The organism is Thalassococcus profundi (genome assembly GCF_003344785.1).
In the GTDB taxonomy this organism is placed as follows: Bacteria; Pseudomonadota; Alphaproteobacteria; order Rhodobacterales; family Rhodobacteraceae; genus Puniceibacterium; species Puniceibacterium profundi.
Genome location: NZ_QPMK01000012.1, coordinates 1 through 110,465 on the forward strand (window position 1 = coordinate 1; position 110,465 = coordinate 110,465).

Below are 110,465 nucleotides of genomic sequence, written 5' to 3' on the forward strand. Positions count from 1 at the left end.
CATTGTTGCAAGCCTATCCTTCAGGCAGGTGCACAGGCGACGACGCGACAGATCCGGTTGAGCGCGCCCCGCCAACCGGCGCGAATAACCGCCCGGATGCTTGCTTTGGGGGTGTCGATACAGCAGGTTGTGGGATCGACGCCAAGGGTGATTACGACATGATGATCTACGGCTTACAGACCTGCGCAATCTGTCAGAAGGCCCACAAAGCATTGGAGGCAAAAGGAATGGATGTCTCTTTCCGTGATGTTCGGGCGGAGCCCTTGAGCGAGGCAGAATTGTCGGAGCTGATCGAAGAGTTCGGGGATCGGCTCGTGGACCGCAAATCGAATGATTACCGCGCGCTCAATAACTGGCTGAAGAATTCGGAGGCAGAGGTGCAGATCGCTGCCCAACCCAAGGTCATGGCCCGCCCGGTAATCCGTGACGGGCACAAGTTCTTTCTGGGTTGGGATGAGACTGTTCAGGAAGCTTTGCTTACGGACTAAGACGGCCTTCATCGCGCCTGGTTCACCTTGGGAAAACGGCTGCTGCGAGAGCTTCAATGCCCGGTTCCGGGACGAACTTTCGAACGGTGAGACCTTTTACAGCCTGCGTGAGGCCCAAATCCTGATCGAGGGATGGCGTCATCACTACAACACTATCAGACCGCACAGCGCTCTCGGATACCGTCCACCGGCGCCCAAAAGCATCGTCCCGATAGACCAAAGGCCGACCATGCAATCTCAGCGAACCGAATTGCCGCTGTCGGCAGAGGAGCTGGCCCGAATAAGCTTCCTCCGTGACCTTCACACCGGTTCCAGTGCGGGCTCCGACGCTGGCGGCCATACAAGGCCTCTGTCCACGCGCCAGAGGTCGCACCGCCCGGCAGGGACATTCCCGCCCTCAGCTTGCCAGCTTTTCCTGCTGCGCGAAGGGGCTGAGGCCCAGCCAGGTCTGCATGGATCGGATCAGGTCCGACGACCCGACCAGCAACAGCGCGTCGCGGTCGACGGCATCGGCCACCGACCACAGCCCCATCCAGATCTCCGTCATCGTCCGCAGATCGACGGTCGCGTAGAGATCGACGTCGAAGCCGGGGTCGATGTGGCATAGGTCCACGGTGCGGTCCGGCTCCACGATCAGCCACCATTTGCGCTGCGACTCGGGCAACTCAGGGTAGATGAACTCGATCACCACGCGCTGGTCGGGGACCGGTGTCGTGTCGAGGTTACGCCGCATCTCCCACATCAGCAACTCGGGGTCGAGGTTTTCCAGCGACGGCTCCGTCTCCACCCATTTCTGGCCCCACATGCCGATGGCCTCGATCACCGGCTGAAGGTCTCGCCCAGCCTGGGTCAGCGCGTAGGCCTCCACCTCCGGCGTTTCCGTCAGCCGTTCGCGCTTGACCACTCCCGCCGCCTCCAACTCGCTCAGGCGCTTCGACAGCAGCGCCGGCGACATCCGTGGCACGCCCCGGCGCAACTCGTTAAAACGGGACGACCCGGCGACCAGCTCGCGCAAGAGTATGACGGTCCAGCGCGTGCAAAGGACCTCAGCGGCCATCGCGACAGGGTAGAATTGCTTGTAACTCGCATTGGTCATTGCGTGCCTCCCTTCCTTGATGGGTTCGCAGCCTGACATATCGACCCCGCCTCTGGCCAGTTCAGGTCCTGTATCGTGGCCGATTCAGTTCGTGAACTGGCCGGACAGGCTCTGTGGATGTCAGGATTTCCCCATGCCGGAGCGATCCGGCAATATGAAAGGATCGAGATCAAAGGAGAACGCAATGCCCCTTGTGGATATCGAACTGATCGAAGGCGTCTTCGACGACGACCAGAAACAGCGGATGATCCGCGACGTGACCGAAGCAATGGTCAACATCCAGGGCGAGGCCATGCGCGGCATGACCTGGGTCCGGGTGCAGGAAATCGCCAGCGGCGAATGGGCCATCGGCGGCAAGCCGATGACCGCGGAGGCCGTCAGGGCGGCGCAATCCGAACCCGCCTGAGCAAACACACCCATACCCCATAACGGAGAAAGGAGCAGCAATGACCCAATCTCTCGCCGAGAAGTTGGAGACAACGACACTCTACGAACGCCTCGGAGGCGCCGCCGGCATTCGGCGAATAGTCGACGGCGCGGTCGCGGCCCATATGGAGAACCCATTGATCGGGCACCGGTTCGAACCCTATGCGGACCGCCCCGAGCGGGTCGAGGAGATCAAGCAGCACACCTGCGATTTCTTCGCCGCCGGCAGCGGCGGGCCGGACAAATACCGGGGCCGGAACATGACAGAGGCCCATCGCGGCATGGAGATCGACGGGGCTGAATACGAGGCCGCCGCGCAGGATATCCTGACGACGATGGCCGCCCTAAACTATGACCCCGAGACCCGCATCGAGGTCGCGGCGATCCTCCAGTCCCTGAAACCCGAAATTATCCATGTATGAGCGGACCGGCCCTGCGAGCCCGGTCTTGCGGAAAGGCAGGCAAGACATGACAGCAACCATCGAAACCTGTCGGTTCGAGACCCCCGATTACCGGCTCGACATGAAGGAGCGTGGCGGCATCGACATCGACATCGTGAAGACATCGCAGGGCTCCACCGGCATGCAGGCCGTGTTCGAGCCCGGCTGGACCTGGAGGCGGACGAGAAACCGCTTCTCGGCCACCCCGAAACATGCCCGATGCATCATACTGGCTACTGCCTCTCCGGGAGGCTCGTTGTCCGCATGTTCGAAAGCGGACAGGAAACGCCGATCACAAAGGGCGACTTTTTCGAGATCCCGCCGGGTCACGATGCCTATGTCGCGGGTGAGGAGCGGGTCGAACTGATCCTCTTCGAGGCGCCGCAAGGTCACGCCTGACGGCCTGGGCCTTCGACGCCTCGCGCATCGACGTGCGCAGGCCACCACGCGGGCGGAGGGCTCGGAAACGCGTCTTTCGCCCGCTTTGCAGTGTCGCGGGTCAGACCGGTCGGGGACGAAACCGCTCGCGATAGGCCGAAGGGGTAATCCCGCTATGTCGTTTGAATATGCGCCGGAAAAAGGCGACATCCTCGTATCCGACCGAAAGCCCGACCTGCTCGATCGACGGCGCCCCGTCCTCGAGCATCTTGCGCGCGGCGGTGACGCGGATCATCTGCAGGTAGGCGCCCGGCATGAGGCCTGTCGCCACCTTGAACCGACGCACGAAGTTGCGCCGACTCATGCCCGCCATGTCCGCGAGTTCCTCGACGGGCATGTCGCGGTCGTAATGCGCGCTCAGGTGATGTTCGATGTTCCGCACGTGTTCGTCGTCGTGCGGACGTGACAACGGCAGCAATGCGTAGCCGGACTGGTGTGTGCGCGGCATATCCAGAAGCAGCGCCTTGGAACATTCGATCGCGACCTCGCGACCGCAGAGCCGCTCCACCAGGTGAAGGCTCAGATCGCTCGCGGCATTCACGCCGCCGCCGCAATAGAGCCCGGCATCCTCGGTGATGAGCAGATCCGTCCGCCAGTCGACCCCCGGATAGCGCTGTCGGAAACCGTCGGCCACGCCCCAATGCGTCGTGGCCCGGCGACCCTTCAGCAGGCCGGCCTCGGCCATGAATGCGACCCCCGAACAGACCCCGGCAATACGCGTGCCGTGCCGGTATCGGTCCGAAAGCCATGGCGGGATCGCGGCGTGCCGCGCCATCCATTCGGACGGCACGGGACCCGAGGCTGACACCATGACCAGATCCACCGGACCGAGATCCTCGATCGCCCGGTCGGGCAAGATGTTCAGGCCATAGGCGCTTCGCCGCCGACCGCGTCACCGAACAGGGCGGGCTCGCCGGACTGCCCTTGCAGTCCAGCGGTGCAATCGTTTTTGCCGCCTACGGGGCGCTTGGGCTGCTCGGCCTTCTGACCGCCCGGATCAAATCCGCCATCGGCCTTCCGTGGCTCCTGCGCGCGCTCAACATCGGCGCGGCACTGTCCATCGCGATCATTGCCTGGGCGCCGACGTCGTGGGGATTCGTAGTTGTCTCAGCGGGCATGCAGGGCATGTTCGTGATGATGATCAGCGCGGTTCTGTCGCTTTGGTCAGAGCGGCTCTTTCCTGACCTCCCTTCGCTCAGCTTCACCACGGCGCTGTGGATCACCGCCGCAGGCAACATTGCGGGGCCCGCGATCGCGGGTGTGACGGCTTCCGCCTTCGGCCCTGTGCCAATGTTCTTTGGCGCGGCAGCGGTCGCTCTCGCCACGTCGCTACTGCTGACACCCGGCGTCATCCGCGAAAAGGCATCGACTACGACATCGGTCTAACGAGCTGGCAGCGCGCGGCCCTGTCAAGGGTGCAACGCGTCGACCGGACACACCGCTGAACTTGGGGTTCTACTGAATTTCTCAACGGAAGCTCAGTCCCGCCCCGCAGTAGTTGGTCGGTGTGCATCATTTCTATGCTTGGCTGAAAGTTCATTGGCAAATCAATCCGGCGCTGACCGGCGATGACCGGCAAAGCCGAGGGTGGAGCGGTTATTGAGCCCTGGTGGCCGAAATTAGAGTCACTGGTGAGGCTGGCGCGCTGCCGGCGGGGGGGGGCGTCACACTCAGATGCAATTCAGCGCCCGACGGCCCCTTCCAACGTCTCTGATGACCTCTCCGGCTTGTCTCGATCCCGCACGCCGATATCTGCCGGGACTAATCCAGACGGGCCGTTTGATCAAAAAAGACGCGCGCGGCTTACAAATCGACCTCTAGAAACTGCTGGCCTCCGGTCGTCTCTTTGTGGCTGCGCAGTGCCGCTTCTTGAGCGAACCCGACTTTAGGATCACGTCGCCTGCCGTTCCGCCCAGCCTGCGAATGTCCGTTCAAGCGCGACGACGGCGTAGTAGAGGACGATCCCGAGCACCGCGAGCGCAATCAGCACTGCGAACATCAGTGGGTAGTTGGAATTCGTCTGACCCGACAGGAACAAGGCGCCCAGCCCTCGGCCGTGGGGCGACACGATCTCGACGAGGTTGGTGCCGATGAAGGCCAGCGTCACTGAGACTTTCAGCGCGCCGAAGAACTCGGGCAGCGTCTTGGGCAGGGCGATCTTGCGGAAAATGGTAAAACGGCTCGCGCCTAGGGATCGCAGAATGTCGCGGTATTCCGGCTCCAGGGTCGACAGGCCTATCCCGACCGAAACCGCGATCGGAAAGAACGAGATCAGGAACGCCATCATCACGGTGTTGAAATCATGCTGGCCGATGAAAAGGAGCGCCAGAACCGGCACGAGCGTCGCCTTGGGGATGGCATTGAACCCGACCAAAAGCGGATAGAGCGCGTCGCGCATGATCTGCGAAAAGCCCATGACCATCCCGAGGAGCAGCCCGAAGACCACTGCGAGACCGAGGCCCGCCACTGTGCGCCACAGCGTCTGCCACGAGCCGATCAGGAAAAGCTCCCAGAACTGCGCATAGGCCGCAGGCAGATCCGAGGGCGAGGCCATAACGTAGTTGGGCCATCCATTGATCTGCACAAGCGCTTCCCAAACCACGAGGAAGGCGAGGATGGCGAGGATGGGAACGGCAATCTTGCGCAGGATTTGCATCACGCGGCCTCCGGGTCTCGGCCTTGGGCGATCTTGATCTGGTCCCGCAGGATGTGCAGCATGTCCGCTGCGATCGGGGTATAGAGCATGTCGATGGTCCGGTCCTGCGGCAGGTCGATGTCGAGGATGTATTGCGTGCGCGCCGGGCGACCCGACAGCACCACGACCTGATCCCCGAGAAAGGCACTCTCGCGCAGGTCGTGGGTGATGAGCACCGCTGTGAAGGGCTCTTTTGCGCGCAGATCTCGCATCGTCTGCCACAAATCTTCGCGGGTGAAGTTGTCGAGCGCTCCGAACGGCTCGTCCATGATGAGCACGTCGGGCTTGTGCACGATGGCGCGGCAGAGCGAGGCGCGTTGGCGCATGCCGCCCGACAGCTCTGACGGGCGCTTGGCCTCGAAGCCCGAGAGGCCCACCATCTCCAGCAGCTCTTCGGCGCGCGCGACGCGGTCCCGGCGTGGCATGGAAGGTGCGACGATCTCCAATGGCAGGATCACGTTGTCGAGGATCGTGCGCCATTCCAGTAGCACTGGGTTCTGAAACGCCATGCCGACCGTCTTGCGCGGGCTCGTCACCTTCTGCCCGTCCAGCCAGACCTCGCCCGCGTCAGGCTTCATCAGGCCCGCCACGAGTCTTGTAAGGGTGGACTTGCCACAGCCAGAGGGGCCGACCACCGCGCAGAATTCGCCCTTCGGCACGGAAATATCCAGCCCGTCGAGCACCGGCAGCGGCCCCGACCTTGTCTTGTAGGAGTGCCGAACGCCTTTGATTTCGATCAGGTTTTTCATTTCTCGCGCCCCGATCTGCCGCTGATCGCGGGCGCGGCGCGCGTGCTGCACCTTGCCATTGTCACTTCATCAGCAGCACATCGCCCTTGGGCAGGTAGCTGTCATCGAAGAACGCCGCCGCGTCGGGCTCGTTCTGGAACTCGTAGACGGTCTTGGTCTGCTCGATGGCTGCGGCAAAGCGCTCGGGATCCACGTTGCCCATGCCGTTTTCTCGCACGTAGTCGGTCAGGACATTGGCGTCGATCGACAGTTGCAGGCGTCGCTTCTCGAGATCTGCATCGGCGGCGGGGTTGCGCTTCAGAAGCGCCTCGATTGCCGCGTCGGAATCGTCAATGGCCGCCTGCCAGCCCTGTGCGATGGCGGTGAGAAAACCGGTCACCGCCTCCGGGTTGGCCTCGGCGAAATCCGTGTTCACGATGATCGCGTTCCCGTAGAGTTCCACTCCGTAATCGGCCATCAGGATCACCGAGATGTCCTCTTCGGGCACGCCCAGTCGGATCAGATTCAGCGTCGAAGAGAAGGAGAAGCCGGTCACGGCATCCACCTCGCCCTGAGCCAACATCGGCTCGCGCGTGGGGAAGCCGAGCGGCTCGACGGTGATCGCGTCAATGTCGAGATCATTCTCGGCGGCGAAAATCGGGAACTGCGCCCAAGCCCCATCGGGCGGCGGCGCGCCGAGGATGCGGCCTTCGAGATCAGCGGGTTCCGAAACGCCTTGGCTCACCCGGCCAACCACCGCAAAAGGCGGTTTGTCGTAGACCATCATCACCGGTATCACTGGCGCGTCCGGGTTCTGGTCAAGAAAACGCATCACCGAGTTTATGTCGGCGAAACCCACCGGGAACGCGCCAGTCGCGACCTTCGGAATGGCATCGAGGGATCCTGCACCTTCGGTAATCGTGACCGTGAGGCCCTGCGCCTCGAAAAGGCCGGCATCGACCGCATAGGTGTAGGGTGCGGCGGGACCTTCGAATTTCCAATCAAGTGCGAAAGGCATCTCGGTTTGCGCGAAGGCAGTGCCCGCTGCAAAAGTGACGGCGCTGACGAAGAGGAGGTGTTTGGCTATCATGGTCTTTCCCTATTGAAGGTCTCTTTTTCCTTCGGCACGTAGACGAAAACCAGTCCCCCGACATGACTACGATCAGAATATCCGATTCTTGGGCGTTGAGTGATCGTTTTTTGTGCAGAAGGCGGCCGCGTGTCCTGAAACTTGGGGTATACGCCCTACGAGGGGAAAGAGGTGCAGGGCTGGCCGGAAACCGTTCTTCTGCGCGGTCACCCTATCATCGAGAAAGGCCAGATCGTGGCAGAAGCTCAGGGGGAGGTAGCCCTCGTTGACGAGAACGATCGCGACATCCAGCTTGTCGTCACTTTTCGCCATGGGGCTTAGAATTGCATGTCTGGGCGCCGGATTCACCCTCCCTGCGGGCGAATGGCAGGATCGTCCCCGCATTCTGTCCGCATGGCCGGGTGCCAATACGAGCCTTCCGGCCCCATGCTCTGTCTGAGAACGAAGCCAGAAGGAGGCAATCATGGAACTCTATGTCATTCGCCGTCGCGGCATCTGGTCGAGCGAAGACGAGCTTGCGGCGACCAACGAGAAATCTCTTCAGGTCGGCGAAGAGATGAAAGACCGGCTCCGCTGGATCCGCAGCTACGCCGTGGCAGAAGACGACGGCCGCATCGGGTCAGTCTGCGTCTACGAGGCCAGCGACCGCGACGCAATCCGTGAACATGCCGATCGCATCGGCGCACCGGGCGACGACGTCAACCTGGTCCGTGGCACAGCTGTCAAGCGGGACGACCCTGGGCCGTTGACGGCTGTCTGAAAAGGCTCTGATCCGGAACCACATCGCACCCGGCAAGAAGCGGCATAAAGCCTTGACCTGCGTGCCGCTCCCAATCCGGGACCAGTGTCAGCTTCGGAAGCACCGTCACCATTGCGCGAGTTCGACAGTCTCTTAGCTTTGCAGGCACAGCTCTGCCCTTCCTTAGAGAGTTTGCCGCAGCTTTCAGCTCGACGAGCTTTTTCTGACGTGGACGATCACGAGGGCTGCGAAGGTGAGCAGAAGAATTGCCGCGGCTTCGAACAGGATGTTCTCGGGAGCCATTTCCTTGCCCTGAAGGATCACAAGCCTTGCAAGAGCGGTGATCGCGATGAAGATCGGGTAGACGAATACCGACTTTCTGTCTGCATAGAACACCGCAACCATGCTGATCACTTCGGCGTAGAGAAACATCAGCAGGATGTCGGCGAGATTGATGGTCTGTGCTTTGTAGACCGTCAGTATTTCGGATATCGCGCCGCCAATCGTCATCAGCACCACGACCAGCATCAGCAGTCGTTCGATCAGATGCAGGAGACCTATTGTCATTTTCTTCTCGGTGTTTCCGACGTCGGGTCCTGCAAGGAGCCCGCTGGTATCGAGATCCTCGTCAGATTGACTTTCAGCTACAGTGATTTGTTTTTTCTCCATTGCTCCCAGCCATTTGATCAAAAGGGAAATAACTATACCGCTCTCTCGCGCGCGCTGTCTATGCATGCGAAACTTTTCGGACTTTACGGGGCTCTTCCGTCAAGCGGTTCCGCGCAGGTTTGCTGCAAACCCAAGATCCGGGAGGGCGAGGATACCCTCTTCAAGGGCGCTTCCTTCTGAAGACCCTTCAAGAAGTCTGTCGCGGAATTCGATCTCCAGCGGCTTCAATGTAGTCGAGCTTGCGAATACTCTTACGATTTGGCGCAGCAGTAGGTCACAGCGCGCCCGTGGCATACGCTGGTGAAGGGTGGTGCTGTCCTCAGGATGCAATGGCCTCGGTCACGAGTGCCGTCATCCGTCCGGTGATTTGAGCCATCCCAAATCGCGCGACGAGCGCCTTTTCAAGGGCCGCCCGGACTTGTGGCAGGGGTGGATTGCCGCGCGCCTCGATTTCAAGACGGAGGGGTGACCCGTAGGTCTGACCAAAGGCAAAGTCATCGGCCGAACCTGCGTGGCTCTGCAGCTCGACAGTTTCGATCCGAATACGCTTGAAACCGGCCACCGCCAAATCGGCCTCGATCCGGGCCGTCTCGCCGTATCCATACGGAGTCCTGGCGAGAAAGAGCGGAGGGTCCTCAGGATACAACGCAATCAACGTCTCGAGGGCGATATGCGCGAAATCGTTCGTTTCGAGTGGACCCCAGCTGTTGAAGATGAAGCGCCCGCCCGGCCGAAGAACTCGGAGGATCTCGGAAAATCCCTTGATGTGGTCCGGGAAAAACATCACGCCGAACTGGCACAGGACGATATCAAAGCTTTCGTCCTCGAACGGCAGCGACATCGCGTTCGCCTCCCGCCATTCGAGCCTGTCCTCCGAACTGCGCTGTCGGGCGCATTCGAGCATCGCCGGATTGATGTCGCTGACGACATAGCGGCACCCGCCGCTCAGGCGCGATGCAAGCGCGCGCGGGACGACACCGCTACCCGCCGCCACTTCCAGCACAGCGGTCGGGTCTGCTTTTGCTACCCGACCAGCCAGATCGGCGGCATAGCCTTCGAAGAGGATCGGCACGAGGTGACTGTCGTATACCTCGGGGATGGAGCCGGAGAAGTCTGAATCGATGCTGTTCATGGTGAGGCTTTTCAGCAAGCGGTCCTTTTGACCATACCAGACGTGAGCCGAAAAGTCGCTGCCCTTGCGGCGTCCGACAACAACCCTGTCACGCGCTGGCGTCGCTCGCCCTTGACGACGGAGTTGGCGCTCCATGGCCTTCTGATGGCTGGTGGCGCATTTTTCTTTCATCGGTGCATCAATTGCTAGCGAAGGCGAGCTTCTCTGAAAACAGCTCGAATCTCCCTCTCAGAGCCGCCCTTCTTCCAGATGGCGACCTGAGTGATTATCCTTTCTTCCTCTAGCCTTGCCTCGACGAGGATCCCGCCAGTTTTGCGACAGGCAGAGCGAGTCGAAATCGGGACAAACCAAAAAGGAAGACGGACCATCGAACGACGCACCTTCATTCTAAGCGTGGCCCATGCCGCGATGACCCCCAGGATCGCGTTTTCGCAGGACGGAGGCGCCTGGCAGGGGTGGCGCGACCGGTTCCTGTCCGATGATGGGCGCGTGATCGACGATGAAAACGGGCGGATCAGCCATTCGGAGGGACAAGGGTTCGGCGCCCTTCTGGCGCAGGCGCATGGCGATCGGGAAGCATTCGAACTGATCGAGGACTGGACGCGTCGCAACCTTCTTGTGCGCCAGGACAGTTTGATGGGATGGCGCTGGAACGCGTCGACCGGCGTGGCAGATGAGGATTGGCCAACGCGACGGACGGCGACCTGTTCCGGGCTTGGGCCCTGCTGCGCGCAGAGCGGGACTCCGGCTGGCCCGTAAATGCCGGCCTCTATCAAGATATTGCGCGGGATATCGTGTCCCTGTGTCTGCGCCCCGACCCCCGGGCCCCCGGCTCGCCCTTGCTGACGCCCGGTGCCGAGGCGCGATCCGATCCCGACCGCGTTCTGTTCAACCCGTCCTACATCATGCCGCGCGCATTGTGGGCACTCGGTCTTGCCACAGAGAAACCCGAACTGCTTGCCGCGGCCGATCACGGTGAGACGGTCCTCGCGGAACTCGCGGCGCTTCACCCGCTTCCCGACTGGATCGACGTGACTGCGACCGGCTTTGCAACGCCGGCCGAACACGCCCTGCGCTCCAGCTATGACGCGCTGCGCGTGCCGCTTTATCTGTCGTGGTCAGGGAGGCGGAGCCATCCTGCGGTTCTGCGCGGCACGGAAACGCTGATGTCGGCGTCCTTGCCGGGTCACCTTGCCGTGAACGTGACCCTCGAGGGCAAGGTGCTGGCCCAGAGCGATCAGCCCGGATATCGCGCAATCGCCGACCTCGCGCAGTGCCGTGAAGTGAAGATCAGCGCGGAACAGATGGATCGGCAGAGGGAAAGACTGCGTCAAGGCTGTGGCGCGAAGACCTTTACATAGGCGGCTGAACAGACTGCGAACCGCAAGCCTGTGGAACGAGGCCCTCTAAGTATCACTGCGAAACTACTGTGTTTTCAACGACATAAATTGCGATCTTTCCTTTTGACAGTAGGTATGACGTTTTAGTGGCTTTCAACGTGTCGAGTTCTTGCGATCTACTTCACCTATTGTTCCTCTCCAGGCCTCAGCTTTCTCTCGCAGAGCAGCATTGGATTAAGACCTGGAAAGCGGACTTGTGGCGGCGGTCGCTGTGCCGTCGGAAGACTGTCAAACTCAGCAGTGACCCTATAAGACTTTGTTCGTCGGGGCGCCCTGCATGAACGCGTCGATATTGTCTACGAGTTGGTCGGCGAGCGTCTGAACCGCCTCTCGGCTTGCCCAAGCGACATGAGGCGTGAGTATAACATTTTGGCGCGAAGCGATCCTGCGCATGACATGGCCGGACCCCGGCGGTTCGGAGGTGACGACGTCGAAACCCGCTCCGGAGATGCTGCGAGCATCCAACGCCCGCTCCAGCGCGTTCTCATCGACCAGGCCGCCCCGCGCTGTGTTCAGAAGCAGTGGCCGACGCTCCATCATGCCGAATTCACGATCCGAAATGAGGTTCTTCGTGGAAGGCAGGAGAGGACAGTGAAGCGTGATCACGTCGCTGATCCGCATGACTTCGTCGAACGGCGTGTAAAGCGGACCCATCCCCTCGACACCCTTGTAACTCGAGAAGAGGACGCGCATCCCAAAGGCTTCGGCGATCCTGCCCACGGATTTCCCGAGCAGTCCATCGCCAACGATACCGATGGTCTTTCCCGAGAGATCGCTGATGGGGTAATCGAAATAGCAGAACTGATCGGCCTCGTCCCAGCGGCCCTCGATCACCGAGTGGCGATAGGGCACGATGCTACGCTGCAAGGCCAGGAGCAAAGCGAAGGTATGCTCGGGAACCGTGTTGCCGGCATAGGCGCGGATGTTGCTGACAGTGATGCCACGACTGCGGCACGCTTCCAGATCGATACAGTCATATCCGGTCGCCGCGACCGCGATCAGCCGCAGATGAGGCGCGGCTTCGAGGGCCGCGGCGTCGATCGGCACCTTGTTGGTGATGACGATCTCGGCGTCCGAAATCCGGTCTGCGACCTCGGCCGGTCCAGTTCGATCATATTCGGTCATCTGTGCCTGAAAGGCAGGTTCACGGATCGTCGTCTCTGGCGACAGCGTGCCGCGGTCCAGAAAGACGATCTGCGTTGCGGGCTTGGATACGGACATGGCTTAGCCTCCTCGAGGGGCTTGACAGTGCAGTGCGGGTCGGAGGGCGAGTCAGTCCGCCCTCGGCCTTTCCGGCACATTGAACATCGCTTTGTTGGTGGTTGCGGAATGTCGGAGCGTTCCAACCCCGATCAGGGATCGGCGCGTTCCAGAGCTGACAGGCGCGATGCGCCGACTTTCCGGGCGATTTCGTCGAGGTCGGCGACCACGTTTTCGCTTAGCGAAATCCCCGTCTTACTGGCTTCGGCGGCCCGCGTAAGTTCGATTTCACCCGGCATCCGGACAACCTCGTGACCTTCCGCCAAAGCGCTGGCCTTGAGCATCTCGACAAGCCGGGAAGTCCGTTCGGCGTGTGTGGTGCCGGCAGCGCCCTTGGCGGCATCGATGACGATAAAGACATGCGCATTGTCCTGGGTGAGTTCCCAGTCCGAATAGAGGTTCCCCATGTCACCGGCGAAGCGGCCACCGGCCAAGACGCCTGCCAGCACCTCGACCATGATCGCAAGGCCGGACCCCTTCGCCCCCGACATCGGCAACACGACACCCCTTTCTGCATCGCCTGCGTCGGTTGTGGGGCGGCCTTCGCTGTCCAGCGCCCAGCCTTCGGGAATCTTCTCGTTGCGTTTCGCCGCTTCGACGATCTTGCCGCGCGCAACAAGCGCGGTTGCCATGTCCAGGAGGATCGGCGCGTCCCCACGGGTCGGAGAGCCAAACGACAAAGGGTTGGTTCCGATCACCGCCTCCCGCCCTCCGAAGACGGCCATGGACGGCGGAGCGTTGGTCATGGCGATCGCGATGCAGCCTTCCGCAACCGCGCGTTCGATGTAATAGGATCCAGCCCCGTTGTGATTGGAATGAGCGATGGAAGCGATGGCAATGCCGCTTTCCTTTGCCGCTTCGATGCAGGCGTCCATCGCCTGGAGCGACACGACCGGTCCCGGTCCGTTATCGCCGTCAACCACAAGAAACCCGGGCGCGGTCCGCGAGATAGCGACCGATGGATTTGCCTTGACCACCCCTTTCTGAATACGTTCGGCATAAATGGGGATGCGCGTGACTCCGTGCGATCCATGGCCGCGCAAATCGGCATGAATCAGGACATCGGTCACGATTTCGGCGTCCTCGGCGGACAATCCCACCGCATGGAAGACGCCATTGGAAAACGCACGGATGGTCTCGACCGGAACGACAGCAGTCATGAGGGCATCTCCTCGCCATTCATCAGATCGTAGAACAGCCCAAGCGCGGCGCTGTCGAGCTTGGCAAAGCCTGCATTGCAAGTGGCCGTCATCAGCTGATGCGCCAGCGCGGTGGCAGGTTGGACGCGGGTCTGGTTCGCGCCCACTGACACGGCGATCCCCAGGTCCTTGCGCATGAGTTCGGCGCGGAATCCACCATCAAGCGCCTTGTCGACATAGCGCTTGGCGTGCATCTCGAGCGCGCCAGAACGCGCAGCCCCGGTGGAGAGCACCTCGCGCATCAGATGCGGATCGACCCCGGCGCTGCGGGCGATTGCCACAGCCTCGAACGCGCCCATCATGTTCACCGCGACCATGAGCTGGTTGCAGGCCTTGACCGCCTGCCCCGCACCGAGCGGGCCTACGTGATGGATGTTCTTGCCCATCGCCTCGAGCACTGGGCGCGCGCGGTCGATATCTGCCTCGTCGCCGCCGACCATGATGGTGAGAGTGCCCTCGGCGGCTCCCTTCGAGCCGCCGGAGACCGGGCCGTCGATCATCCGCACGGAGCTGGCTGCCAGTATGTCAGCGACCTCGCGGGCCTCGAACGGCGCGATGGTGGAGCAGTCAATCAACAGTCCGTCGGTCCAGTCGGCCGCGGAGAGACCGGCCTCACTCTCGACGACGCCCTTCAGAGCGGCAGCGTCGGGCACGCAGGTCACCACGATCCCGGCCGCTTCCGCCACCGCGCGTGGACTGTCCACAACTGTGGCACCGTCGTCGCGGAAACGGGCCGCCTTGTCCTCTGATGATGTGGTCACGACAAGCGGGAAACCCGCCTTCAGGATGTTTCGCGCCATTCCGGCGCCCATAACTCCGAGACCGATAAAGCCAACTGGGTCTGTCATGGTTACTCCTCTTTCTGATTGGGAACGGCGTGGCGGCGCTTCAGATCGCGCCGCAACGTCAGCGCGAAAGCCACAGCGACGAGCGCCGTGAGCGTCAAGGATACCGGATTGGTCAGGAAGGGCATGAAAGAGCCTTCGGACCGTGTCAGCGCCTGACGCAAAGCTTCCTCGAACGGCTTGGTGATGATGAATGTGATCAACAGGGGCGCCACCGGCACGTTTGTCCGGTTGAAGACGAAGCCGAGAACACCGGCGCCGAGCATGATCCAAACATCGATCATGTTGTTTCGCGCCACGTAGGCTCCGGCGATGCAGATCAGCGCCACCGAAGGCATGAGGTAGATCTTGGGGATGCGCAGCGTCATGGCCAGCGGTCGGATCGCGAAATAGCCTATCACCGCCATCAGGAGTGTCGCGAAGAGCAGCGAAAGGTAGATCGTATAGACCACCTGCGGATTCGAGATGAAGATCAGGGGCCCGGGCGTGACGCCCTGCAGCACGAGTGCGCCGAGCAGGATCGCCGTCACCGCGTCGCCGGGGATGCCAAGCGCCAAGGTCGGAATGAACGTCGCTCCGACCACGGCGTTGTTTGCGCTCTCCGAGGCTGCGACGCCCCGAACATCGCCCTTGCCAAAAGAACTGCCGTCGCCGGAGGCGCGTTTGGCATCGCCATATGCAAGAAACGAGGCAATGGTCGCTCCGATACCGGGAAGGATCCCGATCGCCGAACCGATGGCTGACGCGCGGATGACGGGCAGCGAGATGAACTTAAGGTCGCGGAAGCTGACCCGGTTGCGTTCACGGTCTTCGGAATCAAGGCTGAACTTCTGGATGCTTTGCGAGAAGCCGCGTGTGGATTCGTCAAGGATCTCAGCCAACGCGAAGAGCCCGACCAGCAGCGGAACATAACTCAAGCCGTCCATCAACGAGGTCTGGCCAAAGGTGAAGCGCGGCGTGCCGAGCATCGGGTCAGAGCCTATCGTCGCGAGCACCATGCCAACGGCGGCCGACAAGAGCCCTTTGGCCAAGGATGCGCCGGACAGGATCCCGATGACGAAGAACGTGAACAACAGCAGCGACGCGATTTCCACCGGACCGAAGCGGAGGGCGAAATTGGCCAACTCGGGAGCAACGAGAACCAAAAGGATGACCGAAAACACCGCGCCGTAGAGCGACGCAATCAGCGACACCCGCAGTGCCTTTGTGGCCAGCCCCTGCTGGGCCATGGGATAGCCGTCGAAGATCGTCGCCGCCGACGCGGGCGTGCCAGGGGCGTTCAGCAGGATCGCGGAGACCGATCCGCCGAAGATGCCCGAACCGTAAAGGCCGATGAGAAGCACAAGCGACTGGTCGGTCGGCATGAAGATCGTCAGTGGCACCGCAAGAGCGACGGCAATATTGACCGAGAGGCCGGGGATCGCGCCGATGATGAGGCCGATGCCAGTCGCGCAAATAAGCGTGATGAACACGGCCGGCTCGCCAAAGGCGAAGAGGGCTTGGGTGAAGGGATCCATGGTTCAGTTCCTGGGCTAGAACAGCGCCGCGCCCGGCAGTGGAATGAGAAAGACCTTCCGCAGGATCTGGTCCAAGAGCACCGGCAAAGCCAGAGTCAGGAGCGCGCATATCCACCAAGTGGCGGCGCGGAAGACGACGAAGACGACCGCAAGGAAGCCGACAGAGACCGGCAGGAATCCGATCCGCGGCATCAGGAAGGCCGTGACCGTGACGACACCCGCAAATAGGGCTGCGCCGCCCAAACCTTCGGTGAATTGCAATTCCGAAGCCGTGCGCGGCGTTGTCGCAACAACGGCCAGGGCGAAGATGACGACCAAACCACCGGCAAAGACAGGCAAGACAGTTGGTCCGACCGTGTAGAAATCGCCAGTGCCCAGAGCCGTCTGCTGCCGCCCCACCTCGGGCACCAGCACACCGAGATAGAGTGCTGCTGCCGCGAGGAGGACGAGAGCAAGGACGCGGTCAGCGCGCATCACTGCTCCTTGGGCGTGTCGCCGAGCGCACTGCCGATTGAATCGGACATGTCCGTCATCGCCTGCTTGAAATCAGGACCCGAAAGATAGCCGGGTGTGATGTTGGCGCGGTCGGCGAGGGTCTCGAAGGTTTCGCTTTCCATCGCCTGCTGAAACCGTTGCTGCAGGTATTCGATCGCAGCGTCCGGCGTATCGGCAGGAGCCACAAGTCCCTTCATGTTCTCGAGGTTCACGTCATATCCCAGTTCGCTCAGCGACGGCACATCGGGGATCTGTTCGGCGCGATCCGATGTCGTAGCAATCGCGTTCACTGTTCCGGCTTCGATCTGCGCGGCCGCATCGCCCGGCGTGATGATGGTCATGTCCACGTGACCGCCAAGCAAGGCCGCCAATGCGGGGGCACCACCCTGATAGGGAATATGCTGAAGTTCGATACCCGCTTCCTGAGCGAAAACAAGAAAGGCCGAATGCAGCACGCCGCCCGGTCCTGACGAGCCATAGGCCAATTCGCCCGGGTTTTCATTGGCGCGCTCGACAACCGCCTCGACGGTGTCGAGTCCGCTGCCGGTCTTTGTCACGATGACCATGTGTTCACGGTTGACCCGGGCCACACCCTTGAAGTCGTCCAGGGCATAGTTCGTCTGGCGATGGTTCGGCACCGAGGTCGATTCCGACCCGCCGCCCACCAGCAGCGTGTGACCGTCAGGCTCGGCGTTGGCGACCAGTTCAGCGGCCAGTGTGCCGGAGGCGCCGGGGCGGTTCACCACCACCAGGGGCACCGGAAAGAATTCCTGGGCCGCCGAGGCGATCAGGCGTGCGGTCTGGTCCGTGCCGCCCCCTGGCGCGAAGCCGACGACGATCTGGATCGGCTGGGAAGGCTCCCAGCCGCTGTCCTGCGCCGCAGCTGGGCTTGTGAAACCTCCCGCGACCAATGCAACCGCAAGCGCGGTGGTCTTGATGGTTCTGAAAATACTCATGTCCGATTCTCCTCCTCTGGTCGGATCGTTGCCGTGGCCCTGCAGAACGCTGGCGACACGGCGTCGAGGCCCGGAGATGTCCGGAACCCCTAAGTCTTGGCGTCAGTCAGATGCCGTCGCAACCACGGTCTCGCAGGATCTTGTCGACCCAGGAGCGATCCCAGCCGTCGCCCTTGATCGCCGCCAGTGTCTTGGCTTCGGCCTCGATCTGTTTTCGCGCGGCGGCAAGGACCGTTTCCGCATCGGTCTGCGGGATCGATACGACGCCGTCCTGATCGCCGACGATGATGTCGCCGGGTTCGATGACCATGCCGTCCAGCGATATCCGCACGCCGATTTCGCCTGGTCCGTCCTTGTAAGGTCCGCGATGGGTCGCCCCGGCACCGAACACTGGAAAGGTGTCGGCACTCAGCACATCAAGATCGCGAACCGCGCCATCTATGACGAAGCCCACGACCCCGCGGCTCCGGGCATGGCTGATGATCAATTCGCCGATCAACGCGTTGGTCAGATCGCCTCCGGCCTCCACGACAATGACATCACCGGGCTGAGCCACGTCGGCCGCCTTGTGGATCATCAGGTTGTCGCCGGGGCGCGTCTTGACTGTAAGCGCGGTCCCGACAAGACGCCCTTCGCCGCCCTCGAAACGATGAAAGGGACGAACCCCGGGCCCGGCACCGACCATACGGCCCATGTTGTCGCTGATGATGCTGGTCGGAATGTCCGCAAAGGCGCGGACAGTGGAAGCGTCGGCTTTCGTATGATCGCGGTTAACGCGGAATCCCAATGACACGTCAAACTCCTCCAAAATGTCGCTTTTTTGAAACTATTTGACGCAACCTATGCGGTCAAATATCTGTTTAGCACCGTATCAATGCCGAAAAGGCATCAGTCATGATCGAAATCCGGCACCTTCGCGCCTTCACCGTCATTGCCAACGAACTGCATTTCGGGCGGGCAGCTCAGCGGATGAACATCGCTCAGCCGGCGCTAAGCCGCCAGATCCAGAATCTCGAGGCAGGGCTGGGCGTGCAGCTCTTTTCACGCGCCAAACGGCAGATTGCCCTGACAGCCGCCGGGCGCGTCTTTCTCACCCGGGCGCGCCGCATTCTTCAGGAAATCGAAGATGCCGAAGCCGAGGTGCGTCGTGTGGGTTCAGGACAGGAAGGCTATGTGCGCGTGGGCTTCATCCATTCTTCGAGTTATGGAATTACCCCCGGTATCGTCCGGCGGTTCCGCGACCGCTATCCGTCGGTCAAGCTGGACCTGCATGAGATGCCAATCGATGCGCAGATCGAGGCTTTGCTGGATGGGACGATCGATGTCGGCGTTCTGCGCCCTCCTCTGGCCGATCCGCGACTGTCCAGCCATGTTCTCAAGAGCGAACACTTCGTCATAGCGATGTCCGATGCGCATCCTCTTGCGCAACGCAAGTCGGTTTCCCTGAGCCTGGTGGCCGACGAACCGTTCATCTTTTTCACCCGCGATCGCAGTCCGCTGTTTTACGAGACCATCGGCGCGATGTGCCTGGATGCCGGTTTCACGCCGCGCGTCGATCAATACGCCACGCAGATCCATACCATGATGGGCCTCGTCGCTGCCGGTCTGGGTATGGCAATCGTCCCTGAGGTCGCCCGCAACCTGAAGTTTCCCGGACTATCGGTCTGCGACATCGAAGGAGACAAACGCACCGTGGACGTCGCGCTTGGCTGGCGAACCCGCGACGACAATCCTGCTCTCGCGGCCTTCCTATCGCTTACGATGAGCGGATCGATTGACTAGTTTGTGTTGACAAAAGACGTAACCAGAAGCGGATGGACGTGATGTCAATGAAGCTGAGGAAGCTCTCCGCAGTCTTGTCGTAGCAGGTTGAGAAAGTCGTTGCGGCGATTTTCCACTTCGGTCTTGCGCAATTGCTTAAGGACAACAGACCACGAGGAATCGGACTATCGGGTTCGCAGCGATCACGTTAGGTTACAATGCACCGCCCGTAACAACATTACAAAACCCACCCTAACACATTGATTTATATAAACACACCTAGAATTCAATCCTCTCTCACAGCACCATTTTCCGACCAGATGTCCGCATTGACCGGAGAAAGGCCGCCAAGGCACGTTTTTTCGCGCCTCTGCGCCCGCAGAGTCGCAAGTGCCGATGTCCTTCGCGGTCCCGAGGGCGGTCCGGTCTAAGCCTGCACGGAAATATCCGCGTTCGACAGCAGTCTGGCGATTTCGGTGAAGGCGGCGTCGGGCGCGGTCTGCTCGGTCTTGCGCTGGGTCAGGAAGGTCTCGCAGGGGCCGGCGAAGGCGATGGCCCGATCCAGGCCGGGATTGCTGCCGCTGCGATAGGCGCCGATGCGGATCAGTTCTTCCATGTCGGCATGTTCGGCGAGGGCGCGGTGCGCCGCGGAGAGGATGGCGTACTCGGTGTCGCCGTGACAGTCCGGCAGGGTCCGGGACACGCTGGCCAGCAGGTCTATGGCCGGATAACGTCCCTTTTCGGCGATGCGCCTGTCCAGCACGATATGTCCGTCCGTGATGCCGCGCACGGCATCCGCGATGGGATCGTTCATGTCGTCGCCGTCCACCAGGACCGTGAAGATGGCGGTGATGTCGCCCTTGCCCTCGGGCCCCGGCCCCGCGCGTTCCAGCATCTGCGGCAATTCCGAAAACACCGTCGGTGGATAGCCCTTGGCGGTCGGCGGTTCGCGCGAGGCGAGGCCGATTTCCCGCTGCGCCATGGCGAACCGGGTGACGCTGTCCATCAGCAGCAGCACATGCTGGCCCTGGTCCCGGAAATGTTCTGCCACCGCCATCGCCGTCCAGGCGGCCTGCCGGCGCGTCAGCGGAGACTCGTCCCCTGTCGCCACGACGAGCACCGATTTCCGCAAGCCCTCCTCGCCGAGGTCGGTGGAGATGAAGTCCTGCACCTCCCTGCCCCGTTCGCCGACCAGCGCCATGACCACGACGTCGCATTCGGTGTGCCGGGCGAGCATCGCCATCAAGGTGGACTTGCCGACGCCGGAGCCTGCGAAGATCCCCAGCCGCTGACCGCGGCACAACGGTGTGAAGATGTCCATGGCACGCACCCGGGTCGCAAGCTTCGGCCCGATCCGCTTGCGCGTGAAGGCGCCGGGGGGCGACGCCCGCAACGGGCGCGCGACGGTCCCTTCGGGCAGGTGGCCCCGGTCGTCCAGCGGCTTGGCCGATGCGTTGATGACGCGGCCTTTCCAGCTGTCGTCCGGTCGGATGACATCGCCGCCGGCATGCACTTCGACCCGGTCGCCTGCGGCGACGCCGCGCCAGGACCCGAAGGGCAGAAGCTGCGTGCCTTGGGTGTTCAGTCCGACGACCTCGGCATGCACCGGTCCGGCAGACCCATGGACGATGCAGCGCTGCCCGATCCCCAGGACCCGTTCGAGGCCGATGGCGGTCAGGGTGATTCCGGTGATGGCCTGGACCTCCCCAAAGATCTCGGCCGCCCCGGCCTCCCTGGCAAAGCTCGACAACTCCGAAAAGATGGTTTGCATGTATAGTTTCCTCTATGAGAAAAGGACATAATTGATTATACAAGGATTGAATAGGCGGAAATGTACAAATGAGCTTATCTAATCTTTCTATCTTTGGACTCGCTTCCGATCGCATGTCATGGCTGTCGGCGCGCCAGAAGGTGACCTCGGAAAACGTCGCGAACGCGTCGACGCCCAATTATCGGTCCAAGGACATCACCGACTTCGCCACCCTGCTCGACGCCCAATCGGCGCCGGCCACGGGGCTGGCGGCGACGCATCCCAAGCACATCACCGGCACCACAGGTCCGGCGCCGGGCATCCGCGAGGTGCCGGACCCCGCGGTGCATTCGACGCGGCTGGACGGGAATACGGTCAACCTCGAGGACCAGGCGATCCGCTCCGCCGAAATCAGCGACCAGTACCGTCTGGCGGCCCAGCTCTACCGCAAGGGCTACGAGCTGCTGACGCTGTCGGTCACGGGGAGGTAAGGAAAACAAATGGATTCACTCTCGTCCATCGCCAAGATCGCCGCCAGCGGCATGACCGCCCAGACGGCACGCCTGCGGGTCATTTCCGAGAACATCGCGAACGCGGATTCCACCGGCACGACGCCCGGCGCCGATGCCTTCCGCCGCAAGACCATCAGCTTTTCCGAACTGGTCGACCGCGAGAACGGCGCGTCGCTGGTCGAGGTGGACAGGATCGGACGGGACCAGAGCCCCTTCCGCCTGGAGTTCAACCCGTCGCACCCCGCCGCCGACGAAACCGGCTACGTCAAAAGCCCCAACATCGACCCGATCATCGAGATGACGAACATGCGCGAGGCCTCGCGCAATTACGAAGCCAACATGAACATGTTCGAAGCCGGCCGCCGGATGCGCGGCCAGATGCTCGACCTGCTGAAGTGACGCCGCCATGAGCGACCCCGCCTCCCTCGTGTCAAACGCCGCAGTACGCGGGGCCTACCGCACGTCGCAATCCCTGACCGGCCAGAAGGCGCAGGGCGTCGAGGCAGAGGTCAGCGCCGAGGACTTCACCGCGATGGTGCGCAATGCCACACAGGCATCTCTCGAGACCGTCCGTTCCGGCGAAGCGACGGCCGAAGCCGCGCTGCGCGGCGAAGCCGACACGCAACAGGTGGTGGAAGCGATGCTGGCGATGGAATCCACCGTCAAGGTCGCGGTTTCGGTGCGCGATCGCTTTGTCGAAGCCTACCAGGAAATCCTGAGGATGCCGATCTAGGCCATGACGGAAACGCAAGCCTATGACGTGATCTCCGACACCGTCCTGGCGGTCCTGCTGGCCTCCGGTCCGGTGTTGCTGGTGGCGCTCGTCGTGGGGCTGGTGATCGCGTTTTTCCAGGCGTTGACGCAGATCCAGGAAATGACGCTGACCTTCGTGCCGAAGATCGCGATGATCTTCGTGACGCTGCTGGTCGCGACGCCGTTCATGTACGCCACGCTCAAGAAACTGTCGGACGCGGTCTTTGACATGATCCTGAGCGGGGGGCTCTGATGGGCGCGTGGCGCAGGATCCGGGCGGCGGCGCTGGGGCTGCTGGTCTGCGCCACGACCGCGCAGGCCGAGGGCTGGGCACAGTTCTACGTTCCGTCGCAACGGCCTGCTGCCGCGCCCGCGACGCAGGGGCGCGTGCCGGCGGGCGACATGGGCATCTGCATCCGCGAAATCCTTGCTGCCCAGGTCCGCCATGGCATTCCCGATAACCTGCTGCTCGCCATCGGCCTGCAAGAGGCGGGCACCCGCCGGAACGGAAAGTTCACCGTCTGGCCCTACGCCGTGAACGCGGCGGGCACCGGACGCCTCTTCGACAGCCGCCAAGCGGCGCTGAACTGGGTGGTCGAACGGCAGGCTGCCGGGGTCCGCTCCATCGACGTGGGCTGCATGCAGATCAACCTGCGCTGGCATCCCGATGCCTTCACCAGCCCCGCGCAAGGCTTCGACCCGCGGGTCAACGTGGAGTATGCGGCGCGTTTCCTCTCGCGGCTCTACCGCCGTACCGGTGACTGGGTGACGGCGGCGGGGTCCTATCATTCGTTCGAACCCGAATACCGCGACATCTACCTCGCCCGCCTGCAAAAGAACATCTCCGCGGCCAATGCCCGGCTGCCGGAGTTCGTGGCGCTGGCCGGAGCGTCGGGCAACTACACCCTGCCCGCCCCGCAGCCCCTTGCCCCCGGTCCGGGCCCGACCGATCCGGGCGTGACCGTCGCCCGCGCCACCTGGGGTGCGCGGCTGGGCGGCAACGCGAATGCGCGCATGACGCTCTATTCGGCGCAGGAAATCCAGCCTGTGCTGCCCGATTTCAAGACCGTCCGCTCGGAGACCGCCGGATGAGCGCCAAGTCCACCGCCACCCTGCCGCGCCTGAGCATGTTCGGCGCCAACAAGGATATCAGCTTTGCCGTCGGCATGGCGCTTGTCCTGGCCGTGCTGTTCCTGCCGCTGCCGCCGATCCTTCTCGATCTCGGGCTGGCGCTGTCGCTGTCGCTCAGCGTGCTGATCTTCATGGTCGCCCTGTGGATCCCGTCGCCGCTGCAGTTCAACTCCTTCCCGACCTTGCTGCTGGTCACCACGATGCTGCGCCTGTCGCTGAACGTGGCCTCCACCCGCCTGATCCTGAGCGAGGGCCACGCGGGGATGCATGCGGCGGGGGACGTGATCCAGGGCTTTTCCCAGTTCATCGTCGCGGGCAATTTCGTCATCGGCGTGGTGATCTTCGCGATCCTCGTCATCATCAACTTCATTGTCATCACAAAGGGCTCGACCCGGATCGCGGAAGTCGCGGCGCGGTTTTCGCTGGATGCCATGCCGGGCAAGCAGATGGCCATCGACGCCGACATGGGCGCCGGCCTGATCGACGAGGACGAGGCCCGCCGCCGCCGCAAGGAGCTCGAGGACGAAAGCGCCTTTTTCGGCGCGATGGACGGTGCGTCGAAGTTTGTGCGCGGCGATGCCATCGCCGGCCTCATCATCACACTGGTCAACGTCGTGGGCGGCATCCTCATCGGCGTGGTGCAGCGCGGGATGAACGTGGGCGACGCGGCGAACGTCTTCACCTCGCTGACCATCGGCGACGGGCTGGTCAGCCAGATCCCGGCGCTGGTGGTGTCTCTGGCGGCGGGCCTCATCGTGTCCAAGGGGGGCACACGGGGCGCTGCGAACGAGGCGGTTCTCGATCAGCTTTCGAACTTCCCAAAGGCGCTCTACATGGCCGCCTTGCTGCTCTTCGGCATCGGGCTGCTGCCGGGCTTCCCTCTGGCGGTCTTCGCCCTGCTTGCGGCGGCGATGGGCGGGCTGGGCTACGTCATCCAGAAACGCGCGGCCGAGGCCGCGGCGGACAAGGCCCGCGCCGACGCGCTGGAAGAACAAAAGACTGCCGCACCCGAGGCCGACACGAACCCGATGCGGCTGGACGACCTGCGCCTGGTGCTTGGCGAAGGGTTGGTGAGCCTCGCCAATCGGCCCGACGCGGTTCTGCCCAGCAAGATCAAGTCGCTGCGCAAGCATTTCGCCGAACAGTACGGCTTTCCCATGCCGTCGGTGCGGATCAAGGACGATGCCGGCCTGCCGATCAACAGCTACGTCTTCCAGGTCCACGGCGTCGACGTGGCGCGCGGCGACATCCGCGCCAACCAGATGATGGTGATCAACCCCGAGGGCACGCCGCTGCTGCTGGCCGGAGAAAAGACGCGGGAGCCGACCTTTGGGCTGGATGCGCTCTGGGTGGACCAGAAGGTGGCCAGCCAGGCAGAGGCCAGCGGCTATACCGTCGTCGATCCCGAAAGCGTCATCACCACGCATCTGACAGAGGTGGTAAAGGAGAACATGGCTGAACTGCTGACCTACGGCAGCGCCAAGGAGGCGATCGACGGGCTGGACCGCAACTACCAGAAACTGGTGAGCGATCTGCCCTTCCCCTCTCCGGCGATCATGCTGCAGCAGGTCCTGCAGGAACTGCTGCTGGAGCGCGTGTCGATCCGCAACCTGCCGCTGATCGTCGAGGCCATGGCCGAGGCCTCGCGCCAGACGAGCAAGCCCGCGCTCATCCTCGAGAACGTGCGCCGCCGCCTGTCCAGCCAGATCTGCCAGGCGCTGGCCGACGACCAGGGCTTCGTGCCGGTCATCACCCTGTCCCCCGCGTGGGAGGTCGAATTCATCGAAGCGGTCAAGATCGTGGGCGAGGACCGCTCCTTCGTGATGTCGCCCAAACGGGTGCAGGAATTCGTCCTGCAGGCGCGCCAGCAGATCCAGCGCTTCGCCAGCGACGACACCTGGCCCGCGCTGATGGTCAATCCCGAGGCGCGGTCCTACATCCGGTCCATGCTGGAGCGGGTCAGCCCCATGACACCGGTCATCTCCAACGCGGAAATCCACCGGAAGGTGTCGCTGCGGACGGTCGCCACCATCGGGAACTAGCCGTGGACCTGTCGGCTTTCCTGACCGAGGCGCTGATGGGCTACTTCGTGATCTTCGCCCGGCTGGGGTCGGCATTGATGTTCATGCCCGGCTTCGGCGAAACCTCGGTGCCCGTCCGCCATCGCCTGTTCTTCGGCCTGATCCTGAGCGCCGCCCTCTATCCCGCGACCGGGCTCGGGCCGGTGGCCGAAGACCGACCCGCCGCGCTGCTGATGATCTTCGGCGCGGAGATCACCATCGGCCTGTGGATCGGGCTCGTGGCCCGCACCCTGCTCTCCGCGCTGCAATTCGCGGGCTACCAGATCGCGATGATGGCCGGGCTTGCCAACGCGCTGGCGCCGAACATGGGCGCTTTCGAAGGGGCCACCAGCATGGCCTCGATGCTGCTGGCCGGCGCCACGGCGCTGATCTTCATCACCGATCTGCACCACCTGATCCTGCAATCCCTGCTGATGTCCTACCAGCTCTTCGTCCCGGGCACCTTCATGCTGGCCGACCTGACCGATCAATTCGCCCGTGCCGTGCAGGTGAGCCTTTACCTTGGCATGTCCATCGCCGCCCCGTTCTACGTGACGGGGCTCGTGCTCAATGTCGGCATGGGGCTGGCGAACCGCATGATGGCGAGCCTGCAGGTGTTCTTCATCGCGCAGCCGCTGCTGATCGGGCTGGGGCTCGGCTTGATGGTACTGGCGATCCCCACCATGATGCGCGGGTTCCTCGAACCCTTCGCGGACTGGCTCTCCACCTACAGGTTCTGATCGCATGTCCGAAGAAGACAAGAGCTCCAAGACAGAAGAGCCGACAGAGAAGAAACTGCGCGACGCGCGCAAGAAAGGCGACGTTCCACAATCGCGAGAGACCGGCACCGCGATGGTGGTGTTCGCGTTGCTGATGATTTTCGTCTTCGTCCTGCCGTCGGTGTCGGGGCCCATCATCTCGGCTTTGCAGAACCCGTTGCTGAACGCCGCTGACACGCGCATCGGAACCGATAGCGCGGGCCTTGCAGACGCGGGCGGGGTCCTGCAGGGGCTGGCGTCCACGCTGGGACTGTCGCTTGCGCCGATTGCGGCCATCATGGTTCTGGCGGCACTGTTCGGCGTCATGGTGCAGGGCCACACGGTCGTCGCGGCCGAGCGGATCAAGCCGAAGCTGTCCAAGATCAGCCCGCTTGCGGGCTTCAAGCGCCTGTTCTCCGCCGACGCCTTCGTGGAGTTTCTCAAGAACACCGCAAAGGTGCTGGTGATCGGCGCCATCACCGTCTGGGCGGTGCGCGACATTGCCCAGTCGCTTGGACAGACCCAGAGTTTCGTGCCCGAAACGCTGGCCGATGTCAGCCTTGCCAAGGTCAGCTGGATTTTCCTGGCCACCACCGTCTTCCTCGTGCCGGTGGCGCTGGCCGACATCATCTGGAAGCGGTTCGAGTGGCGCAAAAAGCAGATGATGAGCCTCAAGGAGGTGCGCGACGAACACAAGGACAGCGAAGGCGACCCCGTCATCCGCTCCCGTCGTGCCGAATTGCGCATGGCGCGGGCGCGTCAACGCATGGCGCAGGCCATCCCGACCGCCAGCGTCGTCCTCACGAACCCGACCCATTATGCCGTGGCGCTGAGATACGAACAGGGGACGGACGACGTTCCGGTCTGCGTCGCCAAGGGCGCGGATGTCATGGCGCAGCGGATCCGCGAACTGGCACGCGAACACGACATTCCGATGATCGAGAACCGACCGCTCGCCCGAGCTTTGCACGGGTCCGTCGAAGTCGACCAGCGCATTCCCGTGGAACACTGGCAGGCCGTGGCGGAAATCATCGGGTTCGTGATGGACATGCGCCGCAACATCCGGCGCAAGCCGCCCGAAGGCTCGACCGTTCGGGAAGACTGACGCTCAGCGCAGCTTCAACCCGGCGAGGTTGCGGTCGGCGGGCAGTTTCGAGCGTTCCATGATGATCTTGGTGATCGCCCGAGCCCGCACGAGGCTCAGGCTTGCCATGATCTGCGCGGCGTCGCGTTCCTGCATGGCGCCGATCATCTGCACCGCCGTTTCGATATCCATCTCGTCCATGATCTCGGCCGCGACCTGCGGCTTCATGTTGCGGTAGAGCTCGACCAGCTTGGTCATGTCCTGCCCGTTCGCCTTCTGGATCACGTCCAGCTGGGTTTCGATCTCGTCACGCACCTCGGACAGGCGGGCCTGCTCTGCCTTGAGGCTCTGTTCGGCCAGCGCCAGCCGGGCCTCGCTGTCGGCCAGCTTTTCACGCTGGCTTTCCAGCAAGGCGCGTTCCTCGGCGATGGCCTCTGCGATCAGGTGGCTGGGTTCGCACATGCCGGCCGCATCGGGCGCGGTGGCGGCAAAAGACGGCGGCGGCGCGGCGGTCGCGATATCGGACTGCGCGGCGCCGGCCTCGGTTTCCGCGATGGCGGACATCGGCAGAACGACCGTCGCCAGTTTGATCGCGGCCACGGTCCCGAGCCCGAGGATCACGACCTTGCGAAAGGACAGCAGTTTCATTTCTGGCGTTCCTTCGTGATGTCAAAGAAGGTGCGGACAAGGTCGGACTTTCCGGGCACCGAGGTCTGGCCGCGCACCGGACCTTTCGGGTCAGGCGATGCAGCCGTCGTCTTCTGCGTCGGTCGCGGTTCGTCGGCAGGTGCGGCGCCGCGCCGTCTTTGCAAAGGCGGCTCGGCCCGGCGGGGCGTGACGCTCAGTTCGCGCAAATCCTCGATCGAGCGGGCCGACTGGTCCACCGCGCTGGAGAAGGCGCCGACCATCGGCTCCATCTCCCGCAGGGCGAGCATCAGGGTGCGGACGCGCCGGTCCAGAAGGTAGGCATAGACCAGGGTGCCGATCAGCAGCACCACGATGATGAAGTCAATCAGTGTCGGAAGCATCTTTGCCCTCCTCTGTCCGGGTCTCCGGCAGCAGCGATCGAATGACCCGCAGCGCCAGCGCCCCGTTGCTCCTTTGTCCGAAGGACGCCTGGAAAATCGGTTGCGCGTTCACCTTCCCGATCACCGGCGTGTCGATCGTCATGCCGAGGTCGATCACCTCGCCCGGCGTCCAGTTCAGCACCTTGCGCAGCGGAATGGACATTTCCTGCAAGACACCGGTCACGGTCACGGTCGTCCCCGAAATTTGCGTGTTCATCTCGGTCCGGGCCGAGCTGTCGCCGCTCAACCGTGCATCGAGGAAAGGCTGGGACCACTTGGCGCTCACGTCGTCCAGGTCGCCATACGGCAGGATCAGGGTGATATGGCCGACGCGGTCTTCGAAACTCAGGCTCAGGCGGACCCGCAGGGTGGCGGTCCGAGGCGGCGCCAGCATCAGCGACTTGGGGTTGGATTCCAGCGCATGGGTCGTGAACGTGACCGGGCTGATATCGGCAAAGCAGAGGCTGAGCGCCTCGAGACAGAGTTCGGCCAGCCGCAACCCGAGCTTCTGCTCGATGGCCGTCAGGTTGCGCGGCTGCCAGTGATCGCGCGAGGCCCGGCGGCCGCCCAGCATGATCTCCAGCACCGAGAACAGCAGGTCCGGTTCGATCACACAAGCGACCTGGCTGTCCCAGGGGTCGGCGGATGACAAGGCGATCAGGGACGGGGAATTGACCGTCTCCATCGCGTATTCGTAGGGCATGTAGTCCAGCGACACGAGGTCGATCTCCGGCGCGACCGTGCAGTAGGATTTCATCTTCGGCACCACGGCCAGCAGCAGCCGGTCGATGATGATCTCGAGGGTCGGCAGGCGCTGGAAGTTCTCCCGCGCCTGGCGGATCATCGTCTCTTCGAGTTCCTCGGGCGCGCGCAGGGACGAATGGCTCATTGGATCACCATGTCCGCGATGAGGATCTCGACGGGCGCATCGGTGTGGCCCACGGCGCGCGCGCGCCGCAGCAGTTCCGTCTTCAGCATCACCAGCCCGTGGCTACCCCTCAGGTCGCTGACGTGAAGCTGCCGCAGGAAGTCCTGAAACGAGTCGCGCAGGTAGATCTCGCGCGCCACGAGGCGGTCGGCACCGTCCTGGGTGTCGTCGAAGACCAGCAGCATGTTGAGCTTCAGGAAGCGGCTGGATTGCCGCCCTTCCAGGCTGGTGTCGGTCACGTTCACGATGATCTCGGGGAAGGGCATGACCGGCATCTTGCCCGCCTTGTCGTCGCCCGCCGCCGGTGCGCCCGCCGCGTGATCCTCGTCGGTTTCGGCCGGGTCCTGCGCGTCGCCCTGCCCGTCCTCCGCGGCGTGTTCCGCCGGCGCGCCCTTGATCCCGAGAAGCGCCAGCGCCGCATCGCTGCCGATCGCGAGGGCGACCCCACCGAAGACCGCGAAGACGCACAGCACGAAGACCGCAAGGATAGAAAGCAATTTTTTCATGGCTTCATCTTAATTCGCGATTGTACAGGACGCCATTCACAAGGTTAAATAGAGGTCCAAACGGTCAATTTTGCAACAGTAATCTAACGATTTACATGAGTAGCAAGGATAAATTAATGTATGCTTGCATCAAGGCGGTGGACCGGGGACCTTGGGCGTCAGTCAACTTAGCGAGGCCACGTGCGTCAGATTGTCGATAACCTCAGGGATCTGGGCCCGAAGCGGCTCGCACTGCTGGGCGGTGTCGGGGTCGCCGTCCTCGCGGTCGTCCTGATCGGGGCGCGTACGATCTTCGCGCCTACCTATGTGCCGGTCTACAGCCAGCTCAGCCCCGGGACGGCGTCGCAGATGATGCAGACGCTCGAACAGGCGGGGCTGTCGGTCGACCTGTCGCGCAACGGCGACACCATCTCGGTCGCCGAGAACGACATCGCGCGCGCGCGCATGGCGCTGGCCGACGCGGGCCTGCCCGGCGAGGGCGTGCCGGGCTGGGAGCTGTTCGACGACATGTCCGGCATGGGCATGAATTCCTTCATGCAGAACGTGAATCGTCTGCGCGCCCTCGAAGGCGAACTGGCCCGGTCGATCCAGACGATCAACGGGATCAAGGCGGCCCGGGTACACCTGGTCCTGCCCGAGCGGGCGGCCTTTTCCCGGGTGCCCGCCGAAGCCAGCGCCTCCGTGGTGGTCCGGGCGGCCCCCAACACCAGCATGTCGCGCAACCAGGCCCAGTCGATCCAGGCGCTGGTCGCATCGGCGGTCGCCGACCTCGACCCCCAGAACGTCACCATCGTGTCGTCCACGGGCGAAACGATCCTGGCCAAGGAAGACGTGGTCGGCGCGGATTTCTCGCTTCAGGGGCGGCGCAGCCTCATCGAGGAGCAGCTGGCGCAGAAGGTCGAATCCATCCTCAACGCCCGCGTCGGGCCGGGCAATTCGCGCGTCCGGGTCAGCGTCGACCTGACCACCGAGCGCGAGGTGCGGGTGTCGCGCAGCTTCGATCCCAACCAGCAGGTCGCGCGCTCCGTCGAAACCCGCATCCGCAATTCGAACGAGACGGACCCGGCCGCGGGTACCGTTGACGTGGCCAACAACATTCCCGACGAACTACGCGACGACAACGCCGGGAGCGGCGCGCAATCCGAGCGCAGCGAGAATGACGAGATCATCAACTACGAGATCGGATCGGTGCAGAGCGAACTGGTACGCGAGCCCGGCGACATCGAACGCGTCTCGGTCGCGGTGCTGGTCAACGGCAGCTACGGCACCCTGCCCGACGGCAGCGAGGGCTACATCGAACGCAGCGCCGAAGAGATGGAGCGCCTGACGCAGCTTGTCAGCACCGCCATTGGTTTCGACGCGGAGCGCGGCGACCAGGTGCAGGTCGACAACCTCCAGTTCCTCGATTTCGATTCCGAGTTCAACAACCCGGCGGGCCGCGGCCTGGGCGCCGTGCTGGCCGACAATGCCATGTCGATCCTGCGCGGGCTCTTCGGCCTGGCGCTGGTGGCCATCATCATGGTGCTCGGTGCCAAGCCACTGCGCCTGATCCTGGACCAGTCGACCTCCGCCCTGGCCGGAGCCGGTGCGGATGCGGCGTTGCTCGACGACCCGGACGACGCGCCGCGCGCCCTCACCGCTCAGAAACCCCAGGCACAGCTCCCGGCATCCACCGAAGGCTATGCCGGGGCGCTGGCCCCGTACACCGAACCGTCCCGCGAGATGGTCCACCTGGCCTCGGTCGACGGCGCGGTGCGTCACAACCAGATAAAGGCCGCGACCGAACTGGCACAGGCGAACGCGGACGATGCCCTGCGGGTGCTCGGTGACTGGCTGGCAGAGAAGGAGTGACGATGAACGCGCCCCTGAAGCTACGCAACTTCGACGAGGACGGCAGCGCGCCGTCCCACGACCCCGATCTGCCGTCACGCGAAGAGATCGACGCGCAGATCGCCAAGGCGTTCAAGCAGGGCAGCGTCGAAGGATATCTGGCCGGCGCCGATGCGGGCCGGGCGGAGATGCGCAAGACGATGGAAGCCGCCCAGGCCGAGATGGTCGACGGGCTGACCCGCGAACTGGCGAACCTGGCGGCGTCGATGCAGGCGCAGAACGACGCCCTTACGGCGCAGGTCGTGGGGTTCACCTTGCAGACCTGCGAGATCCTGTTCCCCGAACTGGTCGAACGCCTGTCGACCGAACGGGTCCGGAAAATGGCGACCCAATCGCTGAAGATGGCCATCGGGTCGACCCGGATCGACCTGCGCCTCTCCCCGGCGACGCTCGACCAGATCGGCCCCGAACTGCAGAGGCGCGCGGCCTATTACAAATGCGACCACGCGCTCCGGCTGACGGCGGACCCTGCATTGCGGGCCGGGGATGCCCGGATGGCCTGGGACCACGGCAAACTCGACTACGGCTTCAACAAGATTTGCGACCGTCTGCTTGGCGAACTGCGTGACACGCACGCCCGCGCGCTTGCTGCTCAGAAGGAGAAGGACTGACATGGACAAGCCCGACACCCCGAAGACCGACGCCGACAGGACACCTGACGCCAAGGCCGAGACCGGCACGGCAAACGATGCAAAGGCCGAGGCGCCGCAGCCCGCACCCGAGGCAATTCCGGACGCCGCGCCCGACGGCAAAAGCGCCGTCTTCCCGCAACTCGACACCGAAGAGACGCTGAATGCCCTGACCGCCTTGCAGCCCGAAGGCGCCGGCACGGGCATCAACGCGATGCTGAACGTGGGCCTCGACGTGCAGATCGTGCTGGGTCAGGCGCGCATGCCGATCTCGCGCCTGCTGGAGCTCACGCGGGGGTCCATCGTCGAACTCAACCGCAAGATCGGCGCGCCTGTCGACCTGATGGTCAGCGACCGCCTGATCGCGCGCGGCGACCTGGTCAAGGTCGGCGAGGATCGGCTGGGCGTCTCCCTGACACAGATCGTCAAGGACTATGTCGCTGACTGAGACCCCTGCCCTCCGGCGCGGATTTGCGCGACCGGCCGTCCTGGCCGGAACGCTGCTGCTGCTTTCGGCGGCGGCGGCCAGCGCGCAGGACGGCGGCGGCTTTCTCGGCACGCTTTCGGACCTCGTCGGCGACGCCGCCCCGGGCACCGACGAAAACGCGAGCCTGTCCGGTCGGATCGTCCAGTTCATCGCCCTGGTGACGGTGCTCAGCATCGCACCGGGTCTGCTGGTGGTGATGACCAGCTTTACCCGTTTTGTCATCGTGCTTTCGATGCTGCGCTCGGCCCTGGGCCTGAACCAGACCCCGCCCAACATCGTGCTGACCTCGCTGGCGCTGTTCATGACCTTCTTCGTGATGCAGCCCGTGTTCGAGGACGCCTACGAAGGCGGGGTGGTCCCCCTGCTCGAAAACACCCTGTCCGAAGAACAGGCGATCCAGCGGATCGCGGACCCTTTCCGGGCCTTCATGTTCGTCAACACCCGCCCCGAGGACTATGCCCTGTTCCTCGACCTGTCCCGGACCGACGCCGCGGCCGAGGAAACGCCCCTGCCCGAAGACGCGTCAGAGGCGTCGTTCCGGCATCTCGTCCCGGCCTTCATGATCTCCGAACTGCGCCGTGCCTTCACCATCGGTTTCCTGATCTACCTGCCCTTCGTGGCGATCGACCTTATCGTCGCCTCGGTCCTGATGAGCGCCGGCATGATGATGCTGCCGCCGGTGATGATCTCGCTGCCGTTCAAGGTGATCTTTTTCGTCCTGATCGACGGCTGGTACATGCTCGCCGGCTCCCTGATCGAAAGCTACGCGCCGCTGGCCGGCGGATAGACTGATTTTGCGAAGGACTCCCGATGTTGACCGATACGCTAAACGAACCCCGGAAAAGTTCGGCGGCCGCCAGGAAACTGAGCGGTCCTGCAAAGGCCGCGATCACCTTCCTCTGCCTCGGTGAAAAGGTGGGCTCCGAGCTGATGCAGCGGCTCGGCCGGACCGAGATCGAGCGGATCACCGCCGCGATGAGCGCCCTCGGACCGATCCCGGCCCGGGTGGTCGAGGACGTGCTGCGGGAATTCACCCAAAACATGGTCAGCGGGTCGGGCTCGGTGAACGGCTCGCTTACCTCGGCGGAAACCATGCTGCGCAAGTTCCTCCCCGACGACCAGGTTGCCAACATTCTTGAAAACGTCCGGACCAACCGCCGCGAGGAAGCCCTGTGGCGCGGGTTCGGCGCGTTGAACGAAATGGTGATCGCCAACTACCTCAAGGGCGAGCACAACCAGACCGCGGCCGCGATCCTCAACAACGTCGACCCGTCGGTCGCCGCGAAGGTTCTGCCGCTTCTGGGGGCGGAGCGGATGCAGAACGTCGCGGAGCGCATGATCGCCATGGAGGCCGTGCCGATCCACATGATGCAGCAGATCGAGGAGACGCTGAAGCAGGACATCATGTCCGACGCCGTCCATACGAGCGCGGCCGAAAATCATCAGCGCATGGCCGACCTGTTCAACAGGCTCGACGTGCAGGCCTTCGAACAGCTGTCCGAGGCGCTGGACGCGCGCATCCCCGAAGCTTTCGAGGCCATCAAGAAACGCATGTTCGTCTTTGACGACCTCATCAGGCTCAGCGCACAGGACCTGGCCCAGGTCATGCGGGGGCTGGACGGCAACACGCTGCCGCTGGCCATGCGCGGGGCGCAGAAGCCGCTGCGCGATCACCTGTTGGAATGCCTGCCTCAGCGGTCGCGCCAGATGCTCATGGATGAAATGGAAGCGACCGGACCGGTCAAGGGCCGCGATGTCCGCGCGGCGCAGGCGGCGATGGTGGACTACGCCAAGGAGCTGGCCGACAGCGGCGTCATCGAATTGCCCTCGGCCAACGACGAGGACGACGAGCTGCTTTAGCGATAGGCGCCGTAGCCGCGTACGATCGACGGAATGTCGAGCGTGATGGGCGTGAAGTTCCTGCCCTGCCCGATCGACACCGCGCCCTGCATCAGCGACACCGCCACGTTGGACTGCGTCGCAATCCCCTCGACCGCGTCGTAGACAGCCGAGAACCGTTGCACCAATTTTTCGATCTCGGCCGGATCCTTGAGCTTTTCAATGTCGAACTTCTGCTCGAAAAGTTTGGCCTGCCGGTCGATATCCATCTGGACGATCTCGTCGGGCACCCCGAGCGCGCGGCGCATGAACCGGCCCAGGTCCTTGTCCTTCAACACGTCGAACCAGGTCTCCACCTGCGGCGCCTTGGCCCGGAATTCCAGCGCCAGCCCGGCCCCGGTGTTGCCCTCTGCCGCCGTGTTGAGGACCAGGCGTTCCTTGAAGCGCCTGATCATGTCGGCCTGCCATTCGGCATCGGCGAAATTCGCGCTGGCGCCGCCGCCGGGCGCAAAGCCCAGTTCCTTGTACATGCTGCGGATATTGGGATCGGTCAGGCGGTTCACCAGCGCGCTGCGATCGCTGACATCGCTCTCGAGCGTTTTCCGGATCAATGCCTTGCCGAAGATCTGGTCCTCCAGATCGAAGGCGCGCATGACGAAGGTGTAGACCTCGGTATCGGCGATCAGCTCTTTCGGAGAGCGGATCGTGGCGATCCTGTCGCTGAAGGCTTCGATCTGGCGGGCATTCAGGCGGTCGCGCGCGACCAGGTCCAGTTGCTTGTCCCTGGTCGCGTCGAACAGGTTGAGCGCAAGTCGCGTGCCCATCCCGGAGAGAGAGATCATGCGCGGGCCATTTCCTGCGGTTCCACGCGGACAGCCGGCCGCAACTGCAGCAACTCGGCCTCGTATTTGAGCACCGCCCGCAACTCGCTCATGGCCTTGTAGTAATCGCCCATGCTGACGTAGTTCGCGGTGATCATGATGCGGTCCTGGGTCTCCTGACCGAAGCAGCAGACCAGGTCGGCCAGTTCCCTCTGGATGATCGGCACGATGACATCGCGCTTGTCGGCCTGTAGCAGCGCGGTCTGCACGAGGAAATAGACCTTCGACACCGGTGTGGCCTGGGCGTCCGCCTTCAACAGGTCGGATTCGCGCACGATATCGGCGCGGTTCTCGACTGTCAGGGATTGCCGGCGGTCGCCATTGCGGATGACACATCCGTTGACCACGACCCGTTCGCGCGGTCTCAGCGTCAGTTTCAGCATCTCAGACCCCCCGAAGCGGCGAGGCGGCCTGACCGGCGAGGCCCGCAGCGATGTTGCCGTTGATTTCGACCAGCCCGGCAAGACGCCCTTCGCCGGCCATGACCGCGGCGGTCTGGCGGTCGACCCAGAGCGCGATGGAAATCAGCGACGCCTTGAGTGCGTCGGGCATCGCGTTGCCCGGTTCGGCCAGATCAAAGCGCAGAGCCGCCCAGAAGCGCTGATTTTCGCTCAGGGCGTCCCGCAGGCCCCCGGCGAGGATCGAAAGGCGTTGTGTCTTGTCATCCGTTGCATCGAACCCCTGCCCTGTTTCGGTCAGGTCGTGCGTGACGCGCGAGAGAATGCGGCGCTCGATCTGCCGCGGAGTTTCGCTTTCGCGAATTGTTCGTTTGTAAGCTGCCAGCCCCATAGGAATTCTTCCTTAATTTTTTTGCCATATTCGAACCCAGATTCTGCTGTGTCCGAATTGGGGACGGGACCTTCCTGGGCCCCGCCCCCGTTCTGGAAGGTCTTAGCGGAACAAGCTCAGGATGTTCTGCGGTGCCTGATTGGCAATCGAAAGCGACTGCGAGGCCAGCTGCTGCTGCACCTGAAGGGCCTGCAGGCGTGCGGCTTCCTCTTCCATGTTGGCATCGACCATCGCGCCGACGCCGCTGTCGAGGTTGTCCGTCAGCTTGGTCAGGAACTCCTGCTGGTTCTCGACGGATTTCATTCCGACGCCCAGTGTGGTCGAAGAAGAGATCGCCTCGTCGAGCAGGCCTTCCACCGCTGTCAGGGTGTTGGCGAGGTAGGTCTGACCGGCTGCTTCGCTGGTCCCCGCCGCGGTGTCGAAACCGGTCTTGAAGGCCGTCGCGATGGCCGCGAAGTCCGTGTAGGTCCGGGTCAGATCAACACCGTCGACGGTCATTGTCGTTGCGGCAATGCCGGTCGCGCTTCGGGTCAGACCCGTCACGACGGACATGGACCGCGAGCTTTCGGTGGTGGTTGCGGCGGTGCCGATGGTGCCGTCTGCCGCAACGACCGTTGCCGTGGCGACGGTGTTGCCGGACCCGATCAGGTCGTCGCCGTTGAAGGTCGCCTGCTTGATCGACGCGTTCATCTGCTTGACGATCTCGTCAAGCTCGTCCTTGACGTCGTCAATGCTGCCATCACCACCCTGGGCGAAGGCGACACGCTCGGAAAACTGGCGCGCGAGGTCCTTGAAGGATTCGGCACCCACATGGGCCGTGGCCAGCGAGTTCTTGGTCAGGGTCAGGCTTTCGTTGATCGCCTTTGTCATGCCGCTGTCGCCCTTCATCGTTTCGGAGATGGCGAAATAGGCGGCGTTGTCCTTGGCGGAATTGACCTTCATACCGGTCGAGATCCGGTTTTGGGTTTCGCCGAGGTTGTTATTGACGCTCCGCAGTGTCTGCAGTGCGTTCATTGCGGAGTTGTTGGTGAGGATGGAAGACATCGTATTTCCAGACTATTCTTAGTATGTTTTTGCCGTCCTTCTGACGACTGCGAGAATTTCCCGCTTGTTTCGAGTTTTATTCGAAAAGTTGTCAACAATGAGGCAATTCAGACTGTTTTGTCGACGGCCCCACCGTTTGTTGCATGTATGTCACGTCTCGCGCCGGTGGTCCCGTAAAGTCCCGCGACACTGTGACGTTCGCGCAGGGTCCTGATCTCCCGGATCATGTCGGCGGTTGCGGTCTGCGCAAGCTCCAGGTTCCTTTTATCTCGCAGGATCAAGTCCTTAAGCTCGGCCAGACGCGGCTTGCTCACCGCTGCCGGATCGTCCTGCAGGTATTTCTCGAGGGCCGAGGTCAGCCGCGCCTTTTCACCGGCGAAGGCCACAAGCGCCTCGAATTGCCCGCTTTCGACCGCGGAGATCTCCTTGCGCAGCACGGCGGCCAAGGCGTCGACCACGGCAAGGGCTCTGCGTTGATCGCTCATAGATCCTGGCCCGTCTGATAATTCCGGATCGCCGCTTCAATTCCCTTGGCAATTCCCGTCGAATTCTGCTCGGCAATACTCCGCCCGATGGCGTCCGAAAGAAAACTGCGCCAGGTCTCTTCGGCATGGCCGCCGCCGAAGTTTCCGATATTCACGGTCGATAACATCTCATCGACCATCTGGCCCAGGAACATGGCTTCGAATTCCTTTGCCGACTCGGCGGCGGATTGCCCGGCCGGGGAATTGGACGAAACTGCGACGGGCGTCGTTTGAACGGGAGGGATCTGCATGCCGGTTGCGCCCTATATGATTTCAAGATCGGCGTGCAACGCGCCGGCGGCCTTGATGGCCTGCAGGATCGAAATGGTTTCCGTCGCGCCGACGCCGATCGCGTTCAGACCGTCGACCAGCCGTTGCAGGCTGACCGATCCGTCGATGACGGCGAACTTGGCGTCACGCTTGGTGACCTCGATGGAGCTTTCAGGCACCACGACCGTGGTGCCGCCAATCGACAGCGATTCCGGCTGGCTGACGTTGAAATCGTCGCGGACGGACACCGTCAGCCCGCCCTGGCTCACCGCGACCCGGTCGATCCGCACGTTCGCCCCGATGACAATGGTTCCGGAGCGGGCATCAATGACCACCTTCGCCACCTGGTCCGGCTCCACCACCAGCGTTTCGATATCGGCGATCATGTCGAGGATGGATGTCTTGCCACTCTCTTCGATGGCGATGGTGCGCGGGTCCAGCGCCGTGGCGACCCGCATGCCGAAGGCGTTGTTGATGGCTTCTTCGACGCGGCGCGCCGTCACGAAATCCGGATTCCGCAGGGCCAGGAGAATGCGGTTCAGTTCCCTGAAGTCGAATTCGACCTCGCGTTCGACGATGGCGCCGTTCTCGATCCGCGCCCCGGTGGGCACGCCTTCGACGATGGAGGCGTTCAGCCCCTGCGCGGCGTATCCGGCGACGGCGATCGGCCCTTGCGCCACGGCGTAGATTTCCCCGTCAGCGGCGGACAGAGAGGTCACGATCAGCGTTCCGCCCCGCAGGGACGAGGCATCGCCGAGCGAGGAGACGACGACGTCGATAGTGCTGCCGGCGCGGGCGAACGGCGGCAGCGATGCCGTGACCATCACCGCGGCGGTGTTGGCGGTCCGCATCTGGTCCTCGGTAAGGTTGCCAATGCCGAGCCGTTCCAGCATGCCTTCGATGGCGCGTTGCGTGAAGGGCGCGTTGCGCAGCGAATCCCCGGTGCCGTTCAGCCCCACCACGAGGCCATAGCCGACAAGCTGGTTGGACCGGACCCCTTCGACCGTGACGATATCCTTGATCCGCACCTGCGCCTCCGCCGGCAGCGCAAGCCCGAGCAAGAAGCCGATCAGCATGAATTTCAGAGTCGTGATCATGGTCCGCTGCCCCGCCTATAGAAAATTCAGGAACGACATGCGCGAAAGCCGCGCGGTCACCGCGTAGCTCGATTCAAGCTGCGTCTGCAGCTGTGTCAGGCGCGTGGCGGCGTCGTATCGGTCCGTCCCTTCCAGCGCCAGCCGCTCCCCGTCCAGGAAACCCGCCCGGCTTTGTTGCGCCGCAAGGGTGTCCTCCAGACGGCTGCGGCGCAGACCCGTCGTCGTCTCGAGCTCGATCAGGCCGCTCACCCCGTCAGAGATCGCGCTGCGCGCCTCGTTCACCCAAGTCGAACGGGCCGACTCGTCGCCGATCGCATCGACATCGACCGACGCGAGCATGGCCAGTCCGCGCATGAGATCGCGTATCGCCTCCGAATTCGCCTGCGCCGGTTGCGTCAGGGTTTCGGTTTCGGAAATGCGCGCGGTCAGCGGCGAATTCGGCTGGCCGTCCGGCCCCAGCGCCCGCGTGCCATTATAGAAGCTCGCCTCGAAATTGCGTGCGGGGTTCGCGGCATCCGTGTCGGAGAAGACCGCCTTCAGCGCGTCGATGCCGGCATCGACCTCGGCCAGGGTCGTCATACCGCCCGCGACATCCCTGACGATACCAGACGGCGACAGTCCGGTGTCGGGGTGAACCGTGTCCCAGCCCTGCAGCGGTTGCGCATCGAGCCGCGTTCCGGACATGAGGAACCCGGACCCGTCGCTCACCGCGGCCCGTTCGATGATGGTATCCAGCGCCGACCTGGCCTCGGCGGCAAGATTGCCGGGCGATTTGCCAGCGCCGGACAGCGCCAGAAAGGACTTTTCGAGGATGTCCTGCCCGACCGTGCGCATGGCACCAAGGGATGTTTCGACCGCCAGGAAACGCCGGTCCAAAAGCGCGTTGGAGGCCAGGAACCCGTCGTTCCGCGTGATCTGCATGCGGACCGCGATGGCATCGGAGGACCGCTGCCCAAGCGCATCGTACGGGTTGGCCTTCAGCCCCGTCGTCATCTCCTGCGAGGCATCGGAAATCTGGCCGGTCAGCCGACTGGTGTACTCGCGCTGGCGCAAGCTTTGCAGGCCCGAGGATATGGTACGGGATATTTCACTCATGACGGCCTCACACGGAACTCAGGAGGGTGTCGATCATCGAGGACAAGCTGCTGAGAACCTGAGAATTCGCGCCGTAGGCTTGTTCGATCTCCAGCAGTTTCTGCAGCTCGGTGTCGATGTTCACGCCCTCGACGGCGCTTCGGTTGTCCTCGAACGTCGCCAAACTGACGCTGGCCGAATCGGCACGGGCATCGGCGCTGACCCGGACGTTCTGTTGATGCCCGACCAGGCTGGCGGCGAAATCGCCCAGGCGCGCGGTCGCGCCCAGCCCCGCGCGCGGGTCGATGCCGCGCGCGTCGTCGAAGACCTTGATGAAGGCGTTGACCTGCGTGGTCGTGCCCGCCTCGCCCGGCGCGGTGGCGGCCATGCCGTCGCGCAGCCGCCAAAGCGCGCCGCCACTGTCCGGACGCACACGGTCGTTGATGGCCAATCGGCCCGCCAGCCCGTCGAGCCGGACCGGATCAAAGGCCGCACCCGCATCGGTGAAGAGGCCGGGGTCCCCCGGTGCCAGCGACAGGTCGGCCGCCTCGAAGCCTTGAATCATGCCCCGGGCCAGTTCATCGAGCTGCAGGCGCATCTGCGGCAGGACCGTCGACAGCATCTCGCTCAGCCCGGCGAGCCGGCCGGAAGATATCCCCCGACCGCCCGGTCGATCCGGCGTCACGTCGTTGCCATCCGCGAAGATCCCGCCGGTCCGGTTGTCGCCGGTCAACCGCACCGCGTCGGCGCCGCTGACCAGTTCGGTTCCGCCGGTGGTGTGCAGGGTCAGCGACCCGTCCGCTTCCCACCGCGTCTTAAAATCCATCTGCGATCCAAGGGCATCCAGCGTGCGGCTCATCTGGTCCATCAGCCCGCCTGTGTCGCGGGGGCTGTCGCCCGCCTGGCGTAGCTGCGCGTTCAGCGCCGCCACGTTCGACAGGGCCGTGTTGATCTCGCCCAGGCTCCTGTCAAAGCTTTCGGCCGCCTGGGCCCTGCTTTGCTCGAGCGTCCGCGACGCGGTGGTCAGGCTGTTCACGAAACCCTCGGCACGGGCCAGCGCGTCGCCCTGCGCGTTCACGTCGCCAGGGTTGTTCCCCAAAAGGTCCAGCCCGGCCTGGAAATTCGCGAGCCGCGCGGCGGGCGATGCCTCGTCGCCCGGCTCGCCAAGTGTCAGCAGGTATCCGTTTAGCACATCGGCGGGCACGGCGGCGGCGCCCTGCTCGGCCCGTGCGGTTCGGGTCATCCCCGCCAGCCGGTCGTTCACCTGCCGCATCACGCGCAGGTCGACCGCATCCCCCTGCCCGGAGCCGGCACTCGTCTGAACGCCGTCGCGCCGGGCATAGCCCGGCGTCTGGGCGTTGGCGATGTTGCCCGCGACAAGATCGGCCCGCCCCTCGGTGACGCGCAGGCCGCTGCGGGCAATGTTATAGGCCGACGAAATGCTCATTCACCGTTCCGGGTCAGCGCTTGATGCGCAGGGTTTCGTCCAGCATCTCGTCACTGGTCGTGATGATCTTGGCGTTGGAGGCATAGGCGCGCTGGGTCTGGATGAGGTCGGTCAGTTCCTGCGCGATATCCACGTTGGAATCCTCCAGCGTGTCGCTGATGATGGCGCCTGCGCCGTTGGACAGCGGCGCATTCAGCGTGACCGCGCCCGAGTCGCGGGTGGCGACATAAGCGTTGCCGTCGATCGACCGCATCTGGTTGGGGTTCGTCACGGTGGCCAGCGGAAGCTGGAAGAGCGCCCGCCGCTGACCGTTGTCGAACACGCCGTAAAGCACACCGGATTCGGCCATTTCGGCGCGCACGAGGCTCCCGGTCTCCTTGCCGTCATCGGTGAAGGCCGGCGGCGTGTAGTCGCCGGAAAACTGGGTCATCCCGTCGAAGGAGCCCGGCGCGCCGAGCGAGATGTCCAAAGTCTGCGGCGTGGCGCCGTTGTTGAGCGTCAGGGTGACGACACCCGTCGCCGGATCGATGGGCAAAGCCGGCGTGCCGACGGGGGTGTAGCTGGCCGGGCTTCCCGCATCGGGGCCGCTGTCGTTGAAGGCGACCGCGGCCGACCCGTAGGAGGTGCCGGCATCATCGCTGATCGTAACGGTCCACTGGCTGCTGGCGGCGCCCGGCTGCCAGGACAGGTTCAGGGTCCGCGTACCGCCCAGCTGATCGACGTAGCGCATGGTCGATTCGAACGGCGCCCCCGGAACGGCCTTGCCGGATTCCTGCGCCGGCACGTTTCCGGACATCCCGATCTGCGTACTGGGGGTGCCGGCAATCTGGTAGGAGGCGATGTTGACCGTGCTCAGATCCGTGAAACCGGCGCCTGTGATGGCCCCGGTCGCGCCGGAGGCATCGGCCGGAAAGCCCGCGAGGAAATACCCGGCCGCGTTGCGCAGGTTGCCGTCCTGGTCCGGGGTGAAGGACCCCGACCGCGTGAGGTAGTAGTTGGAGGCCGCCGGATCGTTCGGCGTCCGCGACACCACGAAGAACCCGTCGCCCTGCACAGCGTAATCGGTGGAGCTGCCGGTGCCCCGCAGCCCACCGTTCGCCGAGACGTCGGCGCGCGCCTCGGTCAGCACGCCGGCCTGGGTGCTGCCGCTGTTCTGCGTGACATATTCGCTGAACGTCCTGCGATAGCCGACCGTATTGGCGTTGGCGATGTTGCTCGAGATGTTCTCGACCCGTGAGGAATTGGCTTGCAGGCCACTGACCCCAATCTGGAGGGCGCTGGAAATGCTCATGTTTGGTTCCCGTGTCGCTTGCGGTCTGCTCTTAGATTAGACAAGATTAGTTCACCCTCAAAGATGGATATCAAGAATAATTTCAAACAATATCATTTATGTCACTCTCTATTCATGGAGTCCGTGATCTCCGTCACCGCGTTCAGGACCCGGTCCGCGTTCTCGATGCTCGACCGCATGAGCTTGGTGTCGAGCTCCGTAGGTGTCGTGCGGCTGTCCTTGAGCGTCACCGCCAGTTCGGACCAGCCGGGCAAATCCGACAGGGAGGGAAAGGCGGTCGCGACGCGGCTGACGGTATCGGTATTGCCAACCTCGTGGGCGGCACGGATCAGCCGGCTGGCGTCGGAAAAGCCGAACTGGCCCGGATAGCTGTCCCAAAGCTCCAGCAAGGCCTCATGCGCCGGAGCCCACTTGGCGTTCTCGTACAGCGTTGTGGCGCGGCGACGTTGCAGATCGAAATCCAGCCCGCGTACACGCAGGTCGGCCAATTCATCGGAACGACCTGCCTGGCTGAGCGCCTCGACCAGCAATCGCTCCACGTCGCCGTCGCCGCCGTGCCGGGCGGACAAGGGGATGAGGACATCGACCGCGGCACCCGCCTGCCCGCCGGCAAGCAACGCATGGGCCTCGCCCAAAGATAGTTGGAGAAGCATGGCGCGGTCCGGAATGGACTGCCCGAACTCGCCGGACGCTTCCTCGACGTCCCGGAGGGTTCGGAATTCGCGCGCCGCCAGCGCCGTCATGCCGGTGTCGAGCAAGGTCTGCGGCAGCACCGCCGCCCGTTCGGCAAAACCGTCCAGAAAGCGCCAGCGCAGGCTGATCACGGCGTGATCTTCGAGGTAGGTGCCAAGCGCGATCTCGCCTGTCGCACCGGCCTCGTAGAAGGCCTCCAGCACGTCCCGCGCCCGGTCGCGCAGGGCCTCCGCCTCATCGGGGTCCGTGGCTTCGGTCAAGAGCAGGTCCAGCGCCCAGAGCGCCGCCCGGGTATCGCCGTGCTCGACGGAATAATCCGCCAGATATTGCGCAACCTCCGTCGCGACCTCGTCGCCGCTCCAGGCCCAGCGCGCGGCTTTCAATGTCTCGACAGCCTCCGCCAGGGACAGGGTTTCGGTCCGCCGCCCCAACAGCACAAGCGCCAGTCGCGCCCGCTGTGCGTGGGCGTCCCGCCCTTCCGCGGCGCGCATATATCCGTCGAATGCCGAGAGAAGATCGCCCGACAGCTCTGCCGCATGCGCCAGCAGGAACCGATACGCCGGGGAGTCGCGCAACTCGGCATGATCGGCAAAGCGCGTGGCCAGCACCTTGGCTTCGGGCCATGCCTCTGCAAACAGCGCCGCTTCGAGCAGATCGGGCAGAATGGCCGCCCTGATCGCCGGAGACAGCGCGTCCAGGGTCTGGATGGCGAAGGGCAGCAGACGCGCCGCCTCCGCGTGCCGGTCCAGCCGCGCAAAGGCTGCGGTGCGCAACGCCTGCCCCTGCTCCCATCCGATCGACCGCGACAGGACGGCGCTTAGCTCATCGCGCTCGGACAACAGGTCGAGGACCATTTGCAAGGTCCGGTGCCGGCGCTGCGCTTCGGGGGACAGGTCCTCCACGGCGATGACCGACAGAAGGCCGGCGGCCTCGCGGCGCAGCATCTGTGCCAGATGAAGTTCCGCGAGGTCGAGGTAAAGCTGTGCCGCCGCCTCGCTCGGCGGCTCTTCTTCGCCACTCGGCACGCGCGCGACAAGCCGCGCCATCAGCGCCTGCCGCTCCACCAGCAGATCGCGCTCACCGGCACTGGACAGGTCAAGTGGGGCAAAGACAGCGCTATCCTGGCCAAAGACCGGCGAGGTCAGAAGCAAGAAGGAGGCAAACGTAATTTGACCCAGACGTATCATTTCCATGATTTAATATACTTTATTCTTGCCTCTATCCATCAGTTATTTCATAATGTGCATAGGTTGTGCTTTTGCACTTGCGGATTCAAGGCCGGATATGACGGAGACCACCCATATCGGCATGTCGCTCGCGACATCCCTGCAGCGGCAGCTGGACATGACGGCGAACAACATCGCCAATGCCAGCACCGCCGGGTACAAGGGCGAACACATGGTGTTCGAAAGCCTCGTGCAAAAGGGCACCCCGGCCGGCGAGGATGCCGCCAATTTCGTCAGCGACACGGGCTCTTACATCGACACCCGCCCTGGGGCGATGTCGCAGACCGGCAATCCGCTGGACATGGCGCTGAACGGCGACGGCTGGTTCGGTTACCGGATGCCGGACGGCCAGATGTCCTACGGGCGCGACGGCAGCTTCACGCTGGACACCGATGGCAACCTGACCGTGCTGTCCGGTGCCAGGGTCCTCGACCAGGGCGGCGCGCCCATCGCGCTGCCCACTGAAGGTATCGGCGCGCTCATCGTCTCGGAAGACGGCACCATTTCGGCCGAAGGCACGGGTCCGCTGGCGCGGGTCGGCGTGTTCGACATACCCGAGATCCAGAGCTACCGGCGTGTCGGCGGAGGCATGCTCCTGCCCCCCGACGGCGCAGCCGCTCCCACACCCGCCGCCGCGACACAGGTCCTGCAGGGGGTGCTGGAGTTGAGCAACGTGAACCCCATCCGCGAAATGACGCGGATGATCGAGGTGCAGCGGGCCTATGAAAGAACCAACGCGCTGATCGGCAATTCGGACACCCTGCGCCGCGATGCCCTGCGACGGATCGGGCAGGCTGTCTGACGGCCCACTGACATGCAAGGATTGAACCCATGAAAGCACTCAGCATCGCCGCCACGGGCATGATGGCCCAGCAAACCAATGTGAACGTGATCTCGAACAACATCGCGAACGCCAACACCACGGGCTTCAAATCCAGCCGTGCGGCGTTCCAGGACCTGATCTACCAGTCGATGCAGCGCGAAGGCGCGCTGACCTCCGAGGCCGGAACCGCCCGGCCGGTCGGCATCGACATCGGCCTCGGGGTGCAGACCGCGGGCACCGTGCGGCTGAACACGCAAGGCGGCATGCTGGCGACAGAGAACTCTCTGAACGTGGCGATCGACGGGCGCGGGTACTTTTCGGTGCTCATGCCCGACGGCAGCCAGGCCTATACCCGCGACGGGTCGTTCCAGCTGTCGGCGGAAGGCGAGATTGTCACGATGCAGGGCTACCGCATCGATCCGGGCCTCGTTGTCCCCGAGAACACGACCTCGGTCGACATCAACGAACAGGGCGTCGTCATGGCCTATGTGGCGAACGACACCGTCCCCGTGGAGCTGGGCCGGTTGACCATGTCCACCTTCATCAACGAACCCGGCATGCGCCCGGTCGGCAACAACTTCCTCCTTGCCACCGAAGCTTCCGGCGACGCACAGGTGGTCAACCCGGGCGATCCCGGCGTCGGACTGATCCGGCAGGGCTATCTCGAGGCGTCCAACGTCAATGTCATCCAGCAGATCACCGACCTGATCTCGGCGCAGCGCGCCTACGAGATGAACTCCAAATCCATCGAGACCGCGGATCAGATGCTGACCGCGGCCAACCAGATCCGATGATGCGGCGTCTCGGCGTAACGCTTGCCGCCCTGCTGGCCTGGGCGTCCCCCGCGCTTTGCGACAGGCTCGACGTCCTGATCGAGGAACGCGCGCGCACGGACTACGGCGACGCGCTGCCGGACACCGGCGTCTTCGACATCACCGTCAAGGACAGCCTGTCGGGGGACGTCGTGACCCTGGCGGAATTCTGGATGGATCCCCAGACCGGCCGGTTCCTGGCCAACGCCGTGCTGAGCACGGGCGACGTGCAGCGGATCGGCGGGCTCGCGCTCGTGACCGTGCCGGTGCCGGTGCCGGCCCGGCGGCTCCTGCCCGAAGAGATCGTCACCGAGACGGACCTTGCGGTCGCCTATCTGCCCATGGGGCGGGTGGGCAACTATGTCGTCACCGATCCGCAGCAGGTCGTCGGAAAGCAGGTACGTCGGATGCTGTCGTCCGGCCGGCCCATCCAATCGCAATCCATCATCGAGCCGCTGGTCATCGACCGCGGCGATCGAGTGGACATCTTCTTCAACGACGGGCTTCTGGCCCTGACCTCTCCGGGCCGCGCGCTCAGCGATGCGCATATGGGTCAGGAAGTCCGGATCGTGAACCTGGTCAGCAACAAGACGGTGACCGCGGTCGCCACCGGCAACGGAACCGTGGAGGTCCTTCGATGACAGCGCGCCACCGCCGCATCCCTTTCCTGTTTCTAGGTTCCGTGCTCGCCCTCACCGGCTGTGACGTGTCGCGGACCTTCGACCGCGAGCCCCGGACCTCGGACCTCGTGGTCAACGGCGGCACCATTCCCGAAGTCGCCCGCGTCCAGGTTCCCATGCCGCCCGTGGTGATGGAGGCGCCGCGCCAGGGCAGCGCCCGTGCGTCGCTGTTTTCGGCCCGCAACGAACCGCTTTTTGCCGATCAGCGCGCCGATGACATCGGTGACATCCTCACGGTCATCATCTCGATCGACGACCGCGCGCGGCTGAACAACTCGACGGACCGCCAGCGCGAAGGCGGCGGCTCCATAGGCTTCCCGACCTTCTTCGGCTATGGCTCCAAGATTGCCGCGATCCTGCCCGGCATCAGCCGCGAGGATCTGCCCACCGGGGATATCGTCGACATTTCCTCGCAGACTGCCGCCAGCGGATCGGGGGCGATCAACCGCAACGAGCAGATCGACCTCAAGGTGGCCGCCCTGGTGATCGACAAGCTTCCGAACGGCACTCTGGTCGTCGCCGGCCGGCAGGAAATCAAGGTGAACCACGAGCTGCGGGAACTGCGGATGGCCGGCATCGTCCGCCCGGCGGACATCCGCAACGACAACACGATTTCCTACGAGAAGATCGCCGAGGCCCGTATCGCCTATGGCGGCCGCGGCACCCTGTCCCGCACACAGGAACGCAGCTACGGCGAAGATGCGATGGACGTGATCCTGCCCTATTAATTCCATCAATCGCCACAGCATCGCACGAAGATCGTCGCAATCGACCTGTACTCAAGCCCGAAGCTTCAGAAAGGTCGGGTATGAACAAGGTCCGCATTGCTGTCTTGGTATTGCCATTGGTGTGCTTGGGTGTCGGTTACGCGTCAGGGGCCGTGCTGCTGGCGCCCGCCGTGGAAAACGATGTCGTGGCATCGGACGCGACGGATACGGCGCCCAATGCCGCGGAAGACGGCACCGCGCTCGCAGCCGAGACCGGGACGGAAACCGCCGGCGCCCATGCCGACGGGGCCATCGAGAAGATGGACGCCCACCAACTCGCCGAGGACCGCACCATCGTCCGCGTGGGCAAGATGACCATTCCCGTCGAAAAGACCAACAGCGTCTCGTACGTGGTCGCCGATTTCGCTCTGAAAGTCGAAAGTTTCGAACTGGCGGAGCGCTACAAGCGCGTCGAGGAGGCGACCCGGATCCGCGACTCGCTTCTGTCGGCCATGAGCCTGGCCGCGGAGAGCAACGTCCTGCGCGGCGTTGCCATCGACAGCGACGCGCTGGCCGCCCTGATCCGGGATCTGCTCAGCAAGGAACACGCCGGCATCGACGACGTCATGTTCGTATCGCTCTACAAGCAGGACCTGGCACGGCTCTGATGCCGTGCCGCGTCAGAGGACCGAACGGATCGCCTGCGACAGAACCTTTTCACCGTTGTCCAGCTCGAGCTCGGGGCCCTGTGCGGTAAAGTTCACCCGCTCGACCGACGCCCTGGTCAGGGTCGTGACCCCGACGGGTTCGCCGCGCTCGTCGCTCGCCAGGATTTCGACCTTGAAGGTATGGGGCGGCACGACCGGCAAACCGTTCAGATCGCGCCTGTCCCAGGCCACGTCGATGACCTCGCCTTCCGTTGTCGAAGGGCCGTCCAGTTCCCGGACCAGCGTACCGTCCCGCGAATAGATGCGCACCCGCACGTCGCTCGCCCCGGCCTCGACCTGGTAGCTCAGCGGAAAATCGTCCTCCGTGAGCCGCACCTGGCCGGAGGGGACCAGCACGTCGCGGCCGATGAGCTGAAGGTCCGACATGGCGCCGACCGAGGACAGCATCCCGCGGATCGATTCCAGGTTGGCATTGGTCGAGATGCTTTGCTCGACCTGGGTCAGTTGGGCCAGCTGCGACACGAATTGCGTGGAGTCCACCGGTTTCAGCGGATCCTGGTTCGAGATTTGCGCCGTGAGCAGTTTGAGAAAGCTGTTGTAGTTGTCCTGCAGTTCGGCAGCGGAATTCGTCGCCGCAGAAGGTTTGTTGGCCGCCGCCGCTCCGCTGGCGATATTCGCGTCGATCATGGTCTCACCTTTCAGGTCAGGATATCGAGATGTCCGGGACTGCCCGTGTGGCGAAGAACCTGTACAGGCTCGACCGCCGCCTCGGGGTGCTCCGCAAGGTCCGGCATCGGGCCGGTGTCGGGCTGCGGCCGTTGCTGCCGTCCGCGTTCGTCGAATGTCTGGAAATCCAGGTCCGCGGTGTCCGCCGCGATGCCGCGGGATTGCAGCGCGTCCAGAAGCTGATCCCGATCCTGGCGGAGCGTGTTCAGGACCGATGCATTTTCGGTGGTCATGACGATCTGGAAACGCCCGCTTTCGGCGCGGGTGATCTCGATCTCGACTTCGCCCATGCCGTAGGGCGTCAGCGAAAAGCGCAGCTTTGCATCGCTGATGTCCAAAGACCGGATCTGTCGTCCGACATGCTGGCGCAGCTGCTGGTCAGGCGTTGCGGCATGGGCATGCGCAGCGGTCTGTGCCGTCGCGAGACGCGGGTGGTCCGGGGTCGTCTGCACGCCCGTCAGACGGGCCGCCTCCTCCGGAATTGCCTCGGCCGGGGTCGCCGCCTCGCCCGAGGCACCGGAGGCCTCCATGACCATGGCGAATGTGGCGCCCGACGGGGCGGTCTTCCCGGTTCCCGTCTCGCCCTGCGGCGGAAGCATGCCGGCCAGCGCGTCATTCTGGCCCGATCCGCCCCTCGCGGACGCACCGGCGTCTGACGCCAGCGGCCCGGACGCGGGGGGCGCCAGGGCGGACAGGGTCGTCGGCTTGGCATCTCTGGACGGCGGTCCGGAGCCGGTTCGCGTGACCGGGGCGCCGGTCGCAGTCGAAGAGACCGCGGAATTGATATCGGCCCGCGCGTCCGCAGAGGTCGGGAGCAATGCGGTTTCGATCTGTCGTTCAAGCGCGGCCACCACCTCGCCGTCCAAACCCGCGACCGGGCCGAGCTCTGACAAGGTGGCGACCGGCGGTTCCCCCATGGCATCGGCAAAGGCAGACAGGACCAGCTTCCGCGTCAAGGGCGCGCCAGAGGCCTCCAGTTCCGCGAGGGTTTGTCCCAGCAGCGCCATCACCCCTTCGGGCGTGTCAGTGTCGATGGTTTCTCCACCCGACGCGGCGGGGGCCGGATCGGGCTTTGGCGTCCCGGAGAACCGGATCGGATTGGACGCATCCTGTGCCGTCGCACCCTGTACGAGCTGCGCGAAACCGGACAGGCCGCCCGATTTCGCCGTGCCTTCGGAAAAGGAAGCCAGAACCGGCGCCGCGGAAAACCAATTCGATATCATCTTGCGTTCTCCGCGATCCAGCTATCGCCCTGTCGGATATCCGGTCACGCCATTCCCACGTTGCCGCATTGCGCGGGCCGCGCGACGCAGGCCGAGAGTTCGCCGATCATCGACTTGAGGTTCAAGGTCCATTGGTTCAGCGTCGCGGCCGGGCTGAAGCCCGCCAGCGCCGCGAGAGAGGGCGTCGCCAGTTCACCGCGCATGCCCTCGCGGCTCGTGATCGGAAGGTTGTTCAGCATCACACCCGACGTGAACAGGCACTTGGACTCGTCCGGCTGAGCCCAGTACCGCGACAGAACGCCGTTGAGGCCGGCGCGGAACGCGTCCGTGTCCAGCCCCATCTGCACCAGTTCTTCGGATTGCGCGGCCCGGTAGTAGGCCAGACCGAGCCCGAACAGGATGCCGTCCTCGTCCGCCAGCGGGAACACTCCCCGCCCGACGACGCGCAGCAGCGCCTCTCCGACGATCGCTCCGACGGATTGCGAAACGTTGGTCAGCGCGGAGTCGCGGCGAAACACCACGATCGACCCAAAGGGCACATCGGCATTCAACTCTTCGGCGAGGATATCCCCAAGGCAGATACCCGGGATGGGCTCGTGATCCTCGGGCACGGCGACGGGTTCTTCGCCCCAATCTCGCATCTCGAAAATGGATGTCCTCACCGGGATCAAGGCCCGGATCAACGAATTGAAATGACTTGCGTCTTCCGCACGACTAACGCGGCAGGCACCGTCCCAGATACCCCCGATAAGATTATTTTCCTGCATTTATCGCCCCAGGTTCGGACATTCTGTCCATTGCTCTGTCCAAGCCGTTTTTATTTTTTTGACGCTTGGCAATTTGAGAAACTACTCGTGCTATAAGTGTAGAGCAGATGATTCGCGCCTCCAACCCTTAGTTGAAAAAATTTGGAACTTTTTCTCCAACTGATTGTTTAGTGCGCATTTGCCACGGAATTCGGAGCGGCGCCCCGGCCCTGGGTCAAGGCACCCGCTGATCGCGTAACCCGCGCGCGTTCGTCAAATTCGATACGCTCACATGCTGCACCGCACGCCTGTCGGACCGGCGACCCGGGACGACGTCGAAAATCGACGGCCCCGACCTTAATCGGCCTTGTAGACCAGCCCGATCGAAATGCGCCGGTTCTCCGGTGCGAAAAGATCGGTCGTATTGATCGGCTGCGTATCCGCGACGCCGGACACCCGCATGAACCGGGCCGGCGCAATGCCCGCCTCCATCAGGACCCGCCGCGTGGCATTCGCCCGGTCCGCGGACAACTCCCAATTCGAAAACGTGCTGTTGTCGCCAAAGGTCGCGGCGTCGGTGTGGCCGACGATCTCCATCGGCTGCACCTGGGCCGCCACGACATCGCCGATGGCCAGCAACAGTTCCCGCGCCTGGGGACTGATCTCCGAGCTGCCCCTCGCGAACAGGGACCGTTCGTCCTGATCCAGCACCTCGACCTTGAGCCCGCCATCCGACTTTTCAAGCCGGACATTGCGGGCCAGTTCGCGAAGGCTTTCGTCCGCGCCGATCCGCTCTGCGATGTCGGCAGCCATGCGGTCGATCTGCTCGCGACGGACCTCGGCTTCTTTCGCTGCCTGAGCGGCCTCGGCATCGGCCGGCTCGAGCGTTTCGGCATATTCCACCACCACCTCGGCGGGCATGTCGCGCATCCGGCTGTCGAAAACCATCATCGGATTTTCGCGACCGAAGCTCGGCAGCTTGACGGTACCAGTCTCCGCCTCGGCACCAGTCAGGACGCCGGCCGCCACAAGTGGCCGAAGATCCGCAGCCGCATCCGACGATGTGCCGTTATCGGATATCGTCGGCGTGAAATAGTTGGCCAAGCCGCGCAATTTCTCTTCGTCCGACGCGGCAAGAATCCACAACAGCAGGAAAAATGCCATCATCGCTGTCATGAAGTCGGCATAGGCGACTTTCCAGCCGCCGCCGTGATGGCCATGCCCGCCGCCCTCGTCGGAGCGCTTGACGATGATCAAAGCGTTTTTCTTGTTTGGCACTCGACTATCTCCGGGCGTGGCTGGGACAGGCTGACCGTCGGATCAGGAGATTTCCTCGTTCTTCTCCGACTTGTCGCGGGTGTACTTTCCCAACCCGGATCGCTTGGCATATTCGGCCTTGCGCTTGCTGTAGCTCGGGGCGACGAGGGGCGTATCGTCCGGCAGGTTGAACATCGCGCGGTACTCCGCCTCTGTCAGCCCGTGTTCCGCCCCGAGATGCCGCTTGAGCATCTTGAAACCCTTGCCGCAGCAAAGACAGTAAATGGTGTCGGCCGTCATCTTCTGCTCGAACACGGTAGCCGGAAGGGCCTGAGACCACGACTTCGCGTCGCCGCCTTTGTCAAACTCCGCCGACTGCAAACGCGACAAGAGTGCCATGATGTTGTCGATGGAGACGTCGTTGCGCCCTGCAAACGCTGACACGATGGTGGCAATCGAGGTTTCGCTCAACTGCTGTTTGTTCGTCAGGTGTGACATGAGGTAGCTTTCGTTTGATGAGTAAATCTTGCCTTCTGCAAGTAAATTTTCAACCCAGGAGAGTTCTTTGCTTAAAGAGAACCAAACACAATCCGGTTACAGTGCTTTATACTTAGCACGATTCTATTTGTTTTTGCATCCCGCCGCGGTTCCGAAAGCGAATTCTTGCTGAGCGCGGCGATCCTGCATCATGGCGACCCGACGGACACAGCGCCGCCAAGCACCGCCACACCGGCCCCCGGCCCGCCCGTGGTCTGGGCGATGATCGTGCTGAACAGACCGGTCACGCCCAGGCCGACGACCGCGATGAGGGGAATGTAGAACGTCCGCAGAAACGGTCTCTTGCGGCTTTTCACCGGCGATTGCACCTCGCGCTCCATCGCGGCCTGCGGTTGCACCATCGGCAGAGCCGTGGAGACCAGCGCACCGAATTCGACGAAGACGCCGCGCGGTGTGACGGCGACTTGGACCTTACGGCGCACGCAATTGTCCGCATAGCCGATCGGGAACAGCTCGACCGGAATGTCTATGGCCAGCTCGTCCTGCGGCTTCCAGTGTTTGGGCAAGACATCGCGCGGCAGGTAGACCGAGGAAAAATCGTCGCGGAACGCGACTTCCCGCGCCCGCGCCAGCATCGGAACCGACGACAACGGCCGTTCGGCGCTGGCCGCAATCCGGACCCGCCGTCCCGTGACCCACATCTCGAGCCCGAGGTAATAGCAATCCTCAAGCGCGACGTCATCGACACCGGCATAACCCTCGGGCAATCCCGGCTGGACCTTGCGCTGCTTGTGCCGGGACCTCGAAGCCAGCGGCAGGATCTTTCCAGTGGTAACCCGAAACCCCCGCGCCTCCTCCGCCGTCGGCTTGGGCCGCATGAGCTTGTCGAAATCCAGCCCCTCTTCGCGCGCGAAGTTGTAGTTGATAAGGTAATCCGTGGCGAACTCCAGCAGACTGCCGCTCTCCTGAATGGATTTGAGGAGCGCATTTTCCTCGGAGAACAAAAGCCGGCGCTGCGGATGCCCTTCGACATACGGGCTGACCGCGAATTCGCCCACCGGACGATCAAGGATGTCCGCAACCCGCGCGAAGATGGTTTCGGCCTCGCCTTCATGGAAGACCACGAATTCACACAGTCCGGCGGCATCCATGCAGATCAGAAGGCGCAGCTCTTCGGGCCACCCCGGCACCAGAGGGGCAAGCTCCCTGGGATCGACGAAATAGACAAAGCTGTCCGTCTCGCGACCCTCTGCGTCGGCGGAAGGCGTTTCAGTCTCCATGTCCGGGATGCCACTATCCATCGTTTTCCCCGATTTATACTTGACGTGATACTTGTAAAAATCATCGCTTTCAAGAATAAACTAAGAACAGTTCCAACTTGGAGGCTTTTGAGCCAATGACACTCTTGCTCGGACTCGTGATGGTCTTTGGACTGGTCTTCGGCGGCTTCATGTTGTCGGGGGGGAACATGGACATCGTTCTGCACGCCCTTCCCTACGAAGGCATGATGATCGGCGGCGCGTCTCTCGGGGCCTTCGTGATCGCGAATTCCTTTACCGTCATCAAATCGTCGGCCAAGGGCGTCGTGCGCGTCATGAAGGGCCCCCGCTGGAAGTCGGCGGATTACAACGACCTGCTCAGCCTGATGTTCGAACTTGCCCGGCTCTACAAGAACAAGGGCATCGTCGCGATGGACGAGCATATCGAGAACCCGGAAAACAGCGCGATCTTCCAGCGCTATCCGAAGCTGATGAAGGACCACTTCATCACCGACCTGATCGGCGACAGCTTCCGCATCATGGCGATGCAGTTCGACGACCGTTTCCAGATGGAAGACGTGATAAACCGCAAGATCAAGAAGCACCACCACGAAACGCTCGTGTCCGCCCGCGCCATCCAGAGCATGGCCGACGGCCTTCCGGCCATCGGCATCGTCGCGGCCGTGCTCGGGGTGATCAAGACGATGTCGTCGATCGACAAGCCGCCAGAGATCCTCGGCGCCATGATCGGCGGCGCCCTCGTCGGAACCTTCCTCGGCGTTTTCCTGGCTTATTGCATGGTCCAGCCAATTGCCGGACGCCTGGAGCAGATCGAGGAAGAGGACGGCGCGATGTACACGGTGATCCGCGATATCATCGTCGCCATCGTCGCCGGTCACCCGCCGGGCGTCTGCATCGAACTCGGCCGAGGCAATATTCCCACGACCAAGCAGCCCGGATTCTCAGCCGTCGAATCCGCGCAGCGCGAACTGCCCGTCACGTGATGCGGCCCGTCCTTCTTGCCGCCTTGGCGCTGACCCTCATGGCTCCGTCCGGCCATGCGCGCGCGCCGGACGCGCCGGAGGCCGGGAAGGTCGATGCAGAGGCTTCGGTGGAACCGGCCGCGCCCGCCTCCATGCGACGCCACGGCGTCATCGGTCACGTGGTGCCGCCCGCAGGCATTTCCATTCTCGACGCCGACACGTTTTCGGGCATGCGTGACAGGCTGATCCTCTTCATACGGACGCAAGGCGAGTGACCCGGCGCCGCACCGACGGGCTGGCGGTGCTGGCGCGGCTCAAACGGCACGACATGGAGGATGTCGCGTCGGACATCGCCCGCATCGACCGCGCCCTCGCCCGGATCGAAGCTGACCGCCGCGCCCTGCTGACCCAGTTGGACGAACGCGGCGATCCCGAAGCGGTCGAAAGCACGCGCGTTCTTTCCGCCTTCATCCGCAACGTGTCGGAAACCATCCACCGCAAGGATGCCCAGGCAGAGCGCCAGAAACGCGACAGCGCAGAGGTTCGCGACCGGTTGCAGGCGCTTTTTGCCGACGCCAAGCGGATCGACCTCTTGCGCCGGCGCCGGTCCGACGCCCGGCGGCGCCTGGCCGACGAAAAGGAAGCCGCCGCGCAGAACGAAGGCTTCCTGTCCATCTGGCTTGAGGACCAGGACAGCGCCTGACGGCACGCGTTTCAGACCGTTGCCAGCCCCCATGATATCCGCCCACCAATGACAGCGGGCGAAGGCTTGGCGCGGCCGCACGGACCCCACTGGCTTGCCGCAGTCGACGCCGCCTGCTAGGCCGAACGCCATCCGCCGACTTCCAGAGAGGCCCCATGCGCGCAGCCATCGGCACGTCCGACTACCACGTCAGCGGCGAAACCTTCATCAACCGTCATATCAACCTGCTCTTCGGCGGCGATACCGCGGTGATCTGCGGGCGGTTCAACGGCGACGATCCCTATGGCAAACCGCTCTTCGTGCGGCGCGAACGGCTGTCCGGGCTCGACCTTCTGAGCTTTCCGTTTTGGACTTTGTGGAACCGCGCACGGCACAGCACCTCGCGCCTGCCCTTCGGCCGCGGCAAGCGCGATCTTGCCGCCTTCCTGCGCGACCAGCGGATCGACGTCATTCTGGCAGAGTTCGGCACCCAGGCGTTGGCGCTGGCGCCGCTGGCCAACGAGGTGGGCGTGCCGATCTTCACCTACTACCGTGGCACCGACGCGTCCAAGGCACTGCAATCGCCGCGCATCCAGGCGGCCTACGCCAAGTTGATGCCGCGGCTCGCGGGGGTGTTCTCGGTCTCGCAATTCCTGCTCGACAACCTGGCGCGGCACGGCGTGCGGCACCGGAATGCGCATGTGATCCCATCGGGGGTGGATGTCCGGCGCTTCGCGCCGACGGAGAAAGTCCCGCTCAGCTGCCTTGCCGTCGGCCGGTTCGTCGAGAAGAAGGCACCGCTGACCACCCTGCGCAGCTTTGCCGAGGCGACGGCGCAGCGGCCCGAGGCGCGGCTCGACTTCATCGGCGACGGGCCGCTGCTGAGCCCGACGCAGGCGCTGGCGGCAGAGCTGGGCGTGGCCAACCGCGTGACCTTCCACGGTTCGCAGCCGCATGACCGGGTGCGCGAGATCCTGCAACGCACGCAGTTCTTCGTGCAGCATTCGGTCACCGCCGCGGATGGCAATACCGAGGGCCTGCCCACGGCGATCCAGGAGGCGATGGCCTGCGGCTGCATCACCGTCTCGACCCGCCACGCCGGCATCCCGGAAGCCATCGACGAGGGCGAGACGGGCTTTCTGGTGGACGAACACGACGCCGCGGGCTTTACCCGCGCGATCGCTGCCGCCTTCGCGGTGCCCGACACCTCCGCGATGGGCTCAAAAGCCCGGCAGGTGGCGGAAGAGCGGTTCGACAATGACGTGCTGCTTGCGAAACTGGAGCGCGAAATCCGGCGAACCCTGGGACAGTAGCGCCTTTATCCGGAATCGGCCGAAAATGTTGGAAAAAGTCAATTTTCTTGGGATAATAAGAGTATTTATGAACAGAAAAATCGGAATTTTACCGACAAAACAGCCAGAACATTTCCCCAGCCACCGAAGTCGCCCCCTCCTTCAATGCTCACGCGGAACATGAAGCCCCTGAGGGAAGAACCTGATTCCAAGAGCGTTTCCGCCCTCGTCTCGCTGATCGTCGAAAAGCGCCCGGCCGACCGCCGCGCGGCACGACAGAGCCCTGTCATCTGCTTGCAGAATCCGGGTTCTGATCCGTAATCAGATGCAAACTCCGTTCCGAAAGCCTGTTGCCGATGTGGCTCTATCGCCCGCTCCTGCTGATCTTCGTGCTTGGGCAAGGCCTGCGCCTTGTCCTGCGGCGCGACTGGGCGGTTCTCCGGGCGCGGCTGGGCTACGGAGCGTCGGAGCGCAGCGGTCCACACCTCTGGCTGCACGCGGCATCGAACGGCGAACTGGCCTCGGCGCGCCCGGTGATCGCGGCCCTGGCAAAAGCCCGACCCGATCTCCCGATCATCGTCACCTGCAACAGCGCCAGCGGGGTCGACCTGGCGCGGCAGCTGGGACTGCCGGCGCAGCTGGCCCCCTTCGATCTTCGCGGGCCGGTACGGCGCTTTCTCAAGCGCTGGCAGGTGGCCGCGCATCTCACGATGGAAGCCGAGATCTGGCCCAACCGCGTGCTGCTCTGCCCGGGGCCGGTGATCGTTCTGGGCGGGCGCATGACGGCGCGGTCGGCCCGCGGCTGGGCGCGGCTCCCGTCGCTGGCAAGCAGGGTGTTGGACCGCGTCGCCTTCCTTTCGGCGCAGGACCGTGGATCGCGCGACCGGTTTCGCGATCTGGGCGTTTCGCCAACCGCGCTCGGCCCGGTGCTGGACCTCAAGTCGCTCTATACCCCGCCGCCCGATCGGACAGCGGATGCAGCACTGCGCGCCGCCTTCCCGCGCGAAACCACCTGGCTCGCCGCCTCGACGCATCCCGGCGACGACGAGATCGTGATCGAGGCGCACCGTATCGCGCAACGGTCCTGGCCGGAACTGCGGCTGATCCTGGCACCGCGGCACCCCGCGCGCGGCCCCGAGATCGCACGCCTTCTGGACGCGGCGGGTCTGCGGGTCGCCCGCCGGTCCGCCGGGGAGGCCGGAACCGTGCTGCTGGCCGATACGCTGGGCGAAATGCCGCTCTGGTACGGGCTGGCGGGCATCGTCTTTATCGGCGGCACGCTGTCGGATCGGGGCGGACACACGCCCTACGAACCCGCGGCCTTCGGCGGGGCGCTGATCCACGGGCCGGATGTGGCGAATTTCCGGGCGGCCTTTGCGCGGCTGTCCGAGGCCGGGGCCGCGCGCGAAATCACCGATGCGCAGGGCCTTGCCGAAGCTCTCCTGGCGCTGCGCAGCCCAGTGGCTCAGCGGGCGGCAGGACAGGCCGCGCAAAGGGCGCTGCGGCAGGATGCCGACCTCTCTGGCGTGATGTCCCGCGTGCTGGCGCTTTTGCCCTAGCACGGGACTGGTCAGCCCTTCGACCCTGGCGTAGCGTGGACCTGTCCCTGTCGCGAATCCGGTGCTTCGATGCGTCCCGATCTGGCCAGCCAAACCGCCTTTGCGCTGCGCCCCGCGCCGCGCCCCGAGGTACAGGTGCAATATGCGGCGCTCTGCTACCGCCTGCGCCGGGGCAAGCCGCAGCTCCTGCTGGTCACCAGCCTGCGCGCCCGGCGCTGGATCGTTCCCAAGGGCTGGCCGGAACCGGGGATGAGCCCCGCGGACTGCGCCGCCCGCGAAGCCTGGGAAGAGGCCGGCGTCTGCGGCACGGTCGGGCACGAACCGATCGGCGCCTTTTCCTATACCAAGCAGGGCATCCGCCGCCGCCTGCCCTGCCTGGCACTGGTCTTTGCGCTGCAGGTAGACCGGCTCGACGACGACTACCCCGAGGTGCGCCGCCGCAAGCGGCGCTGGTTCCGTCGAAAGACCGCCGCCGCCGCGGTGCGCAGCCCCGACCTGGCGCAGATGTTGCGGGACTTCGACCCGCGCGGGCAGCGCCGCTAGGCCTTGCGCTTGAACCGGGTCGGGTGCCGCTTATGTCAAAGAGTGAAAGTTTCGGACCGAACGCATGATCACCTATTCCCTCCGCTGCCATCAGGATCACCGCTTTGACAGCTGGTTTCAATCCGCGGAAGCCTTTGACAAGCTGCATAAAAGCGGAATGATCACCTGCGCAGTGTGCGGTTCGGACGAGGTCGAGAAGGCGGTGATGGCGCCACGTCTTTCCAGCGCCGAGGCGACGCAAAGCCCCTTGAGCCAGCCCAGGACTCCGGCGGAACAGGCGCTGCGCGCCTTGCGCAAGCAGGTCGAGGACAACGCCGATTACGTCGGCCGCGATTTCGTGCAGGAAGCGCGGCGCATGCATACGGGCGACAGCCCCGACCGCCCGATCTGGGGCGAGGCGCGGGCCGACGATGCGAAAAAGCTGCTGGACGACGGCGTGCCGGTCATGCCCCTGCCTTTCCGCCCCGGACGCAAGAGCAACTGAGCAAAGGACATGTCATGCGCGTGATGATCACCGGCGCGAACCGCGGCATCGGCGCCGCCCTGCACGACAGCTATGCCGCGCGCGGCGACACGGTGCTGGGCACCGCCCGGCACGGGGCCGACTACCTGCCGCTCGACGTGACCGACCCGCAGTCTCACGCGGCGCTGGCCGGCCAGCTCGAGGGCGAGGTGCTGGACACGCTGATCTGCAATGCCGGCGTCTACGCCGACAAGGGCCAGTCGCTGGCCGACGGCTACCCGCCGCAGATGTGGGCCGACGCCTTTGCCGTGAACGTCACCGGCGTGTTCCTGACGGTGCAGTACATGCTGGCCGGGTTGCAGCGCGCCGAGACGCCGAAGATCGCGATCATTTCTTCGCAGATGGCGTCGTCCGAACGCGCGCCGGGCGGCAGCTATATCTACCGCGCCTCGAAGGCGGCGGCGCTGAACCTGGGCCGCAACCTTGCCGCCGATCTCAAGGGGCTGGGCATCGCGGTGGGCATCTACCATCCCGGCTGGGTCCGCACCGACATGGGCGGCGGGTCGGCCGATCTGTCCGCCGAAGAGGCGGCACGCGGTCTTGTTCAGCGCATCGACACGCTGAGCCTCGACAGCACCGGCTGTTTCGAGACCTGGGACGGCCGGGCGCACCCCTATTGAGCCTGCCGGCGACACCGGACGCGTTTCCGCAGGCCTTTGCCGCGGCCTGGCACAGCCGCGACGGCGCCGCCATAGGCACGCTTTTTGCCGAGGATGCGGAGTTCGTGAACGTGGTGGGCCTTTGGTGGCACGACCGCGCGCGGATCGCCGCGGCGCATGACTATGCGCTGAAAAGCTTCTTTGCCGAGACGACGCTGAAAATCGGAACGATCCGGCAGCGCGCGCTGGGGCCGGACCATGCGCTGGTGCAATGCCGGTTCACCCTGTCCGGGCAGACCGCGCCCGATGGCACTCTCTCCGGCGACCGGCAGACGGTGATGAGCTTCGTCCTGGCGCGGCGCGATGCGGGCTGGATCGCCGTCGCGGCGCAGAATACCGACGTGGTGCCCGGCGCCGAGACCCATGTGAACGCGGAGACCTTCCGGGCGGCGGATTACCGGAACGGCTGAGCGATGCGGGGCGCGGATTGCGGGTTTCGGGCGTTCGGCCTGCGAGGGGCGCTGCCCCTCGCGCTCCCCGAGGGTATTTGAAAACCGGAGAAACATGGGGCTGCGCAGGGGCTCTTGCGTCGCATCGGGCTGCCGCGTAAAGCACGGGGCGCAATCGTACCACCCGGAGAGCCAGATGCCCGTTCTCGTGATGAAATTCGGCGGCACGTCCGTGGCCACGCTGGACCGGATCCGGCGGGCGGCGAAACGCGTCGGCGTCGAGGTGGCCAAGGGCTACGACGTGATCGTCATCGTCTCGGCCATGTCCGGCAAGACCAACGAGCTTGTGGGCTGGGTGAACGAGACCTCGCCGCTTTACGATGCGCGCGAATATGACGCCGTGGTGTCGAGCGGCGAGAACGTGACCGCGGGGTTGATGGCGCTCACCCTGCAGGAAATGGACATCCCCGCGCGCAGCTGGCAGGGCTGGCAGGTGCCGGTCAAGACCACGAGCGCCCACAGCGCCGCACGGATCGAGGATATCCCGCCGCAGAACATCACCAACAAGTTCCGCGAAGGCATGCAGGTCGCCGTGGTCGCCGGGTTCCAGGGCGTCAGCCCCGAGGGCCGCATCACCACGCTGGGGCGCGGCGGGTCCGACACCACCGCCGTCGCCTTTGCCGCGGCCTTCGATGCCGAGCGCTGCGACATCTACACCGACGTGGACGGCGTCTATACCACCGACCCGCGGATCTGCGACAAGGCGCGCAAGATGGACCGCATCTCTTTCGAGGAGATGCTGGAGCTGGCATCGCTCGGCGCCAAGGTCCTGCAGACCCGGTCGGTGGAGCTGGCCATGCGCTACAAGGTGCGGCTGCGGGTGCTGTCGAGTTTCGAGGAACAGTCGGACGAGGCAGGCACGCTCGTTTGCGACGAGGAGGACATCATGGAAAGCAATGTTGTGGCCGGTGTGGCCTATTCGCGCGACGAGGCCAAGATGACGCTGGTGTCGGTCGCCGACCGTCCGGGCATCGCCGCGGCGATCTTCACGCCGCTCAGCGAAGCGGGCGTGAACGTTGACATGATCGTGCAGAACATCTCGGAAGAGGGCCGTACGGACATGACCTTTTCCTGCCCCACCGACCAGGTGAAGCGAGCCGAAAAGGCGCTGGCAGCGGCCAAGGAAAAGGGCGACATCAACTTTCACGACCTGGTGGCAGACACGGGTGTGGCCAAGGTGTCGGTGGTGGGCATCGGCATGCGCAGCCACACCGGCGTCGCGGCCAAGATGTTCAAGGTATTGAGCCAGGAAGGCATCAACATCAAGGTGATCACCACCTCCGAGATCAAGATCTCGGTGCTGATCGACCGCAAGTACATGGAACTCGCGGTGCAGTCGCTGCACGACGCCTTCGAGCTGGACAAGGCCGGCTGAGGCAGTCTTGGCCCGGAAGCGGTTGGCGCCTGATCGGCAGAACCGCCGACGCGTGACACGGACAAGTTGTGCGATGCGCTCTCCCCTTCGCGGGAAAACTCACCTATAGCTGGACCGAACAGGCGGGGGCCCGACATGCCGGAACGCATCGAAAGCGAGAGCCGCAAGCTGCTGGGACGGCTGCGCGACACCATGGCCGAACAGGCCGCGGGTCAGGCGCGCCTGGACAAGATCACCCATCTCACCGCCGATTCGATGGGCACAGAAGTGTGCTCGATCTACCTCTTCCGCGACGAGGAAACGCTGGAGCTTTGCGCCACCGAGGGGCTGAAATCCGAATCCGTGCACCAGACCCGGATGAAGCTGGGCGAAGGTCTCGTCGGCCGCGTCGCGCGCACCGGCAAGGTGATGAACACCGCCGACGCGCCGCAGGCCCGCGGTTTCCGGTACATGCCCGAGACTGGCGAGGAGATCTATTCGAGCTTCCTTGGCGTGCCGATCCAGCGGCTGGGCGAAAAGCTGGGCGTGCTGGTGGTGCAGTCCAAGGTGGCGCGCGAATTCACCCCTGACGAGGTTTATGCGCTGGAAGTCGTGGCCATGGTGCTGGCGGAAATGGCCGAACTGGGTGCCTTCGTCGGCGAAGGGGCTGCGCTCACCGCGCGGCATACCCAGCCGGTGCTGTTCCGCGGCACCACCGGGCAGGAAGGCACTGCCGAAGGCCAGGTCTGGCTGCACGAACCACGGGTGGTGGTGACCAACATGGTCGGTGACGATCCGGCGCGTGAATCGCAGCGGCTGCGCGACGCGGTCGAGGCGCTGCGCGTCAGCGTCGACGAATTGATGGCCGATGCCGGCGGCGATGCCGAACAGGCGCAGGTTCTCGAAGCCTACCGCATGTTCGCCAATTCCAAGGGCTGGCTGCGCCGCATGGAAGAGGACATCGGCCGCGGCCTCTCTGCCGAGGCGGCGGTGGAGAAAGAACAATCGCAGGCCCGGGCGCGGATGAGCCAGGTCACCGATGCCTACCTGCGCGAACGGCTGCAGGACCTCGATGATCTCAGCAACCGTCTGCTGCGCAACCTCACCGGCCAGGGCCGCGAAACCGGCGCAGACATGCCCGAGAACCCGATCCTGGTGGCGCGCAACATCGGCCCCGGCGAATTGCTGGAGTACGGGCGCAAGCTGCAGGGCATCGTGCTCGAGGAAGGCTCTGTCGGCAGCCACGCCGCCATCGTCGCGCGGGCGCTGGCGATCCCGCTGGTGATCCACGTGGGCCGGATCACCAACGAGGCGCTGAACGGCGATCACATCATGGTCGACGGCGATCAGGGCGTCGTGCACCTGCGCCCCGACGACACGGTGCGCAACGCCTTCCGCGAAAAAATCGCGATGCAGGCCAAGGCGCTGGAGCGATACGCCTCGATCCGCGACGTGCCCTGCGTGGCCGCCTGCGGCACGCGCGTGGCGCTGAACATGAACGCCGGTCTGATGGCCGACCTGCCCAGCCTGCAAGGCTCGGGCGCCGAGGGCGTGGGGCTCTTCCGCACCGAGCTGCAGTTCCTCGTGCGCAACCAGATGCCGCGCCGGACCGAGCTTGCGGCGCTCTATGCGCGGGTGCTGGATGCCGCCGACGGCAAGCGCGTGGTGTTCCGCACGCTGGACATCGGGTCGGACAAGGTGCTGCCCTACATGAAGCCCAACGACGAGCCGAACCCGGCGCTTGGCTGGCGCGCGATCCGCGTCGGTCTCGACAAGCCGGGCGTGCTTCGGATGCAGTTGCAGGCACTGCTGCGCGCGGCCAACGGGCGCCCGCTCTCGGTGATGTTTCCCTTCGTGGCACAATTCGACGAATACCGCGCCGCACGGGCCGAGATGGACAAGGCCATAGAGCGCGAGCGCATCCTCGGCCATACCCTGCCCGAAAGGCTCGAAGTCGGCGCGATGCTGGAAACGCCGAGCCTTGCCTTCGCACCCAAAAAATTCTTCGAAGAGGTGCAGTTCCTGTCCATCGGCGGCAACGACCTCAAGCAGTTCTTCTTTGCCGCGGACCGCGAAAACGAACGGGTGCGGCGGCGCTACGACACGCTCAACGTCAGCTTTCTGACGTTTATCGAAGGCATCGCGGACCGCTGCGCCAGCACCGGCACGCACCTGTCCTTTTGCGGCGAAGACGCCGGCCGCCCGATCGAGGCGGTCTGTCTCGCAGCCATCGGCATACGCTGCCTGTCGATGCGTCCGGCCTCGATCGGGCCGGTCAAGCACTTGCTGATGCGGGTCAGGCTGGACGCGGTCAAGGCGGTCATCGACGCCGCGCGCGAGCGTGGCGAGCAATCTGTGCGGTCCGCTGTCATGCAGTATCTGAGCGAAACGCTCTGAGCGCAGCGCTGGTACCCGGTCTGAAACCGAGAGGCTGCGCCCGGCATTTCGTCACCAGGTTCCGCGTCGAATGCAGGTCCCCGGCACGACACTCGGCCTCGCAATCGGACAGGCCGACGGCTACGATGCCAGAGCGCGCGCCCGATGCGGATTTTCCGGGCATCGCGCGCGGTCACACCCAGGCGCCGTTCTGGCGCAGATCGTCTTGCGCCGTTCGCGCAAGAGGGCTATGGACCGGCCCCTGACTGGGGGGGTGCCCTTGGGGTCGGAGATGGCGCTGCTGATCGCCAGGTCTTGGGCGCAAGGGCCGGTACGGCCATCGGTGCCCCCACCTGTACCGCGCCCTCACCCTGACCGATTAACCTTAACAAAGTATTGAAACGCGCAGCGGGTCAGGCTTTTTTCAACCGTTGCCGCAACTCCGCCACCAGCGCCTCGCGCGGGCGGCCCGTGCGCTCGGACAGCCGCTTGAGCCCGAAATGGACCTGCGCCATGTCCTGATAATAGCTGGTGTAGGCATAGTTCGTCGCGGCCCCGGCGGCCGCCCCCAGGATCGGCACCGTCTGCGCCGCCAGCTTCTGGCCCAGCGCCGTGGCCAGCCGCGGTGCCACACGGGCCATGATCCCGTGCACCGTCGCCCCCGTCAGGGTGATCCGCGCCGACAGAAACGCCATGTCGGCGCCGTCATCCGCCTCCAGCGGGCCTGCGGTGCCGAAGACCAGCAGGCATTCCTTCTGGATCTCGGGATCGGAGGGATCGTAGCCATGCTCTGCCGCGACGCCCTGGATGCTGCGCAACAGCACCGTGGTCGTGACCGGCAGCTCCGCCAGCGCCGTCGGCAACCCGCCCGCGCCGCCGGCTGCCCCCATGGCGGTTGTGACAGCGGTATTGAGCCAGCCCTTCTGGTCCGGCACCACCCCGCGCGATTGCGTCGCGGCCCGCATCGCCACTTCGAGCGCCCGGCGCGTCGTCTCTTCCAGCCGGTCCTTGATCCGGTCGGGCAGCCGTTCCAGCACGTTCTCGGTGAACCCGCCGACGAGGTTGAGCACCTGCAGCCCGACGCCGCTGGCGTTGCGGTGCCGCTTGGCCAACTGGGTCAGCGCAGCCTCGACATCCACGGAAACAAGTTCTGTGCCGGTCATCGGCGTCCTTCCTTTTGTGAACGTGTTTAACATCGGAGCGCCGGCGGCGCATTTCAACCCGTGTGGCTCCGCACCGACTCGACCTCTCCGAAAACGCCGTCCCAGGCGCCATCGCGCAGGGCAAGGCCGAGGATCCGGTCCGAGTTCGTCGGCGGCGGCATCTCCACGCCCTCCAGACGGTCGAAGCCGAAGCGCCGGTAATAGGGCAGATCGCCCACCAGCAACACTCGGTCCCAATCCTTCGCGGCGCTGTGCAGCGTGTCACGGATGAGCGCGCCGCCCAGCCCCTCGCCCTGCGCGGTGGGATGCACGGCCACCGGCCCCAGCAGCAGCACCGGCGCCGTGCCGATCCGCACCGGCCAGTAGCGGATCGCCCCGCCCAGGAATCCGCCCTCGTCGCGCGCGACCCGGCCAAGGTCCGCCACCGGCGGCACCTCGTCGCGCAGCCGGTAGGACGACAGCGCAGTCCGCCCGGGCGCAAAGCACAGGTCATAAAGCGCCTCCACCTCCCAGGCATCGTCGGGCGCTTCTTTTTTCAGCGTGTACAAGGGGCTGGCCTCGTGCAATCGGGTGCGATCCGGCCTATCACGGGGCAACTGCCACGGCAAACAGGAGTCCCGCGATGTTCTACCGCCCCGAAGACGGCCACGGTCTGCCGCACAACCCGTTCAACGCCATCGTCACGCCGCGCCCCATCGGCTGGATCTCGACCCGCGGCGCGGACGGGTCCGAGAACCTGGCGCCCTACTCCTTCTTCAACGCCGTGGCCTATGTGCCGCCGCAGGTCATGTTCGCCTCCACCAGCACCAAGCCCGACCGCGTCGACACCAAGGACAGCGTCGCCAACATCCGCGAGACCGGCGTCTTCTGCGTCAACATCGTCTCCTATGCCCTGCGCGACGCGATGAACCAAAGCTCTGGCGCCTGGGACAAGGACACCGACGAATTCGAACTGACGGGCCTCGAGAAAGCCCCGTGCGAGACCATCGCCTGTTCGCGCGTGGCCGCCGCGCCTGCCAATCTCGAATGCAAGCTGACGCAGATCGTGCAGCTGCCAGGCGACGCGAATTTCGCCGTCTTCGGCGAGGTCGTGGGCGTGCACATGCAGGACGACTGCCTGGTCGACGGCATCTTCGACGTGCTGACCTACAACCCGCTCAGCCGCATGGGCTACCGCGATTACACCGTGGTGCGCGAAAAGTTCGCCCTCAACCGGCCCGGCCAGAGCTGAGCCCGAACTTTCACGACCGCCGCGAATGTGCTAACAACGGCCTGCAAGCGATGGAGAGCGTGATGGACCAGACCCTTTGACACCCTGACTGAAACGTCCTGTCAAAGGAGGCCCCATGCCTGCACGTCTGCCCGATGCCACGCGCATCCACCCCATCACCCTGCCCGACGGATCGTCTCACGCCGGCACGGTATTCCTGAAACACGCCATCGACCATCCGCGCATCGAGGTGGGCGACTTCACCTATGCCTCGGATTTCGACCCGCCCTCCGCCGGCGGCTGGGCCGACAGGCTGGTGCCCTATCTCTTCGATTTCGCGCAGGAAAAGCTGGTGATCGGCAAGTTCTGCCAGATCGCCCACGGCGTCCGCTTCATTTCGGCCGCGGCGAACCACGCGCATCGCGGGATCACCACCTTTCCCTTCCAGGTCTTCGATCCCGACACGATGCTGGGCTACCAGCCCGACACCCGCGACACGCTGGTCGGCCATGACGTCTGGCTGGGCTACGGCGCGCAGGTGATGCCAGGCGCGCGCATCGGCAGCGGCGTGATCGTCGGCGCGGGCGCGGTCGTGCGCGGTGCGGTCCCCGACTACGCGGTTGTGACCGGCAATCCGGCGCGGGTGGTGCGCATGCGCTTTTCCGACACCGAAATCGCAGAGCTGCTCGCACTCGCCTGGTGGAACTGGCCACTGGGGCACATCGCCGCCGCGCAGGACGCTCTGCAATCGGGCAACGTCGCGGCCCTCGCGCGCCACGCCCCTGCTTCATCTTGCCAATAAACCTCCGGGGGGTTTGGGGGGCTGGCCCCCCAATCGAGCTGCGGCTTGAGGGCGGCCAACCGGATTGGAGCGCAAGGGTTCGAAGCGTTTTACGGAAATACTGAACCTTGCGGGACTCCGCAGAAATTCTTTGAATTTCCGCTCTGTCCCGCCCGGTGCACAGGCAAGCTTGTGCACCATTGTCCCGCCCGTTGCACAGTCACGCCTGTGCAACGTCAATGCCCGCCGAGGATCCCGGTGCGCACGCCGTAATTCGCCGCCAGCGCGTAATCCGGGTCGTCGTCGCTGTCGACCATCAGATGTCCGGCCTTCTTGAGCAACCGGTGGCAATCGCGGCTCAGGTGGCGCAGCTGCACGCGCTTGCCCGTCGCCTCGTACTTGCCCGCCACCGCCTCGATCGCCTGCAGCGCGGATTGGTCCACCACCCGGCTGTCGGCGAAATCGACGATCACGGTCTGCGGGTCGCGGGCGGGATCGAACAGCTCGGCAAAGCCCTCGGCCGAACCGAAGAACAACGGCCCCTGCACCTGGTAGACCTTGGCGCCCTCGGGCGTGACATAGGTCTTGGCATGGATGCGCCGCGCGTTGTTCCAGGCATAGGCCAGGGCCGAGACGATCACCCCCACGACCACGGCCACCGCCAGGTCTTCGAGCACCGTCACGACGGTCACCAGCAGGATCACGAAGGCATCCGTCCGCGGCACCCGCGCCAGGATCCGCAGCGAATTCCAGGCGAAGGTGCCGATCACCACCATGAACATCACGCCGACCAGCGCCGCCAGCGGAATGAGCTCGATCAGCGGCGCGGCGAAGAGGATGAAGACCAGCAGGAACAGCGCCGCCGCGATGCCGGCGATGCGCGTGCGCCCGCCGGATTTCACGTTGATCATAGACTGGCCGATCATCGCGCAGCCGCCCATGCCGCCGAAAAACCCGGTGGCGGTGTTGGCGACCCCCTGCGCGATGCATTCCTGCGAGGCGCCGCCGCGCGTGCCGGTCATCTCCCCCACGAGGTTCAGCGTCAGAAGCGATTCGATCAGGCCGATGGCCGCGAGGATCACCGCATAGGGCAGGATGATCTGCAACGTCTCGAGCGTCAGCGGCACCATCGGAACATGGAATGCGGGCAGCCCGCCCTGGATCGAGGCGAGGTCGCCCACGCGCGGCACTTCGATGCCGAAGGCGATGACGATGGCCGCGACCACGCCGATGCCGGCCAGCGGTGCCGGAATCGCATTGGTGAGTTTCGGCAGCGCCCAGATGATCGCCATGGTCAACGCCACCAGCGCCAACATGGTATAAAGCGGCAGGCCCGAGAGCCACTCTCCGCCACCCATGCCGTGCCCCGTTGCCTCCATGGTGCCGGGGACCTTGAACTGGCTCATCTGCGCGAGAAAGATCACGATGGCGAGGCCGTTGACAAAGCCCAGCATCACCGGATGCGGCACCAGCCGGATGAACTTGCCCCATTGCATGGCCCCGGCAAAGATCTGGATCAGCCCCATCAGCACCACCGTGGCAAAGAGGTATTCCACCCCGTGCTGCGCCACCAGCGCCACCATCACCACCGCCAGCGCCCCCGTGGCGCCCGAGATCATGCCCGGCCGCCCGCCGATGAGCGCGGTGATCAACCCGACGATGAAGGCGGCATAAAGCCCGACCAGCGGATGCACCCCGGCGACAAAGGCAAAGGCCACCGCTTCGGGCACCAGCGCCAGCGCCACCGTCAGTCCCGACAGCAGCTCGATCCTGATCCGCGACGGCGTCAGCGCGTCGTTGGGCGCGAGGCTGAGGTCGGGCAAAGAGATACGGTCGGCGAAACTCGCCAGGATGGGTTTATCGGCCATGGGGCGTCCTTGTGGGCTTGCTTGCAGGGCTGATACTGCACCGCAGCATGAAAAGCCACCCATGGCGCGGCCTTTGCGCCACAAAAGACCCGGCGTCGCGCCGCGAACGTGCCGCCGGGCCTCGCCCTTCGATGGTGCCGTCAGTCCGGCCTATCGGTCCAGACCGTGATCATCGTTGCGAGACGCAGCAGCCAGGTCACCACCGGCAGGCCGATCCCCCAGAAGATCACCAGCGCCGTCACCTGGCCCGAGGCGCCCAGCCAGGCGAATACCAGCGCCACCAGGGCGTACACCATCGCCGCAAGCGACAGGATCTTGTCCGTGGCGATCCCCCAGCCCGCGCCCATGACCGGCAACCGGTCGAGCGTCGCGCAATCCATCATCCGGGGCGCCGCGTAAAGGACCATTGAGCAAGCCGCCATAGCCCCCACCAGGACCAGAACCACATCCGCTTCGCGGCCGTGAAACAAAGCCCAAGCCAACGCCGCCGCGGCCACCGCGTGCAAGGCCAGGACTGGCCCCAAACCCGCATGCGACGCCAGCGGCCGCTCTTGCACATGGGTGAGGATCGCAAGGGCCTGGTGCACGACAGTGCTGGCGACCGCGGCCAGAACCAGCGGCGGAACGGACGGGTCGGATACGCGCGATGCGGCCTCTGCGGACCAGCCGTAGACCAACAGCAGAACGATCTTCGGCAGGAGATACCGCAGCTTCGGCAACGGGGTTCGGGAGGCAGCGTGCAGCAGGAGTTCCACGCTGCCCCGGCAGATTGACGAAAGTTTGTCACCGCTTTGACTTTTCATCGCGCGCCGACCGGTGCAGTCTGCCGCCACAGCAAGGGGACAGGACATGACGGACACGATGATTGGCGTGATCGGCGGATCGGGCATCTACGACATCGAGGGGCTCGACGGCCCCGAATGGATCACCGTCACCGGCCCCTGGGGCGCGCCGTCGGACCAGATCCTCACGGGAAGCCTTGGCGGGGTCAGGATGGCCTTCCTGCCGCGGCACGGACGCGGCCACGTGCACAGCCCGACGACCGTGCCCTACCGCGCCAATATCGACGCGCTGAAACGGCTTGGGGTGACGGATGTGATCAGCGTTTCGGCCTGCGGGTCGTTCCGCGAAGAGATGGCGCCGGGCGATTTCGTGGTGGTGGACCAGTTCATCGACCGCACCTTCGCCCGCGAGAAGTCCTTTTTCGGCACCGGCTGCGTCGCGCATGTGTCGGTCGCCCACCCGACCTGCCCGCGTCTGGGCACGGCTTGCGCCACCGCGGCGCGCGACGCCGGTATTACCGTGCACGAGGGCGGCACCTACCTGGCCATGGAAGGCCCGCAGTTCAGCACGCTGGCGGAATCGAAGATGTACCGCGAAAGCTGGGGCGCGGATGTGATCGGCATGACCAACATGCCCGAGGCCAAGCTCGCCCGCGAGGCGGAGCTTTGCTATGCCTCGGTCGCGATGATCACCGATTTCGACAGCTGGCACCCGGATCACGGAGAGGTCGATGTCACGCAGATCATCGCCACGCTCATGGGCAATGCCGACAAGGGGCGGGATCTCGTCGCGCGCTTGCCCGCGCTCCTCGGCCCCGACCGGGGGCCCTGCCCTCACGGCTGCGACCGGGCGCTGGAGTTTGCCATCCTGACCCAGCCGCCGCACCGCGACCCGGAGCTCGTGGCGAAACTCGACGCCGTGGCGGGGCGCATGCTGGGGGCCTCGGCATGAAGACCGTCCGCGACTATATCCGCACCATCGTCGATTTCCCGCACGAAGGGATCATGTTCCGCGACGTGACCACGCTTTTCGCCGATCCGCGCGGATTCCGCATGGCCATCGACCAGCTGCTGCACCCTTACGCCGGTGTGCGCTTCGACAAGGTCGTGGGGCTCGAGGCGCGCGGGTTCATCCTCGGCGGTGCCGTGGCGCACCAGCTCTCGGCCGGCTTCGTGCCGATCCGCAAGAAGGGCAAGCTGCCCGGCAAGGTGATCTCCGAGGAATACACGCTGGAATACGGGTCGGCCGTGGTCGAGGTGCATGACGACGCGATCCAGCCCGGTGAACGCATCCTCGTGGTCGACGACCTTCTGGCCACCGGCGGCACCGCCGAGGCGGGGATCAAGCTGGTCGAACGGCTGGGCGGCGAGATCATCGGCTGCGCCTTCATCGTCGACCTGCCGGAGCTTGGCGGTCGCAGGAAACTCGAGGCGCTCGGGATGGACGTGCATGCGCTCTGCGCCTTCGAGGGCGCCTGAGGCGGGCGGTCCGCCAAAAGAGATTTTTGCCTCCGGCGGGAGTTTATCGGCAAGATGAAGCAGGATCGCAGCGCCCCTGCTTCATCTTGCACCGCGCGTTTTGCAGGGCAAAACGCGCGGGTAAACCTCCGGGGGAGTCCGCGCGCCTCGCGCGGACGGGGGCAGAGCCCCCAATTCCCGTCGCAGTTTGCGCGGCGTCAGACCTGGAAGACGTCCGCCCAGTCCGGATGCCGGCGGCGCTGCGCGTTCACGAAGGGGCAGAGCGGCACGATCTTGAATCCTTCGGCGCGGGCGTCGGCCACCAGCCTTTCGACCAGCGCCTGGCCCGCACCGCTGCCGCGCAGGGCGTCGGGGACACCGGTGTGATCGGCGATCACCAGCGTCGGCGAGGTGACGGAATAGGTCAGCTCCGCCTCTGCCCCGGCCTGCCGGATCACATAGCGCCCGCGCGATCCCTCGACCTCTCGGGCGATGTCGAACTCAGACAATGGTTGCCTCCGTGGCGGCGCGCAGTTCGTCCTCGGTCACGCCCTCCGCCGTCTCCACGATCTTCAGCCCGCCTTCGACCACGTCGAGCACGCCGAGGTTGGTGATGATCCGATCGACCACCCCGGTGCCGGTGAGCGGCAGGGTGCATTCCTTCAGGAGCTTGCTTTCACCGGCCTTGTTGGTGTGGTCCATGACCACCACGACGCGCTGCACGCCGGCGACGAGGTCCATGGCACCGCCCATGCCCTTCACCAGCTTGCCGGGGATCATCCAGTTCGCCAGATCGCCGTTCTCGGCCACTTCCATGGCCCCCAGGATCGCCATGGCGATCTTGCCGCCGCGGATCATGCCGAAGCTGGTCGCGCTGTCGAAATAGGAGGTGTGCGGCAGTTCGGTGATGGTCTGCTTGCCGGCGTTGATGAGGTCCGGATCCTCTTCGCCCTCGAACGGAAACGGCCCCATGCCCAGCATGCCGTTTTCCGACTGCAGGGTCACCTCGACCCCGTCGGGGATGTAGTTCGACACCAGCGTCGGGATGCCGATGCCGAGGTTCACATAGGTGCCGTCTTCAAGTTCCCGCGCCGCGCGGGCGGCCATCTGGTTGCGGTCCCAAGCCATCATGCGTTCTCCCGGCTGCGCGTGGTCGTTTTCTCGATGCGTTTCTCGTGCTGGCCCTGGATCAGCCGGTGCACATAGACGCCCGGCAGGTGGATCTTGTCGGGGTCCAGCTCTCCGGGCTGCACGATCTCCTCGACCTCGACGACGCAGACCTTGCCGCACATGGCCGCTGGCGGGTTGAAGTTGCGGGCGGTCTTGTTGAACACGAGGTTGCCGGTGGTGTCGGCCTTCCACGCCTTGACGATCGACAGATCGGCAAAGATGCCTTTTTCCAGAATGTAGTGCTCTTCAGCGCCTTCGGGACCGGTGGGGAAGGTCTTGACCTCCTTGCCCTCGCCGATCTGGGTGCCGTAGCCGGTTTTCGTGTAGAAGCCCGGGATGCCCGCACCACCGGCGCGCATGCGCTCGGCCAGGGTGCCCTGCGGGTTGAATTCGAGCTCCAGCTCTCCACTGAGATACTGGCGCATGAACTCGGCATTCTCGCCCACGTAGGAGCTTATCATCTTCTTGACCTGCTTGGTCTGCAGCAGGATGCCGATGCCGAAATCATCCACGCCCGCGTTGTTCGAGGCAAAGGTCAGGTCCTTGGTGCCGGCCTCCTTGATGGCCTGGAGCAGCAGTTCGGGAATACCGCAGAGACCGAAGCCGCCGGAGGCGATGAACATGCCGTCGAACAGCAGCCCGTCGAGGGCTTCCGCCGCCGAGCCGTATACTTTCTTCATGGAAACGCTCCTTGCTGATTGCCCGAGTTGTGGCGCGCAAGGAGCGATAAGTCAACGCGGATGCCGCAGCGCAGCGCGCCCTCAGATCAGCCGGACCTGGGTGCCGACCGGGGCCAGGGCGAACAGCTCTTCGATCTTCTCGTTGTAAAGCCCGATGCAGCCGTCCGACGACGGCCGTCCGATCTTGCGCGTGTCATGGGTGCCGTGAATGAGGTAGGCCGGCCAGCTGAGGTAAAGCGCGTGGCTGCCCAGCGGGTTGTCGGGCGCGCCGCCTTCGACCGGGCGCCAGTCGGGGAAGCGTTCCATCTGGCTGGCCGTGGGCGTCCAGGAGGGGCCGACCTTCTTGCGCACGATCTCCGTGTAGCCGCGCTTGGTCAACTCGTCGGTCTTGGGGACCGAGGTGGGGTAGATGCGGTAATCGCTGCCGTCGGCGTTCCAGTAATGCAGCGCGCGGCTGGCGGTGTCGCAGACGATGGCGCCCTTGCCGAGGCTGTCGAAATGGTCCTGCCAGTTCTGCGAGACGAAGCTCGAAATGTTCGAGCGGACCACCGCCGGTTCGGCCCGCACAAGCGCGGGGGCCGCCAGCGTCGCGGCAGCGGAGTGCAGGAAAACGCGGCGGGTGAAGGAGGTCTTGGTCATCTGGGCACCTGTGCTCTGCTCTGTTTGGCAGCAAGGTGCCCCGACCGGCCCGGAGAGGCCAGTCACTTATTCTTGAATTCTTATGTGTTTATGTGATGAGCGCGGGCATGCGCCCGGTCATTCGTCGTTTTTCGCTGCGGCCTTCCTGGCCGGCGCCTTCTTCGCGGCGGGTTTCTTCGCAGCCGGTTTTTTCGCGGCGGCTTTCTTCTTGGGGGCCTTCTTGCCGGATTTCGCAGCCTTCTCGGCGATCAGCGCGACCGCCATTTCCATGGTCACGTCGTCCGGGTTCGTGTCCTTCGGCAGGGTCGCGTTGACCTTGTCCCATTTCACGTAGGGACCATAGCGGCCTTCCATCACGTTCACGGCACCGCCGCCATCGGGATGCTCGCCCAGCTCCTTCAGCGCCTTGGCCGCCGCCCTGCCCCGTCCGCCGGGATTGGCGCGCTTTTCGGCCAGAAGCTCCACCGCGCGGTTCATGCCGATCTCGAACACGTCCTGCGGGTCCTTGAGGTTGGCATAGACCGGCTTCGACTCGTCGGGCAGCTGGTGCATGATGTAAGGACCGAAACGGCCGAAGTTCGTCTTCACCTCGCCGCCGTCGGGATGCATGCCGATGTGCCGCGGCAGGCTGAGCAGGGTCAGCGCCTTTTCCAGCGTCATGTCCTCGGCCTGCCAGCCTTTCGGCAGGCTGGCGCGCTTGGGCTTCTTGTTCTCCTCGGTCGCCTCGCCGCGCTGCACGTAAGGCCCGAACCGGCCGGTGCGCAGGGAAATCTCGTCGCCCTGGTCCTCGCCCAGAACGCGATCCTCGGCTTCGGCGGCGTCGCCGCCGATGGGCCGGGTGTAGCGGCATTCGGGATAGTTGCCGCATCCGACGAACCCGCCGGTCCGCGAGGTCTTGAGGTGCAGCCGGCCCTCGCCGCAAAGCGGGCAGATGCGCGGATCGGACCCGTCCTCGCGCGGCGGATAGAGCTGCGGCGCCAGCGCGTCGTCCAGCACGTCGAGCACTTCGGCGATGCGCAGGTCCGAGGTTTCGGCGATGGCGGCGGAGAAATCGCGCCAGAACCGGCCGAGCAGGTCCTTGTAGTCCTTGGACCCGGCGCTCACGTCGTCAAGCTCGTCCTCGAGCGCCGCGGTGAAATCGTACTCGATGTAACGCTTGAAGAAGTTCAGCAGGAAGATCGTGACGATCCGGCCCTTGTCCTCGGGAAACAGGCGGTTCTTGTCCTTGCGGACATATTCGCGGTCCTGGATCGTGGTGATGACGCTGGCATAGGTCGAGGGGCGGCCGATGCCCAGCTCTTCCATCTTCTTGACGAGCGTCGCCTCGGTGTAGCGCGGCGGCGGCTGGGTGTGGGACTGCGTGGCAAGCACGGCGGCATTGTCCGACAGCACGGCGGCGGCGCTGTCCTTGGCCTCAACCACGTCGTCGCCGCGGGTCGCGGCCTTCTCGTACTCGGCGCGCAGCCCGGTCTTGCCGAACTTCGCCGGCTCGCCCTCGCTGATCTGCGGCAGGCGCTTGTCATCCTCGTCCAGCGGCTCGTCGCGGCCTTCTTCGTAGATCTTTAGGAATCCGTCGAAGAGCACAACCTGGCCGGTGGCGCGCAGCCCGACCTGGCCGTCACGGCTGCCGATCTCGACCGTGGTGCGTTCCAGCCGCGCCGCCTCCATCTGGCAGGCCAGCGTGCGCTTCCAGATCAGATCGTAGAGCTTGCGCTGATCCGCATCGCGCAGCTTCAGCGCCTCGGCATCCTTGGCCATGTCGGTGGGGCGGATGCATTCATGCGCTTCCTGCGCGTTCTTGGCCTTGTTCTTGTAGATACGCGGACTGGAGGGCACGTATCTGTCGCCGTACCGGTCCTTGATCGCGGCGCGGGCCTCCTGCACGGCTTCGGGGGCCATGTCGATGCCGTCGGTCCGCATGTAGGTGATGTGCCCGGCCTCGTAGAGCCGCTGCGCCGTGGACATGCAGATCTTGGCGCCCATGCCGAACTTGCGGCTGGCCTCCTGCTGCAGGGTCGATGTCATGAAAGGCGCCGAGGGGTTGCGGCTCGCGGGCTTTGCCTCGACGCTGGTGACCGTCAGATCGCGGCTGGTGACCGCCTGCACGGCAAGATCGGCCTGGGTGCGGTTTTCCAGGTCGAAGCGGTCGAGCTTCTTGCCCGCCAGCATCGTCAGACGTGCCTCGTATTCCTGGCCGCGCGGCGTCGCGAACTGCGCCTTGACCTGCCAGTATTCACGGGGATCGAACGCCTCGATCTCCATCTCGCGCTCGACGATGAGCCGCAGGCAGACCGATTGCACGCGGCCGGCCGACTTGGCCCCAGGCAGTTTGCGCCACAGGACCGGGCTGAGGTTGAAACCGACCAGGTAATCGAGCGCACGGCGCGCGAGATAGGCTTCGACCAGCGGCGCGTCGATGTCGCGCGGATTGGCCATCGCCTCGGTCACCGCCTGCTTGGTGATGGCGTTGAAAGTCACGCGGCTGACTTCGGTATCCTTCTTGATCGACCGGCGCTTGGTCAGCGCCTCTTTCAGGTGCCAGCTGATCGCCTCGCCCTCGCGGTCGGGGTCGGTGGCGAGGATCAGGGCGTTGTCGGATTTAAGCGCCTCGGCGATGGCCGAAACGTGCTTGCGACTGTCGTTGGCGATCTCCCAGGTCATGTCGAATCCGTTCTCGGTATCGACGGATCCGTCCTTGGGCGGCAGGTCGCGGACGTGACCGTAGGATGCCAGAACCGTGTAGCCCGCGCCCAGATACTTGTTGATTGTCTTGGCTTTGGCCGGGGATTCGACAACGACGACTGGCATGAAAACGGACCCTTTCGAGGCTGGCTACAAGGCGCGTATGGCGCTCAGCCATGTGGGGTGCAAGGGGGAATTGTCAATCACACCGGCCCATGATGCCCCGGTGCCAAGGTCTGGCCGCGGGGCTGACGCGCCGCCGCCGGCGGCCGCGTCGGGCCGGCATTCCAGGCCGTAACGCGGGTCGTGGCAGGCGGGTCTCCGCGCCTGAAATGGCCAAGGATCGGCATGGCTGCGGCCGTGCCGACAGCGGCGCGGGCGGCGCCGCCGCGCGCGCCGGACCGGGCACCGGGGCCCGGCGTCAGGAGAGTTTCGCCAGCAACCCTCCGGGCTGCCGCGCGATCCGGCCCTCGAGCTCCAGGTCGACCAGGGCAGAGCCGAGTTGCTCGGGCGCGGCGGCGATGTCGCGGATCAGCTGATCTTCCGCCAGGGGCGACGGCCCGAGCCGCGCAAGGATCTGGCGGTGCAGGTCGAAGGTTTCGGCTGGACTGCGGCGGTCCCGTGCGGGCTGGGCGTTCGGGACGGGCTGGCCGGTCCGGACGGGCGCGACGCTGGCGGGCGGCGGCAGATCCAGCGCCGGTTGCGTCCCGGTGGCGGCTGGCGCGCGGTCGGGCAGCGATTCCAGCACATCCTCGGCGTTGCGGACCAGCCGCGCGCCGTCGCGCAAGAGCATGTTGCAGCCCGCGGCGCGCGAATCGAACGGATGTCCGGGCACCGCCAGGACCTCGCGCCCCTGGTCGAGCGCGCAGCGGGCAGTAATGAGCGAGCCGGATTTCGGCGCCGCCTCGACCACCACGACCGCTTGCGCGAGGCCCGAGATCAGGCGGTTGCGCGCCGGAAAGTGCCGTGCCTGCGGCGCAAGCCCCATGGGCTGTTCGCTGAGCCGCAGACCGCCTGCATGCACGATGTCCTCGGCCAGCCGGGAATTTTCCGAAGGATATAACACGTCCACCCCGCCGCCCATGACCGCCAGCGTCCCGGTGCCAAGACTGGCGCCATGGGCCGCGGCGTCGATTCCGCGCGCGAGGCCCGAGACAACGATGCATCCCGCCTCTCCCAACCCGCGGGCCAGTGCTTTCGCCATGCGCAGCCCCAGCGACGAGGCGTTGCGCGCGCCGACAAGCGCCACCATCGGACGCGACGCCACGCTTGCATCGCCGATCGCCCAGAGCAGTGGCGGCGCATCCTCGAGGTCGAGCAGCGCGGCGGGATAGTCCGGGTCACCGCGGCAGAGCAGCCGCGCGCGGGCCTGCCGGCCGGCCTTGAGTTCGGCGGCGACGACGCCTTCGGGGCAGATTTCATAGCCCGAGACGCCCGCGGCGGCGGCAATATCCGGCAAGGCCGCGAGTGCCGCGGCGGCGCTGCCGTGTGCGGCCATCAGGCGGTAGAAGGTGGAAATGCCGACGCGGCGCGAGCGCAAGAGACGAAGCCAGTCGAACCGTATGTCTTCCGAGGTGGGTGGGAGTAGGGGGTGAGTGGAAGATTGGTTATCCGCGGTCATCCTGACTCCGTCGCTTGCCCACCCTGCATAGGACATTTCCGGTTAACGAGAGGTGAACGGAACAACAGAAAGACAGGCCTTTCCGCGGGCCGCGTTTTTCTCGAGAAAAACGAACCGGACATCTCGAGATGTCCGGCCCGCCAGGTTCCGGCGGTGGTGCGCGTCGTTTTCCTCGAGGAAAACGGTCCGGAATTCTCGGGAATTCCGGCGCCGCCGCGTTCACCCGGCCTGCGCGCCGCCCACCGTGAGCCCGCCGATCATCACCGACGGCTGGCCCACGCCCACCGGCACCCACTGGCCCTGCTTGCCGCAGTTGCCCATGCCCGGATCCAGCGCCATGTCGTTGCCCAGCGCGCGGATCTGCTGCAGCGCCGTGGCGCCGTCGCCGATCAGCGTGGCCCCCTTGACCGCGTGGCCCACCTTGCCGTCCTTCACGCGGTAGGCCTCGGTGCAGGAAAAGACGAACTTGCCGTTGGTGATGTCGACCTGGCCGCCGCCGAAGCCCACGGCGTAGATCCCGTCCTTGAGCTCGGCCAACATGTCCTTGGGATCGGCGTCGCCGCCGAGCATGTAGGTGTTGGTCATGCGCGGCATCGGCGCATGGGCGTGGCTCTGCCGCCGCCCGTTGCCGGTCGGGGCCACGCCCATCAGCCGCGCATTCTGGCGGTCCTGCATGTAGCCCACGAGGATGCCGTCCTCGATCAGCACGTTCTTGCCCGAGGGCGTGCCCTCGTCGTCGACGGTGATCGACCCGCGCCGGTCGGGGATCGTGCCGTCGTCCAGAACCGTCACGCCGGGCGCCGCCACACGCTGCCCCATCAGCCCGGCAAAGGCCGAGGCGCCCTTGCGGTTGAAATCACCCTCGAGCCCGTGACCCACCGCCTCGTGCAGCAGGATGCCGGGCCAGCCCGGACCCAGCACGATGTCCATGACGCCCGCCGGCGCGGGTTCGGCGCGCAGGTTCACCAGCGCGATGCGCAGCGCCTCGCGCGCCTTGCCCTGCCAGTCCTCGGGCGTCAGCAGCCCGTCAAGCGCGACCCGACCGCCTCCGCCGGCGGAGCCCGATTCGCGGCGGCCGTCCTCTTCGACGATGACCGAGACGTTCACCCGGGTCATCGGCCGCACGTCGGTGACCAGCGTATCATCGGCGCGCAGGATGGCGACCTCCTGCAGCGAGGCCGCGATGGAGGCGGTGACCTGCACCACGCGCGGATCAAGGTCGCGGCAGAAGGCGTCGATCTCGCGCAGGGTGTCGATCTTGACCGCAAAGGCCTGCCCGGCGATGGGGTCGGCATCGGTATAGAGCGTGCGGTTGGTGCGCGCCGGGGCGTCGGCCAGCACGCCGCCGCCGTCGCCCACCGCCAGCCGCGCCGTCTGCGCCGCGCGCCGCAGGGCAGATTCGCTCAGATCGGTGGAATGGGCGTATCCGGCCACCTCTCCGCGCACGGCGCGCAGGCCGAATCCTTCGGATGCGTCGTAATTTGCCGTCTTCACCCGGCCGTCGTCCAGCAGCAGCCCCTCGGACCGCCGGCGTTCGAGGAACAGCTCGCCATCATCCGCGCCTGCAAGGGTTTCACGCAGGATAGCAAGGCTTTGACCGCGGTCGAGCGCGGTCTCGAACGGGCGGAAGGGGGTGTCGGTCATGAAGGAGGGGCCTCATACTTTTGGAGGGCAAGCGTCCGTTTGCCGCAAGCAATAATCTTTATCTGCCTCGCAGAATATGGTTTTAAGCGACAGCAACTCAATGGGGCACCGCGTCCGCGCACCACAGAACCGGCCTGCGCCGCCCCGACCGCCGACAGAACAACCGCAACCGATCAGGGTGACACATGCGACTTAAAACGATGCTGACGGGCCTTTCGGGCGCCCTCGCCGCCACTCCCGCGCTGGCACAGGACGGGCTCGAGATCATCGGTCGTCCGACCGACGGCGCCATGGGCTTTCAGCCCGCGGTGACGGAACTGGCCCGCGACATTCACTGGCTCGACGGGATGGTGAACATCATCATCTTCGCCATCACAGCCTTTGTGGTGGCGCTGCTGGGCTGGTGCATCGTGCGCTACAACCAGAAGGCCAACAAGACGCCCGCGTCCTTCACCCACAATTCGCCCGTCGAAGTGGCCTGGACGGTGATCCCGATCGTCATCCTGGTCTTCATCGGCGCCTTCTCCCTGCCCGTGCTGTTCAAGCAGCAGGAGATCCCGACCGCCGACGTGACCATCAAGGCGACCGGTTACCAGTGGTACTGGGGCTATGAATATGTCGATCACGATTTCGCCTTCGACAGCTACATGATCGGTTCGCCCGCCACCGGCGGCGAGAACCGCAAGACCGACGAGGTCGTGGCGCAGCTCGAAGAGGCCGGCTATTCCGAGGACGAATGGCTGCTGGCCACCGACACCGCCGTGGTCGTGCCGGTGAACAAGACCGTGGTGATCCAGGTGACCGGCGGAGACGTGATCCACAGCTGGACCATCCCCGCCTTCGGCGTGAAGCAGGACGGTGTGCCGGGCCGCCTCGCTCAGCTCTGGTTCAAGGCCGAGCGGGAAGGCGTCTACTTCGGCCAGTGCTCCGAGCTCTGCGGCCAGGCGCATGCCTACATGCCGATCACCGTCAAGGTGGTGAGCGAAGAGGAATACGAGCAATGGCTCGAGGGGGCGATCGAGGAATACGCCGGCACCCCGCAAAGCTACGACGTCGCGTCGCGCTGACACCGACGCCGATCTGAAACGCGGGGGCGCAGCGATGCGGCCCCGTCGACTGACCAAGGACCGACCATGACCGACGCAAGCATTCAGCAGGCAGGATTCGACGGCGAGGCGCAGTTCGGCGACTACTTCGCCCTGCTCAAGCCGCGGGTCATGACGCTTGTGGTCTTCACGGCGCTGGTCGGTCTGCTGGCGGCGCCGGGCGCCGTGCATCCCTTCGTCGCCTTCTGCGCGATTCTCTTCATCGCCGTCGGCGGCGGCGCCTCGGGGGCGCTGAACATGTGGTGGGATGCGGATATCGACGCAGTGATGACCCGCACCCGCCGCCGCCCGATTCCCTCGGGCCGGGTCACCGGCGACGAGGCGCTGGCCATCGGCCTGTTCCTGTCGGGCTTCTCGGTTGTCTTCCTCGGTCTTGCGACCAACTGGGTCGCTGGCGGGCTTCTGGCCTTCACGATCTTCTTCTACGTGGCGATCTACACCATGTGGCTGAAGCGCTGGACCCCGCAGAACATCGTCATCGGCGGCGCCGCGGGCGCTTTCCCCCCGATGATCGGCTGGGCGGCGGCAACCGGCGGCATCTCGGTCGAGTCGGTTCTGATGTTCTGCCTGACCTTCATGTGGACCCCGCCGCATTTCTGGGCGCTGGCGCTTTTCATGCGCAAGGATTACGACCATGCGGGCGTGCCGATGCTGACCGTGACCCACGGCCGCCGGTCGACCCGCAACCACATCCTGGTCTACACGCTGCTGCTGGCCGCACTGGCCATCGCCACCGCCTTCACCTCGGTCGGCGGGCCGATCTATCTGGTCGTGGCGCTGGTTCTGAACGTGCTCTTCGTCAAGGGGGCCGTCGACATCTGGCGCCGCGATGAGGACGCCTCCGAGGCAGACAACTTCAAGGCCGAGAAAGCCTTTTTCAAGCTGTCCCTGCTCTACCTCTTTGCACACTTCGGCGCGATCCTGATCGAAGCGGCGCTGACGCGGCTGGGCTTTGCCGGCCTCGGGCTGGGAGTCTGGGCATGAGCCTTGGCCGCACACACGAGATTCACAAGCGCCGGTTCGGACGCAACCTGGGCGTGGGCCTGATCCTCGTCGGGTTCATCGCGATCATCTTCGGCCTCACGGTCGTGAAGGTGACGCGGGGCGATTACGAACCCGTGCGCGCATCCGTATCGGAGAGCAACTGATGGCGATGGATCCCAAGACCAAGACCGTTGTGCAGCTTGCCAGCGTCGTCGTGACCATGGGCGCTTTGGCCTGGGCCTCGGTCCCGTTCTACGACTGGTTCTGCCGCGTGACCGGCTTTGGCGGCGTCACGCAGGTGGCGGAAACCGGCAGCGACACCGTGCTCGACCGCGAGATCACCGTGCGCTTCGACGGCAATGTCGAAAAGGGCATGGCCTGGGAATTCAAGCCCATGGAACGTACCATGACCATGAAGATCGGCGAGGACGGGCTGGCCTTCTTTGAGGCCTACAACCCCACCGACAAGCCGATCGCGGGACAGGCCTCTTACAACGTCACCCCCTACGAGGCGGGCGGCTTTTTCAACAAGGTCCAGTGCTTCTGCTTCACCGAGCAGGTGCTGATGCCTGGCGAACGGGTCGAGATGCCGGTGAACTTCTTCGTCGATCCCGAGATCGCCACCGACCGCGACGCCAAGTACATCAAGGAGATCACGCTCTCCTACACCTTCTACGAGATCGACCTGCCCGAGGACGCGCAGGCCGCTCTTGACACCGACACGGACACCTCCGTCAACTAACGCCTATCCAACGAGGGACCAAAGATGGCGCATGCAAAGAACCACGACTACCACATTCTGAACCCCTCCATCTGGCCCCTGCTGGGGGCGCTGGCCGGGTTCGTCATGCTTTTCGGCGCGGTGCTGTTCTTCCACGGCAGCGGGCCGTGGATGCTGCTAATCGGCTTCGTGGGCACGCTTTACGTGATGTTCGGCTGGTGGGCCGAAGTGGTGAACGAAAGCCAGGTGGGCGATCACACGCCGGTGGTGCAGATCGGGCTGAAGTACGGCTTCATCCTCTTCATCATGTCCGAGGTGATGTTCTTCTTCGCCTGGTTCTGGAGCTTCTTCAAACATGCGCTCTACCCCATGGGCCCGGACAGCCCAGCGATCGACGGCGTCTGGCCGCCGGCGGGGATCGAGACCTTCGACCCCTGGCACCTGCCGCTGATCAACACGCTGATCCTGCTCTGCTCGGGGGCTGCGGCAACCTGGGCGCACCACGCGCTGGTGCACGAGAACAACCGCCGCGACATGAAGAACGGCCTGATCCTCGCGATCCTGCTGGGCGTGCTCTTCACCGGCTTCCAGGCCTATGAATACAGCCACGCGGCCTTCGGCTTTTCCGGCAACATCTACGGCGCCAACTTCTTCATGGCGACGGGCTTTCACGGCGCGCATGTGATCATCGGCACGATCTTCCTGCTGGTCTGCCTGCTGCGCCTGATGCGCGGGCACTTCACCCCGAACAAGCACGTCGGCTTCGAGGCCGCGGCGTGGTACTGGCACTTCGTCGACGTGGTGTGGCTGTTCCTCTTCGCTGCGGTCTATGTCTGGGGCGGCTGAGGCTTCTCAGGTCCAAATTTCGCAAACGCCCGCTTCATGGCGGGCGTTTTGCATTTCGGGGGCTCTGCCCCCGTCGCGGCAGGCCGCGACTCCCCCGAGGGTTATTGAAAACCGGAGAAGCGCAAGCGCGCCGCGCGGTGTGAGGCGACAGCGCATTTGAGTTGAAGACTGGTGCGCTGCCGGGCTAAGGCAGGCGCGCATCCGCAACACGGGACCCGCTGATGGTGAAACGCATTCTGGCACCCTTGATCTTCGGCCTCGCCGGCATCGCGATCCTGCTGTGGCTCGGCTTCTGGCAGCTGGACCGGCTGGCGTGGAAAGAAGGCGTGCTGGCCGAGATCGAGGCGCGCATCGGCGGCTCGCCAGAGCCCCTGCCGGTGCTGGTCGACCCGGAGGCGCAGCGGTATCAGCCCGTCGTGCTCGACGGCGTGATCGGCGACGAGGTGCTGCGGGTGCTGGTGTCGCAAAAGGTGGTGGGCGCGGGGTACCGGCTGATCTCGGCCTTCGACACCGGCGGCCGGCGGGTGCTTCTGGACCGCGGCTTCGTTCCGGTGGCCGAAGGAGAGGCCGGTTATCCCGGCGGACCGGCGCAGGTCACCGGCAACCTGCACTGGCCCGACGACCGCAATTCCTCGACCCCCGAGAACGACATCGCCGGCAACACCTGGTTCTCCCGCGATATCGGCGCCATGGCCGAGGCGCTGCAGACCGAACCGCTGCTGGTCGTGGCGCGCGAGGTCAACCCCGGCGATGCCCGCATCGATCCCCTGCCGGTGGACACCAGTGGTATTCCCAACGATCATCTGCAATACGCGATCACCTGGTTCTCGCTGGCCCTGGTCTGGGCGGTGATGACCGGCGCGCTGATCTGGCGCCAGCGATCCGCGAAGGAAAGACACGAGACATGAAGTACATCTCGACCCGGGGACGTGCCCCGGCGCTGACATTCGAAGAGGCGATGCTGTCCGGGCTGGCGCGCGACGGCGGGCTTTACGTGCCCGAAGAGGTGCCGGTGATGACCCCCGGCGACATCCGCGCGCTGCACGGGCTGAGCTACGAAGAGGTCGCGTTCCGGGTGATGCGGCCCTTTGTCGGCGACGGCTTCACCGACGAGGTATTCGCCGATCTCATCGCCAAGAGCTATGCCGGTTTCGGCCACGGCGCCCGCGCCCCGCTGGTGCAGCTGGCGCCGGGGCATTTCCTGCTGGAGCTGTTCCACGGGCCGACGCTGGCCTTCAAGGACTTCGCCATGCAGCTGATCGGGCAGCTCTTCGAAGAGGCGCTGACCCGGCGCGGCGAGCGGGTGACCATCGTCGGTGCGACCTCGGGCGACACCGGGTCGGCGGCCATCGAGGCGTTCCGGGGGCTCGACGCGGTCGATGTCTTCATCCTCTACCCGCATGGCCGCGTCAGCGAGGTGCAGCGGCGCCAGATGACCACGCCGGTCGAAGAGAACGTGCACGCGGTCGCCATGGACGGACATTTCGACGACTGCCAGGCGCGGCTCAAGGACATGTTCAACGATTTCGACTTCCGCGACGGCGTGCGGCTAGCGGGCGTCAACAGCATCAACTGGGCCCGGGTGCTGGCGCAGGTGGTCTACTACTTCTCCTCCGCGGCGAGCCTCGGCGCGCCCGAGCGCAAGGTCAGCTTCACCGTGCCCACGGGCAATTTCGGCGACATTTTCGCGGGCTACATCGCCAAGAAGATGGGGCTGCCCATCGACAGGCTGGTGGTGGCAACCAACCAGAACGACATCCTGCACCGCTGCCTGAGCACCGGCGATTATCGCATGGACGAGGTCACGCCCTCGATCAGCCCGTCGATGGACATCCAGGTGAGCTCCAACTTCGAACGGGCGCTGTTCGACGCCTACGGGCGCGATGGCACGCCGGTGGCGCAGCTGATGGACGAACTCAAGAGCGGCGGCTTCCACGTCAGCCAGGGCGCGCTCGAAGCCCTGCGCGAACATTTCACCTCCGGCCGCGCCAGCGAGGCCGAGACCATGGCGACGATCACGTCGGCCCATGCGACCATGGGCGAACTGCTCTGCCCACATTCCGCCATCGGCGTGAAGGTCGCCGAGGAACAGCGCGACCCGGGCGTACCGATGATCACCCTCGCCACCGCCCATCCGGCGAAATTCCCCGACGCCGTGGAAGAGGCCAGCGGCCTCCGTCCGCCCCTGCCCGAACGCATGGCCGACCTTTTCGACCGGCCCGAGCGCGTGACCCGCGCCCGCAACGACCTTGCCGACCTCAAGACCCTGATCCAGGAGCGTATTCCCTCGTGACCGTGAACCTCACCACCTTGCCCAACGGCTTTCGCATCGTCACCGAACACATGCCGGGGCTGCAATCCGCCTCCATCGGTATCTGGGTGACCGCCGGCGGGCGGCATGAACGGCCCGAACAGAACGGCATCGCGCATTTCCTCGAACACATGGCGTTCAAGGGCACCAGGACCCGCAGCGCGCTGCAGATCGCCGAGGCGATCGAGGACGTCGGCGGCTACATCAACGCCTACACCAGCCGCGAGGTCACCGCCTACTACGCCCGCGTGCTCGAAGCCGATACCAGCCTCGCCCTCGACGTGATCGGCGACATCCTGATGAACCCGGTCTTCGACCCGCGCGAGATCGAGACCGAGCGCGGCGTGATCCTGCAGGAGATCGGCCAGGCGCTCGACACGCCCGACGACGTGATCTTCGACTGGCTGCAGGAAAAGGCCTATCCCGACCAGCCCATCGGCCGGACGATCCTGGGCGAGGCGGAGAACGTGAATCGCTTTACCGCCGAAGATCTGGCCGGCTTCGTGCGCGAACACTACGGCCCGGACCAGATGATCCTGTCGGCGGCCGGCGCGGTGGACCATGACGCGCTGGTGAAACAGGCCGAGGCGCTGTTCGGCGGGCTGGCGCCGCGCGATGCCGATGGCGTGGACCCCGCACGCTTTGCCGGCGGCGAAAGCCGCAACGAGAAGAAGCTGGAACAGGCGCATTTCGCGCTGGCCTTCGAGAGCCCTGGCTACCGCGACGAGGATTTCTACACGGCGCAGGTCTATTCCATCGCCCTTGGCGGCGGCATGTCCAGCCGACTGTTCCAGGAGGTGCGCGAAAAACGCGGCCTCTGCTACACGATCTTCGCCCAGACCGGCGCCTATGCGGACACTGGCATGACGACGATCTACGCGGGCACCAGCGCCGGCGAATTGCGCGACCTCGCCCATATCACCGTGGACGAGATGAAGCGCGCCGCCAGCGACATGAGCCCCGAGGAAGTCGCCCGCGCCCGCGCGCAGATGAAGGCCGGGCTGCTGATGGGGCTCGAAAGCCCGTCGAGCCGCGCCGAACGGCTGGCGCGGCTGATGCAGATCTGGGGCGAGGTGCCGCCGATCGAGTCCACGGTCGAGAAGATCGACAACGTCACCACCGGCGACGTGCGCAGCTTTGCGATGCGCATGGCGGGCCAGGCCCCGGCGGCGATGGCGCTTTACGGCCCGGTGGCGGATGCGCCCAGCCTCGACGATCTCCAGGCGCGCCGGGTGGCCTGACCATGCTGATGCGGCGCAAGCTGAGGATCGAGACGGAACGTCTGACCCTGCGACCGCCGCAGCACGCGGATTTCAACCCCTGGACCAGCCTGCGCCAGCAGAGCGAAGCCTATCTCACCCCCTGGGAGCCGACCTGGGCCGAGGATCACCTCAGCCGCCGCGCCTTCACCAACCGGGTCTACTGGGCCAACCGGTCGGTGAGCGCGATGACGGCGATGCCGCTGTTCCTGATCCGCCGCGCCGACAGTACCCTCGTGGGCGCGATCACCCTGGACAACATCCGCCGCGGCCCGGCGCAGTCGGGGACGCTGGGCTACTGGACCGGCCAGCCCTTTGCCCGCCAGGGCTACATGGCCGAAGCCATCGCGGCGGTGGTGCACCATGCCTTCGAACGGCTGGACCTGAGCCGGATCGAGGCCGCCTGCCTGCCGGAGAACGTCGCGTCGCGCGGGCTGCTGGAGCGGTCCGGGTTCAAGTATGAAGGTGTGGCGCAAAGCTACCTGCAGATCAACGGGCGCTGGCGCACCCATGTGCTCTATGCCGCGCTGCGCATGGACAGGCGCGGCCGCACGCAGGTGGGCTGAAGAGCGGCGCGATCCGCCCGTGCGGGCGTCCTCGCCGCGACTCGTCCCGGATCACGGCATTCTTAGCTGACCCCGTGGCAATCTGCGCTAGTCTGCCGCTCAGGAGGACCTGCCGATGATCCGTTACGCCCTTGCCCTCGTGCTTCTTGCCGGCACCGCCGCCGCACAGGACAGCCGCCGCCCCAGCCACTGCATCGCCATCGCCGATGCCGCGCCGGGGCTCGAATACCTGCACAAGGCCGCCTTCACCGATCCGGTGCCGGAGTTCTCGGTGCGGATCCAGTACATCTCGCACGCGTCCTTCCTGATCCAGACGCCCGGCGGGCTGAACGCCGTCACCGACTTTACCGGCTACATCGGCAACACGCGGATGATCCCCGACATCGTGACCATGAACCACGCCCACGACACCCATTGGACCGCCAATCCCGACCCGGCGATCCCACATGTCCTGCCCGGTTGGGGCGACTTCGGGGAAGGCATCGACCACCATGTCGACCTGGGCGAGATGCTGGTGCGCAACGTCTCCACCGACATCCGCTCGGCCTTCGGCGGACGCGAGGACAACGGCAATTCGATCTTCGTCTTCGAAGTCGAGGGGCTTTGCATCGGTCACCTGGGTCATTTGCATCACGAACCCAACGACCAGCAATACGCGGCGCTTGGCCGGCTCGACGTGGTGATGGTGCCGGTGGACGGCGGCTATACTATGGAGATCCCCGCGATGATCCGCATCGTCGAGCGGCTGAAGTCCAGCGTTGTCATCCCAATGCACTGGTTCTCGGGCACCGCGCTCGAGATGTTCCTAGATGGGGTCGGCGACACCTTCGCCATCGACCGGCGCGGCGAGAGCAGCATGGAAGTCTCGCTGCGCGACCTGCCATCCCGCCCCACGGTTGTGGTGCTGCAACCGGAGTGGCTGCGCGATCCGCAATAACGCACCCACGCCCTGCCCTTCTCCGGTTTCCAATAACCCTCGGGGGAGTCGCGGCCTGCCGCGACGGGGGCAGAGCCCCCATTTCGCTTTGGTTTCCGCGCGGCACGCGTTAGGTCCCTAGTCACCTCAGACCCGACCGCCCGGAGACCGTCCATGCCGCTCAATCCCGCCGACGACGCCTTTGCCGAGAGCCTGCGCCGGGCGTTGCCCGACGATAGGCTGCGGCGGGCCGAACCGCGCTACCTAGAGGAACCGCGCGGCCGCTGGGCGGGTGGCAGCGGCTGGGTAGCCCTGCCGCGCAGCGCCGACGAGGTGAGCACCCTGATCCGCGCCGCCGCAAAGGCCCGAGTAGGCGTGTTGCCCTACGGCGGCGGCACCGGGCTCGTCGGCGGGCAGGTCGCACCGGGGGACACGCCCGCGCCGCTGATCGTCTCGCTCGAGCGGATGACCGCGATCCGCGCCGTCTATCCGCAGGAAAACGTCCTGGTGGCCGAGGCCGGCGCCGTGCTTGCGGATGTTCAGGCCGCGGCCATGGCAGAGGACCGTTTGTTCCCGCTGTCGCTGGCCTCCGAAGGCTCCGCGCGGATCGGCGGGCTGCTGGCCACCAACGCCGGCGGCGTCGGCGTGCTGCGCTACGGCAACGCCCGGGATCTGACGCTGGGGCTCGAGGCGGTGCTGCCGGACGGGCAGATCTGGCACGGGCTCAAGCGGTTGCGCAAGGACAACACCGGCTACGACCTGCGCCACCTGCTGATCGGCGCCGAAGGCACTCTGGGCCTGATCACCGCTGCCAGCCTCAAGCTGTCGCCGGTCCCCGCCGCGACCGGGACCGCGGTGATGGTGGTCGAGAGCCCGCGCGCGGCGCTGACACTCCTGTCGCTGGCGCGCAGCCAGGTGGGCGAGGCGCTGTCAGCCTTCGAGATCATGCATCGGCAGGGCTACGAGTTCCTGGCCGAGACCCTGCCCGACATCCGACGCCCCTTCGATCCTGCCCCGGACTGGAGCGTGCTGATCGAGGTCGGCCTGTCCGCCGGTCTCGATCCCGCCGAGGCACTGGAGCAGCTCTTTGCCGATGCCTTCGAGGCGGACCTGGTGAGCGACGGGCTCATAGCGCAGAACCAGGCCCAGGCGCAGGACTTCTGGACCCTGCGCGAACACATCCCCGAGGCCAACCGCCGGATCGGCGCGGTCGCGAGCCACGACATCTCGCTGCCTCTGAGCGCGGTGCCGGAGTTCATCGAGCGCGCGCCCGGGGCGCTGGCACAGGTCGGCAGTTTCCGCGTCAACTGCTTCGGTCACATGGGCGACGGTAACCTGCATTACAACATCTTCCCGATGCCCGGACGCAGCCGTGCCGATCATGTGAACCAGGCCGAGGAAGTCAGCCGGGTGCTGCACGACCTGGTGCACGAGATGGACGGATCGGTGAGCGCGGAGCATGGAATCGGCCGGCTCAAGGTCGACGATCTGCAGCGCTATGGCGATCCGGCCAAGCTGAGCGCCATGCGGGCGATCAAGGCGGCGCTGGACCCGGAGGGCATCATGAACCCCGGCGCGGTGCTGCCGCCTGCCTCCTGAACCGCGCTGGCGCGCGGTACGAGAGGCCAGCCTCTCGTGCTCTCCGAGGTATTTTTGAACCGAAGAAGGGGGAGGCGCTTCAGCGGTTGGACACGGCGAAGACGCAGCCATCCGAGATCAGCTGCGGCGGCGTCAGGCACAGGCCCTTGGCGGTGTCGAAGGCGGCCAGCACCTTGGGGATGTAGTCGCGAGTCTCCGCATAGGGCGGCACGCCGCCGGCAGGCGCGATGGAATTCTCGCCCGCGTTGTAGCCTGCCAAAACGAGAATCGGATCGCCGTCGAATTTCTCCATCAGGAAATCAAGGAAGGTGACGCCGCCCTTGATGTTCTGCGCCGGATCGAGGCTGTTACTGACCCCGAAGCGTTCGGCGGTGGCGGGCATGAGCTGCATCAGCCCCTGCGCGCCGGCGGAACTGACCGCATCTGCGCGGCCGCCGGACTCGACCGACATGACAGCCAGCGCCAGGGCCGGGGACACGCGGGTGCCGACGGTGGACCTGAGGATCTCGAGCCCGTGGGCGGCGGCGATGTCCTGCAGGTGCTGCAAACGTGGCGCCGACACCGCCTGCCCCTGAGGTGCGTTCTTGAGGCTGATGAGCGCCGGTTCCAGCCGCCCGGGGCCGGTGGAGTCGAGCTTGGGCGACACCGCGTTCCAGAACCAGGCGTAGCGGCCCACCCCCTGTTCCCGTCCGCCGGGCGCCGCCGGGGCCACGGCCTGCGCCTCGGGCGCGGGGGCGGGTTTGTCGGGGCGCGGCGGAACCGCCGGGTTGGCGCGCGGGGCGATCTGCACTGTGATGCGTTTCTTGGTGCCGGGTTTCGGCACGGTCACGCGCTTGGCCGAGAAATCGGCCAGCACGACCGGCGCCTCGGCCAGGGCCGGTTGCACGAGGATTGCAACAAGCCCCGCGGCAAGAAGGGGGATGCGTGTCATGACTGCTCTGCCTCTGTCGGGCGGTTTGTCGCAACTGTCGCACAAACACGGCATTCGGCCAATATCGTTGCCGAAATTGCGACGATGATTCAGGCCGACTGATGCATTTGCATCCTCCAAGGCGTGGCCAGAGGCATGCGAAATCAAAACTTCTCTATGCGATTCAATCGGTTGAAAGAAAAATCACCGGTTCTTGGTTAAACCGCAAAGTCTCTCCAATCCCGTCAAAATGATGCCCCATTCGGCTGGCTATATCGCTGCATACCGAACGGGACGGGATGTGTGAGAAGCATCAGGGATGTCCTCGCCGGTGAGACGTGAGCAAACAAATCTACGGAGAGAACCCATGCTGAACTTCATCAAAAACTTCCGCCGTGACGAAGACGGCGCCGTGACCGTCGACTGGGTCGTGCTGACCGCAGCCGTCGTTGGCCTGGCCATCGCAGCCTACACGGCCATCGAAACCAGCTCGCTCGGCCTGATCACCGCCGCCGGCGGCGCCGTCACCGGCCAGAACGACTTCTAAGCGGTGGGCGCGGATCACCGCGCTGCCGAACCCGGCATACCGGTCAACAGCTGACCGGCTGCCGGTCCCCCGACCTTACAGACCTGATCCCGACCCGGGACAATCGGAGAAAACACAATGCTGAACTTCATCAAAAACTTCCGCCGTGACGAAGACGGCGCCGTGACCGTTGACTGGGTCGTGCTGACCGCGGCCGTCGTTGGCCTGGCCATCGCCGCCTACTCGGCCATCGAGACCAGCTCGGTCGGCCTGATCACCGCCGCCGGCGGTGCCGTCACCGGCCAGAACGACTTCTAAATCGTTTGCGCGGGTCACCGCGCGCCTGATCCCGGCGCTTCGGTCACCATCTGACCGGGCGCCCGTATCCGGAATTTCACAAACCTGAGCCCGACCCGGGCCAATCGGAGAGACCACAATGCTGAACTTCATCAAAAACTTCCGCCGTGACGAAGACGGCGCCGTGACCGTTGACTGGGTCGTGCTGACCGCAGCCGTCGTCGGCCTCGCTATCGCAGCCTACACGGCCATCGAAACCAGCTCGCTCGGCCTGATCACCGCAGCCGGCGGTGCCGTCACCGGCCAGAACGACTTCTAAGTCCGGTCCGGGCCAGACCCGGATCGCCAGACTTCGTTCTTGAAACGCTTCGGCGCGGCCGGCCCCACTCGGGCCGGCCGCGCCAGACCCCAAAAAACTCCATTTGAACTGAAGGGTCCCAGGATGTTCAAATTCATCAAGAAAGTCCGCAAGGATGAAGACGGTGCCGTTTCGGTCGACTGGGTTGTCATCACTGCCGCTGTCGTGGGCCTGTCGGCCATCGGCTTCTGGACGGTCGAAGACGCATCTTTCGGACTCATGACGGCGGCAGGTGGCGCAGTCACCGCCCAGAACGACTTCTGATCGAAGATCGAAGGTTCAAGCCAAGCGCTCAAAGGCCGCGCCCAGAACGGGTCCGGCCCTTTTTGCTTTTTGTGCCGCGTGAAACGCGCCGCACAAGAACCGATAACACTCCCCGTTTTTGCCACAATCCTCGGTCATAGACGGGATTAATCACGCCAGGGCGGACAAGGCGTTCGCACGGGCTGCAGAGGCAAAAGCGAGAGGAAAGACATGCGACTGGTATTTGGTTTGGTGCTTTTGGCGGGCCTGGGTTTGGCCGGTTTCGCCGTGTACATGGCACAGAATTACATCGGGGCGTATCAGAACGCACTCGAACAGGAACGGGCCCGCTCGGTCGAAGCGGTGCCGACCCAGATGATCTACGTCGCGGACCGCGCGCTGGCCTACGGTGAGGAGATCACCGCCGAGGACGTGCGACTGGCCGCCTGGACCAAGGACACCCTGCCCGACAGCTTCTTCGACGAGGCAAAGCCCTTGGTGGTCGACGGCGACGAAGCGCGTATCGTGCTGCGAGCCATGGACAAGAACGAAGCCTTTACCGGCACCAAGGTCAGCGAACCTGGCGGCGACGCCGGGTTGACCTCGCGCCTCGACAAGGGCCAGCGCGCCTTTGCCATCAAGGTCGACGTGGCCACCGGCGTGTCCGGCTTCCTGCGTCCGGGTGACCGGGTCGACATCTACTGGACCGGCCGCATCCCCGGCAACGATCCCAACCTGCCCCAGGGCGACGTGACCAAGCTGATCCAGACCGGCGTGCAGCTCATTGCCATCGACCAGCAGTCCAATACCGATGGCAGCGACGTGACCATCGCCCGCACCGTGACCGTGGCCGCCAGCCCGCAGGTCGTGGCCTCGCTGGCCCAGGCGCAGTCGACCGGGAATCTGTCGCTGTCGCTGATGAGTGCCACCGACGACACCGTCGCCGAGGCGATCGAGGTCGATCAGCTCTCGCTCTTGGGCATTTCCAAGAAGGAAAAGAAGGCCGAGGCCAAGGCCCTGGAGGTTTGCACCATCCGAACACGCCGTGGCGCGGAGGTCGTGGAAATCCCGATCCCCTGCACAAACTGACGCGAAATCAGCCTCTTGCCAGCAAAGGGCGCCCGTTGGGCGCCCTTTCGCATTGTCGTGAGACAGGCCCCCTGTTGCCACTTATCCACATAACTTTTGCAGGGGAAGTCATTGATTCTTGCAAAAAATCTGAAACTGACGCAGGCTCTTTCAAAATGCAGGCGAAAGATCTGCGACAGAGGCGTGATCGAAAGGGCAGGTCACATGACATATGACAGATTCCTGAAGGCGGCCCTCGTGGGGCTGGCCCTGAGCGTCGCACCCGCGGCGAACTTGGCGCAGGCGGAAACCCTGCGCGTCGTGCGCGGCGCGACCGATGCGGCGCTCAGCGTACCGATGAACCGGGCCGTGGTGGTCGAAAGCGACCTTCCCTTTGCCGAGCTCAGCGTGGCCAACCCCGCCATCGCGGACGTCTCTGCGCTGTCTGACCGGTCGATCTACGTGCTGGGCAAGGCGCCGGGCACCACAACACTGACCATTCTCGACGGCAACGGGCGCCTGATCACCAACGTCGATGTGCGTGTCGCCGCCGACGTGACCGAATTCAAGGAACGCCTGCGGCAGATCCTTCCCGGAGAGAATATCGAGGTCCGCACCGCAAACGACGGCATCGTGCTGTCGGGCCAGGTCTCGGGCATCCAGAAGCTCGACCGCGCCCTGGCGCTGGCCGAACGCTACGCCCCCGACCGGGTGTCGAACCTGATGACCGTGGGCGGCGTCCAGCAGGTGATGCTCAAGGTCCGTTTCGCCGAAATGCAGCGCTCGGTCGCGAAATCCCTGCGCGCCTCGCTCGCCACCGGCGGGTCGGTGCTCAACGGCGATCTCGGGCTGGAGCTGGGCACCGGCAACGCCTCGCCAAATGCCGCCGTAGACCGCGTCGCCAACAAGCTTTTCCCGCAGTCCGGGTCGAACGCCTCCGAAGGCGCGGTGCTGTTCGGGTTCAACGCCGGCGGTCTCGAGGTGGGCATCCTTCTCGAAGCGCTCGAAGCCAAGGGCATGGTGCGGTCGCTGGCCGAACCGAACCTGATCGCGCTGTCCGGGCAAGAGGCCAAGTTCCTGGCGGGCGGCGAATACCCGGTGCCCGTGGCGCAGGACGGCGGCACGATCTCGGTCGAATTCAAGCCCTTCGGCGTAGAGCTGAACTTCATCCCCCGGGTGATCGACGGCGACCTCATCAACCTCGAGATGGAAACCGCGGTGTCCTCGATCGACCCCGACAACGGCTTCAACCTCGAATCGATCCGCATCGACGCCTTCCGGCGCCGCGAAGCCTCGACGACGGTCGAACTGCGTGACGGCGAAAGCTTTGCCATCGCCGGCCTGCTGCAGGACGATTTCCGCGACCTCAACGGCCAGGTGCCGTGGCTTGGCGACATCCCGATCCTCGGCGCGCTGTTCCGCTCGGCCGAATACAGCCGCGAACAGTCCGAACTGGTGATCATCGTGACACCGCACCTCGTGACCCCCACCCGGGGCGAGGCGCTGGCGCTGCCCACCGACCGGGTGCGCATTCCCTCCGAAAAGGACCTGTTCCTGAACGGGCGGGTCGTGGGCGGCAACACGCCGACCCGCGGCGGTGCGGGCGAAGTTGCCAAGCAGGACTTCAATGGCTCATATGGCTATGTGATGGATTAAGGCGATGCGGGGGCTCATGTTCAACAGATTCTCACTCATTCTGGGCGGAACCGCCCTCCTGTCCGCATGCTCCCCTGTCGGTGACCACGTCGACGGCCATTTCTACCGCGAGGCGGGCGCGCTGGTCGATACCGGCACCTTCGGCAACGCCACGATGAACAACACGCTCATCATGAACGGCGAGCGGCAGTATACCTACGACCTGTCGCAGCGCTTCGCCTCCGAAGTGGTGACGACGGTGAATTTCGCCTTCAACTCGGCCGCGCTGGACGGCGGGGCACAGGATGTGCTGCGCGAACAGGCAGCCTGGATCCGCCAGTTCCCCGAAGTGCATTTCCGTGTCTACGGTCACACCGACAAGGTCGGCAGCGACGGCTACAACAAGGCGCTGGGTCTGCGCCGCGCGCAGGCGGTGGTGGCGTTCCTGGCAAGTCAGGGCATCAGCACCTCGCGGCTCGAGGCGGTTGTGTCCTTCGGCGAAACCCAGCCGCTGATCGTGACGCAGGGCCGCGAACGCCGCAACCGGCGCACCGTGACAGAGGTGTCGGGCTTCGTATCGGGCCATCCCAACGTGCTGGACGGCAAGTATGCCCAGATCATCTACCGCGATTACGTCCGCAGCGCCGAGGCGCCGACCGGTCTGTCCGGCATCGAAGGATCGGAGTTCATCACCTCCGAGTAAGCCGGGGCCCCTGCCCTCGGCCGTGTTTCGAATCCCGGTGCCGCCAGGCGGACCGGGATTTTTTCTTGGTTGGGTAAGGGGTTACGGCGCCATACAGTCTTGGTAGCCTTGCAGTAAGGGCGCATTCGATTGCCGGACCGCATGTTCCATCTGAAAGCTGCACGAAACATCGACCGCGTCGCCCGCTCACAATCTCCGAAAACCGTACAATTACGATCTTTTGGCCCCAATGTTGCCGCCTTTTCCCGGCAGGTTCACGGCATGGGATAGGTCCGTCCGGCAGAAGCCGGGTTGGCCAAGTCCGGACCCGGAAAGCGGCTGCCACAGCGCGCCCCCCATGCCGGGACCGGAGCTGGACAGACAAAGGATGTGAGGCACATGACGAGTTCGACGACGATGAACGACGATCCGGGTCCGATCAGGGCCTGCACGATCAGCCGGGATGTGCAGAACTTCGATCTTCTCATCGAGGACATGGAATCGATCCTGGGCGAAGCCTGGGGCGATCTTGGATTCGAGGATGCGCAAGCGTTCCTGAACCAGCCTGACGCCGGCAGCCTGGAATTCGTCGCCATGGCCATCGACGAGATCGACGAGGCCGACCTGGCGCAGTTGACCGGCATCATTACCACGGCAAAAGCCCGCAATATCAAGGTGATCCTCATTGCAGAGGATGTCACCCCCGCCTCGCTGCACCAGCTTCTGCGCACCGGCGCGGACGAGTTCGTGCCCTACCCGTTGCCCGAATCGGAACTCGAAGCCGCGGTGATGCGCCTGCGCGCTCCCGCTCCGGCGGCGATGACGGCCGCCGCGGCGCCGGCAGGCGCCGACGCGGGCGTCAAGCTGCACGGCGGCGGAGACGGTGTGCTGATCGCCGTGCAAGGCCTTGCAGGTGGTTGCGGTGCCACGACGCTGGCAGTGAACCTGGCCTGGGAACTCGCCACGGTCAGCAAGGACAAGCCGCCGCGCGTCTGCCTGATCGACCTCGGCCTGCAATTCGGCGCGGTCGCGACCTATCTCGACCTGCCCCGCCGTGATTCGGTGCTGGAACTGCTGTCGGACATCGAAAGCATGGACGGCGACAGCTTCGGCCAGGCGCTGGTGTCCTTCGAGGACAAGCTGCAGGTCTTCACCGCCCCCGCCGACATCCTGCCGCTCGACATGCTGGGGTCCGAGGACGTGGCAAAGCTGCTGGACGTGGCACGCGAACACTTCGACTACGTCGTCGTCGACATGCCGCAGACGCTCGTGCAGTGGTCCGAAACGGTGCTGAACGCGGCACAGGTCTATTTCGCCATGGTCGAGCTCGACATGCGCTCGGCCCAGAACGCCCTGCGTCTCAAGCGCGCGCTGCAATCCGAGGAACTGCCCTTCGAGAAACTGCGCTTCCTGCTGAACCACGCGCCGAAATTCACCGACCTGCAGGGTAAAAGCCGGGTCAAGCGCATGGCCGAAAGCCTGGGCATCTCGATCGACGTGCAACTGCCCGACGGCGGGCGGGTGGTCGGCCAGGCCTGCGATCACGGCATGCCGCTGGCCAGCCATTCGGCCAAGAACCCGCTGCGCAAGGAAATCGCCAAGCTTGCGGCGTCGCTGCACCGGATCGGCCAGTCCGATGCCGAAGCCGCCTGAAGGAGACTGCCATGTTTTCACGCTACAAGAAGAACCAGGGCGCGGCCCCGGCGACCCCTGTCGCCGAACAGGCGCCGCTCACGCAATCGGTGGAAGCGAACAAGCTTTCCATGCGCAAGCCGATGCCCAAGCGCCCGGTCGAGGTCGCCGCGCAGGACAAGGACAAGAAACGCAAGGAACGCCTGGGCGAGATCAAGCTCGAACTGCACCGGGCGCTGCTCGACAACCTGAACCTCGCTGCCATCGACACCGCGACGGACAAGGACCTGCGCGACGAGATCAGCGCCATCGCCAGCGAGGCTTTGCAGGAAAAGGGTATCGTGCTCAACCGCGAAGAACGCCTGACCCTGAACCAGGAGCTGTACGACGAGGTCAAGGGCCTCGGCCCGCTCGAGACGCTGCTCAAGGACGACACGGTGTCGGATATCCTGGTCAACGGCCCGCAGCAGATCTTCATCGAACAGAACGGCAAGCTGTCGCTCTCGGACGTGACCTTCAAGGACGAACGCCACCTGATGCGGATCATCGACAAGATCGTGTCGGCCGTGGGCCGGCGCGTCGATGAATCCAACCCCTATGTCGACGCCCGTCTGGCCGACGGATCGCGTTTCAACGCCATGGTGCCGCCCATCGCGGTCGACGGCAGCCTGGTGTCGATCCGGAAGTTCAAGAAGGACAAGCTGGGTATCGACGACCTCGTGCGCTTCGGCGCCTTCACCGAAGAAATGGCCGTCTACCTGCAGGCGGCCGTCGCCTGCCGGCTCAACATCATCGTGTCTGGCGGTACCGGTTCCGGCAAGACCACCACGCTTAACGCGCTGTCCTCCTTCATCGACGACAGCGAGCGGATCCTGACCATCGAGGACACGGCGGAACTGCAACTGCAGCAGACACACGTGGGTCGGATGGAAAGCCGCCCCGCCAACGTCGAGGGCAAGGGCGCCGTCACCCCGCGCGACTGCCTCAAGAACGCGCTGCGGATGCGCCCCGACCGCATCATCGTCGGCGAAACCCGCGGCGAGGAGGTCATCGACATGCTGCAGGCCATGAACACCGGCCACGACGGGTCAATGACCACGATCCACGCCAACAGCGCCCGCGACGGCGTCAGCCGTCTCGAGAACATGATCGCCATGGCCGGGATCGAGATGCCGCTCAAGGCGATGCGCAGCCAGATCAGCTCGGCCGTGAACCTCATCGTGCAGGCCAGCCGCCTTCAGGACGGCTCGCGCCGCATGACCTCGATCACCGAGATCACCGGCATGGAAGGCGAGGTCATCTCCATGCAGGAGCTGTTCCGCTATCAGCGCGTGGGCCTGACGCCGGACAACAAGATCATCGGCCATTTCACCGCCACCGGCGTGAGAAGCCATTATTCGGAACGGTTCAAGATGTGGGGCTACGATCTTCCGCCCTCGATCTACGAGCCCATGGGGCAGGGGTAACACGGCTATGCTCAGCGCAGAACCAATCATCTACGGGCTGATCTTCATCAGCGTTCTGGTCCTGGTCGAAGGGGCGTACCTGCTTGTCTTCGGCAAGTCGATCAGCCTCAACAACCGCGTCAACCGCCGCTTGCAGATGCTCGACAAGGGTACGCAGCGGCAGGAAGTGCTGGCCAAGCTCCGCAAGGAGATGGACCAGCACATGAAGTCGCGGTCGGTACCGCTTTATTCCCTGCTCGCGGATCGCGCGCAGAAGGCCGCCATCGCCTTTACCCCGAAACAGCTGATGCTGATCATGGTGCTGGTCAGCTTCGTCGCGTTCTTCGGGCTTTCGGCGGGGACCGAGGCCACCCTGCCCGTCCGTATCGTCATGGGCATCGTCATGGGTGTCGGCGGCGTCTTCATGTGGGTGAATTTCAAGGCCAAGAAACGGCTTGGCATGATCGAGGAACAGCTGCCCGACGCGGTCGAGCTGATGGTGCGCTCCCTGCGCGTCGGCCATCCGTTCTCGTCGGCGATTTCCATCGTGTCGAAGGAGATCCAGGATCCGCTGGCCACCGAATTCGGCATCATCGCCGATGAGGCCACCTATGGCCGCGATATCGGCGAGGCGCTCAAGCACATGGCCGAACGGCTCGACATGCAGGATCTGCGCTTTCTCGCCGTCGCCGTGGCGATCCAGCAGCAGTCGGGCGGCAACCTGGCCGAGATCCTCGAAGGTCTCGCCAAGGTGATCCGCGCCCGTTTCCGCCTGTTCCGCAAGGTCAAGGCGATCACCGCCGAAGCGCAGTGGTCGGGCAAGTTCCTGTCCGGCTTCCCGCTGGGCGCGCTGATCGTGATCCAGATCACCGATCCGCATTACTACGACGACGTGCTCGACCACCCGTGGTTCATTCCGGCCTGCTTCATCGTCGGCATCTTTCTCGCGCTGAACCTGATCGTCATGCGCATCCTCGTGAACATCAAGGTATAGGGGCGCCCGACCATGGATCTCATCACCAACCTCAACGCGATGATCACCGACCTGCTGGGCCCCGCCGGTCCGCTCATCGTCGTGGGCGGCCTCGGGTTCATCATGATCCTGTCCACCATCCCGATGCTTCTGAGCCAGAAGCCCGATCCGATGGACAAGCTGATCGAGAAATCCGGGCGCAAGAAGCTCGAAGAGAACACCAAGGCGGTGCTGCGCGACAACCGCCGCAACGAGAAACTGAACAAATACGCGCAGTTCCTCGAACCGCAGGACGAAAAGGAACTGTCGGCGGTGCGGCTGCGCCTGCTGCAGGCGGGCTACCGCACCAAGGATGCGGTGCGCTACTTCTACTTCGCGCAGTTCACCCTGGGCATCGGCCTGCTGGTCGCCGGCGTGAGCTATTTCCTGCTGTTCATCGGCAAGGAACAGGCGACCACCCAGCAGATGCTGCTCTACTGCCTCGGGCCGGGTGCCGCGGGCTACATGTTTCCCAAGTACTGGATCACCCGCCGCGTTGCCGCCCGCAAGGAAGAGATCGAAAGCGGCTTTCCCGACGCGCTCGACATGATGCTGGTCTGCGTCGAGGCGGGCCAGAGCATGGACCAGGCGATCGTGCGGATCTCAAAGGAACTGCGCGCATCCTACCCCAACCTCGCCGACGAATTCGAACTTGTGAGCTTCGAGATGAAGGCGGGCAAGGACAAGTCCCAGGTGCTGGCCGACATGTCCGAACGCTGCGGCGTGCAGGACGTGAGCTCTTTCGTGACCGTGCTCAACCAGTCGCAGTCCTTCGGCACCTCGATTTCCGACGCCCTGCGGGTCTACGCCGACGAAATGCGTGACAAAAGGGTCATGCGTGCGGAAGAAAAGGCAAACAAGCTGCCGACAAAGATGACCCTGACCACTATGATGCTGACGGTGCCGCCGCTGCTGATCATTCTCGTGGGTCCGTCCGCGGTGGGCATCACCGAGATGGGCAATATCGGAAACTGACCATGCGCCTTGGCCTTACGGGCTGCGCCATCTGCACGATCCTCCTGGCCGCCTGTACTCCGGGCGGCCAATCCGCGTCCGACGGCCGGGTCTTCGCCCCCGACATCGACCCCCGCGGCGAAGCGGTGGACGGCCTCGTGGTGGGCCACCGCCTGATGGAAGCGGGCCAGCACGAACTGGCGCTTGAGGCCTTCCAGCGCGCCGCCGCCAGCCGCGGCCTCACAGGCGAGATGCTGACAGCGCTCGGCAGCGCCAACCTCGGGCTCGGGCGCCTGAACCAGGCCGAGGACCTGCTGCGCCGCGCCGTCGAGGAAGAACCGGAATGGCCCGAAGCCTGGAACAATCTGGGCGTCGTGCTGCTGGAGCGCGACAAATCCTCCGAAGCCGCCGAGGTCTTCCGCAAGGCCTTCGCGCTCGACAATGGCCAAAGTGACTCAATTCGCGACAATCTGCGCTTGGCGCTCGCAAAACGCGATAATTCTCTGTATGGTCCTGAACCAGAAGAAGACTTCAAACTGTTGCGCCGCGGGATGAGCACCTACATCATCCGCCGCGCATCGTGACGAGGCAAGAGCAGTAAAAGGACGCAAAGATGCGCCACCCTATCCTTCTTTCCCTCTGCGCGGCAGGGGTGATCGGCTTGTCCGCATGTGGCGACAAGAAAACCGGTCCCGAAGTCGATCGCGCCTTCCAGAACGTCAACGTGGTGGACGAAACCAACCTCAACGAGGTGATGCTGACCGTCGCCGATCCCAACGAAGGCGTGTCGTATTTCCAGCGCGCGCTCGCGGACACCCCCGACCGCATCGACCTGCAACGCGGGCTGGCCATGTCCCTGATCCGCGCCAAGCGCGTGACCGAAGGCGTGTCGGCCTGGGCCGCGGTGGCAGAGCACGCCGACGCCACCCATGCGGACAAGGTGGAACTGGCCGATGCCCGCATCCGCGCCAGCGACTGGGACGGCGCCGCGGCGGCGCTCAACAGCATCCCGCCCACTTACGAGACCTTCAAGCGCTACCGGCTCGAGGCGATGATCGCCGACAGCCAGAAGAACTGGAAGAAGGCCGATGCCTTCTACGAAACCGCGGTGGGCCTGACCACGACGCCCGCTTCGGTGATGAACAACTGGGGCTATTCCAAGCTCACCCGCGGCGATTTTCCGGCCGCCGAACGGCTCTTCTCCGATGCCATCCGCCAGGAAAACGACCTTTTCACCGCCAAGAACAACCTCGTGCTCGCGCGCGGCGCGCAAGGCAACTACGTGCTGCCTGTGGTGCCGATGACCCAGGAAGAACGCGCGCAGCTGCTGCACACCCTCGGGCTCGCCGCCGTCAAGCGCGGCGACGTGGAAACCGGCAAGGGCCTCTTCCGCGAGGCGGTCGACACCCACCCGCAGCATTTCGAAGCCGCCGTGCGGTCCCTGCGGGCGCTCGAAGAGAACATGACGAACAAGGGCTGAGGCGTGCAGATCCCCGCCTTTGCAGCGCTCTGCTTTTTGCCCTTCGTGCTGCCGCTCTGCCTCTACACGGTCTTCACCGACATGCGCGACATGCGCATCAAGAACCACGCGGTGGTGGCGCTCTTCGCAGTCTATGCGGTGATCGGCCTGTTTGTCCTGCCCCTGGACATTTACCTCTGGCGCTATGTCGCGCTGATCGTGGTGCTGGTGCTGGGCATCGCCTTCAACATGGCCGGCGTGCTGGGCGCGGGCGACGCGAAATTCGCCGCCGCCGCCGCACCGCTGATCTGGCCCGGCGACGCGGCGCTGGTCATGCTGCTCTTCGCCGCCAACCTGCTTGCCGCCTTCTGCGCCCACCGGCTGGCCAAGCACACCCGCCTGCGCGACATCGCCCCGCACTGGAAAAGCTGGGTCACGGGATCGAAATTTCCCATGGGCATGGCCCTGGGCGGCACGCTGGCCATCTACCTGACCCTGGGCGCGGCTTTGGGCAGCTGATGGCACGTCAGTCCTTCTTCGGTTCACAATAACCCTCAGAGAGCACGAGAGACTGGTCTCTCGTATCGCCCGAAGGGCGATTGCGCCTCCCAGCGCACGGCGTCTCCCGTATCGCTCGAAAGCCCATTCCGCCCTGCCCCGGCAAAGCCAATCCCCAGCCCTCAGATTGCCACAAAATCCCTGTTCACTCGCGCCAAAGCAGACCCAGCACAGGCCCGATTCCGATGAACATGCAGACCAGCAACGTGATGGCCCCGCCCCCGCCCAAGCGGATCGAGGACATGCTTCTGCCGATGGTGATGATGCGCGACATCATGCTAAAGACGCTGTTTCGCAAGAACACCAATAATGTAAGCGATTTGGCCCGCGCGCTCTGTCTGCCGATCCCGATCACCCAGGAACTGATCGACCTGGCGCGCAGCCAGTCCCTGCTCGAGGCAATGGGCACGCTCAGCGCCAGCGCCGGCAGCGAGATGTCCTACCAGCTCACCGATGCCGGCAAGGCGCGGGCGCTGGATGCGCTGGCGCAGTCGGAGTACTTCGGCGCCATGCCGGTGCCGTTGGCGATCTACCGCGAACAGGTCGAGCGTCAGTCGATCCGCAACGTCCACCTGACCCGCGAGCAGCTGACCTCTGCAATGGGCCACCTGATCCTGCCGCCCAGCCTCTTGGGCAACCTCGGCCCCGCCGTCGGTGCAGGCCGGTCGATCCTGATGTACGGTCCCCCGGGCAACGGCAAATCCTCGATTTCGAACGGCATCCGCGACGCGATGGGCGACAAGATCTACGTCCCCCGCGCCATTGAATATTCCGGCCAGGTCATCACCGTCTACGACCCGATCGTGCATTCCAAGGCCGAAGAGTTGGTGGACGACCCGACCCGCCTGCGCCGCAACAACAGCTTCGACAGCCGCTACGTCATGTGCCAGCGCCCCACCGTCATCACCGGTGGCGAACTGTCTCTGGACATGCTGGACCTCGTCTACAACCCCACCGCGCGCACCTACCAGGCGCCGCTGCAGCTGAAATCCACCGGCGGCATCTTCATCGTCGACGACCTTGGCCGGCAGGCCGAACCGCCGCAGAAGTTGGTCAACCGCTGGATCGTGCCGCTCGAGGAATCCAAGGACATCCTTGCCCTGCAATCGGGCGAGAAATTCGAGGTGCCCTTCGACACGCTGGTGATCTTCTCGACCAACTTCCACCCCAACGAGATCTTCGACAAGGCCGCGCTGCGCCGGATCTTCTTCAAGATCAAGATCGACGGCCCCAGCCAGGAGGATTTCCTCAAGATCTTCGCCATGGTGGCGCGCAAGAAGAAGATGCAGCTGTGCGAAAAGTCGCTCGTGCACCTGCTCAAGAACAAGTACCCGACCATCGACAACACCTACGCGAACTACCAGCCGGTGTTCCTCATCGACCAGATGATCGCGGTCTGCGACTTCGAGGGCATCCCCTACAAAATGACGCCTGACCTGGTCGACCGCGCCTGGGCCAACATGTTCGTCAAGGACGAGGTCATCGTCAAATAACCGTCGCCGCGGCCCGTCCTTCCCCGTGTTTCCGGGGCGCTGGATTGCCGCCGCGACCCTTGCGAATACCGGCGATTTTTGCGCTTGACGGGGGCGGCGGGCTGCCTTACCCACCGCCCACGGTACGGCGCGGTAGCTCAGTTGGTTAGAGCGAACGACTCATAATCGTTAGGTCGGGAGTTCGAGTCTCCCCCACGCCACCACCCCCTTTCCCGCTTTTGACCCCGCCCTCTGCGACCGATGCGCGCTGACGGCCTGTCGCCCTTTAACCGCGGCGCGGGTCCGCTAGATATCACGCCACCGGCAATGGAGGCCCCCCGTGCTCGACGCGCAAAACCTGGTGAAATCCTACCCCAGCGCGGGGCGCAGGCTCGAGGTGTTGCGCGGTGTGTCACTGCATATGGCGGCGCGCGAAAGCGTGGCCCTGACCGGCGAGAGCGGATCGGGCAAGAGCACGCTTTTGCACCTTCTGGGCTGTCTCGACACCCCCGACGCGGGTCGCATCAGCTTGCAAGACACCGTTTTGCACGACCTTGATGAAACCGGCCGCGCGGCGATGCGCCGGTCCCGGATCGCCGTTATCTTTCAACAGCTTAACCTCATTCCCTCACTCACCGTCGCGCAGAACCTGAGCTTTCAGGCGCGGCTGGCAGAGCGTTTCGACGCCGACTGGACCGCTGAACTGACCGACCGGCTGGGGCTCGCCGACCTGCTCGACCGCTACCCCGAGCAGCTCTCGGGCGGACAGCAGCAGCGCGTCGCCATCGGCCGCGCCGTCGCCCTGCGGCCCGAGGTGGTGCTGGCCGACGAACCCACCGGCAACCTGGACGAAGCCACCGCCGACACGGTGCTCGACCTGATGCTGGATCTCGCACGCGACAGCGGCGCCGCCTTCCTAATGGTTACCCATTCGCCCCGGCTGGCCGCGCGGCTCGACCGGCGGCTGCACCTGGAAAAAGGCCGGATCGTGTGAACCGGACGGCCTTCCTCGCCCTGCTGTCGCACTGGCGGCGGCACCCGGTGCAACTGGTCACGCTCTGCGTCGGGCTGATGCTGGCGACGGCGCTCTGGTCCGGCGTGCAGGCGGTCAATGCCGAGGCGCGCGCGAGCTACGACCGCGCCGCCGCCGACCTGGGCCAGACGCCGCTGCGGCGGCTGACCGGCGACGGTCCGGTCCCCATTGCCGAATTCGTCGCCCTGCGCCGCGCCGGCTGGCTGGTCAGCCCGGTGATCGAGGGCGACCTGCCGCTGGCCACCGACAGCCTGCGTCTCATCGGGGTCGATCCCCTCACCACCCCGCCCCGCCCCGGACTGGAGCCTCTGCTGGAGGGCGGTGACGCGCTGCCCCGGTTCCTCTCGGTCGACGGGCTGATGATCGTCGCGCCCGAAACCGCGCCGCTGCTCGACGGTCCGGGCCTGCCGCCGCATATCCAGTCCGCACAGGTGCCCCCCGGCACCGCGCTGGTCGATTTCCGCCTGGCGCAAAGGCTGCTGGGCCGCGACGGCGTTGACCACCTGCTCGTGGCGCGTGAACAGCCCATGGGCCTGCCGCCGCTGTCGGAGGTCACCGACCTGACGCTCACCGAAGATCAGGCGGGCGGCGACCTCGCGCAGCTCACCCGCAGCTTTCACCTCAATCTCACCGCCTTCGGCCTGCTGGCCTTTGCCGTGGGGCTCTTCATCGTGCAATCGGCGATCGGCCTGGCCTTCGAGCAGCGCCGCTCGGCGATTCGCACCCTGCGCGCGCTCGGCGTGCCGCTGCGGCGGCTGATGGCGCTGCTGGCGGCGGAGTTGCTGGCGCTGGCGACGCTCTCGGGCCTTGCGGGCATCGCCCTGGGCTACGTCATCGCGGCGGCACTCTTGCCCGGCGTCGCGGCCACACTGCGCGGCCTCTACGGCGCCGAGGTGTCGGGCCAGCTGGGGTTCGATCCGCTCTGGGCGGTCTCGGCTCTGGCCATAAGTCTGCTCGGCGCCGCAGCCGCCGGGGCGCAATCGCTCTGGCGCGTGTCGCAGATGCCGATCCTGTCGCCGGCGCAGCCCCGCGCCTGGGCGCGCGCCTCGCAACGGGCGATCCTGACGCAGCTGGCCGTAGCGGTCGCCCTGCTGGCGCTGTCCGGAGCGCTGGCGTTCTGGGGCGGGTCGCTGGTGGCGGGGTTCGCCTGCCTCGCCGCGCTCCTGATCGGCGCGGCGCTGGCCCTGCCCGCGCTGCTTCTGGGCCTGCTGGCGTTGCTGCAACGGGCGCCGCGTGGGGTGCTGGGCGAATGGCTGTTGGCCGATGCGCGCCAGCAGGTCCCGCCGCTGTCCCTGGCGCTGATGGCGCTGCTGCTGGCGCTGGCCGCCAACATCGGCGTCGGCACCATGGTGGGATCGTTTCGCGACACCTTCACCGGCTGGCTGGACCAGCGGCTGGCGGCCGAGCTGTACGTCACCGCGCGCGACCCGGCAGAGGCCGAAGACCTGCGCGCCTACCTGGAACCGCGCGCCGACGCGCTCTTGCCGATCTGGTCGGTGGACCTGCCCCTGCGCGGCGCGCCCGCCGAGGTCTTCGGCATCGTCGATCATGCCACCTATCGCGACAACTGGCCCCTGCTCGACGCCGTGCCCGATGTCTGGGACCGCGTCGCCGACGGCACCGGCGTGCTGATCAACGAACAGCTGGCCCGGCGCGAGGACATCGCACTTGGCGCACGGCTGGAGATCACGCCCGATTGGCAGCTGCCCGTCGCGGGTGTCTATTCCGACTACGGCAACACCCGCGGCCAGGCGATCACCGGAATCGACGCGCTGAGCCAGCGCTTTCCCGACCGCCCGCGCCTGCGCTACGCCGTGCGCCTGCCCTCCTATCAAGTATCCGAGGTCCAGACCGCGCTGCGCGCCGACTTCGGCCTGCCCGAGGCAAACGCCATCGACCAGTCCGCCGTGAAACGCTTTTCGCTCGACGTGTTCGACCGCACCTTCCTGGTGTCCGAAGCACTCAACGTCCTGACCCTCGGCGTCGCGGCCTTTGCCATGCTGACCAGCCTGCTGAGCCTCTCGGGCCTGCGCCTGCCGCAACTCGCCCCGGTCTGGGCGCTTGGCCTCACGCCCCGGCGGCTCGCAATCTTCGAAGTGGCGCGCACCGTCCTGCTGGCGCTCCTGACCTGCCTGCTGGCGATCCCGCTGGGGCTGGCGTTGGCCTGGGTGCTGCTCAACATCGTCAACGTCGAGGCCTTCGGCTGGCGTTTGCCGATGACGCTGTTCCCCGCCGACTGGATCTGGCTCGCGCTCTGGGCCACGCTGGCGGCGCTCGCGGCTTGCCTCTGGCCGGTGCTGCGCCTCACGCGACTGCCGGCCGCCGATCTGCTGAGGGTCTTTGCCAATGAACGCTGACGCGCTGCTGAAATCCTGCCTTGCCGCGATTGGGCTGATGCTCGGCGCCCTGCCCGCGGGCGCGCAAGGCTTTGCCGGTCTGGGCACCGCATCGGCAGATTTCGCGCAGCCCGACCGCGACCGCGCCCTGCAATTCCCGGCGGACCACGCCGCCCATCCCGGCTACCGCATCGAATGGTGGTACCTGACCGCGAACCTGACCGGCCCCGACGGCACGCCGATGGGCCTGCAATGGACGCTCTTTCGCAGCGCACTGGCGCCGGGTGGCACGGATGACGGGCCGGAACAGCTCTGGATGGGCCATGCCGCCGTGACCACGCCGGACATGCACCTTGTCGCGGAACGGCTGGCGCGGGGCGGGATCGGCCAGGCAGGGGTCACGCTGGAGGGGTTCGAAGCCTTCATCGACGACTGGGCCATGCGCAGCACCGGCGGCGCCGATCCGCTGGACAGCCTGCGTGTCAGCGCGCGCGGGACGGACTTCGCCTATGACATCGACCTCGCCGCGCAAGGCCCGATCGTGCTGCAGGGCGACCACGGCTATTCGATGAAATCCGCCGGCGGCGCCGTCAGCTACTACTATTCGCAGCCCTTCTACGAGGTCGCCGGCACCGTCACCCTGCCCTCGGGCCCCGTGGAGGTCACCGGGCAGGCGTGGCTCGACCGCGAATGGTCGTCGCAACCGCTGGCCGAGGACCAGACCGGGTGGGACTGGATTTCTCTGCACCTCGACTCCGGCGCCAAGCTCATGGGATTCGGCCTGCGCAGCCGCGACGGCGGGCATTTCACCTCCGCCACCTGGGTCGCGCCCTCGGGCGAGGTCACGTCCTACGGCGACGGCACCCTGCAGCTGGAGCCTCTCGCGCAGACCGAGGTGGCCGGACGCCGGGTGCCTACCCGGTGGCGGGTGCGCCTTCCCGACCAGAATGTCGACCTCGAAATCGACGCCGTCAACGGCGACGCCTGGATGGACACCGCGTTTCCCTACTGGGAAGGCCCGGTGCGCATCACCGGCAGCCATGGAGGACGCGGCTACCTGGAGATGACCGGGTATGAGTGACACCCCGACGCTGGACAGATTTCTGTCACACGCGCTGGCGCTGATCGGCGGTCCGGGCAGCGGCCCCCTGCTCACGCTGGGTACTCTCGGCCAGGACGGTCCTCGCCTGCGCAGCGTGATGCTGCGCCGCTACATCCCCGCCACGGCAGAGGCCGAGATCCACACCGACCGCGGCTCGGACAAGGTGGCCGAAATCGCCGCCGATCCGCGGGTGAGCCTGCACCTTTGGGATGCTAAGGCGCTGGTGCAGCTGCGTCTTTCCGGCCGGGCGCACATGATCCATGCGGACACCGCGCGCTGGACCGAGGTTCCGGACAACAGCCGCACCAGCTACGGCAAGGCGCCGCCGCCGGGCAGACCCATCGACGGACCCGACGCCTTTGCGCTGGACACCGATGTGGCGCATTTCACCGCGGTGCGGATCGTGCTCTCACGGGCCGATGTGCTGCATCTGGACCCCGACCGGCACCGCCGCGCCCTTTATCGACGGACGCAGGGCGGCTGGCAGGGGCACTGGGTCAGCCCCTGATTGCACCCGCGCGGAAACCGCGCCATGTTACCGCTACCTTTCGGAAACACGGGACGGTCATGTACCTCGGCATCGACATCGGCACCTCTGCGGTCAAGGTCTGTCTGGCCGACGCCGGCCTCTCCAGCGTCGCCACGGAGAGCCAGCCTCTGACCATTTCGCACCCCCGTCCTGGCTGGAGCGAACAGAACCCGCAGGATTGGTGGACCGCCGTCCGCACAGCCACCCGCGCGCTGCTGGCCAAGAATCCGGGCGCGGCGGACAGGCTCCGGGCCATCGGCCTGTCGGGGCAGATGCATGGCGCGG

General features: G+C 65.0%; 121 protein-coding genes, 1 tRNA gene and 2 pseudogenes (1 of these 124 running past the window's edge). 75 read left to right on the forward strand and 49 right to left on the reverse strand.

The window, feature by feature from the left end:
- Positions 1-158: 158 nt before the first annotated feature.
- Together DU478_RS14505 and DU478_RS14510 are read left to right on the forward strand one after the other, a co-directional pair.
- Complete coding sequence (locus DU478_RS14505; RefSeq protein ID WP_114511694.1) at positions 159-488, forward strand: arsenate reductase family protein; 330 nt, start codon at positions 159-161, stop codon at positions 486-488.
- A pseudogene (locus DU478_RS14510) lies at positions 487-696 on the forward strand (integrase core domain-containing protein); the annotation flags it as partial. The gene DU478_RS14505 and the pseudogene DU478_RS14510, both read left to right, overlap by 2 nt.
- Before the next feature lie 189 nt (positions 697-885).
- Here DU478_RS14510 and DU478_RS14515 read toward each other — a convergent pair.
- Complete coding sequence (locus DU478_RS14515) at positions 886-1,584, reverse strand: winged helix-turn-helix transcriptional regulator (protein WP_114511695.1); 699 nt, start codon at positions 1,582-1,584, stop codon at positions 886-888.
- Between the two features lie 184 nt (positions 1,585-1,768).
- Between DU478_RS14515 and DU478_RS14520 the strand changes: the two genes are divergently transcribed.
- The 3 genes from DU478_RS14520 to DU478_RS23585 all read left to right on the forward strand — a co-directional run bounded on the left by DU478_RS14520 (position 1,769) and on the right by DU478_RS23585 (position 2,849).
- The gene (locus DU478_RS14520) at positions 1,769-1,990 is read left to right on the forward strand and encodes a tautomerase family protein (RefSeq protein WP_114511696.1); all 222 of its coding nucleotides are present in this window, start codon (positions 1,769-1,771) and stop codon (positions 1,988-1,990) included.
- A gap of 40 nt (positions 1,991-2,030) precedes the next feature.
- On the forward strand, positions 2,031-2,432 hold the full coding sequence (locus tag DU478_RS14525) for a group I truncated hemoglobin (RefSeq protein WP_114511697.1): 402 nt from the start codon (positions 2,031-2,033) through the stop codon (positions 2,430-2,432).
- Positions 2,433-2,714: 282 nt separating this feature from the next.
- Positions 2,715-2,849, forward strand: coding sequence for a cupin domain-containing protein (locus DU478_RS23585; RefSeq protein ID WP_267897110.1), 135 nt, complete (start codon positions 2,715-2,717; stop codon positions 2,847-2,849).
- A 100-nt stretch (positions 2,850-2,949) separates the two neighbouring features.
- On the opposite strand, the gene DU478_RS23635 is transcribed toward DU478_RS23585, so the two are convergent.
- Complete coding sequence (locus DU478_RS23635; RefSeq protein WP_325048103.1) at positions 2,950-3,336, reverse strand: helix-turn-helix domain-containing protein; 387 nt, start codon at positions 3,334-3,336, stop codon at positions 2,950-2,952.
- Between the two features lie 66 nt (positions 3,337-3,402).
- Positions 3,403-3,756, reverse strand: a pseudogene (locus DU478_RS23640) (DJ-1/PfpI family protein); the annotation flags it as partial.
- 56 nt (positions 3,757-3,812) lie between these two features.
- Between DU478_RS23640 and DU478_RS14540 the strand changes: the two are divergent.
- Positions 3,813-4,274, forward strand: coding sequence for a hypothetical protein (locus DU478_RS14540; protein WP_114511698.1), 462 nt, complete (start codon positions 3,813-3,815; stop codon positions 4,272-4,274).
- A 505-nt stretch (positions 4,275-4,779) separates the two neighbouring features.
- On the opposite strand, the gene DU478_RS14545 is transcribed toward DU478_RS14540, so the two are convergent.
- The 3 genes from DU478_RS14545 to DU478_RS14555 all read right to left on the reverse strand — a co-directional run bounded on the left by DU478_RS14545 (position 4,780) and on the right by DU478_RS14555 (position 7,401).
- A complete protein-coding gene (locus DU478_RS14545; RefSeq protein ID WP_114511699.1) occupies positions 4,780-5,544 on the reverse strand; it encodes an ABC transporter permease in 765 nt (254 codons plus the stop codon).
- Complete coding sequence (locus DU478_RS14550) at positions 5,544-6,332, reverse strand: ABC transporter ATP-binding protein (protein ID WP_114511825.1); 789 nt, start codon at positions 6,330-6,332, stop codon at positions 5,544-5,546. Before DU478_RS14550 ends, DU478_RS14545 begins: the two co-directional genes overlap by 1 nt.
- A 61-nt stretch (positions 6,333-6,393) precedes the next feature.
- Positions 6,394-7,401 (reverse strand): ABC transporter substrate-binding protein, encoded by a 1,008-nt coding sequence (locus tag DU478_RS14555; RefSeq protein ID WP_114511700.1) that lies wholly within the window; start codon positions 7,399-7,401, stop codon positions 6,394-6,396.
- Positions 7,402-7,864: 463 nt separating this feature from the next.
- Between DU478_RS14555 and DU478_RS14565 the strand changes: the two genes are divergently transcribed.
- Positions 7,865-8,161: a nickel-binding protein gene (locus tag DU478_RS14565; RefSeq protein ID WP_114511702.1), complete on the forward strand. Its 297-nt coding sequence runs from the start codon at positions 7,865-7,867 to the stop codon at positions 8,159-8,161.
- 183 nt (positions 8,162-8,344) lie between these two features.
- On the opposite strand, the gene DU478_RS14570 is transcribed toward DU478_RS14565, so the two are convergent.
- Complete coding sequence (locus DU478_RS14570; RefSeq protein ID WP_233501302.1) at positions 8,345-8,875, reverse strand: phosphate-starvation-inducible protein PsiE; 531 nt, start codon at positions 8,873-8,875, stop codon at positions 8,345-8,347.
- Positions 8,876-9,128: 253 nt separating this feature from the next.
- Entirely contained in the window at positions 9,129-10,112 is a 984-nt protein-coding gene (locus tag DU478_RS14575) for a class I SAM-dependent methyltransferase (protein WP_199488351.1), read from the reverse strand.
- Between the two features lie 237 nt (positions 10,113-10,349).
- Here DU478_RS14575 and DU478_RS23720 point away from each other — a divergent pair, with 237 nt between their 5' ends.
- Both DU478_RS23720 and DU478_RS14585 read left to right on the forward strand, forming a co-directional pair.
- The gene (locus tag DU478_RS23720; protein WP_114511705.1) at positions 10,350-10,700 is read left to right on the forward strand and encodes a glycosyl hydrolase family 8; all 351 of its coding nucleotides are present in this window, start codon (positions 10,350-10,352) and stop codon (positions 10,698-10,700) included.
- Positions 10,622-11,302, forward strand: coding sequence for a glycosyl hydrolase family 8 (locus tag DU478_RS14585; RefSeq protein WP_114511706.1), 681 nt, complete (start codon positions 10,622-10,624; stop codon positions 11,300-11,302). Before DU478_RS23720 ends, DU478_RS14585 begins: the two co-directional genes overlap by 79 nt.
- 285 nt (positions 11,303-11,587) lie before the next feature.
- On the opposite strand, the gene DU478_RS14590 is transcribed toward DU478_RS14585, so the two are convergent.
- The 7 genes from DU478_RS14590 to DU478_RS14620 all read right to left on the reverse strand — a co-directional run bounded on the left by DU478_RS14590 (position 11,588) and on the right by DU478_RS14620 (position 18,421).
- Positions 11,588-12,562 (reverse strand): D-2-hydroxyacid dehydrogenase, encoded by a 975-nt coding sequence (locus tag DU478_RS14590; RefSeq protein WP_114511707.1) that lies wholly within the window; start codon positions 12,560-12,562, stop codon positions 11,588-11,590.
- 131 nt (positions 12,563-12,693) lie between these two features.
- The gene (locus DU478_RS14595) at positions 12,694-13,761 is read right to left on the reverse strand and encodes an Ldh family oxidoreductase (RefSeq protein WP_114511708.1); all 1,068 of its coding nucleotides are present in this window, start codon (positions 13,759-13,761) and stop codon (positions 12,694-12,696) included.
- Entirely contained in the window at positions 13,758-14,648 is an 891-nt protein-coding gene (locus DU478_RS14600; protein ID WP_114511709.1) for an NAD(P)-dependent oxidoreductase, read from the reverse strand. Before DU478_RS14600 ends, DU478_RS14595 begins: the two co-directional genes overlap by 4 nt.
- A gap of 2 nt (positions 14,649-14,650) precedes the next feature.
- Positions 14,651-16,162 (reverse strand): tripartite tricarboxylate transporter permease, encoded by a 1,512-nt coding sequence (locus DU478_RS14605; protein ID WP_114511710.1) that lies wholly within the window; start codon positions 16,160-16,162, stop codon positions 14,651-14,653.
- 15 nt (positions 16,163-16,177) lie between these two features.
- On the reverse strand, positions 16,178-16,636 hold the full coding sequence (locus DU478_RS14610; protein ID WP_114511711.1) for a tripartite tricarboxylate transporter TctB family protein: 459 nt from the start codon (positions 16,634-16,636) through the stop codon (positions 16,178-16,180).
- On the reverse strand, positions 16,636-17,613 hold the full coding sequence (locus tag DU478_RS14615; RefSeq protein ID WP_114511712.1) for a Bug family tripartite tricarboxylate transporter substrate binding protein: 978 nt from the start codon (positions 17,611-17,613) through the stop codon (positions 16,636-16,638). Before DU478_RS14615 ends, DU478_RS14610 begins: the two co-directional genes overlap by 1 nt.
- Before the next feature lie 106 nt (positions 17,614-17,719).
- Positions 17,720-18,421, reverse strand: a complete 702-nt coding sequence (locus tag DU478_RS14620) for an RraA family protein (protein ID WP_233501305.1) — start codon at positions 18,419-18,421, stop codon at positions 17,720-17,722.
- Positions 18,422-18,507: 86 nt separating this feature from the next.
- Between DU478_RS14620 and DU478_RS14625 the strand changes: the two genes are divergently transcribed.
- On the forward strand, positions 18,508-19,395 hold the full coding sequence (locus tag DU478_RS14625) for a LysR family transcriptional regulator (protein WP_114511713.1): 888 nt from the start codon (positions 18,508-18,510) through the stop codon (positions 19,393-19,395).
- Between the two features lie 406 nt (positions 19,396-19,801).
- On the opposite strand, the gene fliI is transcribed toward DU478_RS14625, so the two are convergent.
- Positions 19,802-21,145, reverse strand: coding sequence for a flagellar protein export ATPase FliI (gene fliI / locus DU478_RS14630; RefSeq protein WP_114511714.1), 1,344 nt, complete (start codon positions 21,143-21,145; stop codon positions 19,802-19,804).
- A gap of 68 nt (positions 21,146-21,213) precedes the next feature.
- Between fliI and flgB the strand changes: the two genes are divergently transcribed.
- From flgB to flhB, 8 genes are read left to right on the forward strand one after another with little or no spacing between them, the layout of a single operon-like run.
- Positions 21,214-21,615, forward strand: coding sequence for a flagellar basal body rod protein FlgB (flgB, locus tag DU478_RS14635; protein ID WP_114511715.1), 402 nt, complete (start codon positions 21,214-21,216; stop codon positions 21,613-21,615).
- A 9-nt stretch (positions 21,616-21,624) separates the two neighbouring features.
- A complete protein-coding gene (flgC, locus tag DU478_RS14640) occupies positions 21,625-22,035 on the forward strand; it encodes a flagellar basal body rod protein FlgC (protein ID WP_114511716.1) in 411 nt (136 codons plus the stop codon).
- A gap of 7 nt (positions 22,036-22,042) precedes the next feature.
- Complete coding sequence (locus DU478_RS14645; RefSeq protein WP_114511717.1) at positions 22,043-22,369, forward strand: flagellar hook-basal body complex protein FliE; 327 nt, start codon at positions 22,043-22,045, stop codon at positions 22,367-22,369.
- A 3-nt stretch (positions 22,370-22,372) separates the two neighbouring features.
- Positions 22,373-22,642: a flagellar biosynthesis protein FliQ gene (fliQ, locus tag DU478_RS14650; protein WP_114511718.1), complete on the forward strand. Its 270-nt coding sequence runs from the start codon at positions 22,373-22,375 to the stop codon at positions 22,640-22,642.
- Positions 22,642-23,481, forward strand: a complete 840-nt coding sequence (locus tag DU478_RS14655) for a lytic transglycosylase domain-containing protein (protein WP_114511719.1) — start codon at positions 22,642-22,644, stop codon at positions 23,479-23,481. The genes fliQ and DU478_RS14655 overlap by 1 nt, the downstream gene beginning before the upstream one ends.
- Positions 23,478-25,562, forward strand: a complete 2,085-nt coding sequence (gene flhA, locus DU478_RS14660) for a flagellar biosynthesis protein FlhA (RefSeq protein ID WP_114511720.1) — start codon at positions 23,478-23,480, stop codon at positions 25,560-25,562. The genes DU478_RS14655 and flhA overlap by 4 nt, the downstream gene beginning before the upstream one ends.
- 2 nt (positions 25,563-25,564) lie before the next feature.
- Positions 25,565-26,320 carry a flagellar biosynthetic protein FliR gene (locus tag DU478_RS14665; protein WP_199488352.1) on the forward strand — a complete coding sequence of 252 codons (756 nt, stop codon included), beginning with the start codon at positions 25,565-25,567 and terminating at the stop codon, positions 26,318-26,320.
- A gap of 4 nt (positions 26,321-26,324) precedes the next feature.
- On the forward strand, positions 26,325-27,443 hold the full coding sequence (flhB, locus tag DU478_RS14670) for a flagellar biosynthesis protein FlhB (RefSeq protein WP_114511721.1): 1,119 nt from the start codon (positions 26,325-26,327) through the stop codon (positions 27,441-27,443).
- Between the two features lie 3 nt (positions 27,444-27,446).
- Here the strand turns inward: flhB and DU478_RS14675 are convergent, their stop codons facing one another.
- Genes DU478_RS14675 through DU478_RS14690 form a run of 4 tightly spaced genes read right to left on the reverse strand, consistent with a single transcriptional unit; the run spans position 27,447 to position 29,923 of the window.
- On the reverse strand, positions 27,447-28,070 hold the full coding sequence (locus tag DU478_RS14675; protein WP_114511722.1) for a MotE family protein: 624 nt from the start codon (positions 28,068-28,070) through the stop codon (positions 27,447-27,449).
- Positions 28,067-28,450 carry a flagellar motor switch protein gene (locus tag DU478_RS14680; protein WP_114511723.1) on the reverse strand — a complete coding sequence of 128 codons (384 nt, stop codon included), beginning with the start codon at positions 28,448-28,450 and terminating at the stop codon, positions 28,067-28,069. Before DU478_RS14680 ends, DU478_RS14675 begins: the two co-directional genes overlap by 4 nt.
- Positions 28,431-29,378, reverse strand: coding sequence for a flagellar motor switch protein FliM (locus DU478_RS14685; protein ID WP_114511724.1), 948 nt, complete (start codon positions 29,376-29,378; stop codon positions 28,431-28,433). The genes DU478_RS14680 and DU478_RS14685 overlap by 20 nt, the downstream gene beginning before the upstream one ends.
- Entirely contained in the window at positions 29,375-29,923 is a 549-nt protein-coding gene (locus DU478_RS14690; RefSeq protein ID WP_114511725.1) for a flagellar basal body-associated FliL family protein, read from the reverse strand. The genes DU478_RS14685 and DU478_RS14690 overlap by 4 nt, the downstream gene beginning before the upstream one ends.
- A 180-nt stretch (positions 29,924-30,103) precedes the next feature.
- On the opposite strand from DU478_RS14690, the gene fliF reads away from it, so the two are divergent.
- The 5 genes from fliF to DU478_RS14715 are packed head-to-tail and all read left to right on the forward strand — an operon-like array spanning position 30,104 to position 34,789.
- Positions 30,104-31,774: a flagellar basal-body MS-ring/collar protein FliF gene (gene fliF / locus DU478_RS14695; RefSeq protein WP_114511726.1), complete on the forward strand. Its 1,671-nt coding sequence runs from the start codon at positions 30,104-30,106 to the stop codon at positions 31,772-31,774.
- A 2-nt stretch (positions 31,775-31,776) separates the two neighbouring features.
- Complete coding sequence (locus DU478_RS14700; RefSeq protein ID WP_114511727.1) at positions 31,777-32,424, forward strand: FliH/SctL family protein; 648 nt, start codon at positions 31,777-31,779, stop codon at positions 32,422-32,424.
- Between the two features lies 1 nt (position 32,425).
- Positions 32,426-32,890: a FliM/FliN family flagellar motor switch protein gene (locus DU478_RS14705; protein ID WP_114511728.1), complete on the forward strand. Its 465-nt coding sequence runs from the start codon at positions 32,426-32,428 to the stop codon at positions 32,888-32,890.
- Positions 32,877-33,716: a flagellar type III secretion system pore protein FliP gene (fliP, locus tag DU478_RS14710; protein ID WP_114511729.1), complete on the forward strand. Its 840-nt coding sequence runs from the start codon at positions 32,877-32,879 to the stop codon at positions 33,714-33,716. The genes DU478_RS14705 and fliP overlap by 14 nt, the downstream gene beginning before the upstream one ends.
- Before the next feature lie 26 nt (positions 33,717-33,742).
- Entirely contained in the window at positions 33,743-34,789 is a 1,047-nt protein-coding gene (locus DU478_RS14715) for a flagellar motor switch protein FliG (protein ID WP_407703169.1), read from the forward strand.
- On the opposite strand, the gene DU478_RS14720 is transcribed toward DU478_RS14715, so the two are convergent.
- The 11 genes from DU478_RS14720 to DU478_RS14770 all read right to left on the reverse strand — a co-directional run bounded on the left by DU478_RS14720 (position 34,786) and on the right by DU478_RS14770 (position 45,071).
- Entirely contained in the window at positions 34,786-35,610 is an 825-nt protein-coding gene (locus tag DU478_RS14720; RefSeq protein WP_114511731.1) for a DUF1217 domain-containing protein, read from the reverse strand. The genes DU478_RS14715 and DU478_RS14720 overlap by 4 nt on opposite strands.
- On the reverse strand, positions 35,607-36,032 hold the full coding sequence (locus tag DU478_RS14725; RefSeq protein WP_114511732.1) for a flagellar biosynthesis repressor FlbT: 426 nt from the start codon (positions 36,030-36,032) through the stop codon (positions 35,607-35,609). The genes DU478_RS14720 and DU478_RS14725 overlap by 4 nt, the downstream gene beginning before the upstream one ends.
- 1 nt (position 36,033) lies before the next feature.
- Positions 36,034-36,438 (reverse strand): flagellar biosynthesis regulator FlaF, encoded by a 405-nt coding sequence (gene flaF / locus DU478_RS14730; RefSeq protein WP_114511733.1) that lies wholly within the window; start codon positions 36,436-36,438, stop codon positions 36,034-36,036.
- Positions 36,439-36,540: 102 nt separating this feature from the next.
- Positions 36,541-37,482 (reverse strand): flagellin N-terminal helical domain-containing protein, encoded by a 942-nt coding sequence (locus tag DU478_RS14735; RefSeq protein ID WP_114511734.1) that lies wholly within the window; start codon positions 37,480-37,482, stop codon positions 36,541-36,543.
- A 107-nt stretch (positions 37,483-37,589) separates the two neighbouring features.
- A complete protein-coding gene (locus DU478_RS14740; protein ID WP_147276356.1) occupies positions 37,590-37,940 on the reverse strand; it encodes a flagellar protein FliT in 351 nt (116 codons plus the stop codon).
- A 23-nt stretch (positions 37,941-37,963) separates the two neighbouring features.
- Positions 37,964-38,257, reverse strand: a complete 294-nt coding sequence (locus DU478_RS14745; RefSeq protein ID WP_114511736.1) for a rod-binding protein — start codon at positions 38,255-38,257, stop codon at positions 37,964-37,966.
- 12 nt (positions 38,258-38,269) lie between these two features.
- Positions 38,270-39,373: a flagellar basal body P-ring protein FlgI gene (locus DU478_RS14750; RefSeq protein ID WP_114511737.1), complete on the reverse strand. Its 1,104-nt coding sequence runs from the start codon at positions 39,371-39,373 to the stop codon at positions 38,270-38,272.
- 15 nt (positions 39,374-39,388) lie between these two features.
- Entirely contained in the window at positions 39,389-40,468 is a 1,080-nt protein-coding gene (locus DU478_RS14755) for a flagellin (protein ID WP_114511738.1), read from the reverse strand.
- Positions 40,469-40,475: 7 nt separating this feature from the next.
- Positions 40,476-41,894, reverse strand: coding sequence for a flagellar hook-associated protein FlgK (flgK, locus tag DU478_RS14760; protein ID WP_114511739.1), 1,419 nt, complete (start codon positions 41,892-41,894; stop codon positions 40,476-40,478).
- Between the two features lie 13 nt (positions 41,895-41,907).
- Positions 41,908-43,185, reverse strand: coding sequence for a flagellar hook protein FlgE (locus DU478_RS14765; RefSeq protein WP_114511740.1), 1,278 nt, complete (start codon positions 43,183-43,185; stop codon positions 41,908-41,910).
- Between the two features lie 101 nt (positions 43,186-43,286).
- A complete protein-coding gene (locus DU478_RS14770) occupies positions 43,287-45,071 on the reverse strand; it encodes a hypothetical protein (protein WP_114511741.1) in 1,785 nt (594 codons plus the stop codon).
- A 91-nt stretch (positions 45,072-45,162) separates the two neighbouring features.
- On the opposite strand from DU478_RS14770, the gene flgF reads away from it, so the two are divergent.
- From flgF to DU478_RS14795, 5 genes are all read left to right on the forward strand, one after another.
- Positions 45,163-45,906, forward strand: coding sequence for a flagellar basal-body rod protein FlgF (gene flgF / locus DU478_RS14775; protein WP_114511742.1), 744 nt, complete (start codon positions 45,163-45,165; stop codon positions 45,904-45,906).
- 29 nt (positions 45,907-45,935) lie between these two features.
- A complete protein-coding gene (flgG, locus tag DU478_RS14780) occupies positions 45,936-46,721 on the forward strand; it encodes a flagellar basal-body rod protein FlgG (RefSeq protein WP_114511743.1) in 786 nt (261 codons plus the stop codon).
- Positions 46,718-47,380, forward strand: a complete 663-nt coding sequence (flgA, locus tag DU478_RS14785) for a flagellar basal body P-ring formation chaperone FlgA (RefSeq protein WP_233501312.1) — start codon at positions 46,718-46,720, stop codon at positions 47,378-47,380. Before flgG ends, flgA begins: the two co-directional genes overlap by 4 nt.
- On the forward strand, positions 47,377-48,147 hold the full coding sequence (locus DU478_RS14790; RefSeq protein ID WP_114511745.1) for a flagellar basal body L-ring protein FlgH: 771 nt from the start codon (positions 47,377-47,379) through the stop codon (positions 48,145-48,147). The genes flgA and DU478_RS14790 overlap by 4 nt, the downstream gene beginning before the upstream one ends.
- A gap of 170 nt (positions 48,148-48,317) precedes the next feature.
- Positions 48,318-48,794 carry a hypothetical protein gene (locus tag DU478_RS14795; RefSeq protein WP_147276357.1) on the forward strand — a complete coding sequence of 159 codons (477 nt, stop codon included), beginning with the start codon at positions 48,318-48,320 and terminating at the stop codon, positions 48,792-48,794.
- 12 nt (positions 48,795-48,806) lie between these two features.
- Here the strand turns inward: DU478_RS14795 and DU478_RS14800 are convergent, their stop codons facing one another.
- The 6 genes from DU478_RS14800 to DU478_RS14825 form a co-directional block, all read right to left on the reverse strand.
- Positions 48,807-49,481: a flagellar hook assembly protein FlgD gene (locus DU478_RS14800; RefSeq protein WP_114511747.1), complete on the reverse strand. Its 675-nt coding sequence runs from the start codon at positions 49,479-49,481 to the stop codon at positions 48,807-48,809.
- A gap of 11 nt (positions 49,482-49,492) precedes the next feature.
- Positions 49,493-50,743 carry a flagellar hook-length control protein FliK gene (locus tag DU478_RS14805; protein WP_114511748.1) on the reverse strand — a complete coding sequence of 417 codons (1,251 nt, stop codon included), beginning with the start codon at positions 50,741-50,743 and terminating at the stop codon, positions 49,493-49,495.
- Positions 50,744-50,787: 44 nt separating this feature from the next.
- Positions 50,788-51,405, reverse strand: a complete 618-nt coding sequence (locus tag DU478_RS14810) for a hypothetical protein (protein WP_147276358.1) — start codon at positions 51,403-51,405, stop codon at positions 50,788-50,790.
- 441 nt (positions 51,406-51,846) lie between these two features.
- The gene (locus tag DU478_RS14815) at positions 51,847-52,767 is read right to left on the reverse strand and encodes a flagellar motor protein MotB (RefSeq protein WP_233501317.1); all 921 of its coding nucleotides are present in this window, start codon (positions 52,765-52,767) and stop codon (positions 51,847-51,849) included.
- A 42-nt stretch (positions 52,768-52,809) separates the two neighbouring features.
- Complete coding sequence (locus DU478_RS14820) at positions 52,810-53,244, reverse strand: MucR family transcriptional regulator (RefSeq protein WP_114511750.1); 435 nt, start codon at positions 53,242-53,244, stop codon at positions 52,810-52,812.
- Positions 53,245-53,432: 188 nt separating this feature from the next.
- A complete protein-coding gene (locus tag DU478_RS14825; protein WP_147276359.1) occupies positions 53,433-54,545 on the reverse strand; it encodes a hypothetical protein in 1,113 nt (370 codons plus the stop codon).
- A gap of 95 nt (positions 54,546-54,640) precedes the next feature.
- Here DU478_RS14825 and motA point away from each other — a divergent pair, with 95 nt between their 5' ends.
- The 11 genes from motA (at position 54,641) to ptsP (ending at position 64,944) form a co-directional block, all read left to right on the forward strand.
- Positions 54,641-55,507, forward strand: a complete 867-nt coding sequence (gene motA, locus DU478_RS14830) for a flagellar motor stator protein MotA (protein WP_114511752.1) — start codon at positions 54,641-54,643, stop codon at positions 55,505-55,507.
- Positions 55,504-55,761, forward strand: a complete 258-nt coding sequence (locus DU478_RS14835) for a hypothetical protein (RefSeq protein WP_147276360.1) — start codon at positions 55,504-55,506, stop codon at positions 55,759-55,761. The genes motA and DU478_RS14835 overlap by 4 nt, the downstream gene beginning before the upstream one ends.
- Positions 55,758-56,189 carry a hypothetical protein gene (locus DU478_RS14840; RefSeq protein ID WP_114511754.1) on the forward strand — a complete coding sequence of 144 codons (432 nt, stop codon included), beginning with the start codon at positions 55,758-55,760 and terminating at the stop codon, positions 56,187-56,189. The genes DU478_RS14835 and DU478_RS14840 overlap by 4 nt, the downstream gene beginning before the upstream one ends.
- 155 nt (positions 56,190-56,344) lie before the next feature.
- The gene (locus tag DU478_RS14845; protein WP_114511755.1) at positions 56,345-57,481 is read left to right on the forward strand and encodes a glycosyltransferase; all 1,137 of its coding nucleotides are present in this window, start codon (positions 56,345-56,347) and stop codon (positions 57,479-57,481) included.
- Between the two features lie 335 nt (positions 57,482-57,816).
- Complete coding sequence (locus DU478_RS14850; RefSeq protein WP_114511756.1) at positions 57,817-59,019, forward strand: 3-deoxy-D-manno-octulosonic acid transferase; 1,203 nt, start codon at positions 57,817-57,819, stop codon at positions 59,017-59,019.
- A 69-nt stretch (positions 59,020-59,088) separates the two neighbouring features.
- Entirely contained in the window at positions 59,089-59,562 is a 474-nt protein-coding gene (locus DU478_RS14855; protein WP_114511757.1) for an NUDIX hydrolase, read from the forward strand.
- A gap of 64 nt (positions 59,563-59,626) precedes the next feature.
- The gene (locus DU478_RS14860; protein ID WP_114511758.1) at positions 59,627-60,046 is read left to right on the forward strand and encodes a DUF1178 family protein; all 420 of its coding nucleotides are present in this window, start codon (positions 59,627-59,629) and stop codon (positions 60,044-60,046) included.
- Positions 60,047-60,060: 14 nt separating this feature from the next.
- Positions 60,061-60,705 (forward strand): SDR family NAD(P)-dependent oxidoreductase, encoded by a 645-nt coding sequence (locus DU478_RS14865; protein WP_114511759.1) that lies wholly within the window; start codon positions 60,061-60,063, stop codon positions 60,703-60,705.
- Positions 60,702-61,154, forward strand: a complete 453-nt coding sequence (locus DU478_RS14870; protein WP_114511760.1) for an SgcJ/EcaC family oxidoreductase — start codon at positions 60,702-60,704, stop codon at positions 61,152-61,154. The genes DU478_RS14865 and DU478_RS14870 overlap by 4 nt, the downstream gene beginning before the upstream one ends.
- Positions 61,155-61,329: 175 nt before the next feature.
- Positions 61,330-62,568: an aspartate kinase gene (locus tag DU478_RS14875; protein ID WP_114511761.1), complete on the forward strand. Its 1,239-nt coding sequence runs from the start codon at positions 61,330-61,332 to the stop codon at positions 62,566-62,568.
- 135 nt (positions 62,569-62,703) lie between these two features.
- Positions 62,704-64,944, forward strand: coding sequence for a phosphoenolpyruvate--protein phosphotransferase (gene ptsP, locus DU478_RS14880; protein ID WP_114511762.1), 2,241 nt, complete (start codon positions 62,704-62,706; stop codon positions 64,942-64,944).
- A 392-nt stretch (positions 64,945-65,336) separates the two neighbouring features.
- On the opposite strand, the gene DU478_RS14885 is transcribed toward ptsP, so the two are convergent.
- Complete coding sequence (locus DU478_RS14885) at positions 65,337-66,086, reverse strand: EcsC family protein (protein ID WP_114511763.1); 750 nt, start codon at positions 66,084-66,086, stop codon at positions 65,337-65,339.
- A 53-nt stretch (positions 66,087-66,139) separates the two neighbouring features.
- Positions 66,140-66,634 (reverse strand): GNAT family N-acetyltransferase, encoded by a 495-nt coding sequence (locus DU478_RS14890; protein WP_114511764.1) that lies wholly within the window; start codon positions 66,632-66,634, stop codon positions 66,140-66,142.
- A gap of 74 nt (positions 66,635-66,708) precedes the next feature.
- Here DU478_RS14890 and DU478_RS14895 point away from each other — a divergent pair, with 74 nt between their 5' ends.
- Together DU478_RS14895 and DU478_RS14900 are read left to right on the forward strand one after the other, a co-directional pair.
- A complete protein-coding gene (locus DU478_RS14895; RefSeq protein ID WP_114511765.1) occupies positions 66,709-67,317 on the forward strand; it encodes a flavin reductase family protein in 609 nt (202 codons plus the stop codon).
- 115 nt (positions 67,318-67,432) lie between these two features.
- Entirely contained in the window at positions 67,433-68,098 is a 666-nt protein-coding gene (locus tag DU478_RS14900; protein ID WP_114511766.1) for a CatB-related O-acetyltransferase, read from the forward strand.
- Positions 68,099-68,313: 215 nt separating this feature from the next.
- Here the strand turns inward: DU478_RS14900 and DU478_RS14905 are convergent, their stop codons facing one another.
- On the reverse strand, positions 68,314-69,945 hold the full coding sequence (locus tag DU478_RS14905) for a SulP family inorganic anion transporter (RefSeq protein WP_114511767.1): 1,632 nt from the start codon (positions 69,943-69,945) through the stop codon (positions 68,314-68,316).
- A gap of 140 nt (positions 69,946-70,085) precedes the next feature.
- Entirely contained in the window at positions 70,086-70,700 is a 615-nt protein-coding gene (locus tag DU478_RS14910) for a hypothetical protein (protein WP_147276361.1), read from the reverse strand.
- 94 nt (positions 70,701-70,794) lie between these two features.
- Between DU478_RS14910 and DU478_RS14915 the strand changes: the two genes are divergently transcribed.
- Positions 70,795-71,679, forward strand: coding sequence for an S-methyl-5'-thioadenosine phosphorylase (locus tag DU478_RS14915; protein WP_114511769.1), 885 nt, complete (start codon positions 70,795-70,797; stop codon positions 71,677-71,679).
- Positions 71,676-72,206 carry an adenine phosphoribosyltransferase gene (locus DU478_RS14920; RefSeq protein ID WP_114511770.1) on the forward strand — a complete coding sequence of 177 codons (531 nt, stop codon included), beginning with the start codon at positions 71,676-71,678 and terminating at the stop codon, positions 72,204-72,206. The genes DU478_RS14915 and DU478_RS14920 overlap by 4 nt, the downstream gene beginning before the upstream one ends.
- Positions 72,207-72,403: 197 nt before the next feature.
- Here DU478_RS14920 and DU478_RS14925 read toward each other — a convergent pair whose 3' ends face one another.
- From DU478_RS14925 to tldD, 7 genes are all read right to left on the reverse strand, one after another.
- The gene (locus DU478_RS14925; protein ID WP_114511771.1) at positions 72,404-72,694 is read right to left on the reverse strand and encodes a GNAT family N-acetyltransferase; all 291 of its coding nucleotides are present in this window, start codon (positions 72,692-72,694) and stop codon (positions 72,404-72,406) included.
- Positions 72,687-73,313 (reverse strand): 3-oxoacid CoA-transferase subunit B, encoded by a 627-nt coding sequence (locus tag DU478_RS14930; protein ID WP_114511828.1) that lies wholly within the window; start codon positions 73,311-73,313, stop codon positions 72,687-72,689. The genes DU478_RS14925 and DU478_RS14930 overlap by 8 nt, the downstream gene beginning before the upstream one ends.
- Entirely contained in the window at positions 73,313-74,035 is a 723-nt protein-coding gene (locus DU478_RS14935; protein WP_114511772.1) for a CoA transferase subunit A, read from the reverse strand. Before DU478_RS14935 ends, DU478_RS14930 begins: the two co-directional genes overlap by 1 nt.
- Positions 74,036-74,116: 81 nt before the next feature.
- Positions 74,117-74,674, reverse strand: coding sequence for a L,D-transpeptidase (locus DU478_RS14940; RefSeq protein WP_114511773.1), 558 nt, complete (start codon positions 74,672-74,674; stop codon positions 74,117-74,119).
- Between the two features lie 117 nt (positions 74,675-74,791).
- Positions 74,792-77,482 carry a type I DNA topoisomerase gene (gene topA / locus DU478_RS14945; protein WP_114511774.1) on the reverse strand — a complete coding sequence of 897 codons (2,691 nt, stop codon included), beginning with the start codon at positions 77,480-77,482 and terminating at the stop codon, positions 74,792-74,794.
- A gap of 295 nt (positions 77,483-77,777) precedes the next feature.
- A complete protein-coding gene (gene dprA / locus DU478_RS14950) occupies positions 77,778-78,977 on the reverse strand; it encodes a DNA-processing protein DprA (protein ID WP_114511775.1) in 1,200 nt (399 codons plus the stop codon).
- 219 nt (positions 78,978-79,196) lie between these two features.
- Positions 79,197-80,621, reverse strand: coding sequence for a metalloprotease TldD (gene tldD / locus DU478_RS14955; RefSeq protein ID WP_114511776.1), 1,425 nt, complete (start codon positions 80,619-80,621; stop codon positions 79,197-79,199).
- 185 nt (positions 80,622-80,806) lie between these two features.
- Between tldD and coxB the strand changes: the two genes are divergently transcribed.
- From coxB to DU478_RS15005, 11 genes are all read left to right on the forward strand, one after another.
- Positions 80,807-81,688: a cytochrome c oxidase subunit II gene (gene coxB / locus DU478_RS14960; protein WP_114511777.1), complete on the forward strand. Its 882-nt coding sequence runs from the start codon at positions 80,807-80,809 to the stop codon at positions 81,686-81,688.
- 66 nt (positions 81,689-81,754) lie between these two features.
- Complete coding sequence (cyoE, locus tag DU478_RS14965; RefSeq protein ID WP_114511778.1) at positions 81,755-82,711, forward strand: heme o synthase; 957 nt, start codon at positions 81,755-81,757, stop codon at positions 82,709-82,711.
- The gene (locus DU478_RS23150) at positions 82,708-82,875 is read left to right on the forward strand and encodes a hypothetical protein (RefSeq protein ID WP_199488353.1); all 168 of its coding nucleotides are present in this window, start codon (positions 82,708-82,710) and stop codon (positions 82,873-82,875) included. The genes cyoE and DU478_RS23150 overlap by 4 nt, the downstream gene beginning before the upstream one ends.
- The gene (locus DU478_RS14970; RefSeq protein WP_114511779.1) at positions 82,875-83,453 is read left to right on the forward strand and encodes a cytochrome c oxidase assembly protein; all 579 of its coding nucleotides are present in this window, start codon (positions 82,875-82,877) and stop codon (positions 83,451-83,453) included. Before DU478_RS23150 ends, DU478_RS14970 begins: the two co-directional genes overlap by 1 nt.
- Before the next feature lie 24 nt (positions 83,454-83,477).
- Positions 83,478-84,278 carry a cytochrome c oxidase subunit 3 gene (locus DU478_RS14975; protein WP_114511780.1) on the forward strand — a complete coding sequence of 267 codons (801 nt, stop codon included), beginning with the start codon at positions 83,478-83,480 and terminating at the stop codon, positions 84,276-84,278.
- Positions 84,279-84,502: 224 nt separating this feature from the next.
- Positions 84,503-85,186: an SURF1 family protein gene (locus tag DU478_RS14980; RefSeq protein WP_114511829.1), complete on the forward strand. Its 684-nt coding sequence runs from the start codon at positions 84,503-84,505 to the stop codon at positions 85,184-85,186.
- Positions 85,183-86,571 (forward strand): threonine synthase, encoded by a 1,389-nt coding sequence (gene thrC, locus DU478_RS14985; protein WP_114511781.1) that lies wholly within the window; start codon positions 85,183-85,185, stop codon positions 86,569-86,571. Before DU478_RS14980 ends, thrC begins: the two co-directional genes overlap by 4 nt.
- Positions 86,568-87,830: a M16 family metallopeptidase gene (locus DU478_RS14990; protein ID WP_114511782.1), complete on the forward strand. Its 1,263-nt coding sequence runs from the start codon at positions 86,568-86,570 to the stop codon at positions 87,828-87,830. Before thrC ends, DU478_RS14990 begins: the two co-directional genes overlap by 4 nt.
- Before the next feature lie 2 nt (positions 87,831-87,832).
- On the forward strand, positions 87,833-88,414 hold the full coding sequence (locus tag DU478_RS14995; protein WP_114511783.1) for a GNAT family N-acetyltransferase: 582 nt from the start codon (positions 87,833-87,835) through the stop codon (positions 88,412-88,414).
- Between the two features lie 115 nt (positions 88,415-88,529).
- Complete coding sequence (locus DU478_RS15000) at positions 88,530-89,351, forward strand: MBL fold metallo-hydrolase (protein ID WP_114511784.1); 822 nt, start codon at positions 88,530-88,532, stop codon at positions 89,349-89,351.
- A 153-nt stretch (positions 89,352-89,504) separates the two neighbouring features.
- Positions 89,505-90,929 carry an FAD-binding oxidoreductase gene (locus tag DU478_RS15005; protein ID WP_114511785.1) on the forward strand — a complete coding sequence of 475 codons (1,425 nt, stop codon included), beginning with the start codon at positions 89,505-89,507 and terminating at the stop codon, positions 90,927-90,929.
- Between the two features lie 79 nt (positions 90,930-91,008).
- Here DU478_RS15005 and DU478_RS15010 read toward each other — a convergent pair whose 3' ends face one another.
- A complete protein-coding gene (locus DU478_RS15010; protein ID WP_114511786.1) occupies positions 91,009-91,860 on the reverse strand; it encodes a lytic transglycosylase domain-containing protein in 852 nt (283 codons plus the stop codon).
- 346 nt (positions 91,861-92,206) lie between these two features.
- Between DU478_RS15010 and DU478_RS15015 the strand changes: the two genes are divergently transcribed.
- From DU478_RS15015 to xylB, 21 genes are all read left to right on the forward strand, one after another.
- A complete protein-coding gene (locus DU478_RS15015; RefSeq protein WP_114511787.1) occupies positions 92,207-92,386 on the forward strand; it encodes a Flp family type IVb pilin in 180 nt (59 codons plus the stop codon).
- Between the two features lie 117 nt (positions 92,387-92,503).
- Positions 92,504-92,683: a Flp family type IVb pilin gene (locus tag DU478_RS15020; RefSeq protein WP_114511788.1), complete on the forward strand. Its 180-nt coding sequence runs from the start codon at positions 92,504-92,506 to the stop codon at positions 92,681-92,683.
- A 118-nt stretch (positions 92,684-92,801) separates the two neighbouring features.
- On the forward strand, positions 92,802-92,981 hold the full coding sequence (locus DU478_RS15025; RefSeq protein WP_114511787.1) for a Flp family type IVb pilin: 180 nt from the start codon (positions 92,802-92,804) through the stop codon (positions 92,979-92,981).
- Positions 92,982-93,104: 123 nt separating this feature from the next.
- The gene (locus DU478_RS15030) at positions 93,105-93,284 is read left to right on the forward strand and encodes a Flp family type IVb pilin (RefSeq protein ID WP_114511789.1); all 180 of its coding nucleotides are present in this window, start codon (positions 93,105-93,107) and stop codon (positions 93,282-93,284) included.
- A 210-nt stretch (positions 93,285-93,494) separates the two neighbouring features.
- Entirely contained in the window at positions 93,495-94,352 is an 858-nt protein-coding gene (gene cpaB, locus DU478_RS15035; protein WP_114511790.1) for a Flp pilus assembly protein CpaB, read from the forward strand.
- A 204-nt stretch (positions 94,353-94,556) separates the two neighbouring features.
- Positions 94,557-95,987 carry a type II and III secretion system protein family protein gene (locus DU478_RS15040; RefSeq protein ID WP_114511791.1) on the forward strand — a complete coding sequence of 477 codons (1,431 nt, stop codon included), beginning with the start codon at positions 94,557-94,559 and terminating at the stop codon, positions 95,985-95,987.
- A gap of 16 nt (positions 95,988-96,003) precedes the next feature.
- Positions 96,004-96,669, forward strand: a complete 666-nt coding sequence (locus DU478_RS15045) for an OmpA family protein (protein ID WP_199488354.1) — start codon at positions 96,004-96,006, stop codon at positions 96,667-96,669.
- 378 nt (positions 96,670-97,047) lie between these two features.
- Positions 97,048-98,301 (forward strand): AAA family ATPase, encoded by a 1,254-nt coding sequence (locus tag DU478_RS15050; protein ID WP_114511793.1) that lies wholly within the window; start codon positions 97,048-97,050, stop codon positions 98,299-98,301.
- 11 nt (positions 98,302-98,312) lie between these two features.
- Positions 98,313-99,746, forward strand: coding sequence for a CpaF family protein (locus DU478_RS15055; protein WP_114511794.1), 1,434 nt, complete (start codon positions 98,313-98,315; stop codon positions 99,744-99,746).
- A gap of 7 nt (positions 99,747-99,753) precedes the next feature.
- Positions 99,754-100,719, forward strand: a complete 966-nt coding sequence (locus tag DU478_RS15060) for a type II secretion system F family protein (protein ID WP_114511795.1) — start codon at positions 99,754-99,756, stop codon at positions 100,717-100,719.
- Between the two features lie 12 nt (positions 100,720-100,731).
- Positions 100,732-101,712 (forward strand): type II secretion system F family protein, encoded by a 981-nt coding sequence (locus tag DU478_RS15065; protein WP_114511796.1) that lies wholly within the window; start codon positions 100,732-100,734, stop codon positions 101,710-101,712.
- Between the two features lie 2 nt (positions 101,713-101,714).
- Complete coding sequence (locus tag DU478_RS15070) at positions 101,715-102,275, forward strand: tetratricopeptide repeat protein (protein ID WP_114511797.1); 561 nt, start codon at positions 101,715-101,717, stop codon at positions 102,273-102,275.
- 29 nt (positions 102,276-102,304) lie between these two features.
- A complete protein-coding gene (locus tag DU478_RS15075; RefSeq protein WP_114511798.1) occupies positions 102,305-103,171 on the forward strand; it encodes a tetratricopeptide repeat protein in 867 nt (288 codons plus the stop codon).
- 3 nt (positions 103,172-103,174) lie between these two features.
- Positions 103,175-103,669, forward strand: coding sequence for a prepilin peptidase (locus tag DU478_RS15080; RefSeq protein ID WP_114511799.1), 495 nt, complete (start codon positions 103,175-103,177; stop codon positions 103,667-103,669).
- Positions 103,670-103,893: 224 nt separating this feature from the next.
- A complete protein-coding gene (locus DU478_RS15085) occupies positions 103,894-105,201 on the forward strand; it encodes an ATPase (RefSeq protein ID WP_114511800.1) in 1,308 nt (435 codons plus the stop codon).
- Between the two features lie 126 nt (positions 105,202-105,327).
- Positions 105,328-105,404, forward strand: a tRNA-Met gene (locus tag DU478_RS15090).
- Positions 105,405-105,520: 116 nt separating this feature from the next.
- Positions 105,521-106,174 carry an ABC transporter ATP-binding protein gene (locus DU478_RS15095; protein WP_114511801.1) on the forward strand — a complete coding sequence of 218 codons (654 nt, stop codon included), beginning with the start codon at positions 105,521-105,523 and terminating at the stop codon, positions 106,172-106,174.
- Positions 106,171-108,570, forward strand: a complete 2,400-nt coding sequence (locus DU478_RS15100) for an FtsX-like permease family protein (RefSeq protein ID WP_233501320.1) — start codon at positions 106,171-106,173, stop codon at positions 108,568-108,570. Before DU478_RS15095 ends, DU478_RS15100 begins: the two co-directional genes overlap by 4 nt.
- Positions 108,560-109,630 carry a lipocalin-like domain-containing protein gene (locus DU478_RS15105; protein ID WP_233501321.1) on the forward strand — a complete coding sequence of 357 codons (1,071 nt, stop codon included), beginning with the start codon at positions 108,560-108,562 and terminating at the stop codon, positions 109,628-109,630. The genes DU478_RS15100 and DU478_RS15105 overlap by 11 nt, the downstream gene beginning before the upstream one ends.
- Positions 109,623-110,159 carry a pyridoxamine 5'-phosphate oxidase family protein gene (locus DU478_RS15110; RefSeq protein WP_114511802.1) on the forward strand — a complete coding sequence of 179 codons (537 nt, stop codon included), beginning with the start codon at positions 109,623-109,625 and terminating at the stop codon, positions 110,157-110,159. Before DU478_RS15105 ends, DU478_RS15110 begins: the two co-directional genes overlap by 8 nt.
- A 59-nt stretch (positions 110,160-110,218) precedes the next feature.
- Positions 110,219-110,465 carry the beginning of a xylulokinase gene (gene xylB, locus DU478_RS15115; RefSeq protein ID WP_114511803.1) on the forward strand. 1,211 nt of this gene lie beyond the right edge of the window, so the window shows 247 of its 1,458 coding nt (coding positions 1-247); its start codon is at positions 110,219-110,221; its stop codon lies beyond the right edge, outside the window.

Bases quoted from the DNA above. Each gene is read 5' to 3' on its own strand.
- DU478_RS15085 (WP_114511800.1), top strand. From the start codon at position 103,894: ATGAACATGCAGACCAGCAACGTGATGGCCCCGCCCCCGCCCAAGCGG.
- fliP (WP_114511729.1), top strand. From the start codon at position 32,877: ATGTCGCTGACTGAGACCCCTGCCCTCCGGCGCGGATTTGCGCGACCG.
- DU478_RS23720 (WP_114511705.1), top strand. From the start codon at position 10,350: ATGACCCCCAGGATCGCGTTTTCGCAGGACGGAGGCGCCTGGCAGGGG.
- DU478_RS14745 (WP_114511736.1), bottom strand. From the start codon at position 38,257: ATGCAGATCCCTCCCGTTCAAACGACGCCCGTCGCAGTTTCGTCCAAT.
- DU478_RS14615 (WP_114511712.1), bottom strand. From the start codon at position 17,613: ATGAGTATTTTCAGAACCATCAAGACCACCGCGCTTGCGGTTGCATTG.
- DU478_RS14820 (WP_114511750.1), bottom strand. From the start codon at position 53,244: ATGTCACACCTGACGAACAAACAGCAGTTGAGCGAAACCTCGATTGCC.
- DU478_RS14625 (WP_114511713.1), top strand. From the start codon at position 18,508: ATGATCGAAATCCGGCACCTTCGCGCCTTCACCGTCATTGCCAACGAA.
- flgA (WP_233501312.1), top strand. From the start codon at position 46,718: ATGATGCGGCGTCTCGGCGTAACGCTTGCCGCCCTGCTGGCCTGGGCG.
- DU478_RS14595 (WP_114511708.1), bottom strand. From the start codon at position 13,761: ATGACTGCTGTCGTTCCGGTCGAGACCATCCGTGCGTTTTCCAATGGC.
- ptsP (WP_114511762.1), top strand. From the start codon at position 62,704: ATGCCGGAACGCATCGAAAGCGAGAGCCGCAAGCTGCTGGGACGGCTG.
- DU478_RS14680 (WP_114511723.1), bottom strand. From the start codon at position 28,450: ATGCTTCCGACACTGATTGACTTCATCATCGTGGTGCTGCTGATCGGC.
- DU478_RS14865 (WP_114511759.1), top strand. From the start codon at position 60,061: ATGCGCGTGATGATCACCGGCGCGAACCGCGGCATCGGCGCCGCCCTG.
- DU478_RS14920 (WP_114511770.1), top strand. From the start codon at position 71,676: ATGAAGACCGTCCGCGACTATATCCGCACCATCGTCGATTTCCCGCAC.
- flgK (WP_114511739.1), bottom strand. From the start codon at position 41,894: ATGAGCATTTCGTCGGCCTATAACATTGCCCGCAGCGGCCTGCGCGTC.
- DU478_RS15020 (WP_114511788.1), top strand. From the start codon at position 92,504: ATGCTGAACTTCATCAAAAACTTCCGCCGTGACGAAGACGGCGCCGTG.
- DU478_RS14805 (WP_114511748.1), bottom strand. From the start codon at position 50,743: ATGATATCGAATTGGTTTTCCGCGGCGCCGGTTCTGGCTTCCTTTTCC.
- DU478_RS14755 (WP_114511738.1), bottom strand. From the start codon at position 40,468: ATGAGTGAAATATCCCGTACCATATCCTCGGGCCTGCAAAGCTTGCGC.
- topA (WP_114511774.1), bottom strand. From the start codon at position 77,482: ATGCCAGTCGTCGTTGTCGAATCCCCGGCCAAAGCCAAGACAATCAAC.
- DU478_RS14750 (WP_114511737.1), bottom strand. From the start codon at position 39,373: ATGATCACGACTCTGAAATTCATGCTGATCGGCTTCTTGCTCGGGCTT.
- flgB (WP_114511715.1), top strand. From the start codon at position 21,214: ATGAGCTTATCTAATCTTTCTATCTTTGGACTCGCTTCCGATCGCATG.
- DU478_RS15040 (WP_114511791.1), top strand. From the start codon at position 94,557: ATGACATATGACAGATTCCTGAAGGCGGCCCTCGTGGGGCTGGCCCTG.
- DU478_RS14705 (WP_114511728.1), top strand. From the start codon at position 32,426: ATGGACAAGCCCGACACCCCGAAGACCGACGCCGACAGGACACCTGAC.
- DU478_RS14770 (WP_114511741.1), bottom strand. From the start codon at position 45,071: ATGGAAATGATACGTCTGGGTCAAATTACGTTTGCCTCCTTCTTGCTT.
- DU478_RS14875 (WP_114511761.1), top strand. From the start codon at position 61,330: ATGCCCGTTCTCGTGATGAAATTCGGCGGCACGTCCGTGGCCACGCTG.
- motA (WP_114511752.1), top strand. From the start codon at position 54,641: ATGACACTCTTGCTCGGACTCGTGATGGTCTTTGGACTGGTCTTCGGC.
- DU478_RS14935 (WP_114511772.1), bottom strand. From the start codon at position 74,035: ATGAAGAAAGTATACGGCTCGGCGGCGGAAGCCCTCGACGGGCTGCTG.
- DU478_RS14675 (WP_114511722.1), bottom strand. From the start codon at position 28,070: ATGAAACTGCTGTCCTTTCGCAAGGTCGTGATCCTCGGGCTCGGGACC.
- DU478_RS14545 (WP_114511699.1), bottom strand. From the start codon at position 5,544: ATGCAAATCCTGCGCAAGATTGCCGTTCCCATCCTCGCCATCCTCGCC.
- thrC (WP_114511781.1), top strand. From the start codon at position 85,183: ATGAAGTACATCTCGACCCGGGGACGTGCCCCGGCGCTGACATTCGAA.
- DU478_RS14995 (WP_114511783.1), top strand. From the start codon at position 87,833: ATGCTGATGCGGCGCAAGCTGAGGATCGAGACGGAACGTCTGACCCTG.
- DU478_RS14915 (WP_114511769.1), top strand. From the start codon at position 70,795: ATGACGGACACGATGATTGGCGTGATCGGCGGATCGGGCATCTACGAC.
- DU478_RS15010 (WP_114511786.1), bottom strand. From the start codon at position 91,860: ATGACACGCATCCCCCTTCTTGCCGCGGGGCTTGTTGCAATCCTCGTG.
- flhB (WP_114511721.1), top strand. From the start codon at position 26,325: ATGTCCGAAGAAGACAAGAGCTCCAAGACAGAAGAGCCGACAGAGAAG.
- DU478_RS14885 (WP_114511763.1), bottom strand. From the start codon at position 66,086: ATGACCGGCACAGAACTTGTTTCCGTGGATGTCGAGGCTGCGCTGACC.
- tldD (WP_114511776.1), bottom strand. From the start codon at position 80,621: ATGACCGACACCCCCTTCCGCCCGTTCGAGACCGCGCTCGACCGCGGT.
- dprA (WP_114511775.1), bottom strand. From the start codon at position 78,977: ATGACCGCGGATAACCAATCTTCCACTCACCCCCTACTCCCACCCACC.
- DU478_RS23150 (WP_199488353.1), top strand. From the start codon at position 82,708: ATGAGCCTTGGCCGCACACACGAGATTCACAAGCGCCGGTTCGGACGC.
- DU478_RS14600 (WP_114511709.1), bottom strand. From the start codon at position 14,648: ATGACAGACCCAGTTGGCTTTATCGGTCTCGGAGTTATGGGCGCCGGA.
- DU478_RS15055 (WP_114511794.1), top strand. From the start codon at position 98,313: ATGTTTTCACGCTACAAGAAGAACCAGGGCGCGGCCCCGGCGACCCCT.
- DU478_RS23635 (WP_325048103.1), bottom strand. From the start codon at position 3,336: ATGCCGCGCACACACCAGTCCGGCTACGCATTGCTGCCGTTGTCACGT.
- DU478_RS14905 (WP_114511767.1), bottom strand. From the start codon at position 69,945: ATGGCCGATAAACCCATCCTGGCGAGTTTCGCCGACCGTATCTCTTTG.
- DU478_RS14720 (WP_114511731.1), bottom strand. From the start codon at position 35,610: ATGATCTCTCTCTCCGGGATGGGCACGCGACTTGCGCTCAACCTGTTC.
- DU478_RS14525 (WP_114511697.1), top strand. From the start codon at position 2,031: ATGACCCAATCTCTCGCCGAGAAGTTGGAGACAACGACACTCTACGAA.
- DU478_RS14850 (WP_114511756.1), top strand. From the start codon at position 57,817: ATGTGGCTCTATCGCCCGCTCCTGCTGATCTTCGTGCTTGGGCAAGGC.
- DU478_RS15065 (WP_114511796.1), top strand. From the start codon at position 100,732: ATGGATCTCATCACCAACCTCAACGCGATGATCACCGACCTGCTGGGC.
- DU478_RS14790 (WP_114511745.1), top strand. From the start codon at position 47,377: ATGACAGCGCGCCACCGCCGCATCCCTTTCCTGTTTCTAGGTTCCGTG.
- DU478_RS14575 (WP_199488351.1), bottom strand. From the start codon at position 10,112: ATGAAAGAAAAATGCGCCACCAGCCATCAGAAGGCCATGGAGCGCCAA.
- coxB (WP_114511777.1), top strand. From the start codon at position 80,807: ATGCGACTTAAAACGATGCTGACGGGCCTTTCGGGCGCCCTCGCCGCC.
- DU478_RS14975 (WP_114511780.1), top strand. From the start codon at position 83,478: ATGGCGCATGCAAAGAACCACGACTACCACATTCTGAACCCCTCCATC.
- DU478_RS14555 (WP_114511700.1), bottom strand. From the start codon at position 7,401: ATGATAGCCAAACACCTCCTCTTCGTCAGCGCCGTCACTTTTGCAGCG.
- DU478_RS14605 (WP_114511710.1), bottom strand. From the start codon at position 16,162: ATGGATCCCTTCACCCAAGCCCTCTTCGCCTTTGGCGAGCCGGCCGTG.
- DU478_RS23585 (WP_267897110.1), top strand. From the start codon at position 2,715: ATGTTCGAAAGCGGACAGGAAACGCCGATCACAAAGGGCGACTTTTTC.
- DU478_RS14930 (WP_114511828.1), bottom strand. From the start codon at position 73,313: ATGGCTTGGGACCGCAACCAGATGGCCGCCCGCGCGGCGCGGGAACTT.
- DU478_RS14940 (WP_114511773.1), bottom strand. From the start codon at position 74,674: ATGACCAAGACCTCCTTCACCCGCCGCGTTTTCCTGCACTCCGCTGCC.
- DU478_RS14655 (WP_114511719.1), top strand. From the start codon at position 22,642: ATGGGCGCGTGGCGCAGGATCCGGGCGGCGGCGCTGGGGCTGCTGGTC.
- flhA (WP_114511720.1), top strand. From the start codon at position 23,478: ATGAGCGCCAAGTCCACCGCCACCCTGCCGCGCCTGAGCATGTTCGGC.
- cpaB (WP_114511790.1), top strand. From the start codon at position 93,495: ATGCGACTGGTATTTGGTTTGGTGCTTTTGGCGGGCCTGGGTTTGGCC.
- DU478_RS15075 (WP_114511798.1), top strand. From the start codon at position 102,305: ATGCGCCACCCTATCCTTCTTTCCCTCTGCGCGGCAGGGGTGATCGGC.
- DU478_RS14900 (WP_114511766.1), top strand. From the start codon at position 67,433: ATGCCTGCACGTCTGCCCGATGCCACGCGCATCCACCCCATCACCCTG.
- DU478_RS15030 (WP_114511789.1), top strand. From the start codon at position 93,105: ATGTTCAAATTCATCAAGAAAGTCCGCAAGGATGAAGACGGTGCCGTT.
- DU478_RS14860 (WP_114511758.1), top strand. From the start codon at position 59,627: ATGATCACCTATTCCCTCCGCTGCCATCAGGATCACCGCTTTGACAGC.
- DU478_RS15025 (WP_114511787.1), top strand. From the start codon at position 92,802: ATGCTGAACTTCATCAAAAACTTCCGCCGTGACGAAGACGGCGCCGTG.
- DU478_RS15045 (WP_199488354.1), top strand. From the start codon at position 96,004: ATGTTCAACAGATTCTCACTCATTCTGGGCGGAACCGCCCTCCTGTCC.
- DU478_RS14515 (WP_114511695.1), bottom strand. From the start codon at position 1,584: ATGACCAATGCGAGTTACAAGCAATTCTACCCTGTCGCGATGGCCGCT.
- DU478_RS14700 (WP_114511727.1), top strand. From the start codon at position 31,777: ATGAACGCGCCCCTGAAGCTACGCAACTTCGACGAGGACGGCAGCGCG.
- DU478_RS15070 (WP_114511797.1), top strand. From the start codon at position 101,715: ATGCGCCTTGGCCTTACGGGCTGCGCCATCTGCACGATCCTCCTGGCC.
- DU478_RS14690 (WP_114511725.1), bottom strand. From the start codon at position 29,923: ATGAAAAAATTGCTTTCTATCCTTGCGGTCTTCGTGCTGTGCGTCTTC.
- DU478_RS14800 (WP_114511747.1), bottom strand. From the start codon at position 49,481: ATGATCGACGCGAATATCGCCAGCGGAGCGGCGGCGGCCAACAAACCT.
- DU478_RS14765 (WP_114511740.1), bottom strand. From the start codon at position 43,185: ATGAGCATTTCCAGCGCCCTCCAGATTGGGGTCAGTGGCCTGCAAGCC.
- DU478_RS15015 (WP_114511787.1), top strand. From the start codon at position 92,207: ATGCTGAACTTCATCAAAAACTTCCGCCGTGACGAAGACGGCGCCGTG.
- DU478_RS14845 (WP_114511755.1), top strand. From the start codon at position 56,345: ATGCGCGCAGCCATCGGCACGTCCGACTACCACGTCAGCGGCGAAACC.
- DU478_RS14725 (WP_114511732.1), bottom strand. From the start codon at position 36,032: ATGCTGAAACTGACGCTGAGACCGCGCGAACGGGTCGTGGTCAACGGA.
- fliQ (WP_114511718.1), top strand. From the start codon at position 22,373: ATGACGGAAACGCAAGCCTATGACGTGATCTCCGACACCGTCCTGGCG.
- DU478_RS15105 (WP_233501321.1), top strand. From the start codon at position 108,560: ATGAACGCTGACGCGCTGCTGAAATCCTGCCTTGCCGCGATTGGGCTG.
- DU478_RS14735 (WP_114511734.1), bottom strand. From the start codon at position 37,482: ATGTCTTCCATCCTCACCAACAACTCCGCAATGAACGCACTGCAGACA.
- DU478_RS14565 (WP_114511702.1), top strand. From the start codon at position 7,865: ATGGAACTCTATGTCATTCGCCGTCGCGGCATCTGGTCGAGCGAAGAC.
- DU478_RS14825 (WP_147276359.1), bottom strand. From the start codon at position 54,545: ATGGATAGTGGCATCCCGGACATGGAGACTGAAACGCCTTCCGCCGAC.
- DU478_RS14685 (WP_114511724.1), bottom strand. From the start codon at position 29,378: ATGAGCCATTCGTCCCTGCGCGCGCCCGAGGAACTCGAAGAGACGATG.
- DU478_RS14645 (WP_114511717.1), top strand. From the start codon at position 22,043: ATGAGCGACCCCGCCTCCCTCGTGTCAAACGCCGCAGTACGCGGGGCC.
- DU478_RS14855 (WP_114511757.1), top strand. From the start codon at position 59,089: ATGCGTCCCGATCTGGCCAGCCAAACCGCCTTTGCGCTGCGCCCCGCG.
- DU478_RS15060 (WP_114511795.1), top strand. From the start codon at position 99,754: ATGCTCAGCGCAGAACCAATCATCTACGGGCTGATCTTCATCAGCGTT.
- DU478_RS14970 (WP_114511779.1), top strand. From the start codon at position 82,875: ATGGCGATGGATCCCAAGACCAAGACCGTTGTGCAGCTTGCCAGCGTC.
- DU478_RS15050 (WP_114511793.1), top strand. From the start codon at position 97,048: ATGACGAGTTCGACGACGATGAACGACGATCCGGGTCCGATCAGGGCC.
- flgC (WP_114511716.1), top strand. From the start codon at position 21,625: ATGGATTCACTCTCGTCCATCGCCAAGATCGCCGCCAGCGGCATGACC.
- flaF (WP_114511733.1), bottom strand. From the start codon at position 36,438: ATGGGGCTGGCAGCTTACAAACGAACAATTCGCGAAAGCGAAACTCCG.
- flgG (WP_114511743.1), top strand. From the start codon at position 45,936: ATGAAAGCACTCAGCATCGCCGCCACGGGCATGATGGCCCAGCAAACC.
- DU478_RS14590 (WP_114511707.1), bottom strand. From the start codon at position 12,562: ATGTCCGTATCCAAGCCCGCAACGCAGATCGTCTTTCTGGACCGCGGC.
- DU478_RS14610 (WP_114511711.1), bottom strand. From the start codon at position 16,636: ATGCGCGCTGACCGCGTCCTTGCTCTCGTCCTCCTCGCGGCAGCAGCA.
- DU478_RS14570 (WP_233501302.1), bottom strand. From the start codon at position 8,875: ATGCATAGACAGCGCGCGCGAGAGAGCGGTATAGTTATTTCCCTTTTG.
- DU478_RS14520 (WP_114511696.1), top strand. From the start codon at position 1,769: ATGCCCCTTGTGGATATCGAACTGATCGAAGGCGTCTTCGACGACGAC.
- cyoE (WP_114511778.1), top strand. From the start codon at position 81,755: ATGACCGACGCAAGCATTCAGCAGGCAGGATTCGACGGCGAGGCGCAG.
- DU478_RS14505 (WP_114511694.1), top strand. From the start codon at position 159: ATGATGATCTACGGCTTACAGACCTGCGCAATCTGTCAGAAGGCCCAC.
- DU478_RS14550 (WP_114511825.1), bottom strand. From the start codon at position 6,332: ATGAAAAACCTGATCGAAATCAAAGGCGTTCGGCACTCCTACAAGACA.
- DU478_RS15000 (WP_114511784.1), top strand. From the start codon at position 88,530: ATGATCCGTTACGCCCTTGCCCTCGTGCTTCTTGCCGGCACCGCCGCC.
- DU478_RS14895 (WP_114511765.1), top strand. From the start codon at position 66,709: ATGTTCTACCGCCCCGAAGACGGCCACGGTCTGCCGCACAACCCGTTC.
- DU478_RS15005 (WP_114511785.1), top strand. From the start codon at position 89,505: ATGCCGCTCAATCCCGCCGACGACGCCTTTGCCGAGAGCCTGCGCCGG.
- fliI (WP_114511714.1), bottom strand. From the start codon at position 21,145: ATGCAAACCATCTTTTCGGAGTTGTCGAGCTTTGCCAGGGAGGCCGGG.
- DU478_RS15110 (WP_114511802.1), top strand. From the start codon at position 109,623: ATGAGTGACACCCCGACGCTGGACAGATTTCTGTCACACGCGCTGGCG.
- flgF (WP_114511742.1), top strand. From the start codon at position 45,163: ATGACGGAGACCACCCATATCGGCATGTCGCTCGCGACATCCCTGCAG.